Consider the following 114,021-nt stretch of genomic DNA (forward strand, 5'->3'; position numbering starts at 1 on the left):
TCGGTGACCTGCTCCGTCCAGTGCGCGGGCGGCGCGTAGACGGTGTCGAGCGCGGTGAAGAACTCCCGCGCTCTCCGGCGGGACCTGGCGGCGCGCGCCCACGCCCGCGGGTCGGGCCGCGTCCCCGTCAGCCGGGCCGCGGCCGAGCGCCCCGCGATGTGTCCCTCGGCGAGCGACAGCGCCGCGCCACCGATGCCGGTGGTCTCGCCCGCGGCCCATACGCCGGGCACGTCGGTGCGCTGCTCCTCGTCCACGGCGACGTTCAGGCCGTCGATACGGCAGCCGAGCGACTCGGCGAGGTCGATGTGCGCCAGCATGCCGTGACCGACGGCGAGCGTGTCGCACGGGACGCGCCGTTCGGTGCCGGGTCTGACCCGTCCGTGGGTGTCGAGCGCGGCGACGGTCACGGCGTCGAGCCGCTCCGCGCCGTGTGCCGCGACGACGGTGTGCCGTGGGAGCAACTTGACGTGGTGTCGCAGAAGTTGGGCGCCGTACCGCACCCCCTCGGCGACCTTCCCGGGCTGTGTGGCCAGCGCCCCGGCCCGCCGCAGGAACGCCTTCGGGTCGGCGGACTCGACGAGGGCGGCGACCTCGACCCCCGCCGCGGCGAGCCCGGTCGCCACGGGCAGCAGCAGGGGCCCCGTCCCCGCCACGACCGCCCTCTGCCCGGGGACGACGAGCCCGCCCTTCAGCATGGCCTGCGCACCACCGGCGGTGACGACCCCGGGGAGGGTCCAGCCCGGGAACGGCAACACCTTCTCGTACCCACCGGTGGCGAGCAGCACGGCGTCGGCGCGGACGGTGACGGGCTCCTCCTGAAGGGGACCGAGCAGCGCGTGCACGACGAGTTCCACACGTTCCACGGGTTCGACGCACCACACGTGGTGGTCCGCCAGATGTCTGATCGTGCCCGCCTCGACCTGGGCGGCCAGGGCGTCCTCGAGGCGCCGCCAGGTCCGCCACTGATGGTGCAGGGCCTCGGGGCGCCGGGCCCCGAGTCCCGCCGGGGGGCGCCGGTAGAACTGGCCGCCCGCTCCGGCCGCCGAGTCGATCAGCGTGACCTGGACACCGCGCGCCGCGGCGGCCAGGGACGCGGCCAGCCCGGCCGGTCCCGCGCCGATCACCGCGAGGTGCGGTCGCTCAGTCGCCATGGCCCGTCCCCTCCTGCGTACGGATCGTGTCGCCCGCTCGGACCGGCACCAGGCAGGCCCGCTGGTTGGGGCGGTCGTTGACGGTCACCAGGCAGTCGAAGCAGACGCCGATGCCGCAGAAGACGCCGCGCGGGCGGCCCGCGCCGCGGGTGGCGCGCCAGGAGGTGACGGCCGCCGCCCACAGGGCGGCGGCGACGGTCTGCCCGGGCAGGGCCGTGATCTCGCGGCCGTCCAGGGTGACGGTGAACGCGGGGCCCGGCTCGGCCCCGACCAGCTCCAGGGGATTCACCCGGCCTCCTTCGGGAAGCGGTCGGGCCGGAAGGGCGTGAGGTCCAGGTCGGGCGTCCTGCCCGCGATGGCCTGCGCGATCAGCCGTCCGGTGCCGGTGGCGAGGCCGATTCCCGCACCCTCGTGCCCACAGGCGTGGAAGAGCCCGGGCACCCGTGGATCGGGGCCGATCGCGGGCAGATGGTCGGGCATGTACGGGCGGAAACCCAGGTACGTCCGCAGGGCCCGTACGTCGGCCAGGAACGGGAACAGCCGGGTCGCCCCGGCCGCCAGCGCCCGTACGGCCGGCAGCGAGAACGACCGGTCGAAGCCGACGCGTTCACGACTCGCGCCGATCAGGATCGGCCCCGCCGCGGTGCCCTCCACGACGGGTGAGGTCCCCAGCGCCGCCGAGTCGCTGGCCACGTCGGTGACGTAGTCCGCGGCGTACACCTTGTGCCGCACCCGGCGCGGCAGCGGTTCGGTCACCAGCACGAAGCCGCGTCGGGGCAGAACGGGCAGGAAGACGCCCGCGAGGGCGGCCACGTCGGCGCCCCAGGTGCCGGCCGCGTTGACGACGACCGGGGCGTGGAGGTCACCACGGTCGGTCCGCACGCCGCGTACCGCCCCGTCCGCCGTGCGCGGCACCTCGGTCACGGTCCGCCCTGTCAGGAGCCGCGCCCCCGAGGCCCGTACCAGGTGCGCCGCGGCGAGTGCCGGCATCACCTGGGTGTCCTGGGGGTAATGCACGGCGCCCGTGAGACCCGGTGCCAAGTGGGGTTCCAGAGCGTGGAGTTGGTCGGCGGCGACCGGCACCGCCTCGACCCCGGCGGCTCGTTGTCCCGCCGCGAAGGTCTCCAGCGCGGTGAACCCCTCGGGCGTGGCGGCCACGACGACACCCCCTTTGGCCTCGTACTCGAAGACCTCGCCCAGGTCCTGCGCGAGGTCGGCCCACAGGCGCCCCGACAGCAGGGCGAGGTCGAGTTCGGGCCCGGGTTCCTTGTCGGAGACGAGCAGATTGCCCTCACCCGCGCCGGTGGTCCCGCCGGCCACCGGGCCGCGGTCCACCAGAACGACGTCGAGGCCCGCCCGGGCCGCGTACAGCGCGCAGGCCGCGCCGACCATTCCGGCTCCGACGACCACGACATCACAGGTCAGCCGCTCGCTCACGCCAGTACTATGTCACATGCCTCTCTCGTCAGGAAGCATCTCGAGGGGCCGACTTACCGACTTACACGAGCCGCCCAGCGGTCGATGACCGGGCGTTCACACCCGGCTCCCGGACGCCGTGTCGGCGGACAGCCGCTGGGCCGCGTAGATCGGGAGCACGGAGAGCAGGACGAGCACCGCCGCCACGACGTTCACGACCGGCGCCTGCTGGGGCCGGGTCATGTTGTTGAAGATCCAGATCGGCAGGGTCTCGATGCCGGGTCCGGCCGTGAACGTCGTCACGACGATCTCGTCGAAGGAGAGCGCGAAGGCGAGCAGTCCGCCCGCCAGCAGGGCCGAGCGCACCAGCGGGAAGGTGACGTCGGCGAAGGCCCGGAAGGTGTCCGCGCCCAGATCCATCGCCGCTTCCTCGTACGAGCCCGAGGTACGCCGAAGCCTCGCGACGACGTTGTTGAAGACGACCACGATGCAGAAGGTGGCGTGGCCGACGATCACGGTGAACAGGCCCAGACCGACGCCGAGTGGCTCAAGTACCGTACCGAACGCCGAGTTGAGCGCGATACCCGTGACGATGCCGGGCAGCGCGATCGGCAGGACGACCACGAACGAGATGGCGCCGCGGCCGAAGAACCGGTGCCGGGCCACGGCGAAGGCGATCAGCGTGCCCAGCACCAGGGCGATGGCCGTGGCGCCGAGGCCCGCCTTCACCGAGACCCAGAGCGCCGCGCGGGCACCCTCGTTCTCCCAGGCGACCGACCACCAGCGGAAGGTGAGTCCGGACGGCGGCCAGCTCGCGCTGCGGTCCGGGTTGAAGGAGTTGACCAGGACCAGCGCGAGCGGGACGTAGATGAACGCGAAGCCGACCCCGGCGGCGACGCGGAGCGCGATGCGCGCGGAACGGGAGAGTTGCACGGCGGGCTCCTCAGAGACTGCTCAGGGCGCCCGTGCGGCGCATCGCGAGCAGGTAGAGCACGATGACGACGACGGGGACCGTGCCGAGCGCGGCGGCCATGGGCAGGTTCAGTTCGATGTTGGAGTAGACGAGGTTGCCGATCAGCTGGGTCTTGCCGCCGACGATCTGCACGGTGATGTAGTCCCCGAGGCTGAGCGAGAAGGTGAAGACCGAGCCGGCCGCCACGGACGGCAGCACCATCGGGACCACGACCGAGCGGAAGGTGCGTCCGGCGCGGGCGCCCAAGTCCGCCGACGCGTCGAGCAGGTTGGCGGGCAGCTGCTCCAGTGCCGTGTGGATCGGCAGGATCATGTACGGCAGCCAGAGGTAGGTCAGCGCGATGATCGCCGCGAAGAGTCCGAACCCGGGTCCGCCGAGCCCGAAGGGCTTCAACATCCAGTCGGCGAACCCTCCTTGGGAGAGGATCAGCCTCCAGGCGTACACCTTGACGAGGTAACTCGCCCACAGCGGCGTGAGAATGGCGACCACGAGCAGCGGACGCCACTTGGGCTTGGCGATGCGGGCCGTGTAGAAGGCGACCGGGAAGGCGATCACCGCGGACAGGGCGGTGACGGCGAGCGCCACACCGATGCTGCGCAGGATCACCTGCCGGAAGACGGGCGTCGTGAACAGGGCATGGAAGTTGTCGGTCGACCAGACCTTCACGACCTCGGAGGTGAAGGAGTTGGTCGTCCAGAACGCCGAGACGAACAGCACGGCCAGCGAGCCGAGGTAGAGCACGGCCAGCCACAGCAGCGGCGCGGTGAGCAGCAGGGACAGCCTGAGCCGCGGCCGGCGGTGCAGGGTCCCGGCGAGCCGCCGGACGGGGGACCGTCCGGCGGCCTGCGCGGTGGAGGTCATCGGTTGTCTCTCAGCCCTTGATCTCGGTCCAGGCCTGGACCCACTTCGCGTACGGCACGCACTTCACGTCGGTGCGGCCGTCCAGGCACTGCTCGATGGGCGTGTTCCAGAAGGCGATGTTCTTCCAGTAGCCCTCGTCGGCCGCGTGGAAGGTGTCGCAGAAGGACTTGTCGCTGGTCTCGGTGCACGCCTTGGAGTTGGCCGGGGCCTCACCGAAGTACTCGGCGACCTGGGCGTTCGCCTTCGGCGAGATGATCCAGTCCATCCATTTGTAGGCGCAGTTGGGGTGCTTGGCCTTGGCGGAGATCATCCAGGTGTCCGACCAGCCCGTGGAGCCTTCCCTGGGCACGAAGGCCTTCACCTTGGCGCCCTCGCCCTGCGCCAGGTTGGCGATGACCTGCCAGCTGGTGCCGACCACGGAGTCACCACTCTTGAAGGCGGAGATCTCCTTGAGGTAGTCGCTCCAGTACTCCCCCACGTTCGCGCTCTGCTTCTTCAGCAGCGCGACGGCCGCGTCGAACTGCTTCTGGTCCAGCGCGTAGGGGTCCTTGATCTTCAGCTCCGGCTTGGTCGCCTTCAGATACAGCGCCGCGTCGGCGATGTAGATCGGCGAGTCGTACGCCGTCACGTGCCCCTTGAACTTCGAGGCGTCGTCGAAGACCGCGGACCAGGAGGTGGGGGCGGGCGTGACCTTCTGCGTGTTGTACATCAGCAGGTTGGCGCCGCGGCCGTGCGGGATGCCGTACATCTTGCCGTCGACGGAGTTCCAGGCCCCGTTCTTCAGGCCGCTGAAGACGTCCTTGTAGTTCGGCACGAGGTTGGTGTTGACCGGGGCCGCGTCGCCGGAGGCTATGAGGCGCAGGGACGCGTCGCCGGACGCGGAGACGGCGTCGTACTGGCCGGTCTTCATCAGCTTGACCATCTCGTCGGAGCTGGCGGCGACCTTGGAGTTGACCTGACAGCCGGTCTGCTTCTCGAAGTCGCTGACCCAGTCGACCTTGGGGTCGTTGGAGCCGTCCTCGACGTACCCGGCCCAGGCGACCAGATTGACCTGGCCCTCGGTCTTGCCCAGCTTCGACTGCGCCTTGAGATCAGGAGGGTTGAGGCCCGTGGCCGAGGAGGAGCCCGAGTCGGACGATCCGCAGGCGGTCGCGGCGAGGAGCACCGCGACGGCGGCCACGAACGAGAAGGGAGTGGCTTGGAGGGTTCGGTTGAGGCGCACGACGTACTCCATACGTGATGGGGGACTGAGCGTGGGGGTCGTCAGCGGGGGGCGGGGACCTTGAAGGTGTGACGGTGGTGCCACTGGAGCCGGACCCGGGTGCCGCGATAGGCGGCGACGTCCTCGGAGGAGGTCTCCAGGTTCTGCTGGAGCGCGGTCAGCCGGCCGCCCGCGTCGAGGTCCACCAGGAAACGGGTGGCGTCGCCCAGATAGACGACCTCGACGACGGTGCCCGTGGCGGTGGAGTGCTCCGGCTCGTCGGCCTCGGCGGACTCCTTGAGGACCCGGATCTTCTCGGGCCTGATGCTGTACGTGCCCGATGCGCCCACCACCTGCTGCGCACTGTCGCCTTCGAGCAGGTTGGAGGTGCCGACGAAGCCCGCGACGAAGGCGGTGGCGGGGCGTTCGTAGATCTCGGCCGGGGTGCCGACCTGTTCGATGCGGCCCTGGTTGAAGACGGCGATACGGTCGCTCATCGTCAGGGCCTCCTCCTGGTCGTGGGTGACGAAGACGAAGGTGATGCCGACCTCGCGCTGGATCGCTTTGAGTTCGACCTGCATCTGCTCGCGCAGCTTGAGATCGAGGGCGCCGAGCGGCTCGTCGAGCAGCAGCACCCGGGGGCGCCCGACGAGGGCGCGGGCGAGTGCGACGCGCTGACGCTGACCGCCGGAGAGCTGGGAGGGGCGGCGGCCCCCGAAGCCTTCGAGGCGTACGTCCGCGAGCGCTTCGCGGGCCTGTCGGAGCCGCTCGGCCTTGGGCACCTTGCGGACCTTGAGGCTGTACGCGACGTTCTGTTCGACAGTCATGTGCGGGAACAGCGCGTAGTCCTGGAAGACGGTGTGCACGTCCCGCTCGAAGGGGGCCAGCCCGGTGACCTCCTGGCCCGCCAGCTCGATCCGGCCCGCGGTCGGGCTCTCGAAGCCGGCGATCATGCGCAGGACGGTCGTCTTGCCCGAGCCGGACGGGCCGAGCATCGAGAAGAACTCACCGTCGGCGATGTCCAGGTCCACTCCGGCCACGGCGGTCGTCTCACCGAACGCCTTCCGCAGGCCCTGGAGCCGGATCGCTGTTGCCTCCATGGGCGGGAACCTTTCTGGTGCGCTGGCGCGTTGACCGGAAAGATATGAAGTCATAGTTCAAAGCTCAAGACCCCCTTAGAGTAAAGGTTGAGTCAACGCACAAGGTGGTGGCCGTGAAGCAGTACGTGAACAACAACGCCGAGGGTGCCCGCAGAGCCGTTTTCACCCCCGTGGACAACCGGGCCCGGGTGGACACGGTCATCCGCAGACTCAGCGACGCCATCGAGCTCGGCCTGCTCGCCGACGGGGAGCAGCTGCCCGGCGAGATGGAGCTGGCCGGTCAGCTCGGCGTGTCCACGGTCACCCTGCGCGAGGCGCTGATGGCGCTGCGCCAGCAAGGGCTGGTCACCACCCGCAGGGGGCGCGGCGGCGGCAGCTTCGTCTCCCTCCCCGAGGTCCCCGGCGAGGAGCGGCTCAGGGTGCGGCTGGCCGGCTGGAGCACGGAGGAGCTGCGCGATCTGGGCGACCACTGGGCGGCCCTGTCGGGCGCGTCCGCCCAGCTGGCCGCGGAGCGCACGGAGTCGGGCGACCTACAGCAATTGCGGCGCACCCTGGAGGAGTTGACGTCCGCCGAGGACGCCGCGGCGCGCAGCCGGGTCTACGGCCGGTTTCATGTCGAGCTCGCCGCGGCGGCCCAGTCCGCCCGGCTGACCCGCGAGCAGGTCGCGCTCCAGACGGAAGTGGGGGCCTTGTTGTGTCTCGTGCTCGGGGACGACGCATATCGTGAAGAAGTCGCAGGCCGTCACCGCTCCGTAATCTCGGCCGTGCAAGATGGAGCCCACGCATCGGCCAGAGCGCTGGCCGAGCGGTGCGTCCAGGCTTCGACGGCACGGCTCATCGCCGTCCGCCTCGCGATGCCGCGCGCCGCGTCCGGTCCCCGTCCGCTGGAGGGCGTCCATGAGCAGGAGCCCCGGTCCGGCCGGCGCCACGGCGACGCTTGAAGCGACACCGGAGGCGGCCGTCGCCGCCCAGGTCCGCTCCACCCTCGAGGCCGTGTTCGAGGCGGTCGCCGAGACCCGCGCCGACACCACGGCCCGGCTCACCGGGGTCGCCGCGCAGGGCCGTCGCCCCGCGAGCGTCGACCTGGCCGCGCTGCGCCCGGGGCTTCATCTCCGCCTCGCCCGGCAGGAGTTGGTGTCGGGCGTCGGGTTCGTCGCCGCGCCGGGACTGCTGAGTGACGTACCGGCGTGGCTGGAGTGGTGGCAGACCGGCTCCGACGGGGACGTACGGCCGCTGCTGCTCGACCTCGACCCCGAGCACTCCGCGTACTCCGACTACACGCACTGGGACTGGTTCGCCCTCCCCCGTGACACCGGGCGGCGGGCGGTCGCCGGGCCCTATGTGGACTACCTCTGCTCCGACGAGTACAGCCTGACGCTGTCCGCACCCGTGCAGGTGGAGGGCCGGTTCGTGGGGGTCGCCGCGGCCGACGTGTATCTGCGGCACTTCGAGGCGGCGGTCGTGCCGCTGCTCCAACAACTGCCCGGGGCCGCCCACCTGGTGAACGGGCGCGGGCGGGTGGCCGCGTCCGCCGACCCCGCGCATCTGGCCGGATCGCTCACGAAGGGCCCTGACTTCGGGGCCGTACTGGCAGGGGCGCGGACCGCGCGCCACGACGGGATGCGGCTGATCCCGTGCGACTCGGTGCCCCTCGTGCTCGTTGTCCTGGACCCCTGAGCGGGCCCACACCCCGGACCGCCGAGCGGGCTCACACCACGCGCAGCTCCGCCGCGCCGTTGCGTGTCCTGCGCGGTCCGGCCGTCATGGGCCGCGCCTCGCGCAGGACCAGGGTCATCCGCGTGTATCCCATGTCCTGAAGGGTCTTGGGGGTCTCGCCGACGATCCGGCAGTCCGTGCGGCCCCAGCGGGGATCGGGGTGCACCAGCGGCCGCACGGCGCCGTCGTGCTCGACGGCGTCCGGGCCGACGGCGCGGATCCAGTGCGGCAGGCCCTGCCGGTAGGCGGCCTCCATGATCGGGTCCTGGGCGATGTCCCGGCGGATCGACTGGAGTCCGCGGTCCTGACCGTGGCGCTCCACCGCCGCGGCGAAGTGGGCCAGCATCGGCAGGCACCAGCTCGACTCGTGCTCACCGAGGACCGTGGCCGCGTCCGGGTGAAAGAGGACGAACCGGAGGAAGTTGTCACCCGGCATGGCGGTCGGATGGGGGCCTACGCCGCCGAAAAGTGTCTCGAACGCGGCGTTGGACAACACGACGTCCCAGCGGTGGTCGAAGACCACGGACGGGAACGCAACGGCCTCCAGAAGGGTGGCGTAGTCCTGGAGATACGCCTGAGCCTCGAGACTCTCGGGGACAGGTCGCGGCTGGGACCGCTGCCATCCTGCCTGGTACGCCATCGGGAGGTCACCCCTCTTGCCTCTGCGGCCTTCACGCGGCGCCCCGATCCTGCTGCCCGGAGCTCAGCCATGTCAACTATCGTGGCATTTAGCGCTTGTTGACGGCTGAATCGCGCCACAGTTGTGGCGACAGCTGGATGTGAGTTCGAGCGAGCGGCTAGTCTCCCGTTGGTCCCTGACCCTCGTGAGAGGGACCTGACAAACCCGAGCGAGACTGAGAGAGACGTAGGAGATCAGTCGGTGACGGATGGCTTCGAAGTTCCGGGCGCCACGGCGACGGTTCTGCTGCCGGCCGTCGTGGCCCGGGTCACCGCACTCGCCGACCGGCTCGATGTGCAGCACTCCGAGGTTTTCGACGTCCAGCGCCTGTCGGCCGAGTCCGGCGTCCCCCAACCCGTGGTGCGGGCCCTGCTGGGCGGTCGCCCCGCCGGGGAACCCGATCTACAGGCCCGCTTCCTCCAGCGCCTGGACCTGTTGCGCCGTACCCGGCTCAAGCCCAATGGGCGCAAATACACCCAACAGGAGATCGCCGACGGCGCCGGAATGTCGCGTCAACAGGCGGGCGCCCTCATCAACGGCGACCGGCGCCCCACCATGGAGCACTGCGACGCCATCCAGCGCTTCTTCCGGGTGCACGCGGGATTCCTGACGGCCGAGGACTCCGAGGCGCTCGTGGGTGCCCTGCAGCGCTCGGAGCAGGAGCTGCTGCAACAGCTCGCCGACCGCGAGCGCCAGGCGGCCGCGGCCGCCGACGACCCGCTGGAGCGGCTGCTCCAGGACCACGGTGTCCGCGGAATCGCCTGGCGGGCCGCGCAGTTGCCCACCGACCAGCACCGCGACAAGGTCGCCGAATGGCTGGACATGCTCTTGGAGAGCGTCAAGCGGCCCGAGTCGTGATCCGGGGGAGAACTGTGGGCATCGGAAGGGACATGCGCCGCCTGTGCGGCGAGTTGGTCGCGGAGCTCTCGCTCCCGGCGCCGGCGGAACCCGCCGACCTGTACGCCGCCCTGTGCGACGCCATGAGCAGACGCCGCGGCCGTCCCGTCCAGTTCCGTACGGCCGCGTTCCCGCCCGGCACCGCCAGCGGGCTGTGGCTCGACATGGCCGACCAGGACCTCGTCGTCATCGAGGAACGCACCGCCCCCGACCACCAGTTGGTGATCCTCGGCCACGAACTGTGGCACATGAAGGCCGGGCACTGCAGTCACCACGTCGAGGGCGCCGCCGTCGCGGCCCGCTTACTCAGCGACACCGCCGATCTGCAGGCGACCGTCCTGAGGGTCGCCGCGCGCACCCGCTTCGACCTCGCGGACGAGAAGGAGGCCGAGAGCTTCGGTCTGCTGCTCGCCAGCAAGTGCCGTACCTGGCTGGCCGGTTCGCCACTGCGCGGGCCGGTGAGCCGGGACGGTCTGGCCGGGCGCATCGAGGCGTCCCTGGGGTACCGCGGACCGCAGGGCTGAGGCGCCCTCCCGGACATGGACGGATCCAGCTACTACGTCCCGGCCGTCGCGATGGGCGTCGCCCTCGCCGTCAAGGCGCCCACCCTGATCCGCGGCTGGCGCGACCCGCTGCTGCGGTCGGTGGGCATCCTGCTGGCGCTGGCCTGCCTGGTGTTCCTCTTCGCGGCCCCGCCGACCATCGCCGAGGTCAACGACCTCACCGGTATCCCCAACGTCTCGGCGCCCCTGGTCTACTGCCTGCTGAGCGTCTTCAGCGCGTCCTGTCTGGTACTGATCATCCACTGGCGCGGCGGCCCCCCCGAGGTCACCCGCCGGCTCTCCCGCCGCTGGATCACCGGGTACGGCGTCGTCAGCGTGGCGCTGGTCGTGCTCTACCTGCTCGGGGACTGCCCCGAGGAGCGCCTGCGGGACCTCGACACCTACTACGCGAACACCCCGTTCATCCGCGAGATGATCGTCCTCTACCTCGTGGCGCTGACCGTCGCGGGTGTCGCGATGAACGTCATGTGCTGGCGCTGGGCCCTCCAGGTGGACGGCTGGCTGCGCGCCGGGCTGCTGACGATCGCGGTCGGCTTCCTGTTCAACGTCCCCTATTCGGCGACCAAGTTCATCGCCGTCGTGGCCCGCTGGAACGGCGCGAACCTGGACGGACTGAGCACCGACGTGGCCCCTGTACTGGCCTCCGTCGGAGCCCAGGTCAGCGCCGTCGGCTTCCTGCTCCCGCTGGCCTGCCAGCGCATCGGGGACAGCTGGACCACCTGGTCGACGTACCGCAGGCTCGGACCGCTGTGGCGCGAGCTGAGGACGGTCTCGGCGTACGCGGACCACGCCGTGCGCATCTCCTGGTGGTCCTCCGCCGAACTCCAGGTCACCCAGCGGGAGTCCGACATCCACGACGGCATGCTCAGCCTGTACCCCTACTTCGACTCCGCGGTACGCTCCCTCGCCTACGACGCGGCCGTGACGGCGGGCTCCGAGCCCGCCCAGGCCCAGGCCGAGGCCGATGCGGCGATGGTGACGGCGGCGGTGCGGGCCAGGGCGGCCGACCCAGAGGGCAGGGTCATCAGCGCGGCGGAGGCCGACACCGCCCCCGCCGCTTCCGCCGAGGGTCCACGCGACCTCGTACGGATGTCCATGGCCCTGCGTCAGTCACCCGTCGTCGCGGCCGTCAAAGGACGGGCCGCGACCAGGTCAGAGAGCGACTTCCATGAGCAATCCCGCTAGCGCGGCAGCAGGCGACAGAGATACGGCCCCCCGTCGGGCCGTCGTCATCGGCGCGGGGACGGCCGGTCTGCTGGCCGCCGCCGCCCTGGACCCGTACGCCGAGGTCACCGTCGTCGAGCGCGACGTCCTGCCGGACGGGCCCGTGCCGCGCAAGGGTCTCCCGCAGGCCCGGCACGCCCATCTGCTGTTGTCCGGCGGCGCTCGCGCGATGGAGGAGCTGCTGCCGGGGGTGACCGCCGCCTGGCTCGCCGCGGGCGCCCACCGGATCCCGCTGCCCACCGGATTCGTCTCACTGACGGCGCAGGGCTGGCTGCGGCGCTGGCCCGAGATGGAGTTCATGATCTCGTGCAGCCGTGATCTGCTCGACTCGGTCCTGCGCGACCAGGTCGCCACGAGGGACCGGGTGACCGTCGTGGACGGCACGGAGCTGCTCGGTCTTGAGGGGGACGCCTCCCGGGTGACGGGCGTGCGCGTACGGATGCGCGACGGCGGGCAACGGGTGCTGCCGGCCGACCTGGTGGTGGACGCCTCGGGGCGCGGCTCGCGCTCCACCGTCTGGCTCGACGCGCTGGGCGTCGCACCGGCGCCGCTGGACGAGGTCGACTCCGGACTCACCTACGCCAGCCGGATCTTCCGGGCGCCGGCGGGCACCGGGGACTGTCCCGTGGTCGGTGTGCAGCCCGACCCGGCGCAGCCCGTGCCGGGTCGGTCCGCGACGATCGTGCCCGTCGAGGGCGGGCGCTGGCTGGTGACGCTGTCGGGCACCCGCGACGGGCAGCCGACGGGCTCCGTCGAGGATTTCGAGCCGTTCGCGCGCGGCCTTCGCCACCCCGTGGTGGGCGAGCTGATCGCGCACGCGCGACCGCTGACGGACGTCGCCGTCAGTCGCAGCACGGTCAACCGGCGGCGCTTCTTCGAGAAGGTCAAGGGCTGGCCGGAGGGGTTCGTCGCGCTCGGCGACGCCGTCGCCACCTACAACCCGGTCTACGGGCACGGCATGGCGGTGGCCGCGCAGGGGGCGCTGGCGCTGCGCGGGCAGCTCGCCGAGCACGGGATCGCGGCGCCGGGGCTCGCGCGGCGGGTGCAGCGGGCGGTGGCGCTTCCGGTGACGATCGCCTGGGAGCTGGCCACGGGCACGGACATCCGCTACCCGGGCGCGATCGGCGAGCAGCCCGGGGTCACGCGGAAGCTGCTGGGGCGTTATGTCGACCGGCTCCTGCGCACGGCGGCGGGACGCCCCCTGGCCGCCCGGGCGTTCCTGGCCGTGATGACCCTCTCCGCGCCGCTGTCCACGCTGGTCAAACCGGAAGTCGTCTTCGCCGTACTGCGCGGCCCGCGGCGCCCTCCCCTGACCGCGCCGCCCCTCACGGCCGAGGAACGGGAAGCGGTACTGAGCGCGCCGGAGCCGTCGGCGACGCCGGCGGCCGGCTGAGCGGGGGACGGGCGTCGAGCGGCGCCGGGCACCGCGGGTGGCGGGGCACCGTCCGCGGCGGGTGTCAGGTCGCGCTGCGTTCGCTCGCCTCGCGCAGGTCGCGCTCCACCGCCCGGTTGTGGGCGGTGTCCGGCCGGCCGGCCGTCGTGCCGGGGCGGCCCGCGCGCAGCAGTTCGCGCCAGTGCTCGCGGCTCCAGTCGGCCGGGCTGGTGGAGCTGGTGAACTCCTCGACGAGTTCGAGGAAACGGGCCGGGTCACTGTGGAAGGGGAAGTGGCCCGCGCCCTCGAAGATCTCCAGCCGGCTGCCCGGCATGGCCTGGTGGGCGCCGTACGCGTGCCGCACCGGCACCACGCTGTCCCGGTCGCCCCAGAGCAGCATCGTGGGCATGCCCTCGGTCAGATAGCAGCGGTCGAGCATGGTCACCGCCTGCCCGCGCCAGTCGACGACCGCTCGCAGGGTGCGGATGAACGCGCTGCGGGAGGTCGCGTCGGGCAGCGCGTCGACGAGGTTGAGCAACTCCGGTGCGTCCTGGCCCAGATCGGTGTCCAGGAGCCTCATCAGACGCAGGAACAGACCGACTTGTAGCCGCATGCCGGGCAGTCGCAGCGTGGAGAGCATGAGGTGGGCTCCCGGCAGCGAGACGGCCCGCAGTACGGGGTTGACCTCGCCCCCGACGCCGCCCGCGCTGACCAGGATCAGCCGTTCGGTGCGCTCCGGGAACTGGTAGGCGAACTGCATGGCGACACCGCCGCCGAGCGAGTGCCCGACCAGGGTGGCTGACTCGATGTCGAGCGTGGTGAGCAGATCGCGGACCCCGTTGGCGTACGCGGCCACCGAGTAGTCGGCGCGCGGCTTGTCGGAGGAGCCGTGGCCGAGCAGGTCCGGCGCGATCACCGTGTGGGAGCGGGCGAGGTCGGGGATCAGGTCCGCCCAGGTCGCCGAGGAGTCGCCGATGCCGTGGATCAGGACGAGCGCGGGGCCCTCACCGGCCGCGCGGTAGGCACGACGGTAGCCGTGCACGACACGGTGCTGCAGACGCAGCTCCGCGTCGCCCACGGAGCGCAGCCGCGGGTTGCGCCGCGGACGCCGAGGCGGTACGTCGACCACGGGCTCACCTCCTGTTCCGGGCCGCCGTGAAGGCGGCTTCCCCCGCAGCCGAGAAGGCTCTTCCCGGCTCTTCTCACCACCCTAGGGCCCCTGTCCCACAAGGGATTTCCGTGATGTTTCACCTCCGCTAAGCGGGCGAACCTCCACGCATCGAAACGGCATTGTCAGTGGCGGTTGGCAAGCTGGAGGCAGGTACCGCCATGTACCGCTTCGACCAGCCGACCCGGGGAGAGCCGTCCGATGCCGACCGCCGTACTGACCGACCACGAACGCGCCGCCGTGCAGGCCTATCTGCGTCTCCTTCAGACCGTACGAGCGGCGTTCGACGGTCCGCCGGACGGGTGTCGACCACCCGTGGTGCCACCCGCCGCGCTCGCCGAGGCGGAGCAGGCGCTGGCGGCGGCCGGGCTCGCGGGCAACGAGGAGGAGTTCTTCCGGCTGCTGCACAGCTGGTGCCCGGAGCCGGAAGGCCGCCTTGCCTAGGTGTGCGGGACCGTGACGGCCGTGGCCAGGAGGCCTCGTCGCACGGTCCAGCGTCCTTCGAAGGTCTGTATGCGTCGCCCGTCCACCAGAGGTCCCGGCACCAGGAGTTCGGCGCGCAGGCCGCCGGAGCGTGCGGGGCCCTCGTCCGCGAAGAGTTCGATGTCCGCCTCGAAGAAGTCCAGCCACTTTCCGGTGAGGGGGTACCACGCCTTGTAGACGGACTCCTTGGCGCTGAACAGCAACCGGTCCCAGTGCACGGAGGCGTCCCGCCGCGCCAGCTCGCGCAGCCGGTCGTTCTCCGTGGACAGGGCGACGGAGACGATGACGTCGTCGGGGAGTTCCTCGTGGGGTTCGGCGTCGATGCCCAAGGAGGCCAGATCGGTGGCGCGGACGAGGGAGGCGGCGCAGTAGCCCTCGCAGTGCGTCATGCTGCCGATCAGCCCGTCGGGCCAGACGGGCGCCCCGTGCTCGCCGCGCAGGACGGCCTGGGCGGGCACACCGAGCTTCTCCATGGCCTGGCGGGCGCAGGCGCGCACGGCGGCGAACTCACGGCGCCGCTTCTCCACGGACCGCGCCACGAGCTGCTGCTCCCCGGGGTACAGCGGCGCGCCCCAGTCCTGGTCGTCACCGTGTGTCTCCACGGTCACGACCGATTCCGGGAGCAGCTCCTCGATCACCGGTTCCGACCTCCATCGGCAGTACGTTGCGCAGGGTGTCCGGCGGCCCGGGGCGGGGCCGCCACTCCCGGGGGTATCCCACCGAGACCTCTTCGAAGCGGACGCCCTCGTGGTGGGTGGTCCGCGGGATGTGCAGATGACCGTAGACCATGACCTGGGCGCGGAAGCGGCGGTGCCAGTCGGCGGTCAGCCGGGTGCCGCACCACATGGCGAACTCGGGGTAGCGCAGGACGTCGGTCGGGTGACGGTCCAGCGGGTAGTGGTTGACCAGGACGGTGGGCAGGTCCTCGGGCAGCTCGGCGAGCCTGCGCTCGGTCTCGGCGACCCGGGCCCGGCACCAGGCCTCGCGGCTCGGGTAGGGGTCGGGGTGCAGGACGTGCTCGTCGGTGCAGATCACCCCGGTCCCCTCGGCGTACGCCATGCCCTCGTCCTTGGTCGCGCAGCCCGGCGGCAGGAACGAGTAGTCGTAGAGCAGGAAGAGCGGTGCGACGACCACGGGGCCGCCCGGCCCGTCCCAGACGGGGTAGGGATCCTCAGGGGTCGTGACGCCCAACTCCCGGCACATGGCGACCAGATGCTCGTAGCGGGCGACACCGCGCAGCTGCACGGTGTCCTTGGGATGGGTCCACAGCTCGTGGTTGCCGGGCACCCAGACGACCTTGCGGAAGCGTCCGCTGAGGGTGTCGAGGGCCCAGTGGATGTCGGCCACGGTCTCCGAGACGTCACCGGCCACGAGGAGCCAGTCGTCGTCGGTGTGCGGGCGCATCTTCTCGACCAGGGCGCGGTTCTCCGCGTACCCGATGTGCAGGTCGCTGATGGCCAGCAGGTTTCCGTGTCCGCCGGCCGTCGACCGCACCCTTGCCACCTCCGAGAATAGGACTGGAAACACAAGAACACATTCGTCCCCGCGGGACAAGGACGGCCCGCGCGCCGGGCCTCGCGCCCCGGCGCGTCGAGCCTGATTCCGGGGTCTCGGGAAATCCGTAACACGCCCGTAGCGTCACACCGGGCTCGCGCCCCTTATGATCGCCCCAACACAACCGCCACGAACCCTTCTCGGCGTATGGCGGTTTGCTGTTCCTCCCTCTCCCCTGGCCGGGCACGGCCTGCTCCGCCGTGCCCGGAACCCTGAAAGGCGGCCTGCATGGGTTCTCGCGTACGCGTCTGGCTCAACCGCACGTACGCGGAGAACGTGTTCTTCATGGACCAGCTGCGAAGTAATCCGCAGCTCCGCCCGGTCGAGATCCACGCCACCCACGGCGATCCCGACTCCCCCGTGCTGGCCGCCGCCGACACCGCCGCCATGGAGCCGGAGGGCCTCTCCCCCGCCGCCTACGTCGAGTACGCCCTCGACCAGTGCGCGCGCCACTCCATCGACGTGTTCGTGCCGGTCCTGCAGCAGGCGGCGATCGTGGCGCACCGCGCCGAGTTCGCGGCGCTCGGTACGGCCCTGCTGGCACCGCCCTCCGAGGCCGTGGCCGTCTTCCAGGACAAGGCCACCGCGTACCAGGCGGTGCAGGCGGTGGGCGTGCCGGTACCGCCGTGGTGGCGGGTGCGCACCGAGGAGGAGTTGGTCGCCGCGGTCGAGACGCTGGAGGCCGAGGGCCACAAGGCCTGCTTCAAGCCGGCGGCCGGGGCGGGCGGAGTGGGCTTCCGCGTCATCACGCGCGCCCCCTTCTCGCTCTCGCACCTCAATGGATTTCCGAGCCCGTACGTGCCGCTCGACCTGGTCGTGGAGGCACTGCGGTCGGCGGACGAGCCCGTCGACTGGCTGGTCATGCCGCTCCTGGGGCAGCCGGAGGTGTCCGTCGACTGCCTCACGGCGCCGGACGGCCGGGTCCGTATGGCGGTGGGCCGCACCAAGAACGGGCGGCGTCGCGGTTTCACGCTGCACCCTTCGTTCATCGAGCCCGCGCGGCTGCTCGCGGAGGCGTTCGGACTGCATTATCTGACGAACATTCAGTTCCGGATGCTCGGTGACGACCCTGTTCTCATGGACGTCAACACCCGCCCGGCGGGCGGTCTGCACCAGCTCTCGCAGTGCGGCATCAACGCCCCTTGGGCGGCTGTGCAGTTGGCGCTCGGCGAGGAGACGGGCGAGATGGTGCCGCCGCTGCTCGGGCAGGACTACACCGTACTCGCGGGCCCCCGTCCGGTGCGTCCGGTCTCGCTCCCGCACCAGCGCACCGACGCGCCCGCGTCCACCCTGCCCGCCGTGCCCGCCCCGGCCCCCGCCACGGAGGCCGCGGCGCCGGAGCCCGCGCCCGCCCATGCGTCCAAGGCCTCCAACGCGACCACGGCCGCCATCGCCCCCGCCTGAGCCCTCCGCCCCCGTCCCCACTCTTCTCCCCTCACCGGTCTGGACCAATTCCGCGCAACGCCTTGACAGCAGGATTGGTCCATACCAACTTGGTTGCGCACCTCTCAGCACTCCCGAAGCACTCCCGAACACCCCCATGCCTCAAGGGAGATCGCGTGCGCATCAACCTCAGAACAGATCTCAGGCGTTCCAGACATCGCGTCCTCGCGCTGCTCGGCACCGCCGCCCTGGCGCTGGCCGGGGCGGTCGCGCTGCCCACCACGGCCCAGGCGGCCAACATCCTGTCCAACCCCGGCTTCGAGTCGGGCGGCCTCTCCCCCTGGTCCTGCACCGGGAACCTCGGCTCGGTCGTCTCCAGCCCCGTGCACGGCGGCTCCAAGGCCCTGGCCGGGGCGGTGAGTTCGAGTGACACCGCCCAGTGCGGCCAGACCGTCTCGGTCCAGCCGAACACCACGTACAGCCTCTCGGGCTGGGTGCGCGGCAGTTACGTCTACCTGGGCGTGGACGGCGGTGCCTCGACGTGGACGACGTCCCCGTCGGCGTACAGCCAGCTCAGCGTCTCCTTCACGACCGGCGCCTCGCAGACCAGTGCCAAGATCTACGTCCACGGCTGGTACGCGCAGGGCACCTACTACGCCGACGACATCAGCCTGGACGGTCCGGGCGGCGGCGGAGGCGGCTCCGACACCCAGGCGCCGACCGCGCCGACGAACCTGACCTCCACCGGCAAGACCTCCTCCAGCGTGTCCCTGTCGTGGGGCGCGTCGAGCGACAACGTGGGCGTCACCGCGTACGACATCTACAGCGGCTCGAACCAGGTGCTGAGCGTGTCGGGGACGAGCGCGACGGTCAGCGGTCTCGCGTCGAGCACCGCCTACACGTTCACGGTGAAGGCGCGGGACGCGGCCGGGAACACCTCCGGGGCCTCCAACTCCGTGTCCGTGACCACGAACGCCGGCGGTGGCGGCGGCACCGGCTTCAAGCAGGCGGCGCCCTACCTCTACCTCGGCTGGGGCGATCCGCCGAGCGCGACCTCGGTGATGAGCTCGACCGGCGTCAAGTGGTTCACGATGGCGTTCGTGCTGGACTCGGGCGGCTGCAACCCCGCCTGGGACGGCAGCCGGGCACTGACCGGCGGCAACGACCAGACCGTCATCAACCAGATCCGCTCCGCCGGCGGTGACGTCGTCCCGTCGTTCGGCGGCTGGCAGGGCAGCAAGCTCGGGGCCAACTGCTCCTCGGCGAGCGCGCTCGCCGGTGCGCTCCAGAAGGTCATCGACGCCTACGGCCTCAAGGCGATCGACATGGACATCGAGAACACGGACGAGTTCGAGAACGAGGCCGTCCAGGCCAAGATCCTGACCGCGCTGAAGACCGTCAAGGCCAACAACCCGGGCCTGAGGACGATCGTCACCTTCGGCACCTCGACAACGGGCCCGACCTACTACGGCAACCGGCTCATCGAGCAGGCGCAGTCGCTGAACGCGGGCATCGACGTCTTCACGATCATGCCGTTCGACTTCGGCGGCGGCTCCGACATGTACGGCAACACCGTCAATGCCGCCGAGGGCCTGAAGGCCAAGCTGAAGTCCACCTTCGGCTGGGACGACGCCACGGCCTACTCCCACATCGGCATCTCCGGCATGAACGGTCTGTCCGACCAGCAGGAGAACACCACCCCGGCGATCTGGACCTCGATCCGTGACTGGGCGAACTCGCACCACATCGCCCGTCTCGCCTACTGGGCGGTCAACCGTGACCGGCCCTGCCCCGGCGGCGGCGTGGTGAGCAACTGCTCCGGCATCAGCCAGAACAACTGGCAGTTCACCTCCATCACGGCCGGGTTCACCGGCTGACACTCCCGGCGTGGGGGTATCCGGCCGTCAGACGGTCGGATGCCCCCACGCCCGCGCGGGCTGGACACGGCCCGACCCGATGGTGTCGCTCCGGTCCCCGAGCCGGGGACGGAGGCCACCGCGGTCCTTCCTCATGGGAAGTACGGTCACTTCCCCGGGAAAAGCCTGGTCACTTCCCCCGGGAAAGCAGGCTCACGCCTTCGCCACCGCCAGCCGCAGCGTCCGCACCTCGAAGGGGCGCAGCGCGACCGCAACCGCGTTCCCCTCCGTGTCGGCCGTGGTCAGCGGGCGCTCCAGGAGGTCGGTCACCTGGGCCCCCGCGAGCGGGAAGCCGGTGCGCAGGGTGCCGGTGCCGCGACCTCCGCGGGACTCGTAGAGGCGTACGACGACATCGCCCGAGGCGTCGTCGGCGAGCTTGACCGCCTCGATGGTCACGCCCTCCCCGTCCACGGAGACCACGGGCTCGGCCGGACCGGCCGAATCCGCCACCCGCAGCGGCAGGTTCAGCGCGTAGCCCTCGGCGATCGCGTCCTCGATGCTCGCCCCCGGCAGCAGCGCGTAGGTGAAGCGGTGCTTGCCCTGGTCGGCCTCGGGGTCCGGCACCCGCGGGGCGCGCACGAGGGACAGGCGTACGGTCGTGGTCGTACCGCCGTCCTCGCGAACGGTACGGGAGACGTCGTGGCCGTACGTCGAGTCGTTGATGACCGCGACGCCGTAGCCGGGCTCGGCGATGTGCACCCAGCGGTGGCCGTAGACCTCGAAGCGGGCCGACTCCCAGCTGGTGTTGGTGTGGGTGGGCCGCTGGACATGGCCGAACTGGATCTCCGCGCAGGAGTGCGGGGCCCGGATGTCCACCGGGAAGGCCGCCTTGAGGATCTTCTCCGCCTCGTGCCAGTCGATCTCGGTCTCGACGTCGATCCGGCGGCTGCCGGCCCGCACGGTGATCGTCTGCACGATCCGGGAGCCCTTGCCGAAGGCGCGCTCCACCTTCAGCGCGCCGAGCAGCGGGCCGTCCTCGACGACCGTGACGGACTCGGCGTCGAGCAGGTCGGTGTAGCGGTTCTTGTAGTGCTTGTCGATGTCCCAGGCGTCCCAGTAGTTCGGGAGGTCACTGTGCAGACGAAGCAGGTTTCCCTTGTCGGCGAGGACCTCACGGCCGGCCGTCAGGTCGCGTACGGAGGCCAGCGTGCCGTCCTCGGCCAGCTCGACGCGGACCAGACCGTTGTCGAGGACGCGGCCTTCGACGGTCACCGGCCGCGGGGGCTCTGCCGCGCCCAGCAACGCGCTTCCGCCGGCCGGGACTTCGGCGTACATCGGGATGCCGACGGAGGTGCGGACCACCTCGGCGCGGTCGACCGGGCTGGTGTTGAACACCCGGGTCTCGCCCGTGCCCAGCGCGGCCACGGCCTCGGCCGTGATCGCCTCGACCTCCTTCGCCACCCGCGCGTACTCCGCCTCGGCCTCCCGGTGCACCCAGGCGATGGACGAGCCGGGCAGGATGTCGTGGAACTGGTGGAGCAGGACCGTCTTCCAGAGCCGGTCGAGCTTCTCGTACGGGTAGGAGTAGCCCGGGGCGTTCAGTGCGGCGGTTGTCGCCCACAACTCGGCCTCGCGCATGCGGTGTTCGCTGCGCCGGTTGCCCTGCTTGGTGCGGGCCTGCGAGGTGTAGGTGGCGCGGTGCAGCTCCAGGTACAGCTCACCGGACCAGACCTGGTCCCCCGGGATCTCCTCGCGGGCGGTGGCGAAGAAGGCGTCCGGGTGCTCGACCCGGACCTTCGCCGAGCCCTCCAGGCTCGCCAGCCGCCGGGCGCGCTCCATCATCTCGCGGGTGGGGCCGCCACCGCCGTCACCGTGACCGAAGGGCGCCAGGGACGTCGTACCGCGGCCCTTGTCCTGGTAGTTGCGGACGGCGTGCGCCATCTCCTTGCCGGAGAACTCGGCGTTGTAGGTGTCGACGGGCGGGAAGTGCGTGAAGATGCGGGTGCCGTCGAGGCCCTCCCACCAGAAGCTGTGGTGGGGCAGCTTGTTGGTCTGGTTCCAGGAGAGCTTCTGGGTCAGGAACCAGTCGTTGCCGGCGAGCTTGGCGAGCTGCGGGTAGGCCGCGTTGTAGCCGAAGGAGTCCGGCAGCCAGACGCCCTTGGTCTCGATGCCGAAGTGCTCGATGAAGAACCGCTTGCCGTGGATGAGCTGGCGGGCCAGCGCCTCGCCGCCGGGCAGGTTGCCGTCGGCCTCCACCCACATGCCACCGACCGGCGCCCAGTTCCCGTCGGCGACCGCCTTCTTGATGCGCTCCCACACGTGCGGGTAGTTGTCGCGCACCCACTCGTACTGCTGGGCCTGCGAGCAGGCGAAGACCAGCTCCTCGTACTCCTCGGCGAGCGCGGTGACGTTCGAGAAGGTGCGGGAGGTCTTGCGCTTGGTCTCGCGGATCGGCCACAGCCAGGCGGAGTCGATGTGCGCGTGCCCCGCGGCGGAGAGGGTGTGGGCGCTGGCGTGGGCGGGCTTGGCCAGGGTGGGGGCCAGCACCGCGCGGGCGGCGGCGGCCGTCCCGGAGATGTCGTCCAGGTCGAGGGCGTCCATCGCCTGGTCCAGCGCGATCATGATCTCGTGCCGGCGCGGGTCGAGCTCGCTCAGCTCCAGCATGAGTTCGCGCAGCACCTGGACGTCGAGGTCGAGGTGCCAGACGTTCTCGTCGAGGACGGCGATGTCGGCGCGCTTGAAGGTGTAGAGGGGCTTGTCGCCGGCGGTGAGGCGGTCGCCGAGCGGGGTCGGGCCCGCGAAGTCGTTCGCCAGGATGTCGGGGTTGGAGGCCGCCTCGACCAGGTAGTGGATCTCCTCGCCGCCCGTGGCCGGGTGCGCGATCGGCACGTACTGGTTCTGTGGGTTGACCGCCTTCAGCGGGACCCCGTCCGGGAGGTGGACGAGCGCCTCGGCCTGGTTGCCGGGCCAGTCGCCCACGAAGCCGAGGTCGAAGACGGCCTCGACGCGCTTGCCCGCCCAGTCCGCGGGGACCGACCCGCGCATCCGGAACCAGGTGGTGCCCCACGGCGGACCCCAGGGGGTGTCCATCGCGAAGGGCTTGTACGGCGCCGCGGCGGCCTCCTCGAAGGGGACCGGCTCGCCGGGAGCCTGCCAGGCCTCGACCTCGAAGGGCACCGAGGCGGCGTAGATCGCGGGCTTGATGCGCTGGTCGTGGACGCGTGCGACGCGCTCCTCGATCCGGCGGCGTTCGTCGTGCATGAGGTCTCCAGGAGCCAAGAAGCCAAGAAAGGGGGAAAGCGCTTACTCAAGGTACGCCAGGCCCGGATGGACCGACGCGTACCCCTCGACCAGACGACGGGCCACGTTCACGGAGTCGACGAGCGGGTGCAGGGCGAAGGCCTTGACGGCGGTCGCGCGCGAGCCGGACTCGGCGGCGGACAGGACCTCGCGCTCCACCGCCTTGACCGCGCAGACCAGTCCGCTGGCGTGGTCGGGCAGCGGGTCGACGGCGACCGGGTGGGCGCCGTTGGCGTCGACGAGGCAGGGCACCTCGATGACGGCCTCCGTGTCGAGCACGCCCAGCGTGCCGCGGTTGCGGACGTTGAGGATGAGCGTGGTGCGCTCGTCGCGGGCGATGGCCCGCATCAGGGCGAGCGCCACCTTCTCGTAGCCGCCGGAGAGGTCGTCGGCGTCGCGTTCGCCGGCGCCCGCCGCATCCCGGTTCTCCGCCATGTAGGTGGCTTCGCGCTCGGCCCGCGTACGGTCCCAGGCACTCAGCGCGGCGGTGTCCGGGCGCTTCATCTCGGCGTAGAACTGTTCCTGCTGGTCGCGCAGGAACGCGCCGCGGGTCCTCTCCGCCTGCTGGTAGGCCCGGACGGCCTCCCGGTTGAAGTAGTAGTAGTGCAGGTATTCGTTCGGGACGGCGCCCAGGGACTGCAGCCACTCGACGCCGAAGAGCTTGCCCTCCTCGAAGGAGCCGAGCAGTTCGGGGTCGGCGAGCAGCCGCGGCAGTTCGTCGCGGCCCGCGACGCGCAGCCCCCGTACCCAGCCGAGGTGGTTGAGGCCGACGTAGTCGATCCAGGCCTCGCGGGGGTTGGCGCCCAGGACGGTGGCGATGCGGCGGCCGAGGCCGACCGGCGAGTCGCAGATGCCGATGACGCGGTCGCCGAGGTGGCGGGACATGGCCTCGGTGACCAGTCCGGCCGGGTTGGTGAAGTTGATGACCCAGGCGTCGGGGGCGAGCCGGGCCACCCGCCGGGCGATGTCGACGGCCACGGGAACCGTGCGCAGGCCGTACGCGATACCGCCGGCGCCGACCGTCTCCTGACCGAGGACGCCCTCCGCGAGTGCCACCCGCTCGTCGTCGGCACGTCCCTGCAGGCCACCGACGCGGATCGCGGAGAAGATGAAGTCGGCACCGCGCAGGGCGTCGTCGAGGTCGGTGGTGAAGGACACCTCGGGGGCGTCCGGCAGGTCCTTCGCCTGCTCGGCCAGCACCCGGGCGACGGCCGTGAGGCGTCCGGCGTCCACGTCGTGCAGCACGACATGGGTGACGCGGCCCTCGGCGCGGTCCCCGAGAAGGGCCCCGTACACGAGCGGCACCCGGAATCCGCCGCCACCCAGAATCGTCAGCTTCACGCCGTTTCCGCCTTTCCCGTCACGACCACTTGCACGCCCGCTTCTTCCAGCGAAGACCGCGTCGCCGGGTCCAGCGGGCCGTTCGTCACCACCACGTCCAGCTCCTCGGGGCCGCAGACCCGCGCCATCCCCGTACCCGGGAACTTCGCGCGGTCGGCGAGCAGGACGACCTTGTCGCCCGCCTTGATCATGGCCCGCTTGACCGGCACCTCGACGACGGTGGTGTCCATCACCTGCCCGCCGGGCCGTACCCCGCTGGTGCCGAGGAACAGCCAGTCGGCGTGCAGTTGTCGCAGGTTGTCCTCGGTGAGGAAGCCGACCAGGGAGCGGTACTCACGGCGGACCATTCCGCCGAGCAGCACCAGCTCTATGTCCTCGTCGTCCACCAGTTCCTCGTACACCACCAGGTTGCTGGTGATCACGGTGATCCGGCGGCCGTGCAGCTGCCGGGCCAGCCGGTAGGCGGTGGTGCCGATGTCCAGCAGGACGGACTGGCCGTCCTGGACCATCGAGGCGGCGCGCGCCGCGATCACGTCCTTCTCGGCCACACGGACCTCGGCGACCTCGGCGAAGGGCTGGTCGCCCTCCTCCACGACCGCCCCGCCGTGCACCCGCGTGAGCAGGCCTTCCTCCTCCAGTTTCAGCAGGTCACGGCGGACCGTGGCGGGGCTCACGCCCAGCTGTTCGGAGAGATCGGTCACGGCTGCGGGGCCGCCGGAGCGCAGGGCCCGCAGGATGAGTTGATGTCGTCGCTCTGCCAGCACCCCGTGAACAGTACTCGTCATTCCCAATCATTTCTATGCTCAGTTCTGCTCGACTCTTGCCAAATTAGCCAGAGGCGCGCACGATCCTGTGCACCGCTTGCAGAGTTTTGACGAGAGGATGCGCTCGTGGGTGACGAACGGCCCGATGTGCTGCTGACCGGGCTGCTCTTCTACGACCTCGTCCTCACCGGACTGGGGAAGCCGCCGACGGCCGGCGAGGAGATCTGGACCGAGGGCATGGGCGTGAGCCCCGGCGGCATCGCCAACCTGGCGGTCGCGGCCTCGCGCTTCGGCCTGCGCACCTCCCTGGCCACGGTCTTCGGCGACGACCACTACGGCGCGTACTGCCGTGAGGTCCTCGCCGACCAGGAGGGCATCGACCTCTCCCTGTCCCGCACCGCGGACGGCTGGCACACTCCCGTCACCGTCTCGCTGGCCCACGGCGACGACCGGGCCCTGGTCACCCACGGCCGGCAACCGCCCTACTCGCAGGACGAGTTGATGGGCGACCCGCCCGAGGCGCGCACCGCCCTCGTGCACATCGAAGCAGAACCGCGCGCCTGGCTCGCCAAGGCCGCCGCGGCCGGCACGCAGATCTACGCGGACGTCGGCTGGGACCCCACACAACAGTGGTCCCGCGACCTCCTCGACCAGCTCTCCCTGTGCCACGCCTTCCTCCCGAACGAGACGGAGGCGATGGCGTACACGCGCACCGAGAGCGCGGTCGCGGCCCTGGGCACGCTGACCGATTTGGTGCCGGTCGCCGTGATCACCCGGGGCGGCGAAGGCGCGGTCGCGGTGGACCAGACGACGGGCGAGTACGCGGAGGTGCCGGCCCTCCCCGTCGACGTCCTGGACGCGACGGGCGCCGGAGACGTCTTCGGCGCGAGCTTCGTCGCGGCCTCGCTCGGCGGCTGGCCGCTGGAGGAACGGCTGCGCTTCGCGGTACTGGCCGCGGGCCTGTCCGTGCAGCGGCACGGCGGTGCGCTTGCCGCGCCCGGCTGGTACGGCGTCCACCGCTGGTGGCAGTCGCTCGAAGACCGTGAACTGCGGCGTGCGTACGGCTTCCTGGCCGACCGCGTCCCGGCGGACCCGGGCCCGCCCGTCCGTCCCGCCCCCGTGACCCCGCCCGACGCCACGCGTCGGCCGGGCGCACCCCGATGACCCCACGCGCAACACCCCGTACTACCTCCCCCATGACACGCACGACCCCACGCATCGCAACGCGAAACACCCCACGCACGACCCCTTGCACGACCCCACGTACGCGAAGACCGAAAAGATCCGAAAGGCGGTGGGAGCTGTGCGGCTCTCACGAAGGGGCCTGCTGCGCGCCGGCCTGGCCGGTACGGCCGCCACGGCACTGGGCGGCCTGGCGACCGGCTGCGGCGTTCCGACCGGCTCGACCGGGCGCAACATGGTCCTGTGGTACTGGAGCGGCGGGCTGAGCCCGAAGGTCGTCCAGGACGCCAAGACCCGCTACGACAGCGCGGTGAACCTGCAGGCCATCCAGATCGGCGGCTACTACCGCTCGAAGCTCATGACCACGATGACCGGACGGGCCCACATACCGGACATCGCCGGGCTCAAGGGCGAGGACATGGCCTCGTATCTGCCCAACTCCGACCAGTTCGTGGACCTGCGCACGCTCGGCGCCGAGAAGCTCAAGGACCAGTACCTGCCCTGGAAGTGGGACCAGGGCATCGCCCCGGACGGTTCGATGGTGGGCTTCCCGATCGACTGCGGTCCGGTCGCGCACTACTACCAGCCCGCCGTCTTCCAGAAGGCCGGGCTGGCGTACGAGCCCGAGGACGTCTCCAGGGAGCTGTCCACCTGGGACCAGTTCTTCGCGGCCGGCGAGCAGCTGAAGAAGCGCCTCCCCGGCACGTTCATCCTGACCGACGCCCTCAGCGTCTTCGGCATCTCGGTCAACCAGACGACCAAGCGCTTCGTCGACAAGGACCGGCACTTCATCGGCGACCAGGAGCATGTGCGCACCGCCTGGGACCGTTCCGTCGAGGCCACCCGTCGCGGACTGGTATCGAAGATCATCAACGGCACACCGGACAACACATCCGCCACCGAGCGGGGTCTGCTGCCCAGCCAGCTGAACGCCTCCTGGGCGGCCGGTGACATCAAGCTCAACGTGCCGAAGACCAAGGGCAAGTGGCGGGTGGCCGCCTGTCCGGGCGGTCCCTCGAACATCGGCGGCTCGTTCCTCGCGATCACCAAGGCGTGCCGGGAGCCCGAGAAGGCCTTCGAGATGATCACCTGGATGCTCGACGCGGGCAACCAGGCCCAGGGGTTCGTCGACTCGGTGCTCTTCCCCTCCACCCCGGCGTCATACGCGATGAGGAAACTGCGCGAACCCGACGCCTTCTTCGGCGACCAGGTCACCATGGACGTCTTCGGTCCGGCGGCGCAGAACATCCCGATCGCGTTCAACAGCCCGTACGACATCGCGCTGAGCACCCCGATCAACGACGAGCTGCGGAACTTCTCCGTCCTCGGCAAGGACCCGGACAACGCCTGGAGGGACGCCATGAGCAAGTGCCGGCGCATCGCGGACCACCTGGGGGTGAGTTACTGATGGCTACCGCACCCGTGGTCGACACGCCCGCCGCGGCCCTCGCCGGGACCCCCGTCACCCATCCCAAGAGGGGCGTCCTCAGCTACTGGCGGCTGTACGCCGCGATCTCCCCCTTCTATCTGTTGTTCCTCGCCTTCGGTCTGATCCCGGTCGGCTTCTCCCTCTATCTGTCGTTCCACCGCTGGGACGGCCTCGGCTCGATGGAGTTCGCGGGGCTCTCGCAGTACCGCTATCTGCTGTCGGACACCCAGTTCTGGACCTCGATCGGGAACACGATCATCATCTGGGCGCTGGCCACCTTCCCGATGATCTTCCTGGCGATGGTCACGGCCGTGCTGCTCAACTCGGCCGTCCGCTTCAAGAACCTCTACCGCTTCGCCTACTTCCTGCCGAACGTCACCTCGATCGTCGCGGTCGCGATCATCTTCGGCTCGGTCTTCTCCACCAACTTCGGTCTGGCGAACGCCTTCCTCCAGGCGGTCGGCCTTGACCAGGTGGCATGGCTGAACACTCCGTGGGGCATCAAGGTCGCCATCGCCATGCTGATGACCTGGCAGTGGACCGGCTACAACGCGATCATCTTCCTCGCGGGGCTTCAGACGATCCCGGGCGAGCTGTACGAGGCGGCGCGGATGGACGGCGCCGGGCCCGTCCAGACCTTCATCCGGATCACTCTGCCACTGATGCGCCCGGTGCTGCTGTTCGTGCTCATCATCTCGACGGTCACGGGCCTGCAGACCTTCTCCGAACCGCAGGTGCTGCTGCAGACCACGGACAACAACTCGTCGTTCGCGGGCGGCCCCGGCCACTCCGGCCAGACCATGGTCCTCTACTTCTTCCAGCAGACCTTCGACAACAACGACTTCGGTTACGGCGCCGCCGTGGCCTGGGGCATCTTCCTCGTCGTCATCATCTTCTCGATCATCAACTGGCGGCTGGTGCAGCGCCGGGGCGAAGACTAGGGAGGCCCCACCATGGCAATCCTCAAGGGTTCATCGGCCTCCATGAACGGGGCGGGGCGCACGTCGGCCATCAAGGGGTCACGGCGCCGGGGCATCGCCCTCCACCTCTCCCTGATCACCGGTCTGCTGCTCTCGGTCTTCCCGTTCTACTGGGCCGTGATCATGTCGACGCACTCGTCGACGGAGATCTTCTCCTACCCGCCGAAGCTGCTGCCCGGTACGCACTTCCTCGAGAACGTCCGCCACCTCTTCGACAACGTCGACTTCTTCGGGTCGATGTTCAACTCGCTGCTGGTCGCGTGCTCGGTGACCGCCCTGGTCCTGTTCTTCGACTCGCTGGCCGCGTTCGTGTTCGCCAAGTTCCAGTTCCCGGGCCGCCGGGTGCTGTTCGCGCTGATGATGGCGATCTTCATGGTCCCGGCGCAGCTCCAGGCGATCCCGCAGTTCGTGATCATGGCGAAGCTGGGCTGGATCGGCTCGATGACCGCGCTGATCGTCCCGGCGGCGGCCAACGCGTTCGGCATCTTCTGGATGCGCCAGTACATGAAGAGCGCGATCCACGACGAGCTGATCGACGCCTCCAAGCTGGACGGGGCGGGCTTCCTGCGCCAGTACTGGCACGTGGCGCTCCCAGTGGTCCGCCCGGGCCTCGCCTTCCTCGGCATCTTCACCTTCATGGGCCAGTGGAACGACTACGCCTGGCCGCTGATCGCCCTCACCAACCCGGACAACGTGACCCTCCAGGTCGCGCTCTCCCAGCTGAACGGTGTCCACGGCACCACCGACTACGGAATGGTCATGACCGGCGCACTTCTCGCCCTCATCCCGCTGCTGATCGTCTTCGCGATCGGTGCCAAGCAGATCATCGCGGATCTCGGCAAGGGGGCCATCCGCTGATGACGGACCCGCTGCTCGCGCTCCGCCCCTGGGAAGCACCTGAGGTGACCTCCTGGGGGCGGTTGCCCATGAACGCCGTCGACCGCCGGGCCGGTGCCCTGTCGCTGGACGGCTCCTGGCGCTTCCAGCTGCTGCCCACGCCCACCTCGGCCCCCGGTCTCGCCTGGTCCTCGCTCCAGGTGCCCGGCTCCTGGACCACCCAGGACACCGACGACCTGCCGCAGTACACCAACTTCTCGATGCCCTGGGGCGAGTTCCCGCCCACGTCGCCGGACGCGAATCCGACGGGCGTGTACGAGCGTGAGGTGGACGTCCCCGCCGAGTGGGCCGGCCGCCGGATCGTGCTCCAGGTCGGCGCCGCCGAGAGCGTGCTGCTGGTCCATGTGGACGGGCGGCCGGTCGGCGTCTCCAAGGACTCGCACCTCGCGGCCGAGTTCGACCTCTCCGACGTCGTGCGCCCCGGAGAGCGAGCCTCGCTGCGGCTCACCGTCGTCAAGTGGTCGGACGCCTCGCACCTCGAGGACCAGGACCAGTGGTGGCACGCCGGGATCACCCGCTCGGTGCTGCTGTACGCGACCGATCCGCTGCGGCTGGCCGACGTGACCGTACGGGCGCGGTGCGACGGCGGGCTGCGGGTGGACTGCCAGGTGCGGGACGCCGGGGGCGCGCTGCCGGAGGGCTGGTACGTCACCGGGGAGCTGGACGGCCGGCTGCTCCCCCAGGACGCCGAGTACGAGCGGTTCAAGGAGGAGGACGGCCGGGTCTCCGACTTCCTCGGCGAGGCCCGTCTGACCACCGTCGTCGAGGGCGTCCGCGCCTGGACCGCGGAGACGCCCGAGCTGTACGACCTGACCGTACGGCTGCACCGCGCCGACGGCTCGGTCGCCGACACCTCGCACCACCGCGTGGGCTTCCGCGAGGTCGCCATCCGCGGCCGGGACCTGCTCCTCAACGGCGAGCGGGTGTACATCCGGGGCGTCAACCGGCACGACTTCCACCCGCTGACGGGCCGGACGGTGTCGTACGACGACATGCGCGCCGATCTGGTGACGCTGAAGCGCTTCGGGTTCAACGCGATCCGCACCGCCCACTACCCGAACGACCCGACCCTGCTCGACCTCGCGGACGAGCTCGGCTTCTACGTCGTGGACGAGGCGAACATCGAGGCGCACGACCACGCGCACGAGATCGCCGACGACCCCCGCTACCTCGGCGCCTTCGTGGACCGCGCCTCCCGTATGGTCCTGCGCGACAAGAACCACCCCTCGGTGATCATCTGGTCGCTGGGCAACGAGTCCGACTACGGCGCGGGCCACGACGCCGCCGCCGGCTGGGTGCGCCGCCACGACCCGTCCCGGCCCCTCCAGTACGAGGGCGCGGCGAAGCTCGGCTGGGCCGACCCGAAGGTCGCCTCCGACATCGCCTGCCCCATGTACGCGCCGCTCGAGGACTGTGTCGCGCACGCCCTCTCCGGGGAGCAGACCAAGCCGCTCATCCAGTGCGAGTACTCGCACGCCATGGGCAACAGCAACGGCACGCTGGCCGACCACTGGGCCGCCATCGAGTCAACCCCAGGTCTTCAGGGCGGTTTCATCTGGGAGTTCTGGGACCACGGCATTCTTCAACGCGTGAACGACGGAAGACCGGCCGGGCGCGGTGGCGCCGGGCTGTATGACAACGGTGTCACCGCGCCGGGCCACCGCTGGGCCTACGGTGGCGACTTCGGCGAGGCGGTCCACGACGGCGCCTTCATCGCCGACGGGGTCGTCTTCCCCGACCGCACGCCCAAGCCGGTGATGTACGAGCACCGGGAGATCGCGGCGCCGGTGCGCCTCGCGTACATCGGGGGCGAGCTGCGGCTCACCAACCACCAGCACTTCCGGGGCCTTGAGTGGCTGACCGCCGAATGGGAGCTGTCGCTCGCGGAGGGCGGCACGCTGACGGCCGCGGCCGAGCTCCCCGACGTACGGGCGGGCGAATCAGTGACCGTGCCGGTGCCCTTCACGCTGCCTCGAGACGGCGGCGAGGCCTGGCTGACGCTGCGGGTGACCACGGCGGACGAGGAGGCGTGGGCACCGCGCGGCACGGAGGTGTGTGTGCCGCAGGTGCGGCTCAGGGCGGCCACCCCCGTGGGCTTGGTCGCGCTGCCGGGCTCCCCCGTCGAGGTCGACGAGGACGGGCTGCTCGTCCATCCGCTGCTCACCGCGGCCCCCGTGCTGTCGCTGTGGCGGACACCGACCGACAACGACGAGCTCGGCGGTATGGCGGTGCGCTGGCGGGCCTGGGGGCTCGACACGCTGGAGCGCAAGCTCGTCGACGTGCGCCGCGAGGGCGCAACCGTCACCGTGGTCGCCGAGTACGCGACCCCGGCGGGCGCCGTACGTCACGAGCAGGTGTTCACCCGTGTCGAGGGCGGGGTGCGGATCGAGGAGACGGCTCAGCTGCCGGCCGCGCTCGACGACGTACCGCGGGTGGGTTCGGTCTTCGAGACGGTCGCCGGGCTCGATGTCCTGGAGTGGTACGGGCAGGGCCCCTGGGAGTCCTACCCGGACCGGAGCGCAGGCGCGCCGGTGGGCCACCACTCCCTCCCCGTGGACGAGTTGTTCACCCCCTATCTGCGTCCGCAGGAGAGCGGCGGACGGCACGGTGTACGCCGCTTCACGCTCTCGGCGCCGGATGCCACGGGCTTCGCGGTCGCGCTCGACGAACCGCGCCAGGTGACCGTGACCCGCTACCGGGCCGGGGACCTGGCGGCCGCCACCCATCACGACGAGCTGGTGCCGCGGCCCGGCTGCGTGGTGCACCTCGACGCCGCGCACCGGGGGCTGGGCACGGCCTCGTGCGGGTCCGACACCTCGGCCGGCTGTCTCGTCCCGGCCGGCACCCACCGCTGGTCCTGGACGCTGCGCGTGCTCTGACCCGCAAGCGGCGGCGCCTGTCCCGCGTCCCACCGGTCCTACCTGACTCGACGCTCGACCTGACTCGAACTCCTCACCGATCCTTTCGCACCTTCATGGAGCAGACGTGTGTACTTCGCATGACCAGGCGACGGAGGCCGGGCAGGCCGGCGCCGGCAGACGCAACTTCCTGCGGGCCACGGCCCTGATCGGCGCGGCGGCCACCACCTCGGTGGCCCTGCCCGCGGTGACGGCACAGGCGGCGACGCCTGAGGCGAACTGGCGGCCCGACACCGACAGCCGCCGCTTCACGCTCGCCGTCATGCCCGACACGCAGTACCTCTTCGACGGGCCGAGCATCAACCCCGCGCCGATCGACGCCTCGCTGCGCTATCTCCTGGACCACGGGAAGGACGAGAACATCGTCTTCCTCTCGCACCTGGGCGACATCACGGAGAACGGCGGCCAGGCCGAATTCACGGCCGCGGGCAAGGCGTTCGAGCTGCTCGACCGGCGCGGCGTCGGCTACAGCGTGCTCGCGGGCAACCACGACATCAGGTCGTCCACGAACGACCAGCGGGGCGCGACCCCCTACCTGGACGTCTTCGGCCCGCAGCGCTTCCGGAGCAAGCGCACCTTCGGCGGCGCCTCGTCGGACGGTTACAACACCTTCCACCTGTTCCGGGCGGCGGGCATGGAGTGGCTCGTCCTCGCCCTGGACTGGCGGCTGTCGGCGCAGGGTTACGCGTGGGCGAAGGACGTCATCGCCCAGCACCCGAAGACTCCGGTCATCCTCACCACGCACGAGCTGGTCGTGGACGACGACACCCTGTCCTCGTACGGGCGGCAGCTCTGGGACCAGCTCATCCACGACCACGACCAGATCTTCCTGACCCTGAACGGGCACTACTGGCCGGCCGCCCGCGCCACCCGCACCAACGCGGCCGGGCACGACGTCCACCTCCACCTGACGAACTATCAGAACCGCTACTACGGCGGCGCGGCGATGATCCGCCTCTACCGCTTCGACCTGGACCGCAACACCATCGACGTCGAGACCGTCTCGCCGTGGATCCTGGGCCGCGCGGCCAAGGGGCTCAATGAGCTGGAGCGGCAGGAGATCGAACTCAGCGGTGACGCCGACCGGTTCTCGGTCGCCGTCGACTTCGAGGACCGCTTCGCGGGCTTCGCGCCGGTGCCCGCCCGCTCGTCGCGGCCGGTGTCCGAGATGCTGGTCCGGGGCACGATCGCGTACTGGCGCTTCGACGGGCACGCGGACCGTACGGCGGCCGAGGGAACGATCCGCGACCGGTCCGGGCAGGGCAACGACCTGACCGTGGTCAAGGTCGGCGACAGCGCCCTCACCTGGTCCTCGGCCCACCACCCCGATCAGCCGGGCCACGGCAGCCTCTTCTTCCAGGGCGGCAAGCCCCCGCTGACGGGCGCGTATCTGCGCACGGTCGACGGGGCGCCCCTCAACTCGGCCACCCTCAAGCGCGGTTACACCATCGAGGCCTTCTACCAGCTCCCCGCCGACTGGGACGCCTCGCGCAACGCCTGGGCCTCGCTGATCAGCCGTACCGGCACGGGCGGTGGCGCGGGCAAGACCGCCGACGACCCGGACGAGCCGCTCGCCACGCTCTCCCTCTCCGACGGGCCCGGCCCGCAGTGGGCCGTCCGGCCGCTCAACCAGCAGGGCATCGTCACCAACTGGGGCGACGAGACGGGCCGCGAGCAGTGGTGGCACGTCGCCGTCGTCAACGACGGCTCGCACACCACGATGTACGTCCAGGGCTGCCCGGTCGCCCGCAACCCGCACACCGTCGCCGTCGGCCTCACCTCGCTCGGGCTGCCCTGGCTGCTCGGCGGCTACGAGTACGCGGGCAGGATCGACCAGATCCTGCACGGACGGGTCGGCGACGTACGGATCGTCGAACGGGCACTTCCCGTCTCGCAGTTCATGAACCACTGAGCCGTCTCGGCCACCGGTGACCCCGAAGACTTCCGACTCCCCGAGGGAGAACTTCCGCATGTCCGAGCAGCGACTGCCCGCCTGGGCCGATCCATCCGTCTCCCCCGCCGCGCTGGACCCGCAGGGCGTCTCACGGCGCGGGCTGTTGCGCGGCGCCGGCCTGTTCGGGGCGGCCTTCGCGGTGGGGTCGCTCGCCACGCCCGCGGCGGCCGACTCCCGGCGCCTCGGCGGCGACGACCCGCGCCTCGCCTATCTCGTCGGTGACCACCACATCCACTCCGTGTACAGCCACGACGCGAAGTACACGTTCTCCCAGCTCGCCCGGGCGAGCGCGAAGTACGGCCTGGACTGGATGGTCTTCAACGAGCACTCCAACTTCGGGCACGCCAACTACGGCGCCCAGCTGGAGCACCAGGAGATCCTGAAGGCGCGTGCCGAGAACCCGCGTCAGCTGATCTTCCAGGGCCTGGAGTGGTACATACCGGGCGCCGAGCACGCCACGGTCTTCGCGGCGCCCGGCCGGCACGAGGCGGATCTGCTCACGAAGTTCGAACTCGCCTACGACGGCAAGCTGCTGGGCTACACGGCGGGCTCGCCGACCAGCCCCGACACGGCCCGCAACGAGGCCCACGCGGTCAAGGCCCTCAAGTGGCTCGCGGAGCAGCGCCGCACCGGTTACGTCGACGACGTGCTCGTCCTCGCCAACCACCCCACGCGCCTGGGCATCGACTCCCCGCACGAGCTGCGCAACTGGCGGGACGCGGCGCCCGAGATCATGATCGGCATGGAGGGCGCGCCCGGCGCCCAGGGCGGAGGCATCCCCGGCTGGGTCGGGTCGGGCTCGCAGCGCGGCGAGTACACCAACAAGCCGTCCGCGGACTCCTTCGCCGGGTACCCGGAGGACGCGTACGTGCTGTACGGCGGCTTCGACTGGATGACCGCGACCGTCGGCGGCATGTGGGACGCGATGCTCGCCGAGGGCAGGCTGTTCACCATCACCACCAACTCCGATGTGCACCGCGTCGTCTTCGACACCTGGAAGAACGGCGACTGGGCACCCGGGCAGAACTTCGACAACACCGGGCACATTCCCGACCCGGTGAACACCGACTCCCAGCAGCCGGGCGGCGACTTCTGGCCCGGCCAGTTCAGCCGCACCCACGTGGGCGTGACCCGCTACGGCTACCGCGCCGTGATGGCGGGCCTGCGCGCGGGCCGCGTCTGGCTCGACCACGGGCACCTGCTCGACGGGCTCGACGTCCGGGTGAAGCGGGACTGCGACCACGGTCCGGGCGTCACCATGGGTGGCCGGATCCGTGTCCGCAAGGGCGAGAAGCTCACGCTGTCGGTCACCGTGACGACCGCCTCGCGCGCCAACCCCCATGGAATCCTGCCGGAGTTGGCGCACATCGATGTGCTCCGCGGCGCGGTGCGCGGCCCGGCCGCCGACCGCGACGACTGGCACGCGCCCGACACCAAGGTCGTCCGCACGGTGGACGTGAGCGGCCGCAAGGGCACGTACACCCTGCGCATCCCGCTGCTCGCCGGTGACGAGTCCTTCTATGTGCGGCTGCGCGGCAGCGACGGCAACCGCAACGGCACGGGCTACCTGGGCGCCTCGATCGACCCGCACGGCCCGATTCCGCACGTGCCCGGAAACGGTGACCCGTGGGTCGACACCTGGTTCTACGCGAACCCCGTCTTCGTCGACGTGGTGGGCGGCAGGTAGGGAGAACAGCCGTCCGACGTAGACCGTCAGGCGTAGAAGCGCGACAGGCTCTGGAGGACGGCGGCGGGCTTCGCGCCGCCGTCGATCTCCAACGTCCCGTCGACGGCGATCTGTACCCCGCCCGGCACGTCCTCGACCGAGGCGAGCCTCGCGACCAGCCGGATGCGCGAGCCGACCTTCACCGGGGCGGGGAAACGCACCTTGTTCAGACCGTAGTTGACCTTCGTCGAGACGCCCTCGACCTCCAGCAGCTCGGTGAAGAGCGGGATGAACAGGGAGAGGGTCAGATAGCCGTGCGCGATGGGCGCGCCGAAGGGGCCCCCTGCCGCCTTCCGCGGGTCGACGTGGATCCACTGGTGGTCGCCGGTGGCGTCGGCGAAGGTGTTGATCCGCTCCTGGGTGACCTCGATCCACTCGCTGGTACCGAGGTCGCCGCCGGCGAGCTTCTTGAGCTCGTCGAGACCGTTCACTTTGATGCTCATGTGCTTCCTTGCCTACGAGTCGGTGGTCCCGTACCGCGTACGGACACGGGCCTTGAGGAGCTTTCCGGAGGCGGTGCGCGGGAGTTCGTCCACGACGACCACCGACTTCGGGATCTTGTACTTGGCGAGGCTTCCGGCGAGCGAGGCGAGGACCTCGTCCGGGTCGAGCTCGACGCCCTCGCGGGGGACGACGACCGCGCGCGGCACCTCGCCCCACTTGTCGTCGGCGACACCGATGACGGCGCACTCGACGATGCCGGGGTGGCCGAGGAGCAGGTCCTCGATCTCGGCGGGGTAGATGTTCTCGCCTCCCGAGATGATCATGTCCTTGATGCGGTCGACGATGAAGACATAGCCGTCCTCGTCGACCCGGGCGGCGTCCCCGCTGCGGAACCAGCCGTCGGCGAACACGGCGGCCGTCTCGTCGGGCAGGCCCCAGTACCCGGGCATGACGTGCGGCCCGCGGACGACGACCTCGCCCGTCTCCCCGATGCCGACCGGCGTGAAGTCGGGCCGTACGACCCGCACATCACTGAAGAAGTGCGGCACGCCCGCCGAGCCCGCCTTGCCGACCGCGTGTTCCGCGTCCAGGAAGAGGGTGCCGGGCGACGCCTCGGTCATGCCGTAGCCCTGGAGGAAGGTGAGCCCGCGCTCCTGGTAGGCGGCGATGAGCGGGGTCGGTACGGGTGAGCCGCCGCAGGTGAGGATGCGCAGCGAGGACAGGTCGGCGTCGGCCCACCGGGGATGCCGGGCCACCTGGTCGAACATGGTCGGCACGCCGAACATGAAGGTGATCCGGTGCCGTTCGATCAGGTCGAGGGTCGCCGCCGGGTCGAAGGACTCGACCAGGACGCAGGTGCCGCCCTTGAGCAGCACCGGAAGGGTCAGCATGTTCAGCCCGGCCGTGTGGAACAACGGGGCACAGACCAGGGCGCGTTCGTCGGCGGTCAGGTCGTGGTCGACGAGGACGTTGACCGCGTTCCAGATCAGATTGCCGTGGGTGAGCATCGCGCCCTTGGGGCGGCCCGTCGTGCCCGAGGTGTACATGATGACGCACATGTCGTCGGCGGTGACGGGCTGGTCGATCGGTTCCTCGGCGGCTCGGTCGATCAACTCCTCGTACCGGGAGCCGACTTCGACGAACGTCCGGACGTGCGCATGGCCCGGCAGCCCCGCGACGAGACCGGCCGTCGAGGGCGCGTACACGAGGACCTTGGCGCCCGAGTCGCTGAGCTGGTAGGCGATCTCGGGTCCGGCGAGGCGTGGGTTGAGCGGCACGAAGACCGCACCGAGCGTGCCCGCCGCGAAGAGGGTTTCGAGGTAGGAGGGGTGGTTGGGGCCGAGATAGGCGATGCGGTCGCCGCGGCGCAGTCCGAGCGCGCGCAGCGCGTGGGCGAGGCGGGTGGTGCGGGCGTACAGCTCGGCATAGCCGACGGTGGTGTCGCCGTGGATCAGGGCGGTGCGGTGCGGGGTCTTGCGGGCCCGGCGTGCGGGCCACGACCCCAGTCCCTCATTGCGCATCTGTGGCCCCTTACGGTGTCAGCCCGAGCAGCCGGGCGGCGTTCTCCTTGAGGATCTTCGGCTTGACCTCGTCCTTGATCGTCAGCTTGTCGAAGTCGGCGAGCCAGCGGTCGGGGGTGAGGACGGGGTAGTCGGAGCCGAAGAGCACCTTGTCCTTGAGCAGCGTGTTGGCGTACTGCACGAGTTGCGGCGGGAAGTACTTGGGCGACCAGCCGGACAGGTCGATGTGCACGCCCGGCTTGTGGGTGGCGACGGCCAGCGCCTCGTCCTGCCAGGGGAAGGAGGGGTGCGCCAGGATGATCTTGAGGTGCGGGAAGTCGGCGGCCACGTCGTCCACGTGCAGGGGGTTGGAGTACTTCAGCCGGATGCCGCCGCCGCCCGGTACCCCGGCCCCGATCCCCGTCTGCCCGGTGTGGAAGAGGGCGATCGTGCCGGTCTCCTCGATCACCTCGTACAGGTCGTACGCCACCGACCTGTCGTTGGGGAAGAAGCCCTGGATGCTGGGGTGGAACTTGAAGCCCTTCACTCCGTACTCCTCGACCAGCCGGCGGGCCTGCTTGACGCCCGCCTTGCCGCGGAAGGGGTCGATGGAGGCGAAGGGGATCAGCACGTCGGGGTGGGCGGCGGCGGCCTCGGCGACCTCCTCGTTCGGGACGGGCGCGGTGCCGGTGGCGGACTCGGCGTCCACCGTGAAGATCACGGCGGCCATCCCGCGTTCGCGGTAGTACGCGGCCGTCTCCTCCAGGGTGGGCTTCCGTTTGCCCTCGACCTTGAAGTAGGCGCTGGAGGCGTCGTGCAGATCGTCGTCGAGCGAGGAGTGGCCCTTCGAGGACACCTCCGCGTGGGTGTGGACGTCGATCGCGACGAGTTCGTTCAGGTCCATCACGCCTCCGGAAGTTTCGGCGCGGGGATCCCGACGGTCTGCGGCTCGGCGCCGACCGACGTGGCCCAGGCGTCGGCCAGGGTGTCGGGGGTCCAGCCGCCGTCCGCGTACGCCGCCCTGACCTCCTGGGGGTGCGACCAGAGTGCCACCTTGTCACCGCCGATGCCGATGGCCTGGCCGGTGACCCCGCGGGCGGCGTCGGAGGCGAGGAACGGGACGAGGGCGGCGCAGTCCTCGGGGGTGCCGAAGCCCTCGCCCTTGCGGAGGAAGTCGGGCAGCGGCTCGCCGCTCCTCATGGCCTCGACGTACGGGGCGAACGCGGGGATGGTCTCGGTCATCGCGGTGGCGGCGACCGGCACGATCGCGTTGACGGTGATGCCCGCGCGGCCCAACTCCATCGACCAGGTACGGGCCATGGCGGCGATGCCCGCCTTCGCGGCGGCGTAGTTCGTCTGGCCGAAGTTCCCGCGCTGCCCGGCCGGCGAGCCGACCAGGATCAGCGAGCCGCCCTCGCCCTGCTCACGCATGCGCACGGCGGCGGCGCGGGCGCAGGTGAAGGTGCCCTTGAGATGCGTGGTGATCACCGCGTCGAAGTCCTCGTCGGTCATCTTCCACAGCACCTTGTCGCGCAGGATGCCCGCGTTGGTGACCAGGATGTCGAGCCGTCCGAACTCCTCCACCGCACGGGCGACGAGCCGGTCGGCCGCCTCGGTGGTGCCGACCGGGACCACCTCGGCCACGGCCTTGCCACCCGCTGCGGTGATGGACTTCGCGGCCTGCTCGGCCACGGCCTCGTCGACGTCGTTGACGACCACGCGGGCGCCGACGGCCGCAAGGGCGTGTGCGTAGGCCAGGCCGAGGCCACGGCCGCTGCCGGTGACGACGGCCACCTTGCCGGTGAGATCGATGCTGGGCACGAGGGGGTCCCTTCGACGCTGAGGGTCCAAAGCGCGGCTTGCGATGCCGGGCTGCGGCTACGAGATCGAAGCTAAGGACAATCATTGTTGACGTCAATAGTTGTTGCCGACTCATCCGTGCGGCATGCTGTACGCAGTGCGACATCGCGCCGTACCCGGCACGAAGGAACCGCCCCGCCCGGGGCCCGGCCCAGGGAGCCCGTCATCGCAGGCCAGCAGCACGCCACCAGCCCGCCCACCGGCCCCGCCCCCATCGACGCCCAGGAGCCGTGGATGCGCGGACTGCACGCCGACACCGGATATCTGCTGTACCGGCTGGGCCTTCGCTCCGGGCAGCTGTTCAACACCTTCCTCCAGGAGTCGGGGCTGCGGCTGCGCCACTACGCACTGCTGCGCTTCCTGGCCACCTCCGAGGGCGCGCTCCAGCGGGAGCTGAGCTCGCGGCTCGGCTACGACCCGAGCGCGATCGTCGGACTCGTCGACGACCTGGAGAAGCTCGGTTTCGCCGAACGCCGCCCGTCGCCGGACGACCGCCGCAGCCGGATCGTCGTACTCACGGACGACGGCCGGGCGTTCCTGCGCGACACGGACGAGGCGGGCCTGCGCGTCACGAACGACCTGCTCCAGCCGCTCGCCCCCGCCGAGCGGGACGTCCTGCACACGCTCCTGCAACGGGTCGCGGAAGCTGAACTGAACTCATGACCACGCTGTCCGCGCCCGACCGTCTGCTCGCCGTGCTCGCCGCCTTCGACCACCAGCACGCGGCACTCTCCCTGACGGGAATCAGCCGCCGGGCCGGACTCACCCTCACCACCGCGCACCGGCTGGTGGGCGCCCTCACCGACTGGGGCGCACTGGAGCGGGACGCGGACGGCGTCTACCACGTGGGTCTGCGCCTCTGGGAGGTCGCGGCCCTCGCACCCCGTGGCCTGGCCCTCCGCCAGATCGCGCTGCCGTACCTGGAGGACCTGTACGAGGCCACGCACGAGAACGTGCAGATGGCGGTCCGCGACGGCTCCGAGGTCGTCTACATCGAGTGGATCTCCGCACGCTCCGCGGTCGGTGTACGTATCCAGGTGGGCGCCCGCTGGCCGCTGCACGCGACGGGCGTGGGCCTCGCGCTGCTGGCCCACGGCGATTCCGCGTCCCAAGAGGCCTACTGTTCAGGGCCGTTGGCCGCGTTCACCCCGCACACCCTCACCGACGGGGCCCGCCTGCGCCGCGCGCTCGCCGAAGTCCGGCACACCGGCGTGGCGGTGAGCAGCCGTCAGGTCACCGACGACGCCCTGTCGGTCGCCGCTCCGGTGCGCGGCGCGGGTGGCGCGGTGGTCGCGGCCGTCTCCGTCGTGGTCCCCGAACACGACTCCCAGGTACCGGCGTTGGTTCCGGCGGTACGGCTGGCGGCGCGGGGGATCTCCCGCGCCCTGGGGTGGCAGCCGCGGACACGGCCCGAGCCGGGCACCTGAGGCTCCCTGGAGGGCCCTCGGCGATGAGGCCGGCGGAGGTTCAACTGCCCGCCGGCTTCGCTGACGGCACCCAAGGACTACGTAGGGAAGGACGATTCTCAGGTCCTCTTCACGCACATCTCAGGCGGCAGCCCCGGATTTCAAAGAATCGCCCAAGGAAGGCGGCGCAGGATGCACCAGCAGTCGTGGTGGTCATCCAGGAAAGGCGTGCCGTGGGCTTCGCGAAGAATTCGAACCGGTCCGAGCGGCGGAGGGCGAACCGGTCCGAACGGCGGACGGCGAACCGGTCCGAACGGCAGGCCTGGTCGCGGCGCGGGGTGCTGGCCGCCCTCGGCGCCGTGCCGGCCGTGGGCATCCTCGCGGGCTGCAGCGGCTCGGCGGACGCCTCGGAGGGAACGGACGCCAAGGCGGGCTCGACGGCGGACGCGAGCACGAAAGCCGAGGTCAAGACCCCGACCGTGACCGTCACCCCGGCCGACGGCACGAAGAAGGCCGGTTTCACGAGCCCGGTCGAGGTCACCGTCAGCCACGGCACCCTCGCGAGCGTCGAGGTCAGCGGAAACGACGGCTCCACCCTGGCCGGATCCTTCGATGACGCCCGTACGAAATGGACGTCCACGAAAAACCCCTACTCGGGCACCAAATACACGGTCACGGCCACGCCGAAGGGCGCCGCCGCACAGAGCGCGAGCTTCGTCACCAAGCAGCCCTCGGAAACGTTCGTGGGCTATTTCACGCCCGAGGCGAATTCGACCTCCGGTGTCGGCATGCCCGTGTCGATCAACTTCACCGAGGCCGTGAAGGACCGGGCCGCCGTGGAAAAGGCGATCACGGTGACGGCGGAGCCCGCGGTCGAGGTGGTCGGCCACTGGTTCAGCGACACTCGCCTCGACTTCCGGCCCGAGGAGTACTGGGCCGCGGGCACGAAGATCACGCTGAGCCTGCGTCTCAAGGACGTCGAAGGCGCGACCGGCGTCTACGGCACCCAGTCCAAGGACGTCACCTTCCACATCGGCCGCCGTCAGATCAGCACGGTCGACCTGGCGAAGAAGACCATGACCGTCGAGCGCGACGGCTCCGCCCTCGCCACCTACCCGGTGAGCGGTGGCGACGCCGACCACACCACCTGGTCCGGGATCATGGTGATCAGCGAGCGGTTCAAGCAGACCCGGATGGAGTCCTCGACCGTCGGGCTCGGCGACGAGTACGACATCTCGGACGTCCCGCACGCCCAGCGCCTGACCACCTCCGGCACCTTCATCCACGGCAACTACTGGGCCTCGACCTCGGTCTTCGGCTCCACCAACACCAGCCACGGATGTGTCGGCCTGCACGACGCCAAGGGCGCGAACGACAGCTCCGTGCCGGGCTACAAGTTCTATGCCAGTTCGATGCTCGGGGATGTCGTCGTCGTCAAGAACTCGGGCGAGAAGACCGTCGAGGCCTCCAACGGCCTCAACGGCTGGAACCTGTCCTGGTCGGACTGGAAGGCGGGCAGCGCCCTCTAGGCAGGGCCCCGCGCATCCCACTCTTCATTGCATGAACTCCCGTACAGGGAAAGGAGTTTCTCGGCTTTACCTCTTGACGCTCGGAGTGACAGAGAGCACATTGGCCGCGCACCTTGCTTGAGAGCGCTCTCACGCAGCACCCGCGCACCCCCACTCCGTACCGAAGAGGCATTCATGAGTGAACCCTCCGGCGCACCTGTCAGACGCGGCCCCCTGCGGCGCATCATCCTGGCCGCGGTCGGCACACTGACCCTGGCCGTGGCCGCGGTCCTCCCCGCGAACGCGTCCGCGCCCACTCCCCCGGCCGGCTGGTCCCAGGTCTTCGTCGACGACTTCAACGGGGCGGCCGGCTCCGGCGTCAACACCTCCAACTGGCAGTACGACACCGGCACCAGTTACCCGGGCGGCGCCGCCAACTGGGGCACCGGCGAGGTCGAGACGATGACCTCAAGCACCAACAACGTGGCGCTCGACGGCAACGGCAACCTTTTGATCACCCCGCGCCGGGACGCCTCCGGCAACTGGACCTCGGGCCGTATCGAGACCACTCGCACCGACTTCCAGCCGCCCGCGGGCGGCAAACTCCGCGTCGAGGCGCGCCTCCAGATGCCGAACGTGACCGGCGCCGCCGCCAAGGGCTACTGGCCCGCCTTCTGGACGCTGGGCGCGCCCTACCGCGGCAACTACCAGAACTGGCCGAGCGTCGGCGAGCTGGACATCATGGAGAACGTCCAGGGCCTCAACACCGAGTGGGCCACCATGCACTGCGGCACCAACCCGGGCGGCCCGTGCAACGAGACCAGCGGCATCGGCGGCAACACCCCGTGCGCCGGAACCACATGTCAGGCCGGCTTCCACACGTACGCCATGGAGTGGGACCGCTCGACGAGCCCCGAGGAGATCCGCTTCTACCTCGACGGCGTCAACTTCCATACGGTCAAGGCGAACCAGGTCGACGCGACCACCTGGGCGAACGCCACCAACCACGGCTACTTCGTCATCCTGAACGTGGCGATGGGCGGCGGTTTCCCCGACGCGTTCGGCGGGGGCCCGGACAGCGGCACCGAGCCCGGCCACCCGCTGGTCGTGGACTACGTCCAGGTGCTGCAGGCCAGTGGGAGCGGTACCACACCGCCTCCGACGGGCAACCGTGACGCCTACAGCGCCATCCAGGCCGAGTCGTACGACAGCCAGTCGGGCACCATCACCGAGGCCACCACGGACACCGGCGGCGGCCAGGACATCGGCTCGCTGGCCAACGGAGACTGGGCGCTGTACAAGGGCGTCAATTTCGGCTCCACGGCGGCCACACAGTTCATCGGGCGCGTAGCGAGCGGTGCGGCGAGCGGGGTCAGCGGTCTGGTCGAGGTGCGCCTCGACAGCCGTACGAGCACCCCCATCGGCAGTTTCGCGGTGGGCAACACCGGCGGCTGGCAGAGCTGGCGGACGGTCCCGGCCAACATCACCGGCGTCACCGGCACTCACGACGTCTATCTGACCTTCACCAGCGGCCAGTCGGCCGACTTCGTGAACGTCAACTGGTTCGACTTCGGCCACTGACGAGGAGGTTCCTCGGCGAACGGTACGAGGAGTGAAGGGGCGGGCCCGCGGGCCCGCCCCTTTTCCTGGGCGCGGTCTCAGCTTGTCTTCGGCACGGACTCAGCGCAGCTCCGCCCGGAACACCACCGGGCTCGTGCCCGTGTGCAGGTGGAAGAACTTGGAGAAGTTCGCCGAGTCGGGGAAGCCCACGGCGACGCCGATGCGGCCGATGGGCATCTCCGTGTGGGCCAGCAGCCGCTTGGCTTCCAGGACCACGCGCTTGTCGATGAATCCCTTCGGGGTCTCCCCGGTGGCCGCGCGCACCGCGCGGACCAGGGTGCGGCGGGAGTAGCCGAGGGCGTCGGCGTACGCGCTGACGCTGTGGTTGGTGGCGAAGTCCTTCTCGACCGCGTCCCGGAAGCGCGTGAAGGTGGTGTCGGTCTGCCCGCGGGCCGCCTCCGCGGAGCTGGCCGCGAGGTGGGCGAGGCGCAGCAGGAACGCGGTCAGGGAGTGCCGCAGCACCGAGGTGTGCAGGCTGAGCGGGAGCGTGGTGGTGTCGACGTACTCGCGCTCCAGCTGGGTGAGCGAGTGCTCCAGGGCGGCCAGTTGGGCGGCGCCGGGGCGCAGCAGCGGCGGCTGGTCGTAGCGGTAGAGACCGGTCGCCTCGACGGTCGCGCGCGGCAGGAAGCCGGGCTGCATGATCAGGGCGGTGCCGCGGTAGCGGTCGGTGGGGGAGAAACGGTGCACCTGACCGGGCCGGATCCACAGGATGTCGCCCGCGGACACCTCGTACTCGGCGAAGTCGATCATGTGTCTGACCGGGCCCTCGTGGAAGAGCATCACGACGTGGAAGTCGATGCGGTGTACGCGTTCCAGCGGGGCGTCCGCGTGCCAGACGCGACCGGTCCCCATCGCGCCGACCTGCATACCGACGCCGGACAGGCTCAGATCGACCGGGAAGGGGAAGGTCCTGATCCCGTCCTGGGTCCCGCCTTCGCCCCCGGCTCCGCCTTGGGTGGTTCTGTCCGCCATGTCCCTCTCGCGTCGACTCGCTCCAGCACTCCGTGTCCCACTTTCACCGAAGGCTGACACACGGGCACCTTCCCCGGCAAAAGTCAGACTTTTAGTTTTGAAGGCGTTCCACCAGCGATTCCAGATCCAGTGAGGACTTCTTGAAGATGAGTACGCAGAGCCCCGACGGCTTCGAATGGACCGAGCTCGACCGGCGGGCCGTCGACACCGCCCGCATCCTGGCCGCTGACGCCGTGCAGAAGGTCGGAAACGGCCATCCGGGCACCGCGATGAGCCTGGCCCCGGCCGCGTACACGATCTTTCAGAAGGTGATGCGACACGACCCCGCCGACCCGGAGTGGAGCGGCCGCGACCGGTTCGTCCTGTCCCCCGGTCACACCTCGCTGACCCTTTACACTCAGCTCTTCCTCTCCGGGTACGAGCTCGGGCTGGACGATCTGAAGGCGTTCCGCACGCACGGTTCGAAGACTCCGGGTCACCCCGAGTACGGGCACACCGCGGGCGTGGAGACCACCACCGGTCCGCTGGGGCAGGGTGTCGCGAACGCGGTGGGCATGGCGATGGCCGCCCGTTACGAGCGTGGCCTGTTCGACCCCGAGGCGCCGGAGGGTGAGTCGCCCTTCGACCACACCATCTGGGGCATCGTCTCGGACGGCGACCTGGAGGAGGGCATCTCCGCCGAGGCCTCCTCCCTCGCGGGACACCAGAAGCTGGGCAACCTGGTCTTCGTCTACGACGACAACCACATCTCCATCGAGGGCGACACCGCCACCGCGTTCTCCGAGGATGTGCTGAAGCGCTACGAGGCGTACGGCTGGCACGTGCAGCGCATCGAGCCCTCGGCCGACGGCGACATCGACGTCCGCGCGCTGTACACGGCGCTGAAGGCGGCGCGGGCCGAGACCGGACGGCCCTCGATCATCGCGATGCGCACGATCATCGCGTGGCCCGCGCCGAACGCTCAGAACACCGAGGCCTCGCACGGCTCCGCGCTGGGCGCGGACGAGGTCGCCGCCACCAAGCGTCTCCTGGGCTTCGACCCGGAGAAGTCCTTCGAGGTCGCGGGCGAGGTCCTCGCCCACGCCCGCGAGGCCCTGGACCGGGGTGCCGAGGCGCACGCGGCCTGGGACAAGCGGATCGCCGAGTGGCGCACCGCGCAGCCCGAGCGGGCCAGGCTGTTCGACCGGATCGTCGCCGGCCAGCTTCCCGAGGGCTGGCAGGACGAGCTCCCGGCGTTCGAGGCGGGCACGTCCGTCGCCACCCGCGCCGCTTCCGGCAAGGTCCTGCAGGCGCTCGGCTCGGTGATCCCCGAACTGTGGGGCGGCTCCGCCGACCTGGCCGGTTCGAACAACACCACCATCGACAAGACGTCCTCCTTCCTGCCGAAGGGCAACCCGCTGCCGGAGGCCGACCCGTACGGCCGTACCGTCCACTTCGGCATCCGCGAGCACTCCATGGCCGCGGAGATGAACGGCATCGCGCTGCACGGCAACACCCGCATCTACGGCGGCACCTTCCTGGTGTTCTCCGACTACATGCGCAACGCCGTGCGTCTGTCCGCGCTGATGCAGCTCCCGGTCACGTACGTGTGGACGCACGACTCGATCGGCCTGGGCGAGGACGGCCCGACCCACCAGCCGGTCGAGCACCTGGCCTCGCTGCGCGCCATCCCGGGCCTGAACATCGTCCGCCCGGCCGACGCCAACGAGACCGCGATCGCCTGGGCCGAGATCCTCAAGCGGCACGCCACCAACCCCGCCCCGCACGGACTGGCCCTGACCCGCCAGGGCGTACCCACCTACGAGGCCAACTCCGAGGCCGCCAAGGGTGGTTACGTGCTGCGTGACGCCTCCACCGAGACGCCCGACCTGGTTCTGATCGCCACCGGCTCCGAGGTGCACCTCGCCGTCGAGGCGCGTGAGCTGCTGGAGGCCGAGGGAATCGGCACCCGGGTCGTGTCGATGCCGTCCGTGGAGTGGTTCGAGGAGCAGTCCCCGGAGTACCGGGCGAGCGTCCTTCCGCCGTCCGTGAAGGCCCGCGTGGCGGTCGAGGCGGGCATCGGCCTGACCTGGTACCGCTACGTCGGTGACCACGGACGCATCGTCTCGCTCGAGCACTTCGGCGCTTCCGCCGACGCCAAGACCCTGTTCGCCGAGTTCGGTTTCACCGCCGAGAACGTCGCCGCCGCCGCGCGGGAATCCCTCACCGCCGCCCGCGGCTGATCCGTTCGCACGAAGGAAGATGATCACTGTGACCGAAGCAACCGCGACCGCGGTAACCCTGAAGCGCCTCTCCGACGAAGGCGTCTCCATCTGGCTGGACGACCTCTCCCGCAAGCGCATCGCCTCCGGCAACCTCGCCGAACTCGTCCAGACCAGGCACGTGGTGGGCGTCACCACCAACCCCTCCATCTTCCAGGCCGCCATCGGCTCCGGTGAGGGGTACGAGGAGCAGCTCGCCGACCTGGCCGAGCGCGGCGTGACGGTCGACGAGGCCGTCCGGATGATGACGACGGCCGATGTCCGCGCCGCCGCCGACATCCTGCGCCCGGTCCACGACGCGACCGCCGGCCGTGACGGCCGGGTCTCCATCGAGGTCGACCCGCGCCTCGCCCACAACACCGGCGCGACCGTCGCCGAGGCCAAGCAGCTCGCCTGGCTCGTCGACCGCCCGAACGTGATGATCAAGATCCCGGCGACGAAGGCCGGTCTCCCGGCGATCACCGAGGTCATCGGCCTCGGCATCAGCGTCAACGTCACGCTGATCTTCTCCCTGGAGCGCTACCGCGAGGTGATGGACGCCTACCTGGCGGGCCTGGAGAAGGCCAAGGCTGCGGGCATCGACCTGGCCACCATCCACTCCGTCGCCTCCTTCTTCGTCTCCCGCGTCGACAGCGAGATCGACAAGCGGCTGACGAAGGTCGGGACCGACGAGGCCCTCGCGCTCAAGGGCAGGGCGGCGCTCGCCAACGCGCGGCTCGCCTACCAGGCGTACGAAGAGGTGTTCGCCTCCGCCCGCTGGACCGCGCTCGCTCCGGCCGGCGCCAACAAGCAGCGCCCGCTGTGGGCCTCGACGGGCGTCAAGGACCCCTCGTACAAGGACACGTTGTACGTCGACGAGCTGGTCGCGCCGGGCACGGTCAACACCATGCCGGAGGCGACGCTCAACGCCACGGCCGACCACGGTGACATCCACGGCGACGCGGTGACCGGCGGCTACGCCCAGGCGCGCGCCGACCTGGCCGCCGTGGAAGGGCTCGGGATCTCCTACGACGAGGTGGTCGACCTGCTGGAGGACGAGGGCGTCTCGAAGTTCGAGGCGGCCTGGGGTGATCTGCTCGACGCGGTCGCGACTTCGCTGAGCAGCAAGGGAGTTGAGGGGGAATGACGGAGCATGAAGCGCTTCCCGACGGTAACCCGCAGGATGCGGCCACCACGCCGGAGGGACCTGGTGACGCGACCGTGGAGCCGGTCGATGTGAAGGCGGACGACGTGAAGCCGGTCGATGTGAAGCCGGTCGATGTGAAGGCAGCCGATGTGAAGGCGGAGGCCAAGAGCAACGGCCCCGTTCCGATGGCGGAATGGGAGAACCCGCTCCGCGACCCCCGCGACCGCCGCCTCCCCCGTATCGCGGGTCCCTCGGGCCTCGTCATCTTCGGTGTCACCGGCGACCTGTCCCGCAAGAAGCTGATGCCGGCCGTCTACGACCTCGCCAACCGCGGGCTGCTGCCGCCGGGCTTCTCGCTCGTCGGGTTCGCCCGCCGCGACTGGGAGGACGAGGACTTCGCGCAGATCGTGCACGACTCGGTGAAGGAACACGCGCGCACCCCCTTCCGGGAGGAGGTCTGGCAGCAACTCGCCGAGGGCATGCGATTCATCCCGGGCACCTTCGACGACGACAAGGCGTTCACGCAGCTGCGCTCCGCCATCGAGGAGCTGGACGCGGCCAGGGGCACCAGCGGCAACTACGCGTTCTATCTCTCCGTGCCCCCGAAGTTCTTCCCGAAGGTCGTCCAGCAGCTCAAGAAGCACGGGCTCGCCAGCCCGCCGGAGGGTTCCTGGCGGCGCGCGGTCATCGAGAAGCCGTTCGGCCACGACCTCGAGAGCGCGCGCGAGCTGAACGCGCTCGTGCACGACGTGTTCGACCCGGAGCAGGTCTTCCGCATCGACCACTACCTCGGCAAGGAGACCGTCCAGAACATCCTGGCGCTCCGCTTCGCCAACCAGATGTACGAGCCGATCTGGAACCGGTCGTACGTCGACCACGTGCAGATCACCATGGCCGAGGACATCGGCATCGGCGGCCGGGCCGGCTACTACGACGGCATCGGTTCGGCCCGTGACGTGATCCAGAACCACCTGCTCCAGCTGATGGCGCTGACCGCCATGGAGGAGCCGATCGCCTTCGACGCCGAGTCGCTGCTGACCGAGAAGCTCAAGGTCCTCAAGTCGGTGAAGCTGCCGGAGAACCTGGGCGAGCACACCGTGCGCGGCCAGTACGCGGCGGCCTGGCAGGGCGGCGAGAAGGTGCGCGGCTATCTGCAGGAGGAGGGCATCGACCCCAAGTCGACGACCGACACCTACGCGGCCGTCAAGCTGGAGGTCGACAACCGCCGCTGGGCGGGCGTCCCCTTCTATCTGCGCACCGGCAAGCGCCTCGCCCGGCGGGTGACGGAGATCGCGGTCGTCTTCCAGCGCGCCCCGCACTCACCGTTCGACTCGACCGCCACCGAGGAGCTCGGCCAGAACGCGATCGTCATCCGCGTCCAGCCCGACGAGGGCATGACGGTGCGCTTCGGATCGAAGGTCCCGGGTACGTCGATGGAGATCCGGGACGTCACGATGGACTTCGCCTACGGCGAGTCGTTCACCGAGTCCAGCCCGGAGGCGTACGAACGGCTGATTCTGGATGTCCTGCTCGGCGACGCCAATCTCTTCCCCCGTCACCAGGAGGTGGAAGAGTCCTGGAAGGTCCTCGACCCGATCGAGGACTACTGGGAGACCCATGGCAAGCCCGCGCAGTACCCCTCGGGCAGCTGGGGTCCGAAGGAAGCCGACGAGATGCTCGCACGAGACGGACGGAGCTGGCGCAGGCCATGAAGATCGACCTGACCGACACCACGGCAAGCAAGATCAACAAGGCGCTCGTGCAGGGGCGCCGCGCCATCGGCACTCCCGCCGTGGGCATGGTCCTGACGATGGTCATCGTCACCGACGAAGAGAACGCGTACGACTCGATCAAGGCCGCCGAGGAGGCCTCGCGCGAGCACCCCTCGCGCACCCTGGTCGTCATCAAGCGGCACGCCCGCACCCCGCGCGACCGCACCAACTCGCGCCTCGACGCCGAGGTCCGGGTGGGCGCCGACTCCGGCGCCGGTGAGACCGTCGTACTGCGGACCTACGGAGAGGTGTCCGACCACGCCGACTCCGTGGTGCTGCCGCTGCTGCTGCCGGACGCGCCCGTCGTCGTCTGGTGGCCGGTGGACGCCCCCGAGGTGCCCGCCAAGGACCCGCTGGGCGCCCTCGCACAGCGCAGGATCACCGACATGTACGCCGTCGAGGCGCCGCTCACGGCCCTGGAGGCCCGCGTCCACTCGTACGCGCCGGGCGACACCGACCTGGCGTGGACCCGGCTGACACCCTGGCGCTCGATGCTGGCCGCCGCGCTCGACCAGGCCCGTACGAAGGTGATCTCGGCCGCCGTCGAGAGCGAGGCCGACAACCCGAGCGCCGAGCTGCTCGCCCGCTGGCTGGGCGCCCGGCTCGACGTGCCGGTCGAGCGGGTCGTCACCGCCGGTCCGGTGGTGACCGCGGTACGGCTCGGCACGGAGAACGGCGAGATCGTGATCGACCGGCCCGAGGGACCGCTGGCCACCCTGTCGCTGCCGGGGCAGCCCTCCCGCACCCTCGCGCTGAAGGTGCGCAGCACTGCCGAGCTGATCGCCGAGGAGTTGCGCCGCCTCGACGCGGACGAGATGTACGCCGTCGCCCTGCGGGGCGAGGGCGGCACCAAGGAGACCCCCCGTCATGTCTGACTCCCCCAAGCTCACGCGGCGTCCGGAGTGGGTGGCCCTGGAGGACCACCGCGCGGACGGTCTGCTCCACCCGCGGCTGCGTGAGCTGTTCGCCGCCGATCCCGCCCGCGCGGAGCGCTATGTCGTGCGGGTCGGCGATCTGCGGATCGACTACTCCAAGCACCTGATCACGGACGAGACCCTCGCCCTCCTCCAGGAACTGGCCACCGCCACCGACGTGTTCGGGCTGCGGGACGCGATGTTCCGCGGTGAGCGCATCAACGTCACCGAGGACCGGGCGGTGCTGCACACCGCGCTGCGCGCCCCGCGGAACGCGGTGATCGAGGTCGACGGCGAGAACGTCGTCCCCGGCGTGCACGCCGTGCTCGACAAGATGGCCGACTTCGCCGAGCGGGTCCGTGCGGGCGAGTGGACCGGTCACACCGGCAAGCGCATCAAGAACGTCGTCAACATCGGTATCGGCGGCTCCGACCTCGGACCGGCGATGGCCTACGAGGCGCTGCGCGCCTTCACGGACCGTTCGCTGACCGTGCGGTTCGTGTCGAACGTTGACGGCGCCGATCTGCACGAGGCGACCCGGGACCTGGACCCGGCGGAAACGCTGTTCATCGTCGCCTCCAAGACCTTCACCACCATCGAGACCATCACCAACGCCACCTCGGCACGGACCTGGCTCCTCGACGCGCTGGACGGTGACGAGAAGGCCGTCGCCAAGCACTTCGTGGCGCTGTCGACGAACGCCGGGAAGGTGTCGGACTTCGGTATCGACCCGGCCAACATGTTCGGGTTCTGGGACTGGGTCGGCGGACGCTACTCCTTCGACTCGGCGATCGGTCTGTCGTTGATGATCGCGATCGGCCCGGACCGGTTCCGGGAGCTGCTCGACGGGTTCAGGCTCGTCGACGAGCACTTCCGTACGGCTCCCGCCGAGGCCAACGCACCCTTGCTCCTTGGCCTGTTGGGTGTCTGGTACGGCAACTTCTTCGACGCCCAGTCGCACGCCGTACTGCCGTACTCGCACTACCTGTCCAAGTTCACCGCCTACCTGCAACAGCTGGACATGGAGTCCAACGGCAAGTCGGTGGACCGCGACGGCGACCCGGTGGAGTGGCAGACCGGTCCGGTGGTGTGGGGCACGCCCGGGACCAACGGGCAGCACGCCTACTACCAGCTCATCCACCAGGGCACGAAGCTGATCCCGGCCGACTTCATCGGCTTCGCCAACCCGGTGGACGAGCTGGAGCCCGAACTCGCCGCCCAGCACGACCTGCTGATGGCGAACTTCTTCGCGCAGACCCAGGCCCTCGCCTTCGGCAAGACGCCGGACGAGGTGCGCGCCGAGGGTGTGCCCGAGGAACTGGTCCCGCACAAGACGTTCAAGGGCAACCACCCGACGACCACCGTCCTCGCGAGCGAGCTGACGCCGTCGGTTCTCGGCCAGCTCATCGCCCTCTACGAGCACAAGGTGTTCGTCCAGGGCGCGATCTGGAACATCGACTCCTTCGACCAGTGGGGCGTCGAGCTCGGCAAGGTCCTCGCCAAGCGGGTCGAACCCGCGCTCACCGAAGGCGCCGACGTGCCCGGCCTCGACCCCTCCACCGCCGCCCTCGTGGCCGCGTACCGCACTCTCCGAAAGAAGTGACTGTCATGCAGCTCGGACTCATCGGCCTCGGCAAGATGGGCGGCAACATGCGCGAGCGGATCCGCCGCGCGGGCCACACGGTCGTCGGCTACGACCGCAACCCCGAGGTCTCGGACGTGAGCAGCCTCACCGAACTCGTGAGCGCGCTCGAAGGCCCGCGTGTGGTGTGGGTGATGGTCCCGGCCGGCGGCGCCACGCAGTCCACCGTCGACCAGCTCGGCGAGCTCCTGGAGCCCGGCGACACCGTCGTCGACGGCGGCAACTCCCGCTGGACGGACGACGAGAAGCACGCGGAGGAACTGGCCGCCAAGGGCATCGGCTTCGTCGACGCGGGCGTCTCCGGCGGCGTGTGGGGCCTCAAGAACGGCTACGCGCTGATGGTCGGCGGCGACGCCGAGAACATCGCCAAGGTGCAGCCGGTCTTCGACGCCCTCAAGCCCGAGGGCGACGCCGGCTTCGTGCACGCCGGCAAGGTCGGCGCGGGCCACTTCTCCAAGATGGTCCACAACGGCATCGAGTACGCCATGATGCAGGCCTACGCCGAGGGCTGGGAGCTCCTGGAGAAGGTCCACTCCGTCACCGACGTGCGCGAGGTCTTCCGCTCCTGGCAGGAAGGCACCGTCATCCGCTCCTGGCTGCTCGACCTCGCCGTCAACGCCCTGGACGACGACGAGCACCTGGAGAAGCTGCGCGGCTACGCGGACGACTCCGGCGAGGGCCGCTGGACCGTCGAGGCGGCCATCGACAACGCCGTCCCGCTGCCCGCCATCACCGCCTCCCTCTTCGCCCGGTTCGCCTCCCGCCAGGACGACTCCCCGCAGATGAAGATGATCGCGGCGCTGCGCAACCAGTTCGGCGGCCACGCCGTCGAGTCGGCGAAGTAACGACCATGGGCGACCTCCTGCTGGTCCGCCACGGTGAGACCGAGTGGAGCGTGTCGGGCCAGCACACCAGCTGGACCGACCTGCCCCTCACCCAGCACGGCGAGGAACAGGCCAAGTCCCTCGCCCCGCTGCTCGCCGGCCGGACCTTCGCCCTGGCCCTGACCAGCCCGCTCGGCCGCGCGATACGCACGGCGGAACTCGCGGGCGTGTACGGGGCCGTGGCCGAGCCCGATCTGCACGAGTGGGACTACGGCGCGTACGAAGGCATCACGACCGTCGAGATACACCGCACCCGGCCCGACTGGTTCCTGTGGAACGACGGCGTGCCGCCCGGCCTCGACGGCCATCCCGGCGAGTCACCGGCGGAGGTGGGAGAGCGCGCCGACCGCGTGCTGTCCCGCGTCGGTCCTGCGCTCGCCGACGGCGACGTCATCCTCGTGGCGCACGCCCACTTCCTGCGCGTGCTGGCCGCCCGTCGGCTCGGGCTGTCCCCCGCGGACGGGCGGCTGTTCCAACTCGCGACGGGCACCGTCAGCCGGCTGTCCACCGAGCACGGGCATCCTGTGATCGCCGAGTGGAACGCCACCGGAACTTCTGCGGCGGTTCGCTAGTTTCTACATTGCTGTAGAAAACGACGAGGTCGCGGTCCGCCCTCCGGGGCGGGCCGGGCCTCTCCCCACATATGGACTTCTCATGGCCCAGTGGGACCGCGTCAAGGAGTCCGCGCCGACGGCGACTTCGACGAGACGGCCGGGACACGTGAGGTGGCTCAGGCGCCGCGCGTGGCGCGCCCTCGCCACTTCACGTACTCCGCCTCCGGGTCGCCGGTGCGCGCCCAGGGCATCCGGCTGGCGCGCACCCCCAGGGTCCGGAAGAGCGGGGCCGCGAGGTCCGACAGGCCGGCGTAACTGGCGGCATGCGCGAGGTAGTTGAGGTCGCGCACCTCCTCCGGCGTGGGCTGGCCGTCCGGGCGCGCGGTGATCCAGCGCTGCCAGGTGCGCCGTACGTCGTCGACGGCTCCTTCGTGGTTCCAGTGACCGTCGAGCCCGACGGGCGCGTCCGGCCGGCCGTTCGACCCCTCCTGGAGAAAGCGGTACTCCTCCACACGGGCGAACTGCACCAGGACCGGCAGCGCGCAGCCCGGCGGGGCGACGGCCGCGGCGTCGCGGGCGAAGTCGTACATCAGGCCGTGGGTGCCGTGCCAGCGCGCCGAGTAGTAGCGCAGTACATGAAGGTGCCCCTCGATCGTGTAGGGGTCGCGGGCGTGCAACTCGTCCCACCAGCGGCCGAGTTCCTGGCGGCGCACCCCGGCGGCGTAGAGCCGGGCGACGGAGATGAGGCAGATCCAGGGTGTGGGGTCCTCGGGGTAGGCCTCGGCGCCCTGGAGACAGGCCAACACCGCCCGGTCGACGCGCCGCTGTTCGACGGGTACGTGACCGCCCGCGGCGGTGGCGAGGCCGAAGGCCCGGGCCACCTCGGTCGCGGCCCGCAACACCAGGGCGTCGGCGCTGCGCGGCTCCGCGGCGAGCCAGGACTCGACCGCCGAGTTGCCCGCGCACGCCGGCGCGAGCAGCCGGATCCGGTGGGCGCGCACGGACCACGCGGGGCCGGTCACCCGCAGCAGATCCCGCAAGGCCTGCCAGCGCCCGTTGGCGATGTCCTTGCGTGCGGTGGTGAGGGGCGCGTCCCCGTAGTCGGGGTCGAAGTCGGGGGTGAAGCGGTCTCCCGGCATGGGCTCCCTCTCAGAACGTGAAGCACTGAAACCGGCCTCGGAGCCGGAGGCCGATTGCTCCACGTCCTGGGCAGCAGACTGGGGGCGATGCCGTGCTGCCGCTGTCATCGGCCGACGGTCGCTCCGCAGAGGTGTTCCGCGGGTGGTGTGATGATAGCGGTGGCCATGGACGTTTCAATGTCAACTGACGGGTAATATGCGCCGCCTGGGACTCGGACGAGCGGCGGCGGGACACGGCCGAGGCGTCACCGACCCGGTCGGCGCGGCAGGTGCTGCGCGGCCAGCCGCACGGGGGCGTTCCGCGCTCCGTAGCCGCGGTACCCGCCGTCACGCTGGACGAGTTCGAAGAAGACACGGCCGACCGTCTCCGTGTAGCAGTGGCGGAACTCGCCCTCCGCGTCACGGTCGTAGAGGATGCCGAGTTCGCGGTACGCCGCCGGCTCGCCGTCGGCGAACTCATACCGTGCGGCGAGGTCGTCGTAGTAGTTCGCGGGCATCGCCAGCAGCCGGCCGCCGGCCTCGCGGAAGCGGCGGGCCGCGGTGACCACGTCGTCCGTGGCGAGGGCGATGTGCTGGGCGCGGGCGCCCTCGTCGGTGGGGGCGGGCCCGACGCCGAGGGCGATACGGACGCTGCCGTCGGTGTTGGTGACCGCGCGGCTGCGGTGCAGTCCGTACGGGTCGGCGACATCGACGCTGTCCTGTGCGCTCAGCCCGAGCACACGGCGGTAAAAGAGGGCCGCCTCGTCGAACTGGTGCCAGGGCTGGGTGAGGGCCAGGTGGTCGATACGGGCCACGTACTGCGGGAGTCGTTCGTGCGGGACCGGCACGAAGTCGCCCGTCCAGCTCGCGAGTTCGGGATGCCCGGCGCGATCCGTGACGCAGAAGAAGAGTTCGGTGCCGTCGGGGGCGGCCACCGCGTCCAGCGGTGCGTCCCCGGGGCCACGGCGGCGGGGCAGGACCGGAGCGAGGAGGGATTCGGCGCGCCGGGCCGCGGCGGCCGGGTCCGGGGACTCCAGACCGACGGCGGCGAGGGAGGTGCCGTCGCGCCGGGCGGCCGGTCCGGTGTTGACGAGGACACGGGCCTCGCCCTGCTGCCAGAGGTCGACGGGCTTGCTGCGGTGCCTGGCCCTGCGGGTGAAGCCGAGGGCGCCGAGGAGCGCGGTGACGGGTTCGACGTCGGGGGTGACGAGTTCGGCGAATGCGACACCGGTCGCCGCCACGGGCGCGGGCGGGGCCGCGAGTCCCGTCGCCTCCTGGAGGACGAGGAGGGAGCGGCGCGCGTCCACGGCGGTCGGCCCGGCCTCGGCCTGCCGGAAGACGTCGTTGAAGACCTCGAGGGAGAGCGGGCCGCGGTATCCGGCCCGCAGGACGTGTCCGAGGAACCCCGCGATGTCGAAGCCGCCCTGGCCCGGGAAGCAACGGTAGTGGCGGCTCCACTGCAGGACGTCCATCGCCATCAGGGGGGCGTCGGCGAGTTGCAGGAAGAAGATCTTCTCGCCGGGGATGTCCTCGATGCCCCTGGGGTCGCCGCCGCGGGCGAGGATGTGGAAGCTGTCCAGGCAGGTGCCGAGGGCGGGGTGGTCCGCGGCTTCGACGATGCTCCAGGCGTGGTCGTAGGTACTCACATGGCGGCCCCACGCGAGCGCCTCGTAGGCGACGCGCATGCCGAAGTCCTGTGCTAGGTCCGCGAGCCGGCGCAGCTGGTCGGCCGCGAGCGCGTCGTCGTCCACGGCGAGCGGGGAGACGCTGGAGCAGACCAGGACCGTGTCGGTGCCGAGGCGGCGCATGAGTTCGAACTTGTGCCGGGCGCGGCGCAGATTGCGGGCGAACTCCTCCTCGGGCACCGCTTCGATGTCCCGCATCGGCTGGTACAGGTCGATGCTCAGACCGAGGTCCGCGGTGCGGGCCCGGATCTCCTCGGGTGTCAGGGGGCTCGCGAGCAGATCGTTCTCGAAGATCTCCACCCCGTCGAACCCGGCCCGCCCCGCAGCCGTGAGCTTCTCGGTCAGGGATCCACTGAGCGAGACAGTGGCAATGGACGTACGCATGTCGATACTCCTCAGCTATCGCTCCACACACAGGCACGGCCAGGCCCGAGCCCCGCAAGGGGCGCGGGGCTGTGGCATGCGGCGCCGCCGCGTGGGCGCCCCCCGCACCCGCGACACAACCCGAACCACCCGCCCCGCAAGGGGCGCGGGGAACTGCGCGACCAGCCCCCACGACCCCGCACCCCGCCACACAACCCGAGCCGCCCCACCCATGAAGCGCCCTCAGCCCCCAACACCCGCCACACCCGCCGGACCCGGCACACCCGCCAGCTCGGAAATGTCCGCCAGCATCCGAACAGCATCCGGCTCCCGCCCCGTGAACAGCCGAAACGCGTCCGCCGCCTGGAACACGGCCATACCCCCGCCGTCCAGCGTCGCGCAGCCCACCGCCCTGGCCGTGCGCAGCAACTCGGTCTCCAGCGGCCGGTACACCACCTCGGCGACCCACAGTCCGGGATGCAGCAGCCCGGCCGGGAACGGCAGCCCGGGATGGGCCGCCATCCCGGTGGGCGTCGCGTGCACCACCCCGTCGGCCAGGCCGAGCAGCCCCCCGAGCGCATCCGGCGTCGTGGCCGCCGCCCGCCCCGCACCGAAGTGCCGGTTCAGCCCGGCGGCAAGATCCGCCGCCCGATCCGGCATCGCGTCCACGACGGTGACGTGCCCCGCGCCCAGCGTCAGCACGGCGTGGGCGACCGCCGCCCCCGCCCCGCCCGCACCCAGCTGCACGACCCGCTCCAGCGGGACATCGGGCAGCCCGCGCGCGAAGGACGCCGCGAACCCGGTGACATCGGTGTTGTGCCCGACCGCACGGCCCCCCTCGAAGACGACGGTGTTGACCGCGCCGAGAGCCGCCGCCTGCGGAGCGAGCTCGTCGAGGTGGTCGATGACCAGTTGCTTGCAGGGATGCGTGATGTTCAGTCCGTCGAAGCCGAGGTCCCGTGCGGCACGTACGAGATCGCCCACCGCCGCCGGCCCGACGCCGAGCACGTCGATGTCGATCAGCCGGTACAGATAGCGAAGCCCCTGCCGGCCGGCCTCCCGCTCGTGCAGCGCGGGGCTGAGCGAGGGGCCGATTCCGGAACCGATGAGGCCGACGAGATACGTGTCCATGGTCACGGCGGACCTCCTGAGCGACTCGCTAATGTACGAACTAGTACGTTAGCTATATCAGCATCCCGGGCTCGCGGGAAGGCCCGCCCCCAGAACTCGGAACCACGCCGGCAGACCCTGCTTCTACAATCGCGGGCACTGACCCCCTCGCCCGAAGGAAGCCGATGACCAGCGTCGAAGAACCTGCACGGCCCGTCGGGCGCATCCGCGACGCCGCCCGGACCAAGGCCGAGATTCTCGACGTGGCGACCCAGGAGTTCTCGCGCGCCGGCTTCGCCGGTGCCCGCGTCGACGAGATCGCCGCCCGCACCCGCACCACCAAGCGGATGATCTATTACTACTTCGGCGGCAAGGAGCAGCTGTTCACGGCCGTTCTGGAGCGCGCGTACTCCGTGATCCGGATGGCCGAACAGGAGCTGGACGTCGAGCACTTGGACCCGGTCGCGGCCATCCGCAGGCTCGCCGAGCTGACCTTCGACCACCATGAGGCGCACCCGGACTTCATCCGGCTGGTCAGCATCGAGAACATCCACGAGGCGGAGCACATAGCCGCGTCCGAGGAGCTCGGGAAGATCGGTTCGCCCGCGCTGGAGGTGATCCGCCGGATCCTGGAGACCGGCCGGAAGTCGGGGCTGTTCACGGCCGACGTCGACGCCGTGGACCTGCACGCGATGATCAGCGCGTTCTGCTTCTTCCGGGTCTCCAACCGGCATACCTTCGGCGCCCTCTTCGGCCGCGACCTGGTCGCCCCCGACCAGCGGGAGCACTACCGGACCATGCTCGGCGACATGGTCATCGCCTATCTGACGGCGGACCGCACGGCGGACTGAGAGCCGGAGCACCGGCACCCCGTGCCCCGCCCCGCTCCCCCGCTCCGGGGCCGGGGTGGGGCACGGCCGGGCACGATCCTTCAGTACGGCCTCTTGACACCCGGGAAACGTGGGCGCAACATCCGTAGCCATCCGCTACTAACTATCCAGTGGGTTAATTAGCCGGACGCGCAACGTCGAGCGGACTTCCTACCGTCAAGCAGACTCGTCGCATCCGGCACGGCCGCCCCGTACACCCCCAGGGCCCCGGCATCTCTCCCCTCCGCCACTCCGTCACTCCCGTCCCCGGAGTTCCCTCGAAGGAGCACGCCGTGTCTGTCCCCGCCGTCCCGCTCGACGCGCCACCCGGCCAGCCCCGGAAGGCCGCCATGGCCGCCTGGATCGGCAGCGCCCTGGAGTACTACGACTTCTTCATCTACGGCAGCGCCGCCGCCCTGATCTTCCCGAAGGTCTTCTTCGACGCGTCGGACCCGGCCACCGCGACCCTCCTCTCGCTGGCCACGTTCGGCGTCGCGTACGCGGCCCGCCCGGTCGGCGCGCTCTTCCTCGGCCACTTCGGCGACCGGGTCGGCCGCAAGAAGATCATGGTCTTCACGCTGATCCTGATGGGCCTGTCGACGTTCCTCATCGGCTGTCTGCCCACCCGCGCGCAGGTCGGTGGCCTCGCCCCGGTCCTGCTGGTGCTCTGCCGCGTCCTCCAGGGCATCTCCGCGGCCGGTGAGCAGGCGAGCGCCAACTCCATGACGCTGGAACACGCGCCGCCCGGCCGCCGGGGCTTCTTCACCAGCTTCACCCTCAGCGGCACCCAGGGCGGCCAGCTTCTGGCGACCCTGGTGTTCCTGCCGGTCGCCGCGCTGCCCGAGGACCAACTGCTCTCCTGGGGCTGGCGCGTGCCGTTCTGGGCGAGCGTCGCGGTCGCCGTGGTCGGCCATGTCATCCGCCGCACCCTCCAGGAGACGCCGGCCTTCACCCGGCAGGCCGCGAGCGAGGGCGTTCCCAAGCTGCCGCTCCTCGTGCTCCTCCGCGAGCACTGGGCGGACGTCCTGCGGGTCGTCGCGGGCGCGCTGATCGCCTCGGTCAGCACGATCTTCACGGTGTGGGCGCTGGCGTACGGCACGAGCGACTCGGTCGGACTGTCGCGCCCGCAGATGCTGTGGGCGGGCGCGCTCGCCAACGTCGTCGCCCTCGGCGCGATCCCCGCCTGGGCCACGCTCTCCGACCGCATCGGCCGCCGTCCGGTCTATCTGATCGGCGCCGCGGGCAGCGCCGTGCTGATGTTCGCCTACCTGTGGGCCATATCCACGGGCTCGTACCCCCTCGTCCTCCTCTTCGGCATCCTCGCCTTCGGTGTCGTGTACAGCGCGGCCAACGGTGTCTGGCCGTCCTTCTACGGCGAGATGTTCTCCACCCGCGTCCGGCTCTCCGGCATGGCGATCGGCACGCAGATCGGCTTCGCCGTCGCCGGGTTCGCGGTCACCTTCGCCGCGCAGATCGCGGGCCCGGGCGGCGACGGCTGGCCGGCCGTGGCACTGTTCACCGCGGCGCTGTGCGTCCCGCCGGTGATCGCCGCGCTCACCGCCCGCGAGACGCACACGGTGCCGACGGAGGAACTGGGCGAGCGGGCGCCCCGGGACGCCGCGAAGCGCGAGACCGTGACCGCCTGACCGGTCTGACCGTCTGACCGCGTGCTCCGTACCCCGGTCGTTCGCGTCCCCCGGCAGCCCCAGGCTGTCGGGGGACGCCGCCGTTCTCAGGCGGGCGCGGTCGGGGCACAGTTGACAGCTGACGTTTTCGGCATGAACATCGGCCGGAACAAGCAGAAAGAGACAGCGCGGTTACACAGAGCCACTCCGCGCACCCCGGCCGGGTTCAGGGGCGGCCGGTGTGCGCGGAGATCCCATCGAACCCCGGCGCACCGTTCGGGCCCCGTCCAGCGGGCTCAGCGTCCGCGGGGGATGCCGTACGCGCGCTCCACGTGGAGCCGTAGGACGAGCCGGCCGTCACTGACCATGGCGGCCCGGTAGTCGTCCCAGTCGGGGTGCTCGCCCCGGACGGCCCGGTAGAGCCGCACCAGTTCTTCGACGGTCTCGTCCTGGGGATCCCGGGCGACGGGGGTGAGCTCGGCGGTGCCCTCGGCGACCGTGTACGCCCACCGGTCCTCGGCCGTCACGTGGTACGAGGCGCGCGGGTCCCGGCGCAGATTGCGGGTCTTGGCGCGGTCGTCCGTGATCGAGACCCTGACGATCCGCTCGTCGGGATCGTAGGCGTGGTTCACGTTGGACAGCTGGGGCCTGCCGTCCTTCTTGAGGGTGACGAGCACCCCGCCGTCGTACTCGGAGAGCAGCTTGAGCAGTGCGTCCTGCGTCGCGTCCTGAGTCATGTATCGCTCAACCCCGGGGAACGCATGGCCATTCCCGTCACGTAGACATCGTCTACCGGGATCGGTAGACAGCGTCTACAGAGACTGGTAGACAGTGTCTATGAGTGAAGCGGAGACAGGGCTGCGGGCCCGATTGATCGAAGTGGGCGTGGACCTGGTGACCAGGGAGGGCGCGCAGGTGCTGACCCTGCGGGAGATCGCCCGTCGCGCCGGCGTCTCCCACGGTGCCCCGCGCCGCTACTTCCCGACCCATCTGGAACTGCTCTCCGCCATCGCACGCCGGGGTTTCGCCGACCTGGGGGCCCGGGCGACGGAGGCGCTGAGCGACGAAGGAGCAAGCCCCCGAGCCCAGTTGGCGACGCTGGGGAGGGTCTACCTCGATTTCGCCTTCACCCAGCCCGGAATGTACGAACTGATGTTCCGTCATGATCTGCTGGAGAGCGGGCGATGGGGGCTCAGGGAGACGAGTCTGCCGCTGTTCGGCGTCCTGGTGGACCTGGTCGGCCGGGCGAGCCCCGAGGCCGACGCCACGCTCGTGGCGAGCGCCCTGTGGGCGAACCTGCACGGCATCGCCCAGCTGTGGGGCTGGGGCAGCCTCCAACTCGCCACGGGAGCGGAGGACTTCGTACCCCTGTTGGATGCCGCGCTGGACGCGCACCTCGGGCCGGAGGAGCGGTGAACCCCTCGGCGCGGCGCCGCCTCACGCTGGCCAACAGCGTCGTCGGGGCCGTGATCGTCGCGCTGGACGGAACCGTCCTCACGGTCGCTCAGCCCACGCTGCGTCGCGACCTGGACGCGTCGTTCGCGCAGGTGCAGTGGACCAGTACCGGCTATCTCATCGCGGTGGCCAGCCTGTTGGTGTTCGCGGGGCGTCTCGGGGACCGGTACGGCCACCAACTGGTCTTCGCCGTGGGAATGGTGGGGTTCGGGGCGGCGTCGGCGGGGATCGGTCTGGCGCCCGACATCGGCTGGGTGATCGGACTGCGGGTCGCCCAGGGGGTCTTCGGCGCGCTGTCGCAGCCCGCCACGCTCGGGATGCTGCGCGCGGCCTACCCGCCCGACCGGCTCGGCATGCCCATCGCGCTGCGCACCAGCGCCATCGGTCTCGCGGCCGCCGCGGGTCCCCTCCTCGGCGGGGCGCTGGTCACCCAGCTGGGCTGGCGGCCCGTCTTCTTCCTGAACGTCGTACCCGCGCTCGTCATGGCCGCCCTGGCCCTGACCGTCCGGGACGCGCCCCGGGACAGAGGCTCGGCGACCGGACTCGACCTGCCCGGCGCGGCGCTGCTCGCGGTGGCCCTGGTCGCCCTGGTGCGCACGCTCGTCGTGCTGCCGCAGACCGGCCGGCCCACGGGGACCGTGCTCGGGGCGCTCGTGGCGACGGCCGCGGCAGCCGTGTTCGTCCGGCACGAACGGCGCGCGGCGAGCCCGCTGGTGCCTCCCGGCCTGCTCGGCTCCCCCACGGTCGGCGCGGCGCTCGGCACCCTCGTGTGCGCCTGTGCGGCGGTGTTCGGCACACTCTTCGTCAGCACCTACTACCTTCAGGACGTGCTCGGCCTCGACCCCCTCCAGAGCAGTCTGCGCGCGCTCCCGCTGGCCGTGACGATGGTGCTGGGCGCGCCGGTCTCCGCCGTACTGCTGCGCCGCCACGGCCCGCGCCGCACGACCGGGACCGCGATGCTGCTGATCCTCCTCGGCGTCCTGCTGCTGTCCCGGCTCGACCGCGCCTCGAGCGACCTCGCGATCGGCGCCGGATTCCTGCTCCTGGGCGCGGGGTTCGTCGCCGTGATGGTGAGCGCGACGGCCGTCGTCGTGCGGTGCGCGTCCGCCGGGTCGGCCGGGGTGGCGGGCGGACTCCAGCAGACCGCGATGAACATCGGACCGGCGGTCGGGGTGGCCGTCGCGACCACGCTGGTCGGCCTGGCCGGCGTCGACATGGGCCCCGCGCTGACCGTCCTCGCGGCCCTCACGGCGGTCGGCGCGCTGTCGGCGCTGCGGCTCCCGGGCCGCGGCGACGCACCGGTCGCCGACCGGCGACCCGCCGCTCACCCACCCACCGACGCCGCTGGCAAGGTCCGTACGAGACGATGAGGGCGAGCGAGACGATGAGGGCGAGCGAGTCCGAGAGCCGCAGTCCGGAGGAGAACCATGGGACATCTGCGACAAGAGGTCGAGCCGAGCGAGGCCGGCCTTGATCCGAAGGCACTGGCCCGCCTGGACCAGCACTTCTCCCACCTGGTCGACGACCTCCGGCTGCCCGGCTACCTCGTGTCCGTGTCCCGGCACGGCCGGGTCGCGCACCTCACCACGTACGGCCACCGCGACCGCGAGGCCCGACTCCCCGTCGAGACCGACACCTTGTGGCGGATCTACTCGATGACGAAGCCGGTCACCTCGGTCGCCGCGCTGATGCTCCTGGAGGAGGGCCGCTTCCGGCTCGAGGACCCCGTCGCCCGTTTCCTCCCCGCCTTCGCCGATCCGCGGGTGTACGTCAGCGGGTCCGGCGCCGACATGAAGACCCGGCCGGCCGAGCAACCCCTCCTGATCCGGCACCTGTTGACCCACACCTCGGGTCTGACCTTCGGCTTCTACCACTCCCACCCCGTCGACGCGCTCTACCGCGACGCCGGTCTGGAGTCGTCGGTGGCGCCGGGAACGGACCTGGCCGGCACCTGCGACGTGTACGCCGGGCTGCCCCTGCAGTTCGAGCCGGGCACCGAGTGGAACTACTCGGTCTCCACCAATGTGCTCGGCCGCCTGATCGAAGTGGCGTCGGGGCAGGACCTCGACGAGTTCCTCGCCGAGCGGATCTTCGGGCCGCTGGGGATGGCGGACGCCGGGTTCCGCGTCACCGACGAGCAGGCCGGGCGGCTCGCCGAGCTCTACGGCGAGGACACCGAGGGCCGCATCACCCCGATCGCCGGTCTCCCTCTGCACGGCCGCCCGCGCTTCCTCTCCGGGAGCGGCGGCATGGTGGCCTCCGCGCACGACTACCACCGCTTCATGGAGATGCTCCGCCGCCGCGGCGAACTCGACGGGGCCCGGCTGCTGAAGCCGGAGACCGTGGACACGATGGCCGCCAACCACCTCCCGGGCGGCGCCGACCGCCGCGCCTTCGGCAGCGCGCTGCACCGGGAACCCGGCAACGCGGGGCTCGGCTTCGGGCTCGGGGTCTCCGTCGTGGTGGACCCCGGGATCACCCGGTCGCCGTCCAGCGAGGGCGCGTTCGGCTGGAGCGGGGTCGCCAGTACGACGTTCTGGGTCGACCCGCGCCACGATCTGACCGTGCAGTTCTACACCCAGGTCCGCCCGACCTCGTCCCACTCGATCTATCCCGAGCTCAAGCGGCTCGTGCACGAGGCGGTGCTCGACTGAGCCCGGCTACCCCGCGCGCAGGGTGAAGGGCACTCCCTCCCGGGCGAGTTCGGCCAGCCACTCCTCGGACCGCTGCGCCGTCTCCGCGGCGCGGCCGAGGCCGGGCGGGAGTGAACCGTCCAGAATGTGGCGGACCCCGAGGGCGAGCGTGCGGGAGACACAGCGGGCCATGGCGCTCTCCTCGGCGGTGCCCACGAGGTCGAGGAGGTAGCGCCCCGACCAGGTCGCGCCGGAGCCGCCGCGCACGTCGAGCGAGACGGCGAGGACGACCCGGTCGCGGTCCGCGTCGGTGGTCGGATAGGTCTTCGCCAGCTCCTGGGCGAGGGCGGCGATCCGCCGGTCGTCGCCCGCCTTCAGCTCCTCGAAGACCGCGTCCCAGGCCCGCAGCCAGCCGTCGAGACGCAGGGTGCCGCGCGCGAACGTCTCCGGCTTCCAGGTGCCGGGAAGCCCGTACTGCTCGACGAACGGCACGCTGTCGCGGTTGGGATAGACCTCGAAGGCCTCGCCGTCGATCAGGTGCGGGCGGGTGGCCTCCCAGGGGCGGTCCGCGGTGGTCTCGGTGCCGTCCGCCACGTAACGGGCGGGTGAGCGGAGAGCGTTGAGCACGCCCGCGGGAGCCCAGCTGAAGCGGTACTTGAAGTCGTTGGGCACTGCGGGGATGCCGCCGCAGTACGAGGTGAGGCGGTACGAGGCGGCCGACTCGACGCCGATCGCGGCCTCGGCCCGGGCGATCAGACTGTGCGCGAAGAGGTGGTCGATGCCCGGGTCGAGCCCGCACTCGGTCAGCACCACCACTCCCGCCGCCTCGGCCGCGGACACCTGGTCGAGGACCGCGTCCGACACATAGCTGGAGCAGGCGAAGTGGGCGCCGCGCTCGACGCAGACGGCGAGCAGCGGGGCGTGTTCGGGTACGGGCAGCATGGAGACGGCGACGTCTCCGGGGGCGAGCTCGGCGGCGAGCGCCTCCGGTGTGTACGCGCGGGGCTCGGCCCGCCCGGTCAGGCCCAGCGTCTCCAGGCTGCGCGCGGCACGCTCCTCGGTGCGGTGCCACAGGCGTACGCGGTCGGCGGCGTCGCAGGTCGCGGCGAGACCGCTGCCGGTGGACAGGCCCGCGCCGATCCAGTGGACGGTGCCGCTCGCGGCCGTCACCTCAGACATCACGCGACTCCCCTTCCTCTGCTTTCTCGGCTTCCTCTGCTTTCTCTACTTCCTCTGCTTCCCCGGCCTCCTCTGCTTCGAGGGCGCGGCATGCCTCGTGGAAGCGGTCCAAGCAGCGCCCCCACGGTGCGCCGACCCCGAACTCCAGCAGCTGGGGCAGCAGCGCCGCCGAGAAGTCGACGCTCGCCTCCAGCGGCAGCAGCGACGGCAGATTGTCGATGGCGATCAGGTCGAGGGCGGGCCGCTCGCGGATGCGGCGGGCGGGATGCGTCCAGTCCGTCGTGGTGTCGTAGATCGGCAGCACGTTCAGGGGGGAGCCGACGTCGCAGGTGACGTCGCACAGCGTGCGCAGCCGGCGGCCGGGCTCGTCGAGGTCCTTGTCCGTGAGGAAGGGCGGGATCGGCCGGGTGGTGAGCACGGTGTTGACCATCAACTCGTGCGCCAGCAGCGCCGGTCGGTCCAGCTCACGGGTCTCGGCGAGATCCCAGCAGGTGGGCTCGGCCCCGGCCACGCCCAGCGCCACGCGGGCACCGCGGCCGCTGCGGCCGAGCGCGCCGATGACGAGGGCTCCCAACTCCCCCTTTTCGGAGGCGAGTTCGGCGTCCAGGTCCTCCTTCGACATCGGCCGCAACGGAGCCTTGAGGCTGCCCCGGTGATGCAACACCGCCAGGGCGGCACCCAGGTATCCGGCCCAGTAGCCGAACGCGGCGAGCCTGCGCCCGTCGTCGTGGACCAGGTACTCGATGTCCAGCAGGGCCCCGCCCCCGGCGACGAACCTGCGGAGCAGGGCGGCGGCCCCCGGCTGCCGCTTGTAGGCATGCCCGAAGAAGACATGGCGGTGTGTCAGTTCGGGTGGCCCGTCCGGGAGTTCCTTCAGGCCCACGACGACCGCGTCCGGCGGCGCCGACACCCAGGAGCCTGCCTCCGCGACCCGGCACCCGGCGTCCTCGTACGCCTCGATGGGGAAGACCCGCTGCGGCGACTCCTCGACCGTGAGCGTCGCGCCGCTCTCGACGAGCCGTCGGGCGTCCGAGGGCACGATCGGGGTACGCCGTTCGGTCGTACGGGTCTCGTGGCGCAGCCACAAGTGGAGCTCGGTCATACGAGGTTGACCTCCGGGCGCGGGGCGTCGGCGGTGAAGCGCTCGACGCTCAGGGGGCTGATGTCGACGAAGGGTACGCGGCCCAGGTACAGATCACGGATCACCTCGCCGACCGCCGGTCCCTGGAGGAAGCCGTGGCCCGAGAAGCCGGTCGCGTACAGGAAGCGTGAGCACGAACGTGCCTCGCCGATCAGGGCGTTGTGGTCCGGAGTGATCTCGTACAGGCCCGCCCAGCCGCCCGTCCGGCGCAGGTCGAGCAGGGCCGGGGCGCGGCGCTCCATCGCCTCGGACAGGCGGGGGATCCAGCGGTCGTGGGCGGTGGTGGCGAAGCCGGGGATCTCGTCGGGGTCGGACATGCCGAGGAGGAGGCCGGGGCCCTCCGTGTGGAAGTAGAGGCTGGTGGTGAAGTCGATGGTCATGGGGAGCTCGGGCGGCAGGCCCGGGACGGCTTCGGTGACGGCGATCTGGCGGCGCAGCGGCTGCACCGGCAGGTCCACGCCCACCATCGCGCCGACCGCCCGCGACCAGGCACCGGCCGCGCAGACGACCGTGTCGGTGGCGATCCGCCCCTGGCTGGTGACGACCGCGGTGATCGCGTCGCCGCGGGTCTCGATGCCGGTGACCTCGCGGTGCCGCAGCAGGGTCGCGCCGTGCCGGCGGGCCCCGGCCGCGTAGCCCTGGACGACGGACTCGGGCGTGCAGTGCCCGTCGTCCGGGGAGAAGGCCGCCGCCAGCAGCCCGTCGGTGGAGATCAGCGGGGAGAGTCGCCGCGCCTCGGCCGGGTCGATCAGGCGGCTGGGCACCCCGAGCGCGTTCTGCAGCCGTACGCCGTCCTCGAAGGCGGCGACCTCCTCGGGCGTGGAGAGCAGGAACAGATAGCCGACCCGGTGCAGCCCTATGTCCTGGCCCGGCTCCTCACCGAAACGGGCGAACGCCTCCAGACTCCGGGCACCCAGCTGGATGTTCAGCTCGTCGGAGAACTGCGCCCGGACCCCGCCCGCGGCCCGTGAGGTGGACCCGGAGGCGAGTTCGTCGCGCTCGACGAGCACCACGTCCGGTACGCCCGCCCGGGCCAGGTGGTAGGCGATGCTCGTGCCCATCACCCCGCCGCCGATGACGACGACCCGCGCGCTCCCGGTCATCGGCGCGCCTCCCGGGCACGAGCGGCCTCGATCACGGCCCAGGCCGCGGCGGCGTCCTGGATGCCGAGCCCGACGCTGTTGTAGAAGACGATGTCGTCGGGGTGGGTGCGGGCCTGGTGGCTGCCGGTGAGGACGCCGCCGAGCGGGATCAGGCCGGCGCGGGTGAGTACCGCGTCCCGCAGCGCGTCCACGATCGGTCCGGCGTGCTGCGCCGCCGTCTCCGGGTCGTCGACCACGACCGCCGCCGCCCGCCGTACGACCTCCGTGTCGACCTCGCTGCGGGTGGGCTCGAAGGAGCCGACGCTGACGACCGTGCACCCGGGCGCCAGCCAGGCGCCCCGTACGACGGGTGTACTGCTGAGCGTGCAGGCGGCGACCATGGGCAGGCCCGCGACGGCTTCCTCCGCCGTGTCGACGGCCTTGGTCGCGACCCCGAGTTCCGTCGCGAGGCGCCGCGCCGCCCGCGCCCTTCGGGCCGGGTCCGGGCTCCAGACCCGTACGGACCTGAGGTCCCGCACCCGGGCGACGGCCCGCGCGTGGGCGAGGGCCTGGGTGCCGGAGCCGAGAAGGCCGAGCTCCGCGCTGTCGGCGGTGGCCAGCGCGTCGAGAGCGACGGCGCTCGCCGCGGCTGTGCGCAGGGTCGTGACCGCCGTACCGTCCATGACGGCGGTGAGCTGCCCGGTCACCGGATCGAGCGCGTTGATCACGGCGTGCACCGTCGGCAGCCCGGCCGCCGTGTTGGCCGGGTTGACGCTGCCGAACTTGGCGACGGCCCCGGTGTCCGCGGACAGCCGGGCGAGGTAGGCGAAGACGACGCTGTCGTCGAATCGGCTGGGGTGCATGATTTTGCCGGGAAGCTCGGCGGTGCCGTCACCGAGCGCGGTGAACGCCGCGCGCTGCGAGGCGATCGCCGCATCGGTGTCCAACAGCTCCGTCACCCGGTCCCGGGAGAGGTACAGGACGTCGTCGGTCATTCCTTGTACCTTTCCCCGCGCGCACCTCTCTCACCACAGCCGACGCCTCCGGGTGACGTCCCCTCGGGCGCCCGCGCTCAGGAGGAGTGCGAGACCACCACGTCCAGGTGCGGCAGGAAGTGGTCGAGACGCTCCCGCTTGGTGCGCAGATAGGTGATGTTCTGCGGGCACGGCGGTATGAGCAGCGGGACCTGCTCGGCGACCTTGATGCCGTTGCGCTGGAGCGACTCCCGCTTGCGCGGGTTGTTCGAGAGGAGGCGTACGGAGCGGACGCCGAGGTCGTGCAGGATGTCCGCCGCGACCCGGTAGTCACGGGCGTCGACCGGGAGGCCGAGGGCGACGTTCGCCTCGACGGTGTCGAGGCCCTCCGACTGGAGCTTCATGGCCTGCAGCTTGGCGAGCAGGCCGATGCCGCGGCCCTCGTGGCCGCGGAGGTAGACGAGGACGCCACGGCCCTCCGCGACGATGGCGCGCAGCGCGGCGGCGAGCTGGTCGCCGCACTCGCAGTGGGTGGAGCCGAAGGCGTCCCCGGTGAGGCACTCCGAATGGAGCCGGGTGAGGATGCCGTCCTTCGTGGCGTCTTCACCGCTCTTGCCGAGGTCGCCGACCTCGCCGTAAACCAGGGCCACTTGCTCCTCTCCGCGATCGTGATCCAGGAAGCCGACCGCCTGGAAGTCGCCGTACACGGTGGGCAAAGGGGCATTCACGACTCGTTCGACACCTGTGAGGCGTGCGGTCCCGGCGAGTACTCCAAAGTTATCTGTCATGATCTGGTTCCTAAGCAGAGTCGAAAGCAGAGTCGAAAGGCCGTGAAACATGAGTGGTTCGGAAACGCGCTCGGCGGTATCCGGTCTGTTGCCGGCGGACACCACGGAGGATGTACGCGAGCGGGGGGCCGGTGTCGCCCGTGAGGTCGCCGTGCTTCCCGTCGGGAGTTTCGAACAGCACGGTGCCTACCTTCCGTTGGCGACGGACACCCTGGTCGCGTGCGCCATCGCGGAACGGATCGCCGCCGCTCATCCGGTCCATCTCCTTCCTCCGGTCACGATCTCCTGCTCGCACGAGCACGCGGCCTGGCCGGGTACCGTCAGCATTTCCGCCGTCACGCTGCACGCGGTGGTACGGGACATAGCCGCATCGCTGCGCCACTCCGGCGTCGACACCCTGGTGCTGGTCAACGGTCACGGCGGAAACTACGTGCTGGGCAACGTGGTTCAGGAATCCGTCGGAACCGCTACGCGTATGGCGCTTTTCCCGGCCATGGAGGACTGGGAGGCGGCGCTGGAACGGGCAGGCGTGGAGACCTCGTTGCTCACCGATATGCACGCCGGTGAAATCGAGACCTCCATTCTTCTGCACACGCATCCTGAATTGGTCCGGCCCGGTTACGAGACCTCCGATTTCGTCGCGGACGACCGGCGTCATCTGCTCACCCTCGGAATGGCCGGCTATACCGAGTCCGGCGTCATCGGCCGTCCCTCGAAGGCGTCCGCCGAGAAGGGGAAGGAGCTCCTGGCGGGGCTGACCGAGGCCTTCGGGGCGTACTTCTCCTTGGTGACGGCGAAGACGCTGCCCACTGCCTCCGACGCGACCCCGGCCAAGGGGACTTCCGGAGTGTGAACTTCGGCGGTCTCTGACGGTCGGCATTGATCGTGCCCTCCTGCGTTCTCCTGCCGGGGGCGCCGCAGCGCCGCGAACCACCGGACGACCAGGACCGCGACGCCGGGCAGGGCGGCGGCGAAGCTGAGCACTCCGTAGATCACCGCGACGCTCAGGCCCATGCCGGCGCCCAGCCCGGCGGCGCCGAAGGCCCAGGCCATGACGCCTTCCCTGGGGCCCCAGCCGCCGATGTTCAGCGGCAGGCCCATGGCGAGCAGGGCCAGCAGGGCGAGCGGCAGCAGTACGGTGGCGGAGGCGTGGGATCCGGCGACGCGGGCCGCGAGCAGGAACATCGCCAGATGTCCCGCCAGCACCACGACCGACGAGATGAGCACGCCCGGCCAGTTGCCGCGGGCTAGCAGCGCGCCGCGCGCCTCGGTGAGCGCGGCGCGGACGGCTCCGTAGCGCCGGGACGAACCGGACGAGGTTCTGCCCCTGCGGACCGCGCCCGCCGTCACGACGACCCCGCACACCGACACGATCGCCAGGATCAGGGCGAGATGGCGTGCGTCCGTGAGGACCGGTGACGGGAAGGTGAGCAGGACCACCGCTCCGACGGCCACCAGGACCGCCTGGCCCGCGGTCCGTTCGAGGACCACGGCGCGTACGCCGCGGCCGACGTCGCCGGTGCTCTGGCCGTGTCGTACGGCGCGGTGCACATCGCCGAGGACACCGCCGGGCAGCGCCGCGTTCAGGAACAGCGCGCGGTAGTAGTCCGCGACGGCGCCGCCCAGCGGCAGCCGGATCCGCAGCCCCCGTGCCACCAGGCACCAGCGCCAGGCGCTGAACACGGTTGTCAGCAGACCGAGTCCCAGCCCGGCCAGCAGGGTCGGGCCGTCGACCCGCCGCAGCCCGTCCAGGAAGACACCGGTACCGAGCCGCCAGAGCAGCACACCGAGGATGAGGACACCGGCGACGGAACCGATGTGCGTGCGCAGCGAGCCCCCCTTGCGTCGGGCGGGGGTCGCTTCGGCTTCCTGCCCGGCCGGGGACGTCTCGGGGTCGACGTGCGGCGCGGCGGCCGTGTTCCGCCCGCCCTCGCCGGGCGGCGGTACGACGGCGAGCCTGCCGCGGTCGGCCTCCACGGCGGGGCGGGGACGGAGGAGCTCCGTCACGCCGCGGGCCGGGACCACGTTCGCCGCATCCTCAGCGCGCGGCTCACCCGCCTCGCCACCGGTCGGTGCCGTATCCGCCGGACTTACGTCGCCGTGCACCGGGACCAGATCCGCGTCGGCGTGGACCCGGACAGCGGTCGCCGTACCGCGCGGGCCGGACGTGCCCGCGTCCGCGCCGACCGCCTGCGCCGTCCCCGCCCCGGCGCTCACGCCGCACCGCCCGTCGGCCGCGGCAGCGCCAGTACGTCGCTGTGGTGGACCCGTACGCGCAGCTCACCCGCGGCGCAGGCGGCGAGGCGGGACTGCAGATACGACTCTGCACGGGCCGCCAGCTCGGGCCGCTCCTCGACGGCCGCGCCGACCCAGCCGCGCAGCCACTCCGCCGTGAGGTCGGCCTCGTCGGCGCCGAGCCGCCAGGCGCTCGGATGCACCCGTACCGTCGCGCCATGCCGGTCGAAGGCCTCGCAGGCCGCCGTGATCGCGTCGGGGCCGAGCAGTTCCCCGCGCCGCTGGTGGGCGTTGAACGCCTCGATGAACTCGGCGTCCAGCGGATCGGCCGGTGTGAACTCGACGCGCCCCACGACGGAGAGCGTGAGCAGGGCCGGCACCCCGGCGCCCGCGCAGGCTGCCGCGAGCCGGTCGATCTCCTCGCGGGTCAGCACGTCGAGCAGGGCGGACGCCGTCACCAGTGACGCCCCGGTCAGCGCGTCCGCGGTCAGCCGGCCGATGTCACCGCGCTGGGTGGTGACCGTGACCCGGCTGCCGTCGGCGGCCGCGTGCGGTGCGCCCACGGTCGCGAAGTGCAGCAGATAAGGGTCCCGGTCGTGCAGGATCCAGTGCTGGGCGCCGTCGAGCCGGGGGGCGAGCCAGCGGCCCATGGAGCCGGTGCCGCAGCCGAGGTCGTGGATCACCAGGTCGCCGGCGCGGCCCGGCCGGTTCGCCAGCCGGATGCGCAGTGGGTCGAGCAGTTCGGGCGCCCGTGCGGCGGCGTCCGCCGGCTCCCGCAGCTGGAGCCACTGGGGGGCGTAGCGGGGCACGTCGTCGTCGGGCGCGCTCGCACGCTGCCCCGGAACCCCGGACACACCACCCTGCACGTCCACCTCCGACACGCCCTGTTCCGGAACTCCCGACGGAGTCGCAGTCATACTCATGCCGCCCTCCGAGGCTGCTGCGGAATACGTCCGAGCACACCGGCCAGGCTGCGGGCGGTGGTCGCCCAGCCGTCCAGCGCGGCCCGGCGACTGCGCGCGGCGGCCTTCAGCCGGCGACGCACATCGGCCTCGCCGAACCAGCCGCGCAGTTCCGCGGCGAGCGCCGCCGGGTTCTCCGGGGGTACGAGGATGCCGGGGACGCCGCCGTCGGGCGCGCGCCCGACCGCCTCGGGGAGACCGCCCACGTCGGTCGCCAGCACCGGGATCCCGCGCGCGAGCGCCTCGGTGACGGCCATGCCGTACGTCTCGGCGTAGGAGGTGAGGACCATGAGGTCGGCCGCCGCGTAGCTCGCGTCGAGTTCCGCGCCCGCCTGCGGTCCGGCGAGGTGCAGCCGGTCGCCGAGCCCGTACTTCTCGATCAGGGCGCGCAGCTGGGCTACGTACGCCGGGTCCTGGGTGAGTCCGCCGACGCAGACGCAGCTCCAGGGCAGGTCGGTGACGGTGGCGAGGGCCTCGATCAGCCGGTGCTGGCCCTTGCGCGGGGTGACCGCGGCGACGCACAGCAGCCGGGAGACGCCGTCGGTGCCGGAGGCGAGGGGCGCGATGTCGGCGCCCGGGGCGGCGACATGGACCCGTTCCGGGGCGAGCCCGTGGTGGGCGACCAGCCGGCGGACGGCCCAGTCGCTGGTGGCGACGACGGCGGACACGGCCCGCAGCGTCGTCCGTTCCTTCGCGTCCAGCTCGGCGGCCACGGCGGGCGCGAGCCCGGTCTCGTCGCCGAGCGGCAGGTGCACCAGGACGGCGAGACGCAGCCGTTCGGCCTCGGGGACGATGATTTCGGGGACGCCGCAGGCGACGAGCCCGTCGAGGAGGACGACCGCGTCGTCCGGGAACTCACTGAGCGTGCGGGCCAGCTCCGCACGGGCGGAAGCCGACGGCCGGGGCCAGCTGCCCGCGACGGCGTGCCTGTGGACCTGCCAGCCGAAGCCGGGCAGGTCGAGGCAGAGCCGCCGGTCGTAGGCGTTGCCGCCGCTGGGCGCGGACGCGTCGTCGACACCGCCCGGCATCACGAAGTGCACGGAGCGCAGGGACATGGGGATGATCTCGGCGTTCTTGAGAGCCGTGTGCTGCACGGGCACGTAGTTCAGGGATGCCTGGTCGCCGTTCGCGGCCGCCGGGCCGGTCTTCGCAGTCGTCTCGCCGGTCTTCGAGGACACCTGACCGGTCTTCGAAGACGCCTCGTCCATGGTCGTGTCGGTCACAGCGCACGCTCGTAACTCGCCCAGGCGATGTGCGACTCGTGCAGGGTGACCGTGATGCCCGCGAGGCCTTGGGCACCCTCACCGAGGGCCCCCGCGTGCACGCGCTCGGCGAGGCGGTCGGCGATGACCTTGGCCAGGAACTCCGTCGAGGTGTTGGTGTTCTTGAAGTCCGGTTCGTTGTCGAGGTTGCGGTAGTTCAGCGCGCTCACGACGGCGCCGAGTTCCTGCGTGGCCAGACCGATGTCGACGACGATGTTGTCGTCGTCCAGCTCGGCCCGGCGAAACGTGGCGTCCACCAGGAACGTCGCCCCGTGCAGGCGTTGCGCGGGCCCGAAGACCTCGCCACGGAAGCTGTGGGCGATCATCAGGTGATCGCGGACGGTGATGCTGAACAACGGACGACCCTCCAGGTGCGGCACGTCTGATCCCCTGCCGGGACCATGCCGTGTAGTACGGCTGCCCCGTTCTCCTTGTTCAGCTGCCTGTTCCCCTTTCTTTGCCGTCTTTGGAGGTCAGGCAGGCTGTTCAGTGCTCAAACGTCTTCGTAGACGACGCGATGGCACAGGCCGGGTATCGATCCGGAGGCCAATTTCGGCATCACGTCGGGCAGTTCGTCGAAGCCGCACTCACCGGTGACGAGCGCGTCGAAGGCGGGCTCGGCGAGCAGTTCCAGGGCGAGCGCCAGCCGATCGGCGTACGTCCGGCTGGCGCGCCGCGCCGGGGAAACGGAACCCACCTGGCTGCTGCGCACGACCAGGCGCCGCGAATGGAAGGCCTCGCCCAGCGGCAGGCTGACCCGCCGGTCGCCGTACCAGCTCATCTCCAGGACGGTGCCCTCCTGGGCGAGGAGCTCCAGCGACCGGGTGAGCCCGGCCTCGGTGGCGCTGGCGTGGACGACGAGGTCGCACTCGCCGGCGGCGTCCGCGGGGAGCGCGAAGTCCACGCCCAGGGCGCGGGCGATGTCGGCGCGCGCGGGATCGGCGTCGACGAGCTGGACACGTACGCCCGGGAAGCGGGCGAGGAGCGCGGCGACGGAGCAGCCGACCATGCCGCCGCCCACCACGGCGATCCGGTCGCCGACCAGCGGGGCCGCGTCCCACAAGGCGTTCACCGCGGTCTCCAGGGTCCCGGCGAGCACGGCGCGCGGGGCGGGGACGGAGTCCGGTACGACGGTCACGGCGCTCAGCGGCACGACGTACCGCGTCTGGTGCGGATACAGGCAGAAGACGGTCCGGCCGCGCAGACCCGCCGGGCCTTCTTCCACCTGGCCGACGCTCAAATAGCCGTACTTCACCGGTGCGGGGAAATCCCCGTCCTGGAACGGTGCACGCATCGAAGCATGCTGACTTTCCGGAACGCCGCCGCGGAAGACGAGGGTCTCGGTGCCCCGGCTCACCCCCGAGTAGAGCGTGCGCACCAGCACCTCCCCCTCGGCGGGGGCCGGCAGGGCGACCTCGCGTATCTCGGCGTGGCCGGGCGAGCTGAGCCAGAAGGCACGAGCTGTGAGTTCCATGAGCGTCCCCCTGAACGATTCAGCAGATCTTCACGTACGGAGCAGTGACAAGCCGCGCACTGTACGCGGCGTTGATCGACTCTGTCATACGGCCGGAGGATGTGCGGTGGCCCTGAACAACACGTACGACGCGAGGCTCTTGGCGCAGGAGACCACGGTGGGAGCGGGTCTGCAGCTCCTGGTGCTGGCTCTGCTGGGCACGGCGATCGGGATGGGGCCCGCGGGCTGGCTGACCGGTCTGGCCTTCGCGCTCGCCACCTGGGCGGTTCTGACCCGTGCCCTGCGTCGCTCACGGCCCCGTTCCTTCGGACCCGCCAATCGGGTGACACTCGGCCGCGCCATCCTGGTCGGCGGGGTCACCGCCCTGGTCGCGGACTCCTTCGAGAGCTCGCCCCCGGTCAGCCTGCTCGTCGGTCTCACCGCGGTCGCCCTGATCCTCGACGGGGTGGACGGCAAGGTCGCCCGTCGCACCGGCACCTCGACCGCGCTGGGCGCCCGCTTCGACATGGAGGTGGACGCGTTCCTGATCCTGGTGCTGAGCGTGTACGTCTCGATGTCGCTCGGCCCGTGGGTGCTGCTGATCGGCACCATGCGGTACGCGTTCGTGGCGGCGGCCCGGGTGCTGCCCTGGCTGAACGCGGCGCTGCCGCACAGCATGGCGCGCAAGACCGTGGCGGCCCTTCAGGGGATCGTGCTGCTCGTCGCGGGCGCCGGGATCATGCCCCTGGAGGGCAACGCCGCCGCGGTGCTCCTCGCGCTCGCCTCGCTCATCTGGTCGTTCGGCCGCGACATCACCTGGCTGTACCGCCACCGCCACCCGGTCGGGGAGCGGATGCAGGCGCAGGAGCAGCAGGTGCGGGAGCAGGAGCAGCAGGTGCGGGACGGCGTCCGCGAGCTCGTCGAAGCCTGAGGCCGCGGCGGCCGGGTTCAGCGCCGCCGTCCCCTGGCGCCCACTGCCCGGCGCCGCGTAGAAGATGGTGCTGCGCGGGTTCCGGTAGCGGGTCCACATCGCCTGTCGGAACCGGTTCGGTCGCGAATGTTCCCACCTCACCCGGTTCGAGGGCGTGCTCGCCGTCACCGTGGACGGACGTGCCATCACCGACCTGTCGGCACTGACGGTCAATCAACTCCGGCAATTTGTAGGGCATTTGGAGCTGGCGGGCTGGGAGCGGTCCGGCCGAAGGCGGATACCGACAACCACGTCCCCTCTACGGCGCCGGCCAAACGTCGCACCTCGCCCACAAGGTGCCCGGCCGCCAACGCGCGATCACCGGCGTCGAGGAGATCGACAAGGTGGTCCAGGCCGACCAGTCCGCGTCCGGCCGCAGCCCCGTCGAACCCGGCGACGGCACCATCCAGGTCGGGACGACCTTCCTCCCTGACATCTACGTGCCGTGTGAGGTGTGTCACGGAGCGCACTACAACCGGGAGACCCTGGACGTACACTTCAAGAGCAGGTCCATCGCCGACGTACTGGGCATGACCATCGAGGACGGCCTGGATTTCTTCGCGGAACACGCGATCATCTCCCGGCACCTCAGGACGCTCCATGACGTGGGTCTGGGCCATGTGAAACTCGGCCAGCCCGCCACGACGCTCTCCGGCGGCGAGGCACAACGCGTCAAGCTCGCCACCGAACCGCAGAAACGCACCAAAGGTAGAACCCTTTACGTCCTCGACGAGCCGACCACCGGCCTGCGCGTCGACGTCCGCCAACTGCTGGACGTGCTCCACCGACTCGTCGACCACGGCGACTCGGCCGTCGTCATCGAGCACGGCCTCGACGTGATCAAGACCGCCGACCGGATCGTCGCCATGGGTCCCGAAGGCGGCCACCGCGGCGGCAAAGTGATCGCCGAGGGCACACCCGAACAGGTGGCGGCCCAGCCTCGGTCCTACACCGGGCAGTTCCTCCGACCGCTTCTGGAGAGGAGTTGAGCGCCATGGAGACGGACACTCAGGCATGGGAACTGGAGTCGCCCATTCCCGCCACGTACCCGGAAGAGGACGACGACGCGCCCAGCCCCCGGCTCACCTCCGGCGGCGCCACGATCGATCAGGTGCGCGACTACCTCAAGCAGATCTCCCGGGTCTCCCTCCTCGACGCCGAGAAGGAGGTGGAGCTCGCGAAGCGGATCGAGGCGGGCCTGTTCGCCGAGCGGAGGCTGGTGGAGGAGCCGGTCCTCGGCCCGGATTTCCGACGGGAACTGGAGATTCTCGCCGCGGACGGACACGTGGCGAAGTCCCATCTCGTCGAGGCGAACCTGCGCCTGGTCGTCTCCATCGCCAAGCGGTACAGCAGGCGCGGAATGCTGTTCCTGGATCTGATCCAGGAGGGAAACACAGGGCTGATCCGCGCGGTGGAGAAATTCGACTACACCAAGGGGTTCAAGTTCTCGACCTATGCGACCTGGTGGATCCGGCAGGCGATTTCACGCGCCCTGGCCGACCAGAGCCGGACGATCCGCATTCCCGTCCACATGGTCGAGGTCATCAACCGCATGGCCAAGGTCCGCCGGGAGATACTCCAGGACACCGGGGCCGAACCCACACAGGAACAACTCGCGGACAAGCTGGACGTCCCCGTCGAGAAGATCACCGAGATAGAGGGCTACAGCAAGCAGCCGGTCTCACTCCACACCCCGCTCGGCGAGGACGGCGGCACGGAACTCGGTGACATCCTGGAGGACAGCGAGACCATCTCCCCCGCGGACATGGTCACCTTCCTCCTCCTCAAGGACGCCATCCAGGCCGTCCTCGCGAACATGACCGCACGCGAGGCCGGGATCATCTCCCTGCGCTACGGCCTCATCGACGGACAGGCCAGGACGCTGGAGGAGATAGGGCAGGTGTACGGGGTGACACGCGAGCGCATCCGTCAGATCGAGTCCAAGACGATGTCCAAGCTGCGCCACCCCTCCCGTTCCCAGGCCCTACGGGACTACCTCGACGTCAGCTGACAGCTGACCGGCCCTTCGGCGGGCGCGTCAGGCGGGTGGGCATCCGAACCAGTTCAGCTTGCCGTTGCCGGAGGTATAGCCCATGCAGCTGATGGTTCTGTTGTGCAGGGTCTCGGTCCGGTCGACCGCTGCATCCAGAGTGTCCCTCTTGTAGTGGGTCCGTACGAGGGTGTCGATCTCGATGGTGTACCAGCGCCTCTTGTTGTTCGGGACGCTGCAGTGGTGGCCCGTCAGGTTGCGACTCGGCCCGCTGCTCCACATGTCCTGTTCGGCGCGGTCGCAGTGCGCGCGACCGGCGGCGTCGGCGGTGCCGGCGGTGCCGAGCAGGGCCGCCGCGCCCATGACCAGCGCCGCGGCAACGCCGAGTGGGCGCTTCAGAGTGAGGTTCATCGATTGGTCCTCCTGCCAGGTGTGGTGACGGCTCGGAGTCGCCATGTCACCTCGGTGTGATGATCGCATTTATCCGGCATGTCCGGCCTGCCAGGCGGGGGTGCAGTCCCTCGACCCGGTGACGTCGGTAATGCCGATGCAGCAGGCCGCGGTCACCCTCCGCCGGTGCCGGGGAGTCGTTCACGTTGACCTGGAAGAGCTGGATCATGCCCTCGGGCCGCCCCGTCCTGGTCACCGCCGACGGCCGACGAGCCCTCACGGCGTGGACACGATGACTCCCACCGCAGGCCGCCCAGCAGTCGTCCGCCGACCCGTCGCGGCCGCTTACTGGCTCATTTCGAATAACGTTATCGCATACAGTTCCGGCGCCCGTCCGCGTGCGCCGAGAGGCCCGGACGGCGCCGTGACCCTGGACGTCAGGCGCCTACCTCGCCAGAGCCGCGGACCTTCAAGGTGACCGGCACGATCACGGTCTGTACCGGGCGGGTGGGGTCGGCGATGCGGGCGCGGAGGAGTTCGACGGCTGTCTGGCCGATCTCGGAGGTCTGCTGGGCGATGACGGTGAGGGCGGGTTGCAGGAGGTCGGCCAGGGGGACTTCGTCGAAGCCGACGAGGGCCAGGCGGGAGGCCGCCTGCGGGCCGAGGTGTCGTAGGACGGTCAGTGTGGTGTCCATGTTGCCGGTGACCAGGGCGGTTGCCGGATCCGGGCCGTGCAGGGCCGTGTCGAGCGCCGCGGCCACGTGTTCGGGGGTGATCTCGCCGGGGTGCACCAGGCCCTCGACCGCCTCGCCGTGGGCGCGCAGGGCCGCGCGGAAGGCCGCGGCGCGCTCCCGGCCGGAGTAGACGCGTTCGCTGTCGCCGACGTAGGCGATGCGGCGATGGCCGTGCAGGTGGAGGTGGTGGAAGGCCATGCCGATGCCGGAGGCGTTGTCGGACATGACGCAGTCCACGGAGATCCCGCTCATCGGGCGGTCCATGGCCACCAGCGGCACGCCCGCGTCCAGTTCGGGCTGGAGATAGGCGTGGTTCTCGCCGAACGGTTCGACGATGATGCCGTCGAGGCGTTGCCGGCACATGGAGATCAGGATGTCGCGCTCCCTGGCCTCGTCGAAGTCCGTGGAGGCGGCGAAGAGGGTCAGGCCCGCGGCCCGGGCCGTACGTTCGATGGCGGCCAGTTCGGGGTTGACCTCGGCGATCCGGCGGACGGCGGCGCCGATCGTTCCGGTGACACCGGTGCGCAGTTGGCGGGCACGGTCGTCCGGGCGGTAGTGCAGCGCGGCGATCGCGGCCTCGACCTTGGTGACGTACTCCGGGCCCACCGTGGGGTCGTTGTTGACCACCCGAGAGACGGTGCGCAGGGCCACCCCGGCCTCGCGCGCGACATCGACCATCGTCGGGCGCTTGGGCCGTCCCCCGCTGTCACGCCGTGCTCGCGTCATCCGGCAGCTCCTCCTCGAAACATCGGACCGATATCAGACCGGCCCTTGACACATTCCCGCAACGCGCTTCTATCCTCGCGATAACGTTATCTCGAAGGATGCCGCGGCGTCGATCCCGTCCGGTCCGCCCCATCCATCGGGCCGCATCGTCCCTCCAGGAGACTTCCATGAGGCGCAAACGTCCGACCGTTGTCTGCCTCGCCGCGGCGCTCGCCCTCACCGGATGCTCCGCCGCGTCGACCGGAAGCGGGAAGGGGGGCAGCACCCTGACCTACCTCACCTTCGAGACCCCCAGCCTGACCGCGACGTTCTGGAACACCTCGATCTCGGGCGCCGAGAAGAAGGTCCCGGGCGTCACGGTGAAGAAGATCGTCGCGCCGAGCACCGACCGGGACGCGTACGCCAAGCAGTTGCAGGCCTCGGGACAGTTCCCGGATCTGCTCCAGTCGATCACCCCGTCGACGTTCGCGACGGCCGGACTGCTCAAGCCGTACGACCAGAAGTGGGTGAACGCCAACTTCCTGCTGCCCCTGGGGGGCGCCTACAAGGGCAAGGTCTACATCCCGCCCACCAACTCGCAGATCATCCCCGAGGTCTTCTACAGCAAGAAGCTGTTCGCGAAGGCCCACATCACCGCGCCCCCGAAGACGTGGTCGCAGTTCATGGCCGTCTGCGCCAAGCTCAAGGCCGCCGGTATCACTCCCGTCGAACTGGGCGGCGGCGATCCCTTCTCGGCGTCGATGCCACTGGCCGGCATCCTCTCCGCCGACGTGCTGGGCAAGGACCCGAACTGGCTGAAGGAACGCTACGCCGGCAAGGTCAAGTTCGCCGATGCCAACGTCAAGGCGGCGGTGGGCAAGTACCGGACGATGGTGAAGAGCGGGTACTTCGAGGACGGCGCCCTGGGCGTCAAGTACGCCGACTCGATCACCAACTTCACGTCCGGCAAGGCCGCGATGTACATGATGGGCAGCTGGTTCCTCGGTTCGGTGCCCAAGGACCACGCCGACGACTTCGGTGCCTTCCTCACCCCGACCGAGGACGGATCGCTCGTGGTGCCGTTCTCGGTGGGCGGCTCCATGGCCATCAGCGCCAAGACGAAAGACCCCGCCAAGGCAACCGCGTTCGCCGAGGCCTGGTCGCTGGACCCGGCCAACTACAAGGCGCTGATCGAGGGTGACGGCGCGTTCCCGATGCTCAAGGGCAAGACCTTGACCGACTACGGCGTCAACGTCACCAAGGTCTTCAAGGACTCCTACTCCTACGTCACCCAACAGAACACGAAGGTCTCGGCGTTCGGCTGGGCGACCAACGACGACTCCATGCCCTCAGGGCTCAACAACGCCTTCTACTCGGCCAGTCAGGCGCTGTTCTCGTCCGGCGACGTCGACGGGCAGCTGGCCGGGCTGGACACCGCCTGGGACTCGGCGACCAAGTAAGCCACCTCATCGGCCCCGGCCGGACCGGCTCCGGCGCCGCAGATCTCCTCCGAGGGAACAGCCATGACCACCCGAGCCATGACCACCCGAGCCCGCCCACGCCGTGGCGACCCGGCCCTGAGCGCGATCGCGCTCGTCGCGCTGGGCCTGTACGCCCTGTTCATCGTCGTTCCCGTGCTCATGAGCGCCTGGAAGAGCCTCACCAACGAGAACCCGCTGCTGGCGCGCGCCGACTTCGTCGGCCTCTCCAACTACACGGAGATGGCGCACGACAGCGCCCTGGCCGGAAGTCTCGGCTTCACCCTCCTGCTGGCCGGCTCGGTGACGATCGTCGCCAACGCCGCCGGCATCGCCTTCGCGATGCTGCTCGACAGGACATCGCTGAGCTTCCGGATGATGCGTACCGTCGCATTCCTGCCGCAGGTGCTGTCCGGTGTCATCGTCGGCTATGTCTGGCGCTACATCCTGGCCCGGGACGGCATCCTCGACAACGTCCTGCTCTCGCTGGGCGTCATCGACCGGCCGATCACCTGGCTGGGCAGTCCGCACCTGGCCGTCCTGTCCGTCGGGCTCGTCGCGGCCTGGGTGCTGACGGGGTTCACCACCGTCGTGCACCTGGCCGCGCTGCAGTCGATCCCCGTGGAGCTGTACCAGGCCGCGAGGGTGGACGGAGCCGGCCGATGGCAGCGGTTGCGGCGGATCACGTTCCCGATGCTGGCCCCGGGTACCACCATCAGCGTCACCATCTCGCTGATCACGATGCTGAAGCTCTACGACATCATCGCGGTCCTGACCTCCGGCGGCCCGGCCAACTCCACGCAGTCCACCGCCCTTTACATCATCCAGCTCGCCTTCACGGACGACCGCTACGGCTACGCCTCGGCCGTCGCGATGCTCCTTCTCGTCGTCTCCATCGTCATCGCGCTGTCCGTGACCGCCCTGCTGCGCCGCCGGGAGGTCGACCTGTGAGCACCTCGACATCGCAACGGCCCATGGCCCGGAGGCGTACGGCGACAGACCGGGTCGTACCCGCGCCGCGCGGGAACCGCCGTGCCTGGGCCACGCGGGGGCACCTCGTGGCAGCCGGACTGCTCACGCTGGCCTTCGTCAGCCCGGTCTATCTCACGATCGTCAACGCCTTCAAGTCGCAGGCCCAGATCATCCGCGATCCGGCGGCTCCCCCCGCTCCGCCGACCACACACAACCTGACGGACGCTCTCGTCCGGCCCGACCGGATCGTCCAGATCGGGCTGACCAACTCCGCGGTCACCGTCGTCGCCTCGGTCCTGCTGATCATCCCGCTGGGCGCGGCCCTCAGCTTCTGGCTGTCCCGCCGCTCGGCCCGGCTGCGCGGGATCGTCCTGGCGGGCTTCGCCGCCGGCCTGATGATCCCGCCCGCGGTGGTGCTGCTGCCCACCATCCGCATCCTGGCCTTCCTGCACCTGGACCACACCTATGCGGGGCTGGTCCTGTCCAACGTGGGCGGCGGTTATCTGTCGTTCGCGGTGTTCGTCTACTCCGGCTTCCTGCGGTCGATCCCGGGAGAGATCATCGAGGCCGCGACCGTGGACGGCGCCGGGAGCCTGCGGATCTGGCGGACGATCGTCATGCCGCTGCTGCGCCCGGCCACCGCGACCGTCGCGATCTTCCTGTCGCTGTGGATCTGGAACGACTTCATGAATCCGCAGTTCATCCTCGGTCCGCTGCACGGCCAGACGATCACCACCGGGCTCTATCTGTCGGTCGGTCAGTTCTCCACCGACTACGCCCAGTTGTTCGGGGTGATGCTCCTGGCGGCGGTCGTTCCCGTCGCCGGCTACCTCGTGCTGCAAAAACAGTTCATCGCCGGACTGACCTCGGGAGCCACCAAGTGACCACGAAAGCCGCCGCTCAGACCGTGGACATCGGCAGGACCGGCGTCCCGGACCTGGAGGATGTCGCCGGACACTGGGTAGGCCTCGACGAAATCGCGCATCTGCCCTCCTTGCGCAACCAGCAGGGGCAGGCGCACGTCAACCTCGACCTGACCTCCCTGTCCTGGCTTGCCGCCCCGCCGTTCACCTTCGGCTACCACACCGGCGAACTGCACGTGGACGGCATGATCCCGGCCGCACAACGCTTCCTGTGGAAGCCGTGGGGTGTGCTGCGCGAGCGCCACCAAGACGGACTGCTGCTGACCACCGACACCCGGATGGCGCTGTCCCGGGATCTGCTCCTGTGGCGGATCACGGTCACCAACGAGAGGAGCGAGGCCACAACGGTCGAGCTGGCCCAGGACCTCTTCGCGATGGTCGCCCACTCCGAGGTCGGCTACGGCTGGCTGTACGACGGCCCGTGGAACCACGGTGCGCACCACGACTTCATGGCGCTGGAGCGCATCCGGGCCACCACCGGCGGAGGCGAGCAGCACTATCTGCTCTCCCCCGCACCACGGCGCCTCAGGCTGGGCAAGCCCCGTATTCCAGGGATCCAACGCGATGAGGACCTCGGTCCGATGCTCCTGGACGACGCGCTCCCCGCCCACGTCAGCCACGACAAGGAGCCGGAGCCGCGGGCCGGCGTGACCGGGGCCGTGCGCGGGCTTCGGGTGGCGGGGGCCGACGAGGGTGTCATCCTGCGGGCCGGCGAGCCGATCGCGTTGACACCCGACGGCGAGACGACTCTGGACCCCTTCGCGCTCTCCCCCGGCCTGACGATCGGCTTCGAGCTACGACTCGACGCGGCACGTCAGTCCGGGACGGTGCTCACACACGGCAACCACCCCGACTCGCTGCGGATCGGCGTCGACGACGGCCGACTGTGGCTCGGCATCACGGGCGAGCGGGAGTCCACCGACACCGAACTCGCCGTCGGCGACTGGCATCACGTCCGCGTGGACGTCGAATCCGACCACGTCGTCCTGCGTATCGCGGACTCGGAGATCGTCCGTACCCGGCACTGGACCGAGTCGCGCCGCTGGATGTCCCGCATCGAGAACGGCACGCTCGCCTTCGCGGACTCCCGATCGCCGGCGCACGCCGTCTACGCCTTCGCCGGGCCGCCCGGCGAACTGCGGGCCGAGGGCGCCGACGGCCGGGCCACGTGGACCTGCCGGATCGAGCCAGGAGAAAGCGTGGCCATCGGGATCGCCTGCGCCTACGGAACCGACGCCCACGCCGTCGCGACACAGGCCCACACCGCCGCGGAGGACTTCGAAGCGACGATGCGTGCCGGGGAGGACGGCTGGCGGCGGCTGTGGGCCAGCATGTTCACGCCGGGCAATCCCGACTTCTCCGGACACCTGCCGAGCTACACCACCGAGGACGCCGGACTCGCGCGCACCTACTACATGGGTGCCTTGCAGGCGCTGTACATGCGCAACACCCGCATCCGGCCCGGTGAGCCGGTGTTCCTCACCGGCGGCCCTCGGCTCGGGCCCACCACCACCTATTTCTGGGACCACTGCGAGTGGAGCCGCCTGTACGCCCTGCTGGAGCCGGCCGGACTGCGGTCCTGGCTGCTGCGGGTCCTGGCCGGGCCCTACCGTGACTCCTTCGGTGTCGAGAACCTCGGCGGCGGGCCCCTGGGCAATGCCTACAGCGCCAACGACTACGCCCTGTTCCGGCTGATCGAGCACTACGTCTGCATCGCCGGCGACCTCGCCTTCCTCGACGAGACGGCCGGCGGAACAACCGTTCTCGCACACCTGGAGCGGCTCGGGCTGGGGTGGCGCGAGAGGCGGAACCCGGCCACCGGAGGCGTGCTCGCCGACTTCGGTGACGATCCGTGGCACCTGCTGGAGTGCGTGCCCACCTACACCGGTGTCGTCGCCTCCTTCAACGGCGCCTATGTCGGTTCGACGCGCTCGCTGGCCGGACTGTACCGGCGGCTCGGCCGCTACGAGGACGCCGACCGGACCGAGGCCGAGGCCGGTCAACTGGCCGAGGCGCTCCTGGACTTGTACGCCGGTTCGGGCCGCTGGCAGGTGCGCCGCCCGGACGGGACCGACACGATCGGGCACTGCCTGGACTTCGGTCTGGTCGCGGGGGCCCTCCACCGCGAACTCCCGGACCGGATACGGCGGGAGATGGCCGACTTCGTCACCGGTCGTCTGCTGGTGGGCGGTTGGATGCGGGCGCTCAGTCCCGACGATCCGGTCGCCGCCCGCTCCGACCGTCCCGACCACGGCGCGGCCGGCGCCTTCGCCGCCTGGCCCGGCGTCACCGCCCACGGCTTGGCGCGCCTCGGCCGTCGCGACCGGGCGATCGCTCTCCTGCGCGACCTCTCGTCCGCCGCCTCGGGCGGGCTGTGGGGCCAGGCCATGGAGATCGTCACCGGTCCGGACGGACGGGACCGGGCCCGCGTGGCCGAGCGCGGTGTGGCCACGCGCGACTGCATCGCGGGCGCGGCCGGAGCCGAGGCGGTGCTCTCGGCCCTGTTCGACATCAACCCGACGTTTGCGACCGGCGGAAGGGCCGGACTGCCCACCACCTTGTCCGTCGAGGGCGTCGGGTCGCTCAGGCATCTGGGCCCGGTCGCCCGAGCGGCCGAGCCGCTCCCACAGAAAGGCTGACATCGTCATGCCGGCAGTTCGTGGCTACGAAGCCGAACCCTGCCACAGCATCACAGGAGAGGTCGGTGTCGGGTACCGGGAGGCGGTCGCCGGGCTCACTCCCGGGCTCGTCCTCGCCGTCGACGGCCCGGTGGCCGTCGACTGGGAGGCGGTCACCGCCGGCATCCGCGACGCGCTGGCCGCCCGCGACATCACGGCGAAGCGGATCGACATGCGCGAGCACTCCGCCCCCTGGCAGGACATCCTCGCCCTGACCGCGTCCGCGGTGCTGGAGGGCGACCCGGACTTCGCCCCGTTGTCCCGGGCCGGCCTCGCCGACTTCTTCACACAACTCCCGGAGCCCCAGGCCACCGCCGACACCGTCACCGTCGTCTTCGGACCGGGCGCGGCCCTGGTGCCGTACGACCTGCTCTGGTACGCGGACCTGCCCAAACGCCACGCCGAGGCCCGGATCACCGGCGGAAGGGGTTACAACCTGGGGCAGCCGGCCGGTACCGGAGCGGGCACGGCACGCCGGCTGTTCTACATCGACTGGCCCGTCCTGGACCGGCACCGCGACAGCCTCGTCATCGACGTCGGCCTGTGGCTGGACACCCAGGACCCGCAGGCTCCGGCCTGGCTGGAAGGCCCCGCGATGCGCGGCGCGCTCGCCGACCTGGCCGGGCGCCCCTTCCGCACCCGCCCCACCTTCAACACCACGTCCTGGGGCGGGCATTGGGCCCAGGAACAGCTCGGCTTCAACCGCGAAGCGGCCAACACCGCCCTCGGCTACGAACTCATCGCGCCGGAGAGCGGAATCCTCGTCGGCACGCCGGACGGCCCACGTGTCGAGGTCCCCCTGCAGGCACTGGTCGCGCTGCATCCCGAGGAGGTCCTCGGAGAACCCGTACACGCGACGTTCGGCACCTCGTTCCCGATCCGCTTCGACTACCTCGACACCGTCGGCGGCGGCAACCTGTCCGTCCACTGCCACCCGCGGTCGGACTACATGCGGCGGGTCTTCGGGTGGCCGTACACCCAGCACGAGACCTACTACATGATGCTCGGCGGCCACAGCCGTCAGGTCTTCCTGGGCCTGCGCCAGGACGCCGACCTCGCGGCCTTCCGGCGCGAGGCGGACCGAGCCGTCCACGACGGCGTGCCGTTCGACATCGAACGCTACGTCCAGACCTTCCCCGCCGACCCGCACCAGCTCTTCCTCATCCCGGGCGGCACCCCGCACGGCAGCGGCGAAGGCAACGTCGTCCTGGAGATCAGCGCGACGCCCTACCTGTACAGCCTTCGTTTCTACGACTGGCTGCGCAGGGACCGTGAGGGCAGGCAGCGGCCGGTCCACGTGAGTCACGCGTTCGAGAACCTCGACCCCGACCGGTCGGGGGAAGCCGTGGCCAGGGACCTGGTGCAGAAGCCGCGCACCCTGCGCTCGGGCGAGGGCTGGCGCGAGGACGTCATCGGCCGTCTCCCGGAGATGTTCTTCGAGGTCCGGCGCCTCGAACTGGCGCCGGACGTCGTCGTGGACGACGACACGGACCACCGCTTCCACATCATCAACGTCGTGGAGGGCGACGGGATCCTCCTTGAGACGAGCGGCGGACACCGTTGTGAACTGGCGTACGCCGAGACACTGACCGTGCCCGCCTCAGTCGGCGCCTACCACGTGCGGGCCCTCGGCGCGGGACCGGTGCGCTACGTGAAGGCGCTGGTGCGATGAGACCCGGTGACAGAACCGTCGTATCGGTGCTGGAGGTCGGCGGCACCCACGCGACCGCGGCGAGTGTGGACATCGAGACCCGCGGCCTGCGGCTCGGCCGGTCGTTCCGTGAGGAGGTGGACGGCGATGGCAGTGCCGAGGAGATTCTGTCGGCCCTCCTACGCTGCGCGGCTCACCTGCCCGCCCCGGGCGTGAGCCGGTGGGCGGTGGCGCTGCCCGGGCCCTTCGACTACGAGCGCGGGATCGGGCGGTACGAAGGGGTCGGCAAGTTCGACGCCCTGCGGGGGTTCGATCTCCGGGCCGCCCTGACGGCGTCGCTGCCCGGCGCCATCACTGTCAGCTTCTGGAACGACGCGGACGCCTTCGTGCTCGGTGAGTGGTGGGCCGGGGCGGCGCGTGGGCACCGGTCCGTCGCCGGGATCACCCTTGGAACCGGTGTGGGCTCCTGCTTCCTGCGCGACGGCCGCATTCTGCGGCACGGGCCCGGGGTCCCGCCCGAAGGCCGGCTCCACGCCTTGCGGTACGCGGACAAGCCGCTCGAGGAGACGGTGTCCCGGCGTGCCCTGCGGCGAGCCTACGCACGGGCCGCCGGCACATCACCGCCCGACGTCCGGGAGATCGCCCGGCGAGCACGGCACGGGGATCGAGCCGCGGCGAGCGTGTTCGCCGAGACATTCAGTGCCCTGGGAAGAGTACTGGGGCCTCTGCTCGCAGCCTTCGAACCGACGGTTCTCGTGGTCGGGGGAGCCATCGCGGGCGCCTGGGATCTTGTGGCCGAACCACTGCGAACGGGGCTCACCGAGGCCGACCCGGCCCGCAACCGGCGCATCGCCATCACCCCGGCGCACCAACCGGATCAGGCCCCACTGCTCGGCGCGGCCCACCTGGCCACGGCGTGCGATGAGCCGCGCCGCCGTAGCGCGTCGCGCTGAAACGCCCGCTCAGGAAGAGCGGGACACCGGACGAGAAGAAAGGTCACACCGCAGTGGCATCCTCACGTCGCTACCGGCGACCCGTCAGCACCCTGCTGGCCTCGGCCCTCATGGCCATCGGCCTGACAGCCCTTCAAGGCGGCTCGTCAGCCGCCGCACAGACCGTCAGCGATCCCACCCAGGCCCAGGCTCTGCGCACCGTGGCGCAGTTCCAGGGCGAGTGGGACTCCCCGCCCACCACCTTGACGAACGGCGAGACCGCCGACGCCCCGTTGATGGGCAACGGCGACGTCGGCGACGCGGTCGGCGGCTCCGCCGACGACCAGACCTTCTACGTCGGCAAGAACGACTTCTTCTCCACCGCCACCAACGGCATCGAACCGCTCGGCCGGATCGTGCTGGCCGTCCCGGGGCTGGCCGGCGCCGGCTATCACGCCGTACAGAACATCGCCCGGGCGCAGGTCGAGGGGACCTATACGCTCGGCAACCAGACGCTTTCGTCGAGGAGTTGGGTCTCCGCGACCCAGAACCTGTTCGTCACCACCCTGCGACTGTCCGGCTCGCGCACACAGGACGCGACCGTCACCGTCCAGGACGGACTCGGTCATACCCCCTCAACTTCAAGCAAAAACGGCGTACTTGACGCCGATGTGCAGGCCGGCACCACCGACGCGCCGGACAACCCGCACGCCCGTATCGCGACGAGCGTGCGCGGCACCTCCGCGAGACCGTCGGGCAACCGGATCAGCCTGATCCTCAAGCCCGGCGTGACCTACACCCTCGCGGCAGCGATCCAGAGCAGCCACGACACGCCCCACTACCAGTCCGTCGCGCACGCGACGGCAGCCGCGCTCACCGACGGCTCACTGGCCAAGCTGTACGCGGCCCACGAGTCCTGGTGGCGGAGCTACTGGTCCCGGTCGTTCGTGCAGATCCCCGACCAGGCCGTCGAGAAGAGCTGGTACGGCTCGCTCTACCTGCTCGGCTCGGTCTCGCGCGCCGGGAAGTACGCCCCGGGCCTGTGGGGCAACTGGATCACCGGAGCCATGAACTGGTACGGCGACTATCACGCCAACTACAACTACGAAGCGGCGTTCTACCCGGCCCTGTCCACCAACCACGTTGCCCAGATGGGCTCTTACGACGACCCGGTCCTGGACTGGATGCCGAGGGGCAAGGCGAAGGCCGCGGCGGCCGGCTACAAGGGCGTGCTCTACCCCGTGGGCATCTCGCCCAACGGCACCAGCGCCGCCGACGACCTGTACAACCAGAAGTCCGACGCCGTGAACTTCGCCAGCGACATGGTCATGAAGTACGAGTACACCCGCAGCGCCTCCTACGCCCGCAAGGTCCTCCCCTACCTCCAACAGGTGGGGCTGTTCTGGCAGGACTACCTGACCTGGGACGCGACCACGGGCACGTACAACATCGAGAACGACGCGCCGCAGGAGGGCGGCGCGTACCCGCAGACCAACAGCATCCTCTCCCTCGGCCTGGTGCACCTGCTGTTCCAGGGCCTGACCGACATGAGCGAGGACCTGCACCTCAACGCCTCACTCATCCCCACCTGGCAGCACATCGACAGCCACCTCGCGCCGCTGCCCACGATGACGAGAAACGGCCAGACCGTCTTCCGGCAGACCTCCGAAGGCTCCGGCTGGGTCAGCGACGGCAACGACGTCGCCGTCCAGGCCGTCTACCCCGGCCTCCAGGTCGGCCTGAACAGCCCGGCCGACCTCCTCCAGACCGCGCGCAACACCGTGGCGCAGCTCGACAACTGGCACAGCGACAACTCCCCGGCCACCCTGTACGCGGCCGCGGCGATGGTCGGCTACAACCCCAGCACGCTGATGGAGGAGCTGCACGCCGAGGCCACCACGAACTCGTACCCGAACATGGCGGTGCACCACTACGGCGGCGGCATCGAGAACCTCAACGTCACCACCTCGGGCCTCGACGAGATGCTCCTTCAGTCCGCCCAGCACGACATCAAGGTCTTCCCGAACTGGCCCACGGACTCGAACGCCAAGTTCGGCGGCCTGCTCGCCTACGGCAACGTCCTGGTCTCCAGCAGCATCCGGGACAACGCCGTCGAGTACGTCCGGCTCACCAGCCGGTCCGGCGGGAACGTCACGGTCACCAACCCGTGGCCCGGCAAGACCATGGACTACTACGCGAACGGCGTCCACAAGGGAACCCTCTCGGGCACCACGATCAAACTGCACACCACCGTCGGCGAGAGCATCGACCTCGCCCCGGCCGGAACCAGCGGGGCCACCATCCGGCACGAGCTGTCCCAGCCGGCCAAGGCCGCTACGACCACATCGCTCACCACCGGCTTCGAGACCGGACAGCCCCAGCTCACCTGGACCGACACCGTCGACAACGTCGACACCCAGGGCGACGGCAACTACGGCATCACCGGCCTGTGCTGCGGCCTCACGGGTCCCCAGGCGGCCGTGCGCACGGGCGAACAGGCCCACACGGGCGACGCCTCGCTGATGTACTCGGGCTACGCCAACGGCGGATCGTACGACCACGCGTACATGCAGGTCCACGGCTTCAACGGCGCGCCGCTCACCGTCCGCGACGACACGACGCTGAGCTACTGGATCTTCCCGCAGTCCGACGTCACCAGTCCGTGGGTGTCCGCCGGGTCCGACGACAGCACCTGCGTCGCCGTCGACCTGATCTTCACCGACGGCAGCGCTCTACGGGACTCGGGCGCCACCGACCGGTCCGGCACCGGCATCCATCCGGCCGACCAGTGCGGCCGTCTCACGCTCGACGCGTGGAACCACGTCACCGTGAGCCTCGGCGCGGTCGAGACGGGACATGCGATCAGCAAGGTCCTCGTCGGTTACGACCATCCGGGCGCCACAGGTGGCTATCGCGGCTACGTCGACGACTTGACCATCGGCTGACACCGAGAATCCGGCTGGTGGGCCGACAGCTGCCGTCGGCCCACCTCTGCGGAGCGCCGGTGGTCGGACCGCCTTGGGAAGGAGTGAGCGTCGGAAATCTGTTATCTGTTATCTGACATCTGTTATCTGACATCTGTTATCTGACATCTGCCGTCCGTCACCTGCGTCGCCACTCCTCGGCCAGCAGTTCGTACGAGCGCACCCGGTCCGCATGGCCGTGGGTGATGGTCGTGATCAGCAACTCGTCGGCCCCGGTGGCCTCCTGAAGCTGTTCCAACCGGTCGGCGACGTGTCCCGGGGAGCCCACGAACTGAGTCTCGACGCGATCGGCGACCAGCGCCCGGTCCGTGTCGCTCCACACGTGGGCGCGGGCCTCCTTCGGGGTCGGGAACTCGATGGCGCCCTCGGCGTTGCGGATGCTGCGGACCCAGAGGCCGTATCCGGTGGCGAGTTCGCGCGCGGTCTCGTCGTCCTCGGCGACGACCACGTCCGCGGACACGCTGACGTACGGCTTGTCGAGGACGTCGGACGGCTGGAAGGCGGCGCGGTAGCCCTCCGCCGCCTCCAGCACCGTGGCCGGACTGACGTGGTAGTTCGCCGCGAACCGCAGCCCGTTGCGGCCGGCGACCGTGGCGCTCTCCCCGCCGCTGCTGCCCAGGATCCACACCTGTACGTCCGCGCCCTCGCCGGGGACGACGTGCGCCTCGACGCCGTCCGCCGACCGGTACGTCCCCGCGAGCAGGGCGAGGATGTCGTCGATCTGCTCGCCGTAGTCCTGCGACCGGGCGTCGGGCTGTTGGAGCAGCGTGCGCTGAAGGGCGATGCGGGGTGAGCCGAGCAGGTGCTCGAAGGAGAACCGGGGCGGGATGCGCAGGCCGTTCGGGGCGCGGCCGTCGACCACGGGGGTCGCGGTCGGCAGCGGGGTGATGGGCACTCCCGGCGGGCGCCCGCCGGAGCGGCCGAGGCCAAGGTCGAGACGGCCGGGGTGCAGGGCGTCGATCAGACCGAACTCCTCGACCGTGGAGAGCGCGGTGCGGTGCCCGAGCTGTACGGCGCCCGAGCCGAGCCGGATCGTGGAGGTGGCGGAGGCGGTCAGGGCGAGGACCACCGCGGGTGAGGTGCCAGCGACTCCCGGGTTGAGGTGGTGCTCGGCGAACCAGTGGCGGGCGTATCCGAACCGCTCCGCCTGCCGGGCCAGGTCGATGGAGTTGCGCAGGGCCTCGGTCGCGGTGGAGCCGGAGGAGATCGGGACGAGGTCGAGGACGCCGAGGGGGATGTCGGACATGGGGTGGGGCTCCTCAGCGGTCGGCGGGGATGGACGCGAGGGCGGGCTCCGCCTCGGCCTCGGGCGTCGCGAGCACCGGCCGCCACGCGAACGGCGGGTCGGGGATCTCGCGGCGCAGTACCGGAGCGACCTGCGACTGGAAGCGCTCGAGGGAGTCGCGGTGCCGGGCGTCGCCGAGACCGCTCTCGTCCGCGTGCAGATGCAGCACCGTGTGCCCGAACCGCTCGTGGTAGCGGTGCACCTTGTCGATGATCTGCTGGGGGCTGCCGATGAGAGCCGAACTGCGCTCGACGAAGTCCTCCAGCGTGGGGAAGACCGGCTCCAGGCCCAGGCTCTTCTGGAAGGCCAGGTTCCCCTCGAACACCGGGCGGTACGCGGCCAGCGCCTCCTGCGACGTACGGGCCGCGTAGAGGCCCGCCGTGCCCGCGCCCACCACGATGTCGGCCGGGTCGTGGCCGTAGTGGCCCCAGCGCTCGCGGTAGTAGCGGATCAACTCGGCGTAGGGCTCTATGGGGTTGGTGACGTTGGCGGAGAAGAGCGGGTCGCCGTAGCGGGCGGCCAGGTCGACCGACTCCTTGCTGGTCGCGCTGCCGTGCCAGACCCGGATCGGTTGCTGGTACGGCCGGGGCCACACCTCCGCGTCCTTGAGTTCCGGGCGGAAGCGGGTCTCGGCGGTCACCTTGTCCTGGCGCCAGATCTTGCGGAACACCTCGTAGCTCTCGGCGTTGCGGTCCCACTGGTCTTCGGGGGTGACGTCGAAGAGGTCGCGCTGGGCGGCGCCGTTGCCCTTGCCGATGATCAGGTCCAGGCGACCGTCGGAGAGGTGGTCGAGGGTCGCGTAGTCCTCGTACGCGCGTACCGGGTCGAGCAGGCTGAGCGTCGTCACGGCCGTGAACAGGCGGATGCGCCTGGTGAGCGCGGCGACGTGGCTGAGCACGACGGGCGGCGAGGACGAGATGAACGGCCGCTCGTGCCGCTCCCCCACGCCGAAGCCGTCGAAGCCCAGCTCCTCGGCGAGCAGGGCGTTGTCGAGGACCTCGCGGAACCGGTCGTGAGTGGGCTTCCGCACGCCGGTGCTCGGGTCCGGCCGGTGCACGATCAGGGTGATGGCCAGGAACTTCATGACGCCGCCCGCTCGTCGCGCGCGTTGTCCGGGTGGGCGAGGCCGAGGTGGTCGCGCAACGTCGTGCCCTCGTACTCCGTGCGGTACACGCCGCGCTCCTGGAGCAGCGGGACCACGGTGTCGGTGAAGGCGTCGAGGCCGCCGGGGGTGATGTGCGGGACGAGGATGAAGCCGTCACTGGCGTCGGCCTGCACGAACGAGTCGATGGTCTCGGCGACGGTGGCCGGGGAGCCGACGAAGGCCTGCCGGTTGCCGGTCTCGATGACCAGATCGCGGATGGACCACTTGTTGGCGGCCGCGAGCTCCCGCCACTCGCGGGCGGTGGCGAGCGGGTCGCGGTACATCCGGACCTGGGCGCGGCCCCGGGCGATGGTGTGCTCGCCGAGGTCCGGGTCGATGTCGGGCAGGGGCCCGTCCGGGTCGTACGCGGACAGGTCGCGGTTCCAGACGAACTCCAGGTGCTTGATCGCGGTGGCGCCGCTGACCTGCTGGCGGCGGACCTCGCGGGAGATCTCCTCCGCCTCGGCGTCCGTGTCACCGAGGACGAAGGTCGCGGCGGGCAGGATCAGCAGCTGGTCGCGCGTACGGCCGTAGCGGGCGAGGCGTCCCTTGACGTCCGTGTAGAACGCCTGGCCCTCCTTGAGGGTGGCGTACCGGCTGAAGATCGCGTCGGCGCTCGATGCGGCGAACTCGCGCCCCTCGTCGGAGTCCCCCGCCTGGAAGATCACCGGGCGTCCCTGCGGGCTGCGCGGGACGTTGAACTGCCCCTGGATGTCGAAGTGCCGGCCCTGGTGGACGAAGGCTCCGGCCTTCGCGTCGCGCAGGAAGGTGCCGGTCTGCTGGTCGGCGACGATCTCGTCCCCGTGCCAGGAGTCGAAGAGCTCGTTCGCCGTGGTCAGGAACTCCTCGGCCCGGGAGTAGCGCTCCTCCTGCGGGAGGAAGCCGCCGCGGCGGAAGTTCTCGCCGGTGAAGGCGTCCCAGGAGGTGACCACGTTCCAGGCGGCGCGGCCGTCGGAGAGGTGGTCGAGGCTGGCGAACTGGCGGGCCACCTCGTAGGGCTCGTTGAAGGTGGAGTTGATGGTGCCGGTCAGCCCGAGGTGTTCGGTGACGGCGGCGAGCGCGGTGAGGATCGTGAAGGTGTCGGGGCGGCCGACGACGTCCAGGTCGTAGATCTTGCCGCCCTGTTCGCGCAGTCGCAGCCCTTCGGCGAGGAACAGGAAGTCGAACTTGGCGCGCTCGGCGGTGCGCGCGAAGTGGGCGAAGGAGCTGAACTCGATGTGGCTGCCGGCCTCGGGGTCGCTCCACACGGTGGTGTTGTTGACGCCGGGGAAGTGCGCCGCGAGGTGGACCTGCTTGCGGGGCTTGTCCTGTGACGTGCTGCTCATGAGTGGGTCCCTCCGGCTCAGGCGGTGGCGGCGTAGCGGTTGGCGGGGTGGGAGAGGCCGAGCAGCCCGCGCAGGGTGTCGGACTCGTACGACTGCCGGAAGACGCCGCGGCGCTGGAGTTCGGGCACGAGGCCCCGGGTGATGGCGGGCAGGTCGTGGCCGAGGACGGCGGGACGCAGTCGGAAGCCGGACAGCCCCGCCTCCCCCAACTCCTGGAGCAGGTCGGCCAGTTGGGCGGGTGTGCCGGTGAAGATCCGGGCATCGCTGGTGTACGGGTAGCCGGCCAGGGCGTCGAGGCGTTCGCGGCGGGCCGCGGCGGTGGCAGGGTCGTCGTCCAGGAACACCACGAGGTCGCCGAAGAGGTGCGGGGGTTCCTCGGCGCGGCCGGCCGCCGCCTGCTCGGCGCGGATCTCCTCGACGATGGCACGGGCCTGGCCGGCGTCGTGCGGGGTGACGTAACCGATGTCGGCGGCCCGGGCCACCAGCCGGTAGGGGACGGTCGCGTGGGCCAGGGCGCTGACGATCGGCTGGCCCTGCGGCGGGCGGGGGGTGATCGAGGGGCCCTTGACGCTGAAGTGCTTGCCCTCGAAGTCGATGTAGTGCAGTTTGTCGCGGTCGACGAAGCGTCCGGTGGCGACGTCCCGGATCTCCGCGTCGTCCTCCCAGCTGTCCCAGAGCCGGCGCACCGCTTCCACGTAGTCCGCGGCCTCGTCGAAGAGGTCGGTCGTCAGCTCTCGCAGGGCCGGGCTGCCCAGGTCCTCGATGCGCAACGGCGGGAACGTACGGCGGCCGAAGTGCGCGGCCTCGTGCGCGCGGGCCGACACCTGCACCCGTACGCCCGCACGGCCCGTGCTGACGTAGTCGAGGGTGGCGATCGCCTTGGAGACGTGGAAGGGCTCGGTGTGGGTGACCACGGCGGTCGGGACCAGTCCTATGTGGCTGGTCAGCGGGGCGACGCGGGCGGCGATCAGGACGGCGTCCAGGCGCCCGCGGACCTGGTCGGTGCGGCTGTCGGGCTCGGTGAGGTGCGAGGACTGGAGTCCGAGGGCGTCCTCGATGGTCACGAAGTCTAGGAGACCGCGCTCGGCCTCGGTGACCAGGTCCGTCCAGTACCCGGCGGTGAGCAGCTCACGGGGGCGGGCCACCGGCTCGCGCCAGGCGGCCGGGTGCCAGCCGGCGCCGTCGAGTGCGACGGCGAGGTGCAGACGGGGGGACGAGGGGGAGGAAACGGGCAGCGAAGGTGATGCGGACACGGAGGGGATGCCTTCCTGGTCGACCGTGCGAGAGCGCGGCCCTCGGTACGGAGGGCGCGGCGGCGGGGTGACAGGTCAGGGACGACAGAGCGCGCCGGCTACGCGCTGGAGATCGATGTGCGGCCGGGAGTGCAGGTGCACACGGCGGCGCGGGGCGAGCACCATGACGCGGAGAGCGGACCCGACTCGCACGTCCCTCACCTCCGCTTCGGTGTCCCGGCGGGCCCGTGGACGCGCCGACATCCTGAATCTCTTCAACACAACGGCCCGCCTACGCCGTCTGTTCCTGCTGGGCGCCCGGAGTTCGGACGAGGAGGAAATCCGAGCGGCGGCGCAGGGTGAAGCCGATCGACTCGTAGAGCCGGATCGCGCCGGTGTTGGTCGCGGAGGCATGCAGGAAGGGTGTGTCTCCGCGCTCTCTGATGCCGGCCGCGATCGCGCGGACCAGTCGCGTGGCCAGGCCCTTGCCGCGGTGGTCCGGGGCGGTGCAGACCGCGCTGACCTCGGTCCAGCCGGGCGGTCGCAGCCGTTCGCCGGCCAGGGCGATGAGCCGGCCGCGGTGCCGGACGCCGAGGTAGGTGCCGAGTTCGACCGTGCGGGGCAGGAAGGGCCCCGGCTCGGTCAGGGCGATCAGGTCCAGGATCTCGGGGACGTCGTCCGGCCCGAGCCGCACCGCTTCGGGGGCGGGCTCGGCGCGCAATGCGGTGTCGACCAGTTGTACGCCCTGGCCGTGCTGCACCGTTTCCCAGCCCTCGGGCGCCGACTTCGCCCCGGTCACGGGGGTGACGGTGCCGGGGCCGACGAGCGCGGCGAGGTCGTCCCAGGCGCGCGGGTCGGCCGGGTCGGCGAGGGCGGTGAACGGGGAGACGTCCAGGGGGTAGCGGGCGGCACGTCCGACGCGCTCGGCGAAGGGGGCGTGCGGGCCGGTCAGCGCGGCCCAGGCGGCGTTGTCCAGGATGTGGGGTGCCGGCGGGCTCTGCGGCGGGCTCGGTCGGGCGACGGTGGACATGGTGGTGTCGGACCTCCAGGAAGCGGTCAGGAGTTGCTGAGCGGCAGGCCGGGCGGGTTGATCTGCGAGGTGCTGACGGCCTCGTTGGAGAGGTTCCAGGCAGCGAGCCACTTGGCGTACTGACCGTCCTTGATCAGGTGGTTGATCGCGTCCGCGACCGGCTTGGCCAGCCCGCTGTCCTTCTTCGCGGTGGCCGCGATCAGCCCCTGGAGGGTCGCGCCCGCGCCGGAGAACTTGCCCGCGTTGCGGGTCGGGTTGGGCGTCTTCGCCGTCTGGGTGATGTGGTACGAGATACCGGGGTTGGGCCCGAAGTAGGCGTCGATCTTCCCGCTGGACAGCGCCAGGTAGACGCTGTTGTTGTCCTGGAAGTACTTGACGGTGAGCTTCTTGCCCTCCTTCGCGAGCTTCGCCTTCCACTCCAGCAGGATCTTCTCCTGGTTGGTTCCGGCGCCCACGGAGACGGTCTTGCCGGCCAGGTTCTCGTAGTCGCCCGCGAAGTTCCAGGTGCTCTTCTTCGGCACCTCGAAGGCGAGGTTGTCCTGCCGGTAGGAGGCGAACTCGTACTTCTTCTTGCGCTCCTCGGTGTCGGTGACGTTCGAGAAGGCGACGTCGACCTTGCCGCTGTCGATGCCGACGAACAGGTTCTCCCAGGTCGAGTTCTTCACCTCCGCCTTCAGTCCGAGGACCGCGGCGACCAGCCGGCCGAGGTCGGGTTCGGCACCGGTGAGGGTCTTCTGGTCCTGTCCGACGTACGCCAGCGGCGGGAACCCGGCGGGCAGCGCGCCGACGCCGACGACCAGCTTGCCGCTCTTGGCGACCGACTTGGGCAGCTCGGCGCTGATGGACTTGACCTCGGACACCTTGAGGTCGGTCTGCCGCGCGGCGCCGTTGGAGAGCGCGCCCACGGTGACGGTGCCGGCGGCCGCGCTGCCGGAGGTGGTGGCCGCGTCGCTCTCGCCCCCGCAGGCGGCGAGAGCGGCGGCGAGGGCGGCGACGGCGGTGGAGGCGGTGAGGCCACGGAGGAGTCTGCTGCGGAGGGCGAGGGTGCGCATGGCTGTCCTTGTCCGATGTTCGTGAGTGAGGGTGTGGTGCGTGAGGGTGTAGTGGGGGAAGGTGCGGTGAGGGAAGGTCCGGTGAGGGAAGGGGGTTCAGAGGACCTTGCTCAGGAAGTCCCTGGTCCGCTCATGTACCGGGTGGTCCAACACCTCGGTGGGTGAGCCCTGTTCGACGACGCGGCCCTCGTCGAGGAAGACGATCCGGTCGGCCACCTCGCGGGCGAAGCCGATCTCGTGGGTCACGATGAGAAGCGTGGTGCCGCTGGTGGCCAGGTCCTTGATGACGGCGAGCACCTCGCCGACCAGCTCGGGGTCGAGGGCGGAGGTCGGCTCGTCGAAGAGGATGACTCCGGGCCGCAGCGCGAGGGCGCGGGCGATGGCGACCCGCTGCTGCTGACCGCCCGACAACTGCCGTGGATAGGCGTCGGCCTTGTCGGCCAGACCCACGCGGTCGAGGAGGGTGCGCGCGAGTTCCCGGGCCTCGGGCCGCTTCAGCCGTCGGGTCGCCACCGGCGCGGCCGCCACGTTGTCCAGCACCGTCAGATGCGGGAACAGGTTGAAGTTCTGGAAGACGAACCCGATCCGGCCGCGCTGGGCCAGGATCGCCCGCTCGGTCAGCTCCTTGAGCCTCCCCCTGCCTTCGGCCGGGGGGACCCCCGTCTCGCTGCGCTCGCCATGTCGGCGTACGCCTATGAGCTCGCCGTTCAGGCTGACATGGCCGATCTCGGGCTTCTCCAGGTGGTTGATCACCCTGAGGAGGGTGGACTTGCCCGAGCCGGACGGGCCGAGGATCACGGTGACCTCACCGGGCCGCACCGTCAGCTCCACTCCGTTCAGCACACGGTGGGCGCCGTACCATTTGTGCACATCGCGCACCTCGACGGCGGCCGGTCGGATCGCGAGTGTCTCGCCGGTCATATCGCCGCCTCCTTGCGGACCCGGGCCCGCAGGTCACGCAGACCACTCCGGACCTTCTGCAACGGGGTCGGCGGGAGGGAGCGCAGCGCGCCCCGCGAGTAGTACCGCTCGACGTAGAACTGGACGACGGACACGACACTCGTGAGGATCAGGTACCAGACGGTGGCGACGAGCAGCAGCGGCACGATGTCGCCGGGGTAGGTGGAGCCCATGCTCTGCACCGAGCCGAAGAGGTCGAGCAGCGAGACGTAGAAGACCAGCGAGGTGCCCTTGATCAGGCCGATCAGCTGGTTGACGTAGTTCGGGGTGATGGAGCGCAGCGCCTGCGGGAACACGATCTTCCTGAACTGGTAGCCCTTGGGCAGACCGAGGGCGGAGGCCGCCTCGTGCTGGCCCTGGTCGACGGAGAGGATGCCGCCGCGGACCACTTCCGCCGCGTACGCCGCCTCGTTGAGGCTCAGTCCGACGACCGCGACGACCATGTCGGTGGCGAGCCGCGACTCGTCGAAGGTGAGGAAGGCGGGCCCGAAGGGGACACCAAGGCTCAGCGTCTTGTAGAGCGCGCTGAAGTTGTAGAGGAAGAGCAGGACGACGATGAGCGGCACCGAGCGGAACAGCCAGATGTAGACCCAGCTCACCGCGCGCAGCACGGGGCTCCTGGAGAGCCGGGCCAGCGCGAGCAGGATGCCCCCGAGCAGGCCCAACACGGCACTGTAGAGCGTCACTTCGAGGGTGATGAGCAGGCCGTCGAGAATCGTGGGACGCAGAAACCAGTACTGGAACCGGTCCCACTGGAAGAAGGGGTTGGTCGCCAGCCCGTGGACGATCTGGGCGACCACGACGAGCACGACCGCCGAGGCGATCCAGCGGCCGGGGTGGCGCAGGGGCAGCACGCGCTGTGCCGCGGCCGGGCGGGGCTCCGTCGTGCTCAACGGCACGGCGGAGCCCAGGGATTCACTCATGGAGGGCTCCAACGAATGCGGACACACCGCCGCGGCCCGTACGACGGCGGTGCGCGCGGGGACAGACGGATGTCAGGGGGTACGGAGGGGGAGGCTCACCGACAGCACGCCGACAGGGCGGCGGGTGAGGGAGGTCGAGCCGTGCGGACGTTCAATGCCGCGGAAGGCGGAAGCGGTCAGCCCTGACAGAGACGGCGGGCGCCGCGGGAGGGACAACACAGTGCGGTGGCGGGGCAGCCGTGGCGCCGCGAAGCGGTCGTCCCGTCAGCTGCGTACATCGCGTTCACCGTCACCATTCCGCCCCGCTGGGCCTCGAAGGGACCGGAATCGATCCGGTCCGATGCGGCGTAAGTTAGGCATGGCCCCAAACGAATGTCAACGCGCACCGGCCGGAATGACCACGTGGTGAGACCGCGCATATGCCTTCTTGACGGCTCCGCGGACCGCACCGAGACTGACAGGGACGGTCACGATTGTCAGCGCCCGTCGTGCGGGTTCCTCCCGTTCGACGCGGTTATCGGCCCCGGCCCGCTGACAGGCAACCCTTCCACCGCGACGGGGTGCCCCGGGTGACGACCGGGTTCCGCCGGTGCGGCGGGGCAAGCGTGGTCTCGCCTCTCGCGAGCCCCGGACACGGGAGCGATGGGAATGGCCAGGAGGAGCACGAACGGTCTGACCAGGCGCCTGCACATCGATCTGCAGCGGGTCTCCAGCGCGTACTAGTCCATGCGGTTCGTCCAGCGCGTACTGGTCCATGCGGTCCGTCCGGCCAGGCGCGTCCCGCGATCCGGACAGGTCCGTACGTCAGCGCAGTCACTCCGTTCCGCCACCGCCGCCCAACGGGCCGCGGGGGCTTCGACGTTCCCTGGAGAGTCATGCCCAAGACAGTCTCGCTCGCCGCCCCTCGCCCGCACCGCATCCGCAGCCGCATCGGCGTCGGCCTGGCCGGCGGTTTCTACCCGGCGCCGCACCGCTATCAGCTGTACCTCTCCGCGGGCTGTCCGCGTTCGCTGCGCATCTCGGTCACCCTGGAGCTGCTCGGTCTCCACGACTCGGTCGCCACCACGCTGCTGACGCTTCCCGCCGAGACACCTGGCGCGTTCGCCGCACTGCGCGGCGCGTACGAGGCCACCTGGCATCACTACGACGGTCCGCTCACCGCGCCCGCGCTGTGCGACCGTTGGAGCGGACGGATCGTGAGCAACCACACGCCCGACATCCTGCGCGACCTCGCCGGACTGCCGGCCTGTCAGGGCGACGCCCGCCTCCCCCGGCTCAACCCACCGGCCCTCACCGCGGACATCGACGCCTTGCGCGAACTCCTCGACCGCGACGTCACCCCCACCGCGCCGCCGCTTGCGCGCACGACGGCACTCCAGTCGCTGGACCGGCAACTCGCCTCGCACCCCTATGCGTTGGGCGACGAGCTGACGGCCGCGGACGTCGACCTCTGGGTGGCCCTGACCCAACTCGGCCCGACGGAATCCCTCGGCCCGTACGGTCGCCTCCAGGACTACGTACGTCGGCTCGACGCCCACCCGGCCTTCCACGGCAAGGTCCGCTGAGCGCGTACGCCAAAGTCGCCGGGGCCGACAGGGCCGCAGGCCCCGGGCCCCGGGCCCCGGCGCCGCGTCGGCTCAGGCCCTGACGCGGGTGAAGATCAGGCCTTGGCGCGCGTGAAGATCAGGCCTTGGCGCGCGTGAAGATCAGGCCTTGGCGCGCGTGAAGACGAGCGTGCCGGTGACGGTGGTCAGGCCGCGGATCATGCCCATCTGGTTCCAGCCCAGGTCGAACTGGTCGCGGTCCACGGTGAACTCCGTGGTGAGCGTGACGGTGTCGGCGCTCGCCCCGGTCACCCGGCCGGTGACGGGCTGCGGCCGGCTGATGCCGCGCACGGTCAGCTGCCCGTTGATCTCCACGGTGTCGTCCTGACCGAGGACGGCGTCGCGGACGGCGAAGGTGATCGTGGGGTGGCGGTCGGCGTCGAAGAGGTCGGCGGAGCGCAGGTGCTTGTCCCGCTTGGCGTTCTTCGTGTCCAGGGACGCGACGTCCAGGGTGATGGTGCCGCGAGCGGTCCCGTCGGGCTGGACCTCGCCCTCTCCGGTTACTCCGGTGAAGGTGCCCTTCACCGTGACCATGCCCCACATCGTCTTGTGCTTGATGGCGACGGCGGTACGGGCGGGGTCGAGCTGCCACAGGCCGGTTTCGACGGCGACGGTCACGAGAGTTCTCCAGACGGTTACGGGCGGTGCACAGGAGCGCGCGACGCACGGGGCGCGCGGCACACGGGGACTGTGGGGACAACGCAGTCATCCAAATTTGGATGACCCCACGCTAGCCGGTTCTTCAAATTTGGACAACCGGTAGACTGTGACACTATGGCCGACCCTTCCGCCCCCGCTGACCTGCCCGAACGTGATCCGTCGGGCGACTGTGAGCTGCTGCCCGCCCCGCTGCGGGCGTGGATGCGTCTCCTGGCGGCGGCGGGGGCGATCGAGCAGCAGCTGCGTGCCCGCGTCAAGGACACCCTCGACGTCTCGCACGACGAGTTCCTGGTGCTGTGTCTGCTGGCCGACCAGCCCGGATCCAGCCTGCGGATGACCCAGATCGCGGAACTACTGGGACGCCCCAAGACGCGGCTGACCTATCAGGTGGCGTGTCTGCAGCACGCGGGACTGATCACGCGGCGTTCGGCGTGCGGCGACCGGCGCGGTATCGAGGTGGCCCTCACGGACAAGGCGCGCCGGCTGCTGCGCGAGTCCACGGGCCCGCTGGCCGATGCCGTCTCGCAGGCCATCGCGCAGACGGCCTGCGCGCAGCGGTACGAGGCACTGCACGACCTGTTGCCACCCTCGCCGCATCCCGGTGCGGACTCCGGGCAGGTCGAGGGTGGCGATCAGGCCCCCGAGGGGCCGAGCAAGTAGCCCCTTCAGGTCCGGACAGGCCTACGGGGCACGGAGTCGCGCGCCGTCCGGCGGATCAGAACCCGGGGAAGACCCGTCGCAGGTCGTCCAGGGTGAGGGTGTCGCCCTTGAGGGTCACCTCGGCCGGGGTGTGGGCGGCGGCATGGCGGCCGGTGACGAGCCGCAGCCACCACTCGGCCGGTGCGCTCAGGACGGCGTCGGGCTCGGCAGGCTCGTCGGTGAGCGCGACCGCGTCGGCCAGGTCGAGCCCGAACGCGCGCCGGGGAGCGGTGGTGCGGACGGCGAGGCGAACCTGCCGGCCGCCGAGGGCATCGACCTTGCCGAGGAAGCCTATGAGCAGGCCGGCCTGGTCGAGGAGCGGCTCGACCGCGGCGGGCGCCAGGACCGCCGTACGGTCGAAGGCCACCTCCACGTCCCAGGTGTGGTGGGTGAACTCGCCGAGCCGCAGACCCGCCACCGTGGTGACGTCCACGGGCGCGGGCAGGAAGCCGAGGTCCACCCGGAGTTCGGCACGGGCCCGCGGGTCGAGAGCCTCGTACCCGCGCACCAGCGCCTCGTTGGCGGTCACGAAGGTCTCGGCGCGCTCGACCGGGGACATCGCGTCCCAGCGCGCCCACACCGACTTGTTGAAGTCGCCGCCCTTGGGCCCGGTGCCGTTCAGCGCGCCCTCCAGGGAGGCCAGGCCGATCTCCGCGCCGCTGCCCAGGTGGCTGAGGACCTGGGACACGTCCCACTCCGACGCCCCGGACGGCCGGGTGAGGTCGGCGGTGGCGAGCCCGTGCACCACGGCGGTGAGGTAGTCGTGTCCGCCGCGCAGGGCGTCGATGGTCTGGTCGGCACGGTCGTTCATGTCTCAACTCCATTGAGATGGAAGCGGTTTGTGTCGGTACGGAGGGTTTCAAGGGTTCACACCGCGGTCTGGAAGGACCGCTTGGAGAAGCCCATCATGAATCCTTCGCCGGTGGTACGCGCCGCCCGGTCGGCACGTCGGACGGGCGTACGGCATACCGGGCGCCCTGGTCCGGAAGGCCGCGACGTGTTCGTCGGCGTCGCCGCGGGCGAGCGCGTCGGCGACCCAGGCGTCGAAGTCCGAGGACCGGCCCGGCACTTCGCCCTCCGTCAGCATCTCGCGGGTGATGAAGGGCAGCCCTCGCGCTCTTCCTCCCGGTCGGCAAGGGGCAGACCGGCAAGGCCTCCGGGGCCAACGGCATCGTCCGTGAGATCGGCGGTGCCCTCGGTATCGCGGTCCTCGGCTCGGTCCTCGGCGCCCGCGGCGGCATGGGCACGCCCCAGCGGTTCATCGACGGTGCGCTGAGCAGGAGCCGCGGTGCCCTCGTGGCGCTCCGGGCGCGGCGCGTCGCTGACCGCCGCGCCGCCGCAGCCTCCATCCTGGCCTGGTGCGGGCGCCCGTACCCGCCCACGCAGGTTCCGCGCCGCGCCCACCCACGGAGAGCCATGGCCGCCGACAGCACGCCCACCGCCGACGACGCCCCCGTCCGGGCAAGCGCCGGCGCGCTCCTGCGCCGGCCGAAGCTGTGGCTGGTGCCGACCGTGCTGTGCGGTCTGCTGGCGTTCCTGCTCTCACTGCTCTACATGGGCGGCATCGTGAACCCGAACGGGGAGCTGCGCCACCTGCCGATCGGCATCGTCAACACCGACCAGGGCAGACCGCTGCCCGGGCAGAACACGAACCTCGGCACACAGATCACCCGCTCCATCACCGCCGACACCTCCGGCAAGGCCGACTGGCAACTCCTCACCCGCGCCGAGGCCCAGGACAGACTGGCCTCCGGCAAGATCTACGGCGCCTTGGTCGTCCCCGCCGACTTCACCACCGTCACCGCCGCCCTCACCACGGCGAACGCCAGCACCCGGCCCACCCTGACGGTGCTCACCAACCCGGGCATGGGCAGCCTCGGCTCCTCCCTCGCGAGCCGGATCGCCCAACAGGCCGCCCAGCAGGCCTCCCTGGCCGTCGGCGAGCAGCTGATGGACTCCCCCGCCACCGCACAGGCCGACGCCACCACCCGCCTCGTGCTGACCGACCCCGTCGCCGTCACCACCCAGGTCGGCCACCCCATCGGCGACCACAGCGGCCTGGGACTGAGCGCGTTCTACTACACCCTGCTCCTCGTCCTCGCCGGGTTCCTCGGCGGCAACGTCATCAGCAACGGCGTCGACACCGGCCTCGGCTACGCCGACAACGAGATCGGCCCCTGGCACGCCCGACGTCCCACCGTGCCCATCAGCCGCACCCAGACGCTGCTGCTGAAGATGGCCATGACCGCGGGGATCACCGTCCTCACCACCACACTGGTCATGATCGCCACGGTCGGGATCCTCGGCATGGACGCCTCGCACCTGCCGCTGCTGTGGATCTACTCCTACTGCGCGTCACTGGCCGTCGGCCTGGGCGTGCAGGCCATCAACGCCGCCTTCGGGGGCATCGGCCAGCTCGTCTCCATGTTCGTGTTCATCGTCCTGGGCCTGCCCTCCTCCGGTTCCACCGTCCCCCTCGAAGCCGTCCCGGGCTTCTACCGTTTCCTGAGCGTCTTCGAACCCATGCGCCAACTCAGCGTCGGTGTCCGCGCCATCCTCTTCTTCGACGCCCGCGCCGACGCCGGCCTCACCCGCGCCTGGATCATGATCGCCGTCGGCGCCGCCCTCGCCCTCCTCTTCGGCCTCGCCATGACCCGCTACTACGACCGCAAGGGCCTGCACCGCCTCACCCCCCAACCCTCCGACTGATCCCGTGGAAGACGTCACGCGAGAGGGGACGGCGCACCGTGGGGGCGGGTCCTGGTCAAGGCCCGGTCGTGGCGTCGGAACCCCGCAGTCGCCGGACGCTTCCACCGACCTTCGCGCGCAGCGGTTCGAGGACCTTCGGCTCCGCGCTGATCGCCCAGCGCGGGCCGACGAGACAGGTGCCGCCGTAGATCGCGGCGCTGTCCAGCCAGGTCACCTTGTAGCGCTCTTCGGGGAACATCGTGATGAGGTAGTCGCCGGTCTCGGTGTGACAGGCGCCCTCGCGCAGTTCCGTCGCGTCGATGCGGATCGTGACCTTGCATCCGGTGAGGTTCGCGATCACCTCGACGTCCGCCGGCGCCACCACCTCGACGGCGGCGGTCTTCTTCGACGCCTTGCGCTCGGCCGCCGCCTCCTCGCCTCCGGCGTCGCAGCCCACGGTCAGGGGAAGCAGGGCCAGGCCCCCGGCGACCGCGGCCCGGCGTGCGAGGCGGGCGGGGGAAGGCGTTCGGCCGAGGCGTCCTTGCCGTCGCTGCTGGGGCACGTCGTCTCTTTCCCTCTGCGGTGCGGTTCGCGCGTACTCGACAAGGGATACGAAGGGACGCCGCGACCTGTTCACGACGGGCCGTCGGCGGGCGGCGGGGTGGACATGGGCCCAGCCCAAGCATCTGATTGCCCGAGTCAAGCGACTTCGAGATTATTTGCTTGACTCAAGCACTTCACATATGTTTGCCTGACTCAAGTAAGCCAGTGGCTGACGCACAGACCGGGGCGTCCTCGAGCGGAGGCGGCCTCCGTCACGCCGTCTTCAGAAAGTGAATCCCTCCATGGCCACCATGAAGTCCGTACGGACCGGCCCCGTCAACGCCGTCGACATCGTCGAGGTCGAGCGCCCCGCACCCGGGCCCAAGGACGTCCTCATGCGCATCCGCGCCTGTGGCATCTGTGGAACCGACACCTTCTTCCTGCACATCGGCGGCGCCCCCTTCGGCCCCGACGGCTCCATGGTCCCGATCCCCCTCGGTCACGAGCCCGCGGGTGAGATCGTCGAGGTCGGCGCCGAGGTCGAGGACTTGAAGGTGGGCGACCGTGTGGTGGTCAACCCCCAGGACGCCCCTTCCGGCATCATCGGCTGCGGCGCCAGGTACGGCGCCCTCGCCGAGTACCTCCTCATCGAGAACGCCGGGATCGGCAAGAGCGTCGCCGTCTTCCCCAAGACCGTTCCCTTCGACGTCGCGGCCCTCAACGAGCCCATGGCCGTCGCACGCCACTGCGTCAACCGGTCCGAGGCCAAACCGACCGACAAGGTCGTGATCTTCGGTGCAGGTCCGATCGGTCTCGGCGCGGCGATCTGGCTGAAGCTGCGGGGCGTCCAGCACGTCACGGTCGCCGACGTCCTCCCCGAGCGCCTGGAGACCGCGCTCGCCGTCGGCGCCGACGCCGTCGTCAACTCCGCCGAGGAGAACGTGACCGAGCGGCTGACCGAGTTGCACGGCCAGGCCGCCAACGCGCTCGGGCAGCCCCGTCCCGACACCGACATCTACATCGACGCGGCCGGGGTCGCGGCCGTCATCAACACCACGGTCGAGTCGGCGAAGTGGGGGGCGAAGCTGGTCATGGTGGCCGTGCAGAAGAAGTCCGACGCGGTCGATCTCGGCGGGATGCTCCGCAGTGAGCTGACGCTCATCGCCTCGCAGGGCTACCCCACCGAGATCTTCGAGGTCACCCCCGAACTCGTCGAGCACCACGAGCGCTTCGCCAAGCTCATCAGCCACCGTGTTCCCTTCGGTGACGCCAAGCACGCGTTCGAGCTCGCGCTGACGCCGGGTGCGGCGGAGAAGGTCGTCGTGACGTTCGACGACGAGCGGTAGTCCCGGGGATCCGGTGCGGGCGCGGGGGGCTGGTCGCGCAGTGCCCGCGCCCCTCAAAGACCCGGGGCGCGGGCACTGTTCGAGGAGTTGAGACTCGGACGAACTACTTCCGGCTCCTTCCGATCGATGCGGGAGCCAGCAGGAGGTTGGGGTCCGCGGACGTGGTGTAGGCGGCGCTGAGCACGTAAAGCGTGCCGTGGCGCAGCGCGACGGAGGTCGGGTTCTGCAGGCCGTCGGCGGCGGTGAGTACGGTCGACGAGGTGCCGTCGCGGCGGATGCGTACGACCGTGTTGGGGCCGTTGAGCGCGGCCAGGATCTCGTCGCCGTGGCCGGTGAAGGCGAAGTCGTCGATGCCGGTGAGGCCCGTCGCGCGGATCCGGAGGGAGCCGGGGCCGCCGCCCGGGCCGAACGGGACGCGCAGCACGGTACCCCGGTCGAGGTTGGTCGCCCACAGCGCGTCGTCGTGGATCTTCAGACCGTTGACGCCGAGGAAACCGGTCGCGGCGAGTTCGGGGGCGGCGGACCAGGTGACCGGTTCACTGTCCGTGGAGCCCTTCGTGGGGACGGTGTAGATCTTTCCCAGTGCGGAGTCGGCTATGTAGAGCCTGCCGCGGTGCTCGTCCAGCACCAGTCCGTTGGGCAGACCGTCCGCGGGGAGGGCGGCGATGCGCTGCGGGGTGCCGCCCGGGCGCAGCCGCCACAGGCCGGTCAGGTCCGAAGTTCCGGTGGCGTAGAGGAAGTACAGCGTTCCGTCGTGGGCCCGGGCGATGCCGGTGGTCAGGGCGAAGCCGAGGACCGGGGTGTGCACTCCGCCGTCGGCCGGGGCCGGCAGAGTGGCCAGGACGCGGGTCGCGCCCGCCGTGCTGACGGCGGCCACCTGCCGGGCGGCCGCGAAGGTGACGTCGGCCGTGCCGTCGGGCTCCAGCGCGATGTTCTCGGGCATCTGCCCTCGTGCCAGGTCGAAGTGCGCGGCGATACGGGGCTTCGCGAGCGGCCCGGTGGCGGCTGCCGCGGGGGACGCGGTGAGGGCGGTCACGGCGGTCATTCCGGCGGCCGTGACCGTATAGGCGAGTGCGGTCAGTTTCCGCGCGGTCAGTCGCCGTGCGGTCAGTTTCTTTCTCATGCTTCCTTCGCTGTCTCTGTCGCGGTGGTTTTCGGGCGCACGGCGGACGGGCCGGCCGTCGCCGTGCTGTGGGTCAGGAGGGTCATGGCGGCCCGGGACGGCGAGTCGGCCTCGGTGGTCGCGACGACGACGTACTGTCCCTGTTCGGTGTGCAGCGTCTGCTGGGTGACGTCCATGGCGCCGACCAGCGGATGCCGCATCGCGTAGACCGCGACGTCGCTGGACTTGACCCGGTGGTCGGTCCACATCGCCGCGAACTCGGCGCTGTTGAGAGCCAGTTCACCGACGAGCGAGGCGAGTGCCGGGTCGTCGGGGTACTGCCCGGACGCCAGGCGCAACGCGCCCACGACGGCTCTGGCCTTGGCCGGCCAGTCCGCGTACAGATCGCGTGTGTGGGCGTCGAGGAACACCAGCCGGGCCATGTTGGGACGGTCACCCGGCCGGTCCGGGCCGTCCGGGTCGAGGTGTCCGGCGTACAGCGCGTGCCCGGCGCGGTTCCACGCCAGTACGTCGCTGTACCGGCCCGTCACCACCACGGGCACCTCCGAGAGCACGCCCAGGAGTTGGGCGACCGCGGGTGAGACCCGTTCCGGCGCCGGGCGGCGCGTTCGGGGCCGGCGCCGGGCACCGGCGGACAGCTCCCGCAGGTGCCGCCGCTCGGCCTCGCTCAGCCGCAGTGCCTGGGCGATCGCGTCCAGGACGTCCGGGGAGGCCTGGGACTGCCCCTGCTCCAGCCGCGCGTAGTACGACTCGCTCACCCCGGCGAGCCGGGCCAGTTCCTCGCGCCGCAGCCCCGGCACGCGACGGCGTTCGCCGTACGTGACCACGCCGAGGTCCTCGGGCCGCAGCTGCGAGCGGCGCGCCCGCAGGAACTCACCCAGCTGTCGTTTTCCGTCCATGCGCCGAGTATTGGGCTCCCCCGCGAGGGCCAACCACACCCTGATCGGGATACCCGAGGGCTCAGCGCTCGGTGAACGTTCGCCGGCGAAGACGGGGTGTGCGGATCCGCCGGGTGACCGCGGGCCGGACCAGGTGCGGCGGATCCGCCGCCCCGCATGACGCTGCCGACCTCACCGAGGCCTCCATGAGCGACCATGATGGCATCACGGCCGCGTCGCCGCGGTCTCCCGGCCCGCCTCTGGAGGTCGCCCCATGACCGAGCTCTCCGAAGCGCTTCCGCTCTCCGGCATCACCGTCGTCAGCGTCGAGCAGGCGGTGGCGGCGCCGTACGCCACCCGTCAGCTGGCCGACCTCGGCGCCCGGGTGATCAAGGTGGAACGCCCGGGAGGCGGCGACTTCGCCCGTCGCTACGACACCACCGTGCACGGCGAGTCCAGCTACTTCGTATGGCTGAACCGCTCCAAGGAGTCCCTGACCCTGGACCTGAAGTCGGCCCGGGGCCGGGACATCCTGGAGCGACTGCTCGCCGATGCCGACGTCTTCGTGCAGAACCTGGCGCCGGGCGCGGCCACCCGGCTCGGACTCGACGCCCCGGCGCTGCGGGAGCGGTACCCGTCCCTGATCCCTTGCACCATCTCCGGATACGGAACCAGCGGGCCCTGGGCCGATCGCAAGGCGTACGACCTGCTGGTGCAGTGCCAGACCGGGCTGGTCTCCCTGACGGGGAACGAGCACGGGTCCGCCCGGGCCGGGGTGTCGATCGCCGACATCGCGGCCGGGATGTACGCCTACTCGGGCGTCCTCACCGCCCTGTTCACGCGCGCCACCACGGGAGTCGCCCGCGCGGTGGAGGTCTCGCTGTTCGAGGCGCTGGCGGAGTGGATGGGGCAGCCGGCGTACTACACGCGCCACGGCGGCACCCAGCCGCCACGGCTCGGCACCCAGCACGCCACCATCGCCCCGTACGGCGCCTACCCCGCGGCCGACGGCAAGGACGTGCTCTTCTCGATCCAGAACGAGCGCGAATGGGCTTCGCTGTGCGAGCGGTTCCTGGGACGCCCGGACCTCGTCGACGACGCGCGTTTCGCCACCGGCTCGGACCGCGTGTCCCACCGGGAGGAGCTGAACGCGATCGTGACCGAGCGCTTCCGCGCGCTGGACAGTCAGGAGGCGATGAAGCTGCTGGACGCGGCGGGGATCGCCAACTCCGGTGTGAACACGGTCGCGGAGTTCCTCACCCACCCCGTACTCGAGGAGCGCAACCGCTGGCAGGACGTACGACTGCCCGGGGGCGCGGGGCCGGTGCCCGCGCTGCTGCCGCCCGTCGACCTGGCCGGGGTCACTCCCCGTATGGACGCCGTTCCCGCTGTCGGCGAGCACACCGACACGATCCTGGCCGCGCTGGGACACAGCGCGGCCGACATCGACGCGCTCCGGGCCGACGGCGTCGTCTGAATCCTCGAGAAACCGGCGCACACCAGCTCGGCGGGCAGCGCGGCCGCGGCGGCCCGGCCGCGCTCGACGAGGGTGCCGAACCCGATGCCCTGGGCGTGCGCGCCGCCCTCTTCCAGGTTCTCGAAGACCCGCCCTGCGTACAGATCCGGCGGGTATGGACGGGGGCACGCATCGCCCTGTCGTGGCCCGCCTCGGTGCCGGTGCACCGGCCCCTCCCGGTCCCCGCCGCGCGCCGGCCGGCCGCGGTCCCGATGCCGGTGCCGGTGCCCTGTCAGAACGGACCGCAGCCGTGACGCCCGTATGCCACCTGAGTGGATCAGTCGGATCGGATGAGTAGTCGTACTCATGCCCGCTCGCGGACGCGGCCGCCATCGTGATGTCGACGCCCCTCCGGCACCGACGCGGAGAGGGGGACCGCGCCACCGGCTTCATCCGACGGAGGACATCATGAACATCTCGCGCCGCACCCGTACCGCACTCATCCGGGCCACGGACAACTGGCTCTCCCGTGTCTACCTGGCCGCCGTCACCGCCGCGACCGGCTACTTCCTCTTCGACGCCTTCTTCGTCGACCACCCCGACGCCTCCATGGCCGCCGTGGTCCCCTGGCTGCTGACCGCCCCGCTGAGCCTGCTGTACACCCTCCTGCCCGCCGGCACCCTCTCCGGCGCGAGCACCGGCCTGTTCACCGCCCTCCACCTCGCGGGGATCGCCTTCGCCGCCCTCGCGAACGCCGCCTTCATGGGCCACGTCGTCCACAGGCTCCGCCAGCCGTTCCCCGGCACCGCGCCCAGCGCCTGAAGGTCAACGCCTGGCGCGCAAGGTGATGGCCGGAGGTGCCGGCCGGGCGGGCGTCGGTCCCGCCTACTTCACCCCGCCCGCGTCCAGCAGTGCCGTCACCGTCGTCGTGGTCAGCCCTTCCAGCGTCTCGATCCCGGCACCGGCCCGGGCGCTCGCGCCGTCGAAGACCAGCATCAACTGCCGGGCGAGAAGCGCGGGATCACGCGCACCACCCAGTTCGGCCTGCGTACGGAACACCTCTTGCAGACGCCCCTTCGCGCCGCCCGCGACCACCGACGCCGGGTGCCCGGGGTCCTTGAGTTCGACGAGTGCGGCGAGAAACGGGCAGCCGCGGTACTCGGGCCGCGCCGAGGCCGCCTC

The 114,021-nt window shown here is 70.7% G+C and carries 98 protein-coding genes, 2 pseudogenes and 1 riboswitch (2 of these 101 running past the window's edge); of the genes and pseudogenes, 50 read left to right on the forward strand and 50 right to left on the reverse strand.

The genetic code is table 11. The features are described from left to right. From ACIQTP_RS06800 to ACIQTP_RS06830, 7 genes are all read right to left on the reverse strand, one after another. On the reverse strand, nt 1-1,151 hold the 5' portion of the coding sequence (locus tag ACIQTP_RS06800) for an NAD(P)/FAD-dependent oxidoreductase (RefSeq protein ID WP_403396967.1). 253 nt of this gene lie to the left of the window's left edge; only the first 1,151 of its 1,404 coding nucleotides appear in the window; it begins with the start codon at nt 1,149-1,151; its stop codon lies off the left edge, out of view. After that, nucleotides 1,141-1,440 carry a (2Fe-2S)-binding protein gene (locus ACIQTP_RS06805; protein ID WP_403396969.1) on the reverse strand — a complete coding sequence of 100 codons (300 nt, stop codon included), beginning with the start codon at nt 1,438-1,440 and terminating at the stop codon, nt 1,141-1,143. The genes ACIQTP_RS06800 and ACIQTP_RS06805 overlap by 11 nt, the downstream gene beginning before the upstream one ends. Beyond that, entirely contained in the window at nt 1,437-2,588 is a 1,152-nt protein-coding gene (locus tag ACIQTP_RS06810; RefSeq protein ID WP_403396971.1) for an NAD(P)/FAD-dependent oxidoreductase, read from the reverse strand. The genes ACIQTP_RS06805 and ACIQTP_RS06810 overlap by 4 nt, the downstream gene beginning before the upstream one ends. Before the next feature lie 96 nt (nt 2,589-2,684). Then, a complete protein-coding gene (locus ACIQTP_RS06815; RefSeq protein WP_403396973.1) occupies nt 2,685-3,500 on the reverse strand; it encodes an ABC transporter permease in 816 nt (271 codons plus the stop codon). 10 nt (nt 3,501-3,510) lie between these two features. Continuing rightward, a complete protein-coding gene (locus tag ACIQTP_RS06820) occupies nt 3,511-4,401 on the reverse strand; it encodes an ABC transporter permease (RefSeq protein WP_403396976.1) in 891 nt (296 codons plus the stop codon). 10 nt (nt 4,402-4,411) lie between these two features. Continuing rightward, nucleotides 4,412-5,635 (reverse strand): ABC transporter substrate-binding protein, encoded by a 1,224-nt coding sequence (locus tag ACIQTP_RS06825; protein WP_403396978.1) that lies wholly within the window; start codon nt 5,633-5,635, stop codon nt 4,412-4,414. Between the two features lie 29 nt (nt 5,636-5,664). After that, a complete protein-coding gene (locus ACIQTP_RS06830) occupies nt 5,665-6,702 on the reverse strand; it encodes an ABC transporter ATP-binding protein (RefSeq protein ID WP_403396980.1) in 1,038 nt (345 codons plus the stop codon). A 104-nt stretch (nt 6,703-6,806) separates the two neighbouring features. Here ACIQTP_RS06830 and ACIQTP_RS06835 point away from each other — a divergent pair, with 104 nt between their 5' ends. After that, nucleotides 6,807-7,643, forward strand: coding sequence for a FadR/GntR family transcriptional regulator (locus ACIQTP_RS06835; RefSeq protein WP_403396982.1), 837 nt, complete (start codon nt 6,807-6,809; stop codon nt 7,641-7,643). Then, nucleotides 7,600-8,379, forward strand: a complete 780-nt coding sequence (locus tag ACIQTP_RS06840; RefSeq protein ID WP_403396985.1) for a cache domain-containing protein — start codon at nt 7,600-7,602, stop codon at nt 8,377-8,379. The genes ACIQTP_RS06835 and ACIQTP_RS06840 overlap by 44 nt, the downstream gene beginning before the upstream one ends. A gap of 31 nt (nt 8,380-8,410) precedes the next feature. Here ACIQTP_RS06840 and ACIQTP_RS06845 read toward each other — a convergent pair whose 3' ends face one another. Next, complete coding sequence (locus ACIQTP_RS06845; RefSeq protein WP_403396987.1) at nt 8,411-9,058, reverse strand: hypothetical protein; 648 nt, start codon at nt 9,056-9,058, stop codon at nt 8,411-8,413. 240 nt (nt 9,059-9,298) lie between these two features. On the opposite strand from ACIQTP_RS06845, the gene ACIQTP_RS06850 reads away from it, so the two are divergent. From ACIQTP_RS06850 to ACIQTP_RS06865, 4 genes are read left to right on the forward strand one after another with little or no spacing between them, the layout of a single operon-like run. Continuing rightward, nucleotides 9,299-9,955, forward strand: coding sequence for a helix-turn-helix domain-containing protein (locus ACIQTP_RS06850; RefSeq protein WP_403396989.1), 657 nt, complete (start codon nt 9,299-9,301; stop codon nt 9,953-9,955). 32 nt (nt 9,956-9,987) lie between these two features. Next, entirely contained in the window at nt 9,988-10,518 is a 531-nt protein-coding gene (locus ACIQTP_RS06855; protein WP_101403922.1) for a toxin-antitoxin system, toxin component, read from the forward strand. A gap of 15 nt (nt 10,519-10,533) precedes the next feature. Continuing rightward, on the forward strand, nt 10,534-11,742 hold the full coding sequence (locus tag ACIQTP_RS06860; RefSeq protein ID WP_402047620.1) for an MAB_1171c family putative transporter: 1,209 nt from the start codon (nt 10,534-10,536) through the stop codon (nt 11,740-11,742). Next, on the forward strand, nt 11,726-13,174 hold the full coding sequence (locus tag ACIQTP_RS06865; RefSeq protein ID WP_403396991.1) for an NAD(P)/FAD-dependent oxidoreductase: 1,449 nt from the start codon (nt 11,726-11,728) through the stop codon (nt 13,172-13,174). The genes ACIQTP_RS06860 and ACIQTP_RS06865 overlap by 17 nt, the downstream gene beginning before the upstream one ends. A gap of 64 nt (nt 13,175-13,238) precedes the next feature. Here ACIQTP_RS06865 and ACIQTP_RS06870 read toward each other — a convergent pair whose 3' ends face one another. Next, the gene (locus ACIQTP_RS06870; RefSeq protein ID WP_403396993.1) at nt 13,239-14,282 is read right to left on the reverse strand and encodes an alpha/beta fold hydrolase; all 1,044 of its coding nucleotides are present in this window, start codon (nt 14,280-14,282) and stop codon (nt 13,239-13,241) included. A gap of 240 nt (nt 14,283-14,522) precedes the next feature. Here ACIQTP_RS06870 and ACIQTP_RS06875 point away from each other — a divergent pair, with 240 nt between their 5' ends. Then, nucleotides 14,523-14,765: a hypothetical protein gene (locus ACIQTP_RS06875; protein WP_402047611.1), complete on the forward strand. Its 243-nt coding sequence runs from the start codon at nt 14,523-14,525 to the stop codon at nt 14,763-14,765. Here the strand turns inward: ACIQTP_RS06875 and ACIQTP_RS06880 are convergent. Then, nucleotides 14,762-15,442 carry a 4'-phosphopantetheinyl transferase gene (locus ACIQTP_RS06880; protein ID WP_403396996.1) on the reverse strand — a complete coding sequence of 227 codons (681 nt, stop codon included), beginning with the start codon at nt 15,440-15,442 and terminating at the stop codon, nt 14,762-14,764. The genes ACIQTP_RS06875 and ACIQTP_RS06880 overlap by 4 nt on opposite strands. Next, nucleotides 15,390-16,298: a metallophosphoesterase family protein gene (locus ACIQTP_RS06885; RefSeq protein WP_403396998.1), complete on the reverse strand. Its 909-nt coding sequence runs from the start codon at nt 16,296-16,298 to the stop codon at nt 15,390-15,392. The genes ACIQTP_RS06880 and ACIQTP_RS06885 overlap by 53 nt, the downstream gene beginning before the upstream one ends. A 288-nt stretch (nt 16,299-16,586) precedes the next feature. On the opposite strand from ACIQTP_RS06885, the gene ACIQTP_RS06890 reads away from it, so the two are divergent. Then, entirely contained in the window at nt 16,587-17,762 is a 1,176-nt protein-coding gene (locus ACIQTP_RS06890) for an ATP-grasp domain-containing protein (protein ID WP_402047602.1), read from the forward strand. Nucleotides 17,763-17,917: 155 nt separating this feature from the next. Next, nucleotides 17,918-19,618: a carbohydrate binding domain-containing protein gene (locus ACIQTP_RS06895; RefSeq protein ID WP_403397001.1), complete on the forward strand. Its 1,701-nt coding sequence runs from the start codon at nt 17,918-17,920 to the stop codon at nt 19,616-19,618. Between the two features lie 192 nt (nt 19,619-19,810). Here the strand turns inward: ACIQTP_RS06895 and ACIQTP_RS06900 are convergent, their stop codons facing one another. The 3 genes from ACIQTP_RS06900 to ACIQTP_RS06910 are packed head-to-tail and all read right to left on the reverse strand — an operon-like array spanning nt 19,811 to nt 25,002. Further along, nucleotides 19,811-22,858 (reverse strand): alpha-mannosidase, encoded by a 3,048-nt coding sequence (locus tag ACIQTP_RS06900; RefSeq protein ID WP_403397003.1) that lies wholly within the window; start codon nt 22,856-22,858, stop codon nt 19,811-19,813. 42 nt (nt 22,859-22,900) lie between these two features. Beyond that, the gene (locus ACIQTP_RS06905) at nt 22,901-24,238 is read right to left on the reverse strand and encodes a 6-phospho-beta-glucosidase (RefSeq protein WP_403397005.1); all 1,338 of its coding nucleotides are present in this window, start codon (nt 24,236-24,238) and stop codon (nt 22,901-22,903) included. Next, nucleotides 24,235-25,002, reverse strand: a complete 768-nt coding sequence (locus ACIQTP_RS06910; protein WP_402047590.1) for a DeoR/GlpR family DNA-binding transcription regulator — start codon at nt 25,000-25,002, stop codon at nt 24,235-24,237. Before ACIQTP_RS06910 ends, ACIQTP_RS06905 begins: the two co-directional genes overlap by 4 nt. A gap of 126 nt (nt 25,003-25,128) precedes the next feature. Here ACIQTP_RS06910 and ACIQTP_RS06915 point away from each other — a divergent pair, with 126 nt between their 5' ends. The 7 genes from ACIQTP_RS06915 (at nt 25,129) to ACIQTP_RS06945 (ending at nt 36,049) form a co-directional block, all read left to right on the forward strand. Further along, complete coding sequence (locus tag ACIQTP_RS06915) at nt 25,129-26,166, forward strand: carbohydrate kinase family protein (protein WP_403397008.1); 1,038 nt, start codon at nt 25,129-25,131, stop codon at nt 26,164-26,166. Nucleotides 26,167-26,305: 139 nt separating this feature from the next. Further along, complete coding sequence (locus ACIQTP_RS06920) at nt 26,306-27,592, forward strand: ABC transporter substrate-binding protein (RefSeq protein WP_403397010.1); 1,287 nt, start codon at nt 26,306-26,308, stop codon at nt 27,590-27,592. Further along, nucleotides 27,592-28,554 (forward strand): carbohydrate ABC transporter permease, encoded by a 963-nt coding sequence (locus ACIQTP_RS06925; protein ID WP_403397012.1) that lies wholly within the window; start codon nt 27,592-27,594, stop codon nt 28,552-28,554. Before ACIQTP_RS06920 ends, ACIQTP_RS06925 begins: the two co-directional genes overlap by 1 nt. 12 nt (nt 28,555-28,566) lie before the next feature. Further along, nucleotides 28,567-29,451 carry a carbohydrate ABC transporter permease gene (locus tag ACIQTP_RS06930; RefSeq protein ID WP_403397014.1) on the forward strand — a complete coding sequence of 295 codons (885 nt, stop codon included), beginning with the start codon at nt 28,567-28,569 and terminating at the stop codon, nt 29,449-29,451. Further along, nucleotides 29,451-32,369, forward strand: a complete 2,919-nt coding sequence (locus ACIQTP_RS06935) for a glycoside hydrolase family 2 TIM barrel-domain containing protein (protein ID WP_403397016.1) — start codon at nt 29,451-29,453, stop codon at nt 32,367-32,369. The genes ACIQTP_RS06930 and ACIQTP_RS06935 overlap by 1 nt, the downstream gene beginning before the upstream one ends. Nucleotides 32,370-32,475: 106 nt before the next feature. Further along, a complete protein-coding gene (locus ACIQTP_RS06940) occupies nt 32,476-34,320 on the forward strand; it encodes a LamG-like jellyroll fold domain-containing protein (protein WP_403397018.1) in 1,845 nt (614 codons plus the stop codon). Nucleotides 34,321-34,378: 58 nt separating this feature from the next. Next, complete coding sequence (locus ACIQTP_RS06945; RefSeq protein ID WP_403397021.1) at nt 34,379-36,049, forward strand: histidinol-phosphatase; 1,671 nt, start codon at nt 34,379-34,381, stop codon at nt 36,047-36,049. A 26-nt stretch (nt 36,050-36,075) separates the two neighbouring features. Here ACIQTP_RS06945 and ACIQTP_RS06950 read toward each other — a convergent pair whose 3' ends face one another. The 4 genes from ACIQTP_RS06950 to ACIQTP_RS06965 are packed head-to-tail and all read right to left on the reverse strand — an operon-like array spanning nt 36,076 to nt 39,852. Further along, complete coding sequence (locus tag ACIQTP_RS06950; protein ID WP_403397024.1) at nt 36,076-36,531, reverse strand: MaoC family dehydratase; 456 nt, start codon at nt 36,529-36,531, stop codon at nt 36,076-36,078. A gap of 12 nt (nt 36,532-36,543) precedes the next feature. Beyond that, nucleotides 36,544-38,052 carry an o-succinylbenzoate--CoA ligase gene (gene menE, locus ACIQTP_RS06955; protein WP_403397026.1) on the reverse strand — a complete coding sequence of 503 codons (1,509 nt, stop codon included), beginning with the start codon at nt 38,050-38,052 and terminating at the stop codon, nt 36,544-36,546. A gap of 10 nt (nt 38,053-38,062) precedes the next feature. Continuing rightward, the gene (locus ACIQTP_RS06960; protein ID WP_403397029.1) at nt 38,063-38,935 is read right to left on the reverse strand and encodes an amidohydrolase family protein; all 873 of its coding nucleotides are present in this window, start codon (nt 38,933-38,935) and stop codon (nt 38,063-38,065) included. Next, a complete protein-coding gene (locus tag ACIQTP_RS06965; RefSeq protein ID WP_402047558.1) occupies nt 38,935-39,852 on the reverse strand; it encodes an SDR family NAD(P)-dependent oxidoreductase in 918 nt (305 codons plus the stop codon). The genes ACIQTP_RS06960 and ACIQTP_RS06965 overlap by 1 nt, the downstream gene beginning before the upstream one ends. A gap of 273 nt (nt 39,853-40,125) precedes the next feature. Here ACIQTP_RS06965 and ACIQTP_RS06970 point away from each other — a divergent pair, with 273 nt between their 5' ends. The 4 genes from ACIQTP_RS06970 to ACIQTP_RS06985 all read left to right on the forward strand — a co-directional run bounded on the left by ACIQTP_RS06970 (nt 40,126) and on the right by ACIQTP_RS06985 (nt 44,386). Then, entirely contained in the window at nt 40,126-40,554 is a 429-nt protein-coding gene (locus ACIQTP_RS06970) for a MarR family winged helix-turn-helix transcriptional regulator (protein WP_402047555.1), read from the forward strand. Continuing rightward, nucleotides 40,551-41,318, forward strand: a complete 768-nt coding sequence (locus tag ACIQTP_RS06975) for an IclR family transcriptional regulator (protein WP_403397034.1) — start codon at nt 40,551-40,553, stop codon at nt 41,316-41,318. The genes ACIQTP_RS06970 and ACIQTP_RS06975 overlap by 4 nt, the downstream gene beginning before the upstream one ends. A gap of 317 nt (nt 41,319-41,635) precedes the next feature. Then, nucleotides 41,636-42,826, forward strand: coding sequence for an Ig-like domain-containing protein (locus ACIQTP_RS06980; protein WP_403397294.1), 1,191 nt, complete (start codon nt 41,636-41,638; stop codon nt 42,824-42,826). Between the two features lie 174 nt (nt 42,827-43,000). Then, the gene (locus ACIQTP_RS06985; protein ID WP_402047549.1) at nt 43,001-44,386 is read left to right on the forward strand and encodes a glycoside hydrolase family 16 protein; all 1,386 of its coding nucleotides are present in this window, start codon (nt 43,001-43,003) and stop codon (nt 44,384-44,386) included. Between the two features lie 99 nt (nt 44,387-44,485). Here the strand turns inward: ACIQTP_RS06985 and ACIQTP_RS06990 are convergent, their stop codons facing one another. After that, entirely contained in the window at nt 44,486-45,397 is a 912-nt protein-coding gene (locus tag ACIQTP_RS06990) for a helix-turn-helix domain-containing protein (protein WP_403397037.1), read from the reverse strand. A gap of 146 nt (nt 45,398-45,543) precedes the next feature. Between ACIQTP_RS06990 and tkt the strand changes: the two genes are divergently transcribed. The 7 genes from tkt to ACIQTP_RS07025 all read left to right on the forward strand — a co-directional run bounded on the left by tkt (nt 45,544) and on the right by ACIQTP_RS07025 (nt 54,568). After that, nucleotides 45,544-47,619, forward strand: a complete 2,076-nt coding sequence (gene tkt, locus ACIQTP_RS06995) for a transketolase (protein ID WP_403397039.1) — start codon at nt 45,544-45,546, stop codon at nt 47,617-47,619. 19 nt (nt 47,620-47,638) lie between these two features. Next, nucleotides 47,639-48,784, forward strand: coding sequence for a transaldolase (tal, locus tag ACIQTP_RS07000; RefSeq protein ID WP_403397041.1), 1,146 nt, complete (start codon nt 47,639-47,641; stop codon nt 48,782-48,784). 185 nt (nt 48,785-48,969) lie between these two features. Beyond that, nucleotides 48,970-50,496 carry a glucose-6-phosphate dehydrogenase gene (gene zwf, locus ACIQTP_RS07005; RefSeq protein ID WP_403397296.1) on the forward strand — a complete coding sequence of 509 codons (1,527 nt, stop codon included), beginning with the start codon at nt 48,970-48,972 and terminating at the stop codon, nt 50,494-50,496. Continuing rightward, a complete protein-coding gene (gene opcA / locus ACIQTP_RS07010) occupies nt 50,493-51,431 on the forward strand; it encodes a glucose-6-phosphate dehydrogenase assembly protein OpcA (protein ID WP_403397044.1) in 939 nt (312 codons plus the stop codon). Before zwf ends, opcA begins: the two co-directional genes overlap by 4 nt. Continuing rightward, nucleotides 51,424-53,073, forward strand: a complete 1,650-nt coding sequence (pgi, locus tag ACIQTP_RS07015) for a glucose-6-phosphate isomerase (RefSeq protein WP_403397046.1) — start codon at nt 51,424-51,426, stop codon at nt 53,071-53,073. Before opcA ends, pgi begins: the two co-directional genes overlap by 8 nt. A gap of 5 nt (nt 53,074-53,078) precedes the next feature. Next, nucleotides 53,079-53,957 carry a phosphogluconate dehydrogenase (NAD(+)-dependent, decarboxylating) gene (gene gnd / locus ACIQTP_RS07020; RefSeq protein WP_403397048.1) on the forward strand — a complete coding sequence of 293 codons (879 nt, stop codon included), beginning with the start codon at nt 53,079-53,081 and terminating at the stop codon, nt 53,955-53,957. Nucleotides 53,958-53,962: 5 nt separating this feature from the next. Beyond that, on the forward strand, nt 53,963-54,568 hold the full coding sequence (locus ACIQTP_RS07025) for a histidine phosphatase family protein (protein WP_403397051.1): 606 nt from the start codon (nt 53,963-53,965) through the stop codon (nt 54,566-54,568). Nucleotides 54,569-54,726: 158 nt separating this feature from the next. Here the strand turns inward: ACIQTP_RS07025 and ACIQTP_RS07030 are convergent, their stop codons facing one another. The 3 genes from ACIQTP_RS07030 to ACIQTP_RS07040 all read right to left on the reverse strand — a co-directional run bounded on the left by ACIQTP_RS07030 (nt 54,727) and on the right by ACIQTP_RS07040 (nt 58,847). Further along, on the reverse strand, nt 54,727-55,689 hold the full coding sequence (locus tag ACIQTP_RS07030; protein WP_403397054.1) for a hypothetical protein: 963 nt from the start codon (nt 55,687-55,689) through the stop codon (nt 54,727-54,729). A 245-nt stretch (nt 55,690-55,934) separates the two neighbouring features. Further along, on the reverse strand, nt 55,935-57,737 hold the full coding sequence (locus tag ACIQTP_RS07035; RefSeq protein WP_403397057.1) for a bifunctional sugar phosphate isomerase/epimerase/4-hydroxyphenylpyruvate dioxygenase family protein: 1,803 nt from the start codon (nt 57,735-57,737) through the stop codon (nt 55,935-55,937). Between the two features lie 222 nt (nt 57,738-57,959). After that, nucleotides 57,960-58,847, reverse strand: coding sequence for a shikimate dehydrogenase (locus ACIQTP_RS07040; protein ID WP_403397298.1), 888 nt, complete (start codon nt 58,845-58,847; stop codon nt 57,960-57,962). Between the two features lie 164 nt (nt 58,848-59,011). Between ACIQTP_RS07040 and ACIQTP_RS07045 the strand changes: the two genes are divergently transcribed. Together ACIQTP_RS07045 and ACIQTP_RS07050 are read left to right on the forward strand one after the other, a co-directional pair. Further along, a complete protein-coding gene (locus tag ACIQTP_RS07045; protein ID WP_403397060.1) occupies nt 59,012-59,677 on the forward strand; it encodes a TetR/AcrR family transcriptional regulator in 666 nt (221 codons plus the stop codon). 311 nt (nt 59,678-59,988) lie between these two features. Then, nucleotides 59,989-61,341, forward strand: coding sequence for an MFS transporter (locus tag ACIQTP_RS07050; RefSeq protein WP_403397062.1), 1,353 nt, complete (start codon nt 59,989-59,991; stop codon nt 61,339-61,341). Nucleotides 61,342-61,616: 275 nt separating this feature from the next. On the opposite strand, the gene ACIQTP_RS07055 is transcribed toward ACIQTP_RS07050, so the two are convergent. Beyond that, nucleotides 61,617-62,057: a PPOX class F420-dependent oxidoreductase gene (locus ACIQTP_RS07055; protein WP_402047511.1), complete on the reverse strand. Its 441-nt coding sequence runs from the start codon at nt 62,055-62,057 to the stop codon at nt 61,617-61,619. A 100-nt stretch (nt 62,058-62,157) separates the two neighbouring features. Here ACIQTP_RS07055 and ACIQTP_RS07060 point away from each other — a divergent pair, with 100 nt between their 5' ends. From ACIQTP_RS07060 to ACIQTP_RS07070, 3 genes are read left to right on the forward strand one after another with little or no spacing between them, the layout of a single operon-like run. Continuing rightward, nucleotides 62,158-62,736: a TetR/AcrR family transcriptional regulator gene (locus tag ACIQTP_RS07060; RefSeq protein ID WP_403397065.1), complete on the forward strand. Its 579-nt coding sequence runs from the start codon at nt 62,158-62,160 to the stop codon at nt 62,734-62,736. Further along, a complete protein-coding gene (locus ACIQTP_RS07065; RefSeq protein ID WP_403397068.1) occupies nt 62,733-64,145 on the forward strand; it encodes an MFS transporter in 1,413 nt (470 codons plus the stop codon). The genes ACIQTP_RS07060 and ACIQTP_RS07065 overlap by 4 nt, the downstream gene beginning before the upstream one ends. A 57-nt stretch (nt 64,146-64,202) precedes the next feature. After that, nucleotides 64,203-65,429: a serine hydrolase domain-containing protein gene (locus ACIQTP_RS07070; protein ID WP_403397070.1), complete on the forward strand. Its 1,227-nt coding sequence runs from the start codon at nt 64,203-64,205 to the stop codon at nt 65,427-65,429. 6 nt (nt 65,430-65,435) lie between these two features. Here the strand turns inward: ACIQTP_RS07070 and ACIQTP_RS07075 are convergent, their stop codons facing one another. The 5 genes from ACIQTP_RS07075 to ribA form a co-directional block, all read right to left on the reverse strand. After that, complete coding sequence (locus ACIQTP_RS07075) at nt 65,436-66,587, reverse strand: saccharopine dehydrogenase family protein (RefSeq protein ID WP_403397073.1); 1,152 nt, start codon at nt 66,585-66,587, stop codon at nt 65,436-65,438. Next, nucleotides 66,580-67,689: a saccharopine dehydrogenase gene (locus ACIQTP_RS07080; protein ID WP_403397074.1), complete on the reverse strand. Its 1,110-nt coding sequence runs from the start codon at nt 67,687-67,689 to the stop codon at nt 66,580-66,582. The genes ACIQTP_RS07075 and ACIQTP_RS07080 overlap by 8 nt, the downstream gene beginning before the upstream one ends. Next, nucleotides 67,686-68,831: an NAD(P)/FAD-dependent oxidoreductase gene (locus ACIQTP_RS07085; protein ID WP_403397075.1), complete on the reverse strand. Its 1,146-nt coding sequence runs from the start codon at nt 68,829-68,831 to the stop codon at nt 67,686-67,688. The genes ACIQTP_RS07080 and ACIQTP_RS07085 overlap by 4 nt, the downstream gene beginning before the upstream one ends. After that, a complete protein-coding gene (locus ACIQTP_RS07090) occupies nt 68,828-69,805 on the reverse strand; it encodes an ornithine cyclodeaminase family protein (RefSeq protein ID WP_403397077.1) in 978 nt (325 codons plus the stop codon). Before ACIQTP_RS07090 ends, ACIQTP_RS07085 begins: the two co-directional genes overlap by 4 nt. A gap of 77 nt (nt 69,806-69,882) precedes the next feature. Continuing rightward, nucleotides 69,883-70,572, reverse strand: a complete 690-nt coding sequence (ribA, locus tag ACIQTP_RS07095; RefSeq protein ID WP_402047487.1) for a GTP cyclohydrolase II — start codon at nt 70,570-70,572, stop codon at nt 69,883-69,885. 49 nt (nt 70,573-70,621) lie between these two features. On the opposite strand from ribA, the gene ACIQTP_RS07100 reads away from it, so the two are divergent. Further along, nucleotides 70,622-71,425, forward strand: a complete 804-nt coding sequence (locus tag ACIQTP_RS07100; RefSeq protein WP_403397079.1) for a creatininase family protein — start codon at nt 70,622-70,624, stop codon at nt 71,423-71,425. A gap of 167 nt (nt 71,426-71,592) precedes the next feature. Here ACIQTP_RS07100 and ACIQTP_RS07105 read toward each other — a convergent pair. The 5 genes and pseudogenes from ACIQTP_RS07105 to ACIQTP_RS07125 form a co-directional block, all read right to left on the reverse strand. Continuing rightward, a pseudogene (locus tag ACIQTP_RS07105) lies at nt 71,593-72,789 on the reverse strand (lysylphosphatidylglycerol synthase transmembrane domain-containing protein); the annotation flags it as partial. Next, on the reverse strand, nt 72,786-73,724 hold the full coding sequence (locus tag ACIQTP_RS07110) for a class I SAM-dependent methyltransferase (protein WP_403397299.1): 939 nt from the start codon (nt 73,722-73,724) through the stop codon (nt 72,786-72,788). The gene ACIQTP_RS07110 and the pseudogene ACIQTP_RS07105, both read right to left, overlap by 4 nt. A gap of 2 nt (nt 73,725-73,726) precedes the next feature. After that, nucleotides 73,727-74,992 carry a glycosyltransferase family 4 protein gene (locus tag ACIQTP_RS07115; protein ID WP_403397082.1) on the reverse strand — a complete coding sequence of 422 codons (1,266 nt, stop codon included), beginning with the start codon at nt 74,990-74,992 and terminating at the stop codon, nt 73,727-73,729. Next, nucleotides 74,989-75,387 carry a 6-carboxytetrahydropterin synthase gene (locus tag ACIQTP_RS07120; protein WP_060900963.1) on the reverse strand — a complete coding sequence of 133 codons (399 nt, stop codon included), beginning with the start codon at nt 75,385-75,387 and terminating at the stop codon, nt 74,989-74,991. The genes ACIQTP_RS07115 and ACIQTP_RS07120 overlap by 4 nt, the downstream gene beginning before the upstream one ends. A gap of 137 nt (nt 75,388-75,524) precedes the next feature. Next, nucleotides 75,525-76,505: a dehydrogenase gene (locus ACIQTP_RS07125; RefSeq protein WP_403397084.1), complete on the reverse strand. Its 981-nt coding sequence runs from the start codon at nt 76,503-76,505 to the stop codon at nt 75,525-75,527. 106 nt (nt 76,506-76,611) lie between these two features. Between ACIQTP_RS07125 and ACIQTP_RS07130 the strand changes: the two genes are divergently transcribed. The 3 genes and pseudogenes from ACIQTP_RS07130 (at nt 76,612) to ACIQTP_RS07140 (ending at nt 79,465) form a co-directional block, all read left to right on the forward strand. Then, nucleotides 76,612-77,415 carry a CDP-alcohol phosphatidyltransferase family protein gene (locus tag ACIQTP_RS07130; RefSeq protein ID WP_403397086.1) on the forward strand — a complete coding sequence of 268 codons (804 nt, stop codon included), beginning with the start codon at nt 76,612-76,614 and terminating at the stop codon, nt 77,413-77,415. Between the two features lie 326 nt (nt 77,416-77,741). Next, nucleotides 77,742-78,443 (forward strand): annotated as a pseudogene (locus ACIQTP_RS07135) (excinuclease ABC subunit A); the annotation flags it as partial. 5 nt (nt 78,444-78,448) lie between these two features. Further along, nucleotides 78,449-79,465, forward strand: a complete 1,017-nt coding sequence (locus ACIQTP_RS07140; protein ID WP_403397089.1) for an RNA polymerase sigma factor — start codon at nt 78,449-78,451, stop codon at nt 79,463-79,465. Nucleotides 79,466-79,492: 27 nt separating this feature from the next. On the opposite strand, the gene ACIQTP_RS07145 is transcribed toward ACIQTP_RS07140, so the two are convergent. After that, complete coding sequence (locus ACIQTP_RS07145; RefSeq protein ID WP_403397091.1) at nt 79,493-79,855, reverse strand: hypothetical protein; 363 nt, start codon at nt 79,853-79,855, stop codon at nt 79,493-79,495. A 416-nt stretch (nt 79,856-80,271) separates the two neighbouring features. After that, nucleotides 80,272-81,294, reverse strand: coding sequence for a LacI family DNA-binding transcriptional regulator (locus ACIQTP_RS07150; RefSeq protein ID WP_403397093.1), 1,023 nt, complete (start codon nt 81,292-81,294; stop codon nt 80,272-80,274). A 167-nt stretch (nt 81,295-81,461) separates the two neighbouring features. Between ACIQTP_RS07150 and ACIQTP_RS07155 the strand changes: the two genes are divergently transcribed. The 7 genes from ACIQTP_RS07155 to ACIQTP_RS07185 all read left to right on the forward strand — a co-directional run bounded on the left by ACIQTP_RS07155 (nt 81,462) and on the right by ACIQTP_RS07185 (nt 92,852). Then, nucleotides 81,462-82,733 (forward strand): ABC transporter substrate-binding protein, encoded by a 1,272-nt coding sequence (locus tag ACIQTP_RS07155; RefSeq protein WP_403397095.1) that lies wholly within the window; start codon nt 81,462-81,464, stop codon nt 82,731-82,733. Between the two features lie 63 nt (nt 82,734-82,796). Continuing rightward, a complete protein-coding gene (locus ACIQTP_RS07160; RefSeq protein ID WP_403397097.1) occupies nt 82,797-83,702 on the forward strand; it encodes a carbohydrate ABC transporter permease in 906 nt (301 codons plus the stop codon). 107 nt (nt 83,703-83,809) lie between these two features. Then, nucleotides 83,810-84,607, forward strand: coding sequence for a carbohydrate ABC transporter permease (locus ACIQTP_RS07165; RefSeq protein ID WP_403397100.1), 798 nt, complete (start codon nt 83,810-83,812; stop codon nt 84,605-84,607). Then, nucleotides 84,604-87,285: a hypothetical protein gene (locus ACIQTP_RS07170; protein ID WP_403397103.1), complete on the forward strand. Its 2,682-nt coding sequence runs from the start codon at nt 84,604-84,606 to the stop codon at nt 87,283-87,285. The genes ACIQTP_RS07165 and ACIQTP_RS07170 overlap by 4 nt, the downstream gene beginning before the upstream one ends. Before the next feature lie 7 nt (nt 87,286-87,292). Beyond that, a complete protein-coding gene (locus ACIQTP_RS07175) occupies nt 87,293-88,996 on the forward strand; it encodes a class I mannose-6-phosphate isomerase (RefSeq protein WP_403397105.1) in 1,704 nt (567 codons plus the stop codon). Then, nucleotides 88,993-89,928 (forward strand): ROK family protein, encoded by a 936-nt coding sequence (locus ACIQTP_RS07180; RefSeq protein WP_403397107.1) that lies wholly within the window; start codon nt 88,993-88,995, stop codon nt 89,926-89,928. Before ACIQTP_RS07175 ends, ACIQTP_RS07180 begins: the two co-directional genes overlap by 4 nt. A gap of 53 nt (nt 89,929-89,981) precedes the next feature. Next, nucleotides 89,982-92,852, forward strand: coding sequence for a glycosyl hydrolase family 95 catalytic domain-containing protein (locus tag ACIQTP_RS07185; RefSeq protein WP_403397110.1), 2,871 nt, complete (start codon nt 89,982-89,984; stop codon nt 92,850-92,852). Between the two features lie 157 nt (nt 92,853-93,009). On the opposite strand, the gene ACIQTP_RS07190 is transcribed toward ACIQTP_RS07185, so the two are convergent. The 9 genes from ACIQTP_RS07190 to ACIQTP_RS07230 all read right to left on the reverse strand — a co-directional run bounded on the left by ACIQTP_RS07190 (nt 93,010) and on the right by ACIQTP_RS07230 (nt 101,842). Continuing rightward, nucleotides 93,010-94,137 carry an LLM class flavin-dependent oxidoreductase gene (locus ACIQTP_RS07190; RefSeq protein ID WP_403397112.1) on the reverse strand — a complete coding sequence of 376 codons (1,128 nt, stop codon included), beginning with the start codon at nt 94,135-94,137 and terminating at the stop codon, nt 93,010-93,012. A 13-nt stretch (nt 94,138-94,150) separates the two neighbouring features. Further along, nucleotides 94,151-95,260 carry an LLM class flavin-dependent oxidoreductase gene (locus ACIQTP_RS07195; RefSeq protein WP_403397115.1) on the reverse strand — a complete coding sequence of 370 codons (1,110 nt, stop codon included), beginning with the start codon at nt 95,258-95,260 and terminating at the stop codon, nt 94,151-94,153. Continuing rightward, complete coding sequence (locus tag ACIQTP_RS07200) at nt 95,257-96,645, reverse strand: NtaA/DmoA family FMN-dependent monooxygenase (protein WP_403397117.1); 1,389 nt, start codon at nt 96,643-96,645, stop codon at nt 95,257-95,259. Before ACIQTP_RS07200 ends, ACIQTP_RS07195 begins: the two co-directional genes overlap by 4 nt. Before the next feature lie 17 nt (nt 96,646-96,662). Beyond that, nucleotides 96,663-97,898, reverse strand: coding sequence for an LLM class flavin-dependent oxidoreductase (locus tag ACIQTP_RS07205; protein WP_403397119.1), 1,236 nt, complete (start codon nt 97,896-97,898; stop codon nt 96,663-96,665). A 75-nt stretch (nt 97,899-97,973) separates the two neighbouring features. Next, the gene (locus ACIQTP_RS07210) at nt 97,974-98,141 is read right to left on the reverse strand and encodes a putative leader peptide (protein ID WP_403397121.1); all 168 of its coding nucleotides are present in this window, start codon (nt 98,139-98,141) and stop codon (nt 97,974-97,976) included. A gap of 28 nt (nt 98,142-98,169) precedes the next feature. Further along, on the reverse strand, nt 98,170-98,907 hold the full coding sequence (locus ACIQTP_RS07215) for a GNAT family N-acetyltransferase (protein WP_403397124.1): 738 nt from the start codon (nt 98,905-98,907) through the stop codon (nt 98,170-98,172). 26 nt (nt 98,908-98,933) lie between these two features. Beyond that, nucleotides 98,934-99,959, reverse strand: coding sequence for an ABC transporter substrate-binding protein (locus ACIQTP_RS07220; RefSeq protein WP_403397126.1), 1,026 nt, complete (start codon nt 99,957-99,959; stop codon nt 98,934-98,936). Nucleotides 99,960-100,055: 96 nt separating this feature from the next. Continuing rightward, the gene (locus tag ACIQTP_RS07225) at nt 100,056-100,880 is read right to left on the reverse strand and encodes an amino acid ABC transporter ATP-binding protein (RefSeq protein ID WP_403397129.1); all 825 of its coding nucleotides are present in this window, start codon (nt 100,878-100,880) and stop codon (nt 100,056-100,058) included. Then, nucleotides 100,877-101,842: an amino acid ABC transporter permease gene (locus ACIQTP_RS07230; RefSeq protein WP_403397131.1), complete on the reverse strand. Its 966-nt coding sequence runs from the start codon at nt 101,840-101,842 to the stop codon at nt 100,877-100,879. The genes ACIQTP_RS07225 and ACIQTP_RS07230 overlap by 4 nt, the downstream gene beginning before the upstream one ends. Nucleotides 101,843-102,307: 465 nt before the next feature. Further along, nucleotides 102,308-102,454: riboswitch (SAM riboswitch) on the forward strand. A 36-nt stretch (nt 102,455-102,490) separates the two neighbouring features. On the opposite strand from ACIQTP_RS07230, the gene ACIQTP_RS07235 reads away from it, so the two are divergent. Next, entirely contained in the window at nt 102,491-102,565 is a 75-nt protein-coding gene (locus ACIQTP_RS07235; RefSeq protein ID WP_351299548.1) for a putative leader peptide, read from the forward strand. 152 nt (nt 102,566-102,717) lie between these two features. Next, nucleotides 102,718-103,407 carry a glutathione S-transferase C-terminal domain-containing protein gene (locus ACIQTP_RS07240; RefSeq protein WP_403397133.1) on the forward strand — a complete coding sequence of 230 codons (690 nt, stop codon included), beginning with the start codon at nt 102,718-102,720 and terminating at the stop codon, nt 103,405-103,407. Between the two features lie 141 nt (nt 103,408-103,548). Here ACIQTP_RS07240 and ACIQTP_RS07245 read toward each other — a convergent pair whose 3' ends face one another. Continuing rightward, entirely contained in the window at nt 103,549-104,064 is a 516-nt protein-coding gene (locus ACIQTP_RS07245; protein WP_402047412.1) for a YceI family protein, read from the reverse strand. Nucleotides 104,065-104,220: 156 nt separating this feature from the next. On the opposite strand from ACIQTP_RS07245, the gene ACIQTP_RS07250 reads away from it, so the two are divergent. Continuing rightward, complete coding sequence (locus ACIQTP_RS07250; RefSeq protein ID WP_403397135.1) at nt 104,221-104,766, forward strand: MarR family winged helix-turn-helix transcriptional regulator; 546 nt, start codon at nt 104,221-104,223, stop codon at nt 104,764-104,766. Nucleotides 104,767-104,821: 55 nt separating this feature from the next. Here ACIQTP_RS07250 and ACIQTP_RS07255 read toward each other — a convergent pair whose 3' ends face one another. Further along, nucleotides 104,822-105,616 carry a maleylpyruvate isomerase family mycothiol-dependent enzyme gene (locus tag ACIQTP_RS07255; RefSeq protein WP_403397137.1) on the reverse strand — a complete coding sequence of 265 codons (795 nt, stop codon included), beginning with the start codon at nt 105,614-105,616 and terminating at the stop codon, nt 104,822-104,824. 605 nt (nt 105,617-106,221) lie between these two features. Here ACIQTP_RS07255 and ACIQTP_RS07260 point away from each other — a divergent pair. Continuing rightward, the gene (locus tag ACIQTP_RS07260; protein ID WP_403397139.1) at nt 106,222-107,514 is read left to right on the forward strand and encodes a YhgE/Pip domain-containing protein; all 1,293 of its coding nucleotides are present in this window, start codon (nt 106,222-106,224) and stop codon (nt 107,512-107,514) included. Between the two features lie 55 nt (nt 107,515-107,569). Here the strand turns inward: ACIQTP_RS07260 and ACIQTP_RS07265 are convergent, their stop codons facing one another. Further along, nucleotides 107,570-108,055, reverse strand: a complete 486-nt coding sequence (locus ACIQTP_RS07265; protein WP_403397141.1) for a hypothetical protein — start codon at nt 108,053-108,055, stop codon at nt 107,570-107,572. 283 nt (nt 108,056-108,338) lie between these two features. Between ACIQTP_RS07265 and ACIQTP_RS07270 the strand changes: the two genes are divergently transcribed. Continuing rightward, the gene (locus ACIQTP_RS07270) at nt 108,339-109,382 is read left to right on the forward strand and encodes a zinc-binding dehydrogenase (RefSeq protein ID WP_403397143.1); all 1,044 of its coding nucleotides are present in this window, start codon (nt 108,339-108,341) and stop codon (nt 109,380-109,382) included. Between the two features lie 103 nt (nt 109,383-109,485). Here ACIQTP_RS07270 and ACIQTP_RS07275 read toward each other — a convergent pair whose 3' ends face one another. Beyond that, nucleotides 109,486-110,505, reverse strand: a complete 1,020-nt coding sequence (locus ACIQTP_RS07275; RefSeq protein ID WP_403397145.1) for a hypothetical protein — start codon at nt 110,503-110,505, stop codon at nt 109,486-109,488. Then, nucleotides 110,502-111,404 carry a helix-turn-helix domain-containing protein gene (locus ACIQTP_RS07280; RefSeq protein ID WP_403397148.1) on the reverse strand — a complete coding sequence of 301 codons (903 nt, stop codon included), beginning with the start codon at nt 111,402-111,404 and terminating at the stop codon, nt 110,502-110,504. Before ACIQTP_RS07280 ends, ACIQTP_RS07275 begins: the two co-directional genes overlap by 4 nt. 253 nt (nt 111,405-111,657) lie before the next feature. Between ACIQTP_RS07280 and ACIQTP_RS07285 the strand changes: the two genes are divergently transcribed. Together ACIQTP_RS07285 and ACIQTP_RS07290 are read left to right on the forward strand one after the other, a co-directional pair. Further along, a complete protein-coding gene (locus tag ACIQTP_RS07285) occupies nt 111,658-112,860 on the forward strand; it encodes a CaiB/BaiF CoA transferase family protein (RefSeq protein WP_403397150.1) in 1,203 nt (400 codons plus the stop codon). A 447-nt stretch (nt 112,861-113,307) separates the two neighbouring features. Beyond that, nucleotides 113,308-113,661 (forward strand): SCO4225 family membrane protein, encoded by a 354-nt coding sequence (locus ACIQTP_RS07290; protein ID WP_403397152.1) that lies wholly within the window; start codon nt 113,308-113,310, stop codon nt 113,659-113,661. A gap of 63 nt (nt 113,662-113,724) precedes the next feature. On the opposite strand, the gene ACIQTP_RS07295 is transcribed toward ACIQTP_RS07290, so the two are convergent. Beyond that, on the reverse strand, nt 113,725-114,021 hold the 3' portion of the coding sequence (locus ACIQTP_RS07295) for a TetR/AcrR family transcriptional regulator (protein ID WP_403397154.1). 273 nt of this gene lie beyond the right edge of the window; 297 of the gene's 570 nt are visible here — the last part of the coding sequence; its start codon lies off the right edge, out of view; its stop codon occupies nt 113,725-113,727.

Origin of the sequence: Streptomyces sp. NPDC090798 (assembly GCF_044768965.1) — a bacterium.
Classification (GTDB): Bacteria; Actinomycetota; Actinomycetes; order Streptomycetales; family Streptomycetaceae; genus Streptomyces.

Excerpts from the sequence above, each read along its gene's own strand:
- ACIQTP_RS06820 (WP_403396976.1), bottom strand. The coding sequence starts at position 4,401 with ATGACCTCCACCGCGCAGGCCGCCGGACGGTCCCCCGTCCGGCGGCTC.
- ACIQTP_RS06825 (WP_403396978.1), bottom strand. The coding sequence starts at position 5,635 with ATGGAGTACGTCGTGCGCCTCAACCGAACCCTCCAAGCCACTCCCTTC.
- ACIQTP_RS06830 (WP_403396980.1), bottom strand. The coding sequence starts at position 6,702 with ATGGAGGCAACAGCGATCCGGCTCCAGGGCCTGCGGAAGGCGTTCGGT.
- ACIQTP_RS06840 (WP_403396985.1), top strand. The coding sequence starts at position 7,600 with ATGAGCAGGAGCCCCGGTCCGGCCGGCGCCACGGCGACGCTTGAAGCG.
- ACIQTP_RS06845 (WP_403396987.1), bottom strand. The coding sequence starts at position 9,058 with ATGGCGTACCAGGCAGGATGGCAGCGGTCCCAGCCGCGACCTGTCCCC.
- ACIQTP_RS06855 (WP_101403922.1), top strand. The coding sequence starts at position 9,988 with ATGCGCCGCCTGTGCGGCGAGTTGGTCGCGGAGCTCTCGCTCCCGGCG.
- ACIQTP_RS06860 (WP_402047620.1), top strand. The coding sequence starts at position 10,534 with ATGGACGGATCCAGCTACTACGTCCCGGCCGTCGCGATGGGCGTCGCC.
- ACIQTP_RS06865 (WP_403396991.1), top strand. The coding sequence starts at position 11,726 with ATGAGCAATCCCGCTAGCGCGGCAGCAGGCGACAGAGATACGGCCCCC.
- ACIQTP_RS06875 (WP_402047611.1), top strand. The coding sequence starts at position 14,523 with ATGCCGACCGCCGTACTGACCGACCACGAACGCGCCGCCGTGCAGGCC.
- ACIQTP_RS06890 (WP_402047602.1), top strand. The coding sequence starts at position 16,587 with ATGGGTTCTCGCGTACGCGTCTGGCTCAACCGCACGTACGCGGAGAAC.
- ACIQTP_RS06900 (WP_403397003.1), bottom strand. The coding sequence starts at position 22,858 with ATGCACGACGAACGCCGCCGGATCGAGGAGCGCGTCGCACGCGTCCAC.
- ACIQTP_RS06925 (WP_403397012.1), top strand. The coding sequence starts at position 27,592 with ATGGCTACCGCACCCGTGGTCGACACGCCCGCCGCGGCCCTCGCCGGG.
- ACIQTP_RS06930 (WP_403397014.1), top strand. The coding sequence starts at position 28,567 with ATGGCAATCCTCAAGGGTTCATCGGCCTCCATGAACGGGGCGGGGCGC.
- ACIQTP_RS06935 (WP_403397016.1), top strand. The coding sequence starts at position 29,451 with ATGACGGACCCGCTGCTCGCGCTCCGCCCCTGGGAAGCACCTGAGGTG.
- ACIQTP_RS06945 (WP_403397021.1), top strand. The coding sequence starts at position 34,379 with ATGTCCGAGCAGCGACTGCCCGCCTGGGCCGATCCATCCGTCTCCCCC.
- ACIQTP_RS06950 (WP_403397024.1), bottom strand. The coding sequence starts at position 36,531 with ATGAGCATCAAAGTGAACGGTCTCGACGAGCTCAAGAAGCTCGCCGGC.
- menE (WP_403397026.1), bottom strand. The coding sequence starts at position 38,052 with ATGCGCAATGAGGGACTGGGGTCGTGGCCCGCACGCCGGGCCCGCAAG.
- ACIQTP_RS06960 (WP_403397029.1), bottom strand. The coding sequence starts at position 38,935 with ATGGACCTGAACGAACTCGTCGCGATCGACGTCCACACCCACGCGGAG.
- ACIQTP_RS06970 (WP_402047555.1), top strand. The coding sequence starts at position 40,126 with ATGCGCGGACTGCACGCCGACACCGGATATCTGCTGTACCGGCTGGGC.
- ACIQTP_RS06975 (WP_403397034.1), top strand. The coding sequence starts at position 40,551 with ATGACCACGCTGTCCGCGCCCGACCGTCTGCTCGCCGTGCTCGCCGCC.
- ACIQTP_RS06985 (WP_402047549.1), top strand. The coding sequence starts at position 43,001 with ATGAGTGAACCCTCCGGCGCACCTGTCAGACGCGGCCCCCTGCGGCGC.
- ACIQTP_RS06990 (WP_403397037.1), bottom strand. The coding sequence starts at position 45,397 with ATGGCGGACAGAACCACCCAAGGCGGAGCCGGGGGCGAAGGCGGGACC.
- tkt (WP_403397039.1), top strand. The coding sequence starts at position 45,544 with ATGAGTACGCAGAGCCCCGACGGCTTCGAATGGACCGAGCTCGACCGG.
- tal (WP_403397041.1), top strand. The coding sequence starts at position 47,639 with ATGATCACTGTGACCGAAGCAACCGCGACCGCGGTAACCCTGAAGCGC.
- zwf (WP_403397296.1), top strand. The coding sequence starts at position 48,970 with ATGGCGGAATGGGAGAACCCGCTCCGCGACCCCCGCGACCGCCGCCTC.
- opcA (WP_403397044.1), top strand. The coding sequence starts at position 50,493 with ATGAAGATCGACCTGACCGACACCACGGCAAGCAAGATCAACAAGGCG.
- pgi (WP_403397046.1), top strand. The coding sequence starts at position 51,424 with ATGTCTGACTCCCCCAAGCTCACGCGGCGTCCGGAGTGGGTGGCCCTG.
- gnd (WP_403397048.1), top strand. The coding sequence starts at position 53,079 with ATGCAGCTCGGACTCATCGGCCTCGGCAAGATGGGCGGCAACATGCGC.
- ACIQTP_RS07025 (WP_403397051.1), top strand. The coding sequence starts at position 53,963 with ATGGGCGACCTCCTGCTGGTCCGCCACGGTGAGACCGAGTGGAGCGTG.
- ACIQTP_RS07030 (WP_403397054.1), bottom strand. The coding sequence starts at position 55,689 with ATGCCGGGAGACCGCTTCACCCCCGACTTCGACCCCGACTACGGGGAC.
- ACIQTP_RS07035 (WP_403397057.1), bottom strand. The coding sequence starts at position 57,737 with ATGCGTACGTCCATTGCCACTGTCTCGCTCAGTGGATCCCTGACCGAG.
- ACIQTP_RS07040 (WP_403397298.1), bottom strand. The coding sequence starts at position 58,847 with ATGGACACGTATCTCGTCGGCCTCATCGGTTCCGGAATCGGCCCCTCG.
- ACIQTP_RS07045 (WP_403397060.1), top strand. The coding sequence starts at position 59,012 with ATGACCAGCGTCGAAGAACCTGCACGGCCCGTCGGGCGCATCCGCGAC.
- ACIQTP_RS07055 (WP_402047511.1), bottom strand. The coding sequence starts at position 62,057 with ATGACTCAGGACGCGACGCAGGACGCACTGCTCAAGCTGCTCTCCGAG.
- ACIQTP_RS07060 (WP_403397065.1), top strand. The coding sequence starts at position 62,158 with ATGAGTGAAGCGGAGACAGGGCTGCGGGCCCGATTGATCGAAGTGGGC.
- ACIQTP_RS07070 (WP_403397070.1), top strand. The coding sequence starts at position 64,203 with ATGGGACATCTGCGACAAGAGGTCGAGCCGAGCGAGGCCGGCCTTGAT.
- ACIQTP_RS07075 (WP_403397073.1), bottom strand. The coding sequence starts at position 66,587 with ATGTCTGAGGTGACGGCCGCGAGCGGCACCGTCCACTGGATCGGCGCG.
- ACIQTP_RS07080 (WP_403397074.1), bottom strand. The coding sequence starts at position 67,689 with ATGACCGAGCTCCACTTGTGGCTGCGCCACGAGACCCGTACGACCGAA.
- ACIQTP_RS07085 (WP_403397075.1), bottom strand. The coding sequence starts at position 68,831 with ATGACCGGGAGCGCGCGGGTCGTCGTCATCGGCGGCGGGGTGATGGGC.
- ACIQTP_RS07090 (WP_403397077.1), bottom strand. The coding sequence starts at position 69,805 with ATGACCGACGACGTCCTGTACCTCTCCCGGGACCGGGTGACGGAGCTG.
- ribA (WP_402047487.1), bottom strand. The coding sequence starts at position 70,572 with ATGACAGATAACTTTGGAGTACTCGCCGGGACCGCACGCCTCACAGGT.
- ACIQTP_RS07100 (WP_403397079.1), top strand. The coding sequence starts at position 70,622 with ATGAGTGGTTCGGAAACGCGCTCGGCGGTATCCGGTCTGTTGCCGGCG.
- ACIQTP_RS07110 (WP_403397299.1), bottom strand. The coding sequence starts at position 73,724 with ATGACTGCGACTCCGTCGGGAGTTCCGGAACAGGGCGTGTCGGAGGTG.
- ACIQTP_RS07125 (WP_403397084.1), bottom strand. The coding sequence starts at position 76,505 with ATGGAACTCACAGCTCGTGCCTTCTGGCTCAGCTCGCCCGGCCACGCC.
- ACIQTP_RS07140 (WP_403397089.1), top strand. The coding sequence starts at position 78,449 with ATGGAGACGGACACTCAGGCATGGGAACTGGAGTCGCCCATTCCCGCC.
- ACIQTP_RS07145 (WP_403397091.1), bottom strand. The coding sequence starts at position 79,855 with ATGAACCTCACTCTGAAGCGCCCACTCGGCGTTGCCGCGGCGCTGGTC.
- ACIQTP_RS07150 (WP_403397093.1), bottom strand. The coding sequence starts at position 81,294 with ATGACGCGAGCACGGCGTGACAGCGGGGGACGGCCCAAGCGCCCGACG.
- ACIQTP_RS07155 (WP_403397095.1), top strand. The coding sequence starts at position 81,462 with ATGAGGCGCAAACGTCCGACCGTTGTCTGCCTCGCCGCGGCGCTCGCC.
- ACIQTP_RS07160 (WP_403397097.1), top strand. The coding sequence starts at position 82,797 with ATGACCACCCGAGCCATGACCACCCGAGCCCGCCCACGCCGTGGCGAC.
- ACIQTP_RS07175 (WP_403397105.1), top strand. The coding sequence starts at position 87,293 with ATGCCGGCAGTTCGTGGCTACGAAGCCGAACCCTGCCACAGCATCACA.
- ACIQTP_RS07180 (WP_403397107.1), top strand. The coding sequence starts at position 88,993 with ATGAGACCCGGTGACAGAACCGTCGTATCGGTGCTGGAGGTCGGCGGC.
- ACIQTP_RS07190 (WP_403397112.1), bottom strand. The coding sequence starts at position 94,137 with ATGTCCGACATCCCCCTCGGCGTCCTCGACCTCGTCCCGATCTCCTCC.
- ACIQTP_RS07195 (WP_403397115.1), bottom strand. The coding sequence starts at position 95,260 with ATGAAGTTCCTGGCCATCACCCTGATCGTGCACCGGCCGGACCCGAGC.
- ACIQTP_RS07200 (WP_403397117.1), bottom strand. The coding sequence starts at position 96,645 with ATGAGCAGCACGTCACAGGACAAGCCCCGCAAGCAGGTCCACCTCGCG.
- ACIQTP_RS07210 (WP_403397121.1), bottom strand. The coding sequence starts at position 98,141 with ATGTCGGCGCGTCCACGGGCCCGCCGGGACACCGAAGCGGAGGTGAGG.
- ACIQTP_RS07215 (WP_403397124.1), bottom strand. The coding sequence starts at position 98,907 with ATGTCCACCGTCGCCCGACCGAGCCCGCCGCAGAGCCCGCCGGCACCC.
- ACIQTP_RS07220 (WP_403397126.1), bottom strand. The coding sequence starts at position 99,959 with ATGCGCACCCTCGCCCTCCGCAGCAGACTCCTCCGTGGCCTCACCGCC.
- ACIQTP_RS07225 (WP_403397129.1), bottom strand. The coding sequence starts at position 100,880 with ATGACCGGCGAGACACTCGCGATCCGACCGGCCGCCGTCGAGGTGCGC.
- ACIQTP_RS07230 (WP_403397131.1), bottom strand. The coding sequence starts at position 101,842 with ATGAGTGAATCCCTGGGCTCCGCCGTGCCGTTGAGCACGACGGAGCCC.
- ACIQTP_RS07240 (WP_403397133.1), top strand. The coding sequence starts at position 102,718 with ATGCCCAAGACAGTCTCGCTCGCCGCCCCTCGCCCGCACCGCATCCGC.
- ACIQTP_RS07250 (WP_403397135.1), top strand. The coding sequence starts at position 104,221 with ATGGCCGACCCTTCCGCCCCCGCTGACCTGCCCGAACGTGATCCGTCG.
- ACIQTP_RS07255 (WP_403397137.1), bottom strand. The coding sequence starts at position 105,616 with ATGAACGACCGTGCCGACCAGACCATCGACGCCCTGCGCGGCGGACAC.
- ACIQTP_RS07260 (WP_403397139.1), top strand. The coding sequence starts at position 106,222 with ATGGCCGCCGACAGCACGCCCACCGCCGACGACGCCCCCGTCCGGGCA.
- ACIQTP_RS07270 (WP_403397143.1), top strand. The coding sequence starts at position 108,339 with ATGGCCACCATGAAGTCCGTACGGACCGGCCCCGTCAACGCCGTCGAC.
- ACIQTP_RS07275 (WP_403397145.1), bottom strand. The coding sequence starts at position 110,505 with ATGAGAAAGAAACTGACCGCACGGCGACTGACCGCGCGGAAACTGACC.
- ACIQTP_RS07280 (WP_403397148.1), bottom strand. The coding sequence starts at position 111,404 with ATGGACGGAAAACGACAGCTGGGTGAGTTCCTGCGGGCGCGCCGCTCG.
- ACIQTP_RS07285 (WP_403397150.1), top strand. The coding sequence starts at position 111,658 with ATGACCGAGCTCTCCGAAGCGCTTCCGCTCTCCGGCATCACCGTCGTC.
- ACIQTP_RS07290 (WP_403397152.1), top strand. The coding sequence starts at position 113,308 with ATGAACATCTCGCGCCGCACCCGTACCGCACTCATCCGGGCCACGGAC.